This is a genomic window from Plantactinospora sp. CNZ320, from assembly GCF_002846275.1.
The window spans coordinates 2,983,568-3,097,512 of sequence record NZ_PJMP01000001.1 but is presented as its reverse complement, the minus strand read 5'-3'; the positions used below and the strand labels follow the sequence as shown (position 1 = coordinate 3,097,512).

99 protein-coding genes, 1 tRNA gene, 1 other RNA gene, 3 pseudogenes and 1 riboswitch (2 of these 105 running past the window's edge) are annotated in these 113,945 nt (G+C 71.3%); of the genes and pseudogenes, 51 read left to right on the top strand and 53 right to left on the bottom strand.

The genetic code is table 11. The annotated features are described in order from the left end of the window. A protein-coding gene (locus CLT71_RS13560) for a copper resistance protein CopC/CopD (protein WP_158242228.1) crosses the window boundary here: on the bottom strand, positions 1-1,192 show its 5' portion. The gene continues 596 nt to the left of window position 1, outside the view; the window shows 1,192 of its 1,788 coding nt (coding positions 1-1,192); its start codon is at positions 1,190-1,192; its stop codon lies beyond the left edge, outside the window. Positions 1,193-1,390: 198 nt separating this feature from the next. Here CLT71_RS13560 and CLT71_RS13555 point away from each other — a divergent pair, with 198 nt between their 5' ends. Then, positions 1,391-3,430, top strand: coding sequence for a prolyl oligopeptidase family serine peptidase (locus CLT71_RS13555; protein ID WP_101367417.1), 2,040 nt, complete (start codon positions 1,391-1,393; stop codon positions 3,428-3,430). A 283-nt stretch (positions 3,431-3,713) separates the two neighbouring features. Here CLT71_RS13555 and CLT71_RS13550 read toward each other — a convergent pair whose 3' ends face one another. After that, positions 3,714-4,184 (bottom strand): MarR family winged helix-turn-helix transcriptional regulator, encoded by a 471-nt coding sequence (locus CLT71_RS13550; protein ID WP_101371425.1) that lies wholly within the window; start codon positions 4,182-4,184, stop codon positions 3,714-3,716. Positions 4,185-4,335: 151 nt separating this feature from the next. Between CLT71_RS13550 and CLT71_RS13545 the strand changes: the two genes are divergently transcribed. Continuing rightward, positions 4,336-5,421 (top strand): epoxide hydrolase family protein, encoded by a 1,086-nt coding sequence (locus CLT71_RS13545; protein WP_101367416.1) that lies wholly within the window; start codon positions 4,336-4,338, stop codon positions 5,419-5,421. A 94-nt stretch (positions 5,422-5,515) separates the two neighbouring features. Here the strand turns inward: CLT71_RS13545 and CLT71_RS13540 are convergent, their stop codons facing one another. The 4 genes from CLT71_RS13540 to CLT71_RS13525 form a co-directional block, all read right to left on the bottom strand. After that, the gene (locus CLT71_RS13540) at positions 5,516-6,472 is read right to left on the bottom strand and encodes a TIGR04222 domain-containing membrane protein (protein ID WP_101371424.1); all 957 of its coding nucleotides are present in this window, start codon (positions 6,470-6,472) and stop codon (positions 5,516-5,518) included. Positions 6,473-6,650: 178 nt separating this feature from the next. Then, on the bottom strand, positions 6,651-7,268 hold the full coding sequence (locus CLT71_RS13535) for a hypothetical protein (protein WP_486483250.1): 618 nt from the start codon (positions 7,266-7,268) through the stop codon (positions 6,651-6,653). A gap of 110 nt (positions 7,269-7,378) precedes the next feature. Continuing rightward, complete coding sequence (locus tag CLT71_RS13530; RefSeq protein WP_101367415.1) at positions 7,379-8,020, bottom strand: LysE family translocator; 642 nt, start codon at positions 8,018-8,020, stop codon at positions 7,379-7,381. Between the two features lie 2 nt (positions 8,021-8,022). Further along, positions 8,023-8,769, bottom strand: a complete 747-nt coding sequence (locus tag CLT71_RS13525) for a metallophosphoesterase (protein WP_101367414.1) — start codon at positions 8,767-8,769, stop codon at positions 8,023-8,025. A gap of 149 nt (positions 8,770-8,918) precedes the next feature. On the opposite strand from CLT71_RS13525, the gene CLT71_RS13520 reads away from it, so the two are divergent. Beyond that, a complete protein-coding gene (locus tag CLT71_RS13520; protein ID WP_101371423.1) occupies positions 8,919-9,530 on the top strand; it encodes an ABATE domain-containing protein in 612 nt (203 codons plus the stop codon). Positions 9,531-9,739: 209 nt separating this feature from the next. Continuing rightward, positions 9,740-10,087 carry a hypothetical protein gene (locus tag CLT71_RS13515; RefSeq protein ID WP_101367413.1) on the top strand — a complete coding sequence of 116 codons (348 nt, stop codon included), beginning with the start codon at positions 9,740-9,742 and terminating at the stop codon, positions 10,085-10,087. A 3-nt stretch (positions 10,088-10,090) separates the two neighbouring features. Here CLT71_RS13515 and CLT71_RS13510 read toward each other — a convergent pair whose 3' ends face one another. Continuing rightward, entirely contained in the window at positions 10,091-11,188 is a 1,098-nt protein-coding gene (locus tag CLT71_RS13510) for a BTAD domain-containing putative transcriptional regulator (protein ID WP_143743461.1), read from the bottom strand. A gap of 370 nt (positions 11,189-11,558) precedes the next feature. Between CLT71_RS13510 and CLT71_RS13500 the strand changes: the two genes are divergently transcribed. The 3 genes from CLT71_RS13500 (at position 11,559) to CLT71_RS13490 (ending at position 13,854) form a co-directional block, all read left to right on the top strand. Next, positions 11,559-12,275 carry a DUF998 domain-containing protein gene (locus CLT71_RS13500; RefSeq protein WP_101367410.1) on the top strand — a complete coding sequence of 239 codons (717 nt, stop codon included), beginning with the start codon at positions 11,559-11,561 and terminating at the stop codon, positions 12,273-12,275. A 126-nt stretch (positions 12,276-12,401) separates the two neighbouring features. Continuing rightward, positions 12,402-13,205: a G5 domain-containing protein gene (locus CLT71_RS13495; protein ID WP_486483249.1), complete on the top strand. Its 804-nt coding sequence runs from the start codon at positions 12,402-12,404 to the stop codon at positions 13,203-13,205. 142 nt (positions 13,206-13,347) lie between these two features. Further along, positions 13,348-13,854: a GNAT family N-acetyltransferase gene (locus CLT71_RS13490; protein ID WP_101367409.1), complete on the top strand. Its 507-nt coding sequence runs from the start codon at positions 13,348-13,350 to the stop codon at positions 13,852-13,854. Between the two features lie 59 nt (positions 13,855-13,913). Here CLT71_RS13490 and CLT71_RS13485 read toward each other — a convergent pair whose 3' ends face one another. Further along, the gene (locus CLT71_RS13485; RefSeq protein WP_143743460.1) at positions 13,914-14,717 is read right to left on the bottom strand and encodes a hypothetical protein; all 804 of its coding nucleotides are present in this window, start codon (positions 14,715-14,717) and stop codon (positions 13,914-13,916) included. A 117-nt stretch (positions 14,718-14,834) separates the two neighbouring features. Further along, a complete protein-coding gene (locus CLT71_RS13480; protein WP_101367407.1) occupies positions 14,835-15,821 on the bottom strand; it encodes a L,D-transpeptidase in 987 nt (328 codons plus the stop codon). A 113-nt stretch (positions 15,822-15,934) separates the two neighbouring features. Here CLT71_RS13480 and CLT71_RS13475 point away from each other — a divergent pair, with 113 nt between their 5' ends. Continuing rightward, positions 15,935-16,363, top strand: coding sequence for a VOC family protein (locus tag CLT71_RS13475; protein WP_101367406.1), 429 nt, complete (start codon positions 15,935-15,937; stop codon positions 16,361-16,363). A 12-nt stretch (positions 16,364-16,375) separates the two neighbouring features. Here CLT71_RS13475 and CLT71_RS13470 read toward each other — a convergent pair whose 3' ends face one another. Beyond that, positions 16,376-17,494 (bottom strand): DNA polymerase III subunit beta family protein, encoded by a 1,119-nt coding sequence (locus tag CLT71_RS13470; protein WP_101367405.1) that lies wholly within the window; start codon positions 17,492-17,494, stop codon positions 16,376-16,378. Positions 17,495-17,656: 162 nt separating this feature from the next. On the opposite strand from CLT71_RS13470, the gene CLT71_RS13465 reads away from it, so the two are divergent. Both CLT71_RS13465 and CLT71_RS13460 read left to right on the top strand, forming a co-directional pair. Next, entirely contained in the window at positions 17,657-18,475 is an 819-nt protein-coding gene (locus tag CLT71_RS13465; protein ID WP_101367404.1) for a trypsin-like serine protease, read from the top strand. Positions 18,476-19,133: 658 nt separating this feature from the next. Continuing rightward, the gene (locus tag CLT71_RS13460; RefSeq protein WP_101367403.1) at positions 19,134-19,547 is read left to right on the top strand and encodes a peptidase inhibitor family I36 protein; all 414 of its coding nucleotides are present in this window, start codon (positions 19,134-19,136) and stop codon (positions 19,545-19,547) included. A gap of 140 nt (positions 19,548-19,687) precedes the next feature. Here the strand turns inward: CLT71_RS13460 and CLT71_RS13455 are convergent, their stop codons facing one another. Next, entirely contained in the window at positions 19,688-20,005 is a 318-nt protein-coding gene (locus CLT71_RS13455; RefSeq protein WP_101367402.1) for a hypothetical protein, read from the bottom strand. Between the two features lie 285 nt (positions 20,006-20,290). Between CLT71_RS13455 and CLT71_RS13450 the strand changes: the two genes are divergently transcribed. Next, positions 20,291-23,455: a winged helix-turn-helix domain-containing protein gene (locus CLT71_RS13450; RefSeq protein WP_101367401.1), complete on the top strand. Its 3,165-nt coding sequence runs from the start codon at positions 20,291-20,293 to the stop codon at positions 23,453-23,455. Between the two features lie 13 nt (positions 23,456-23,468). On the opposite strand, the gene CLT71_RS13445 is transcribed toward CLT71_RS13450, so the two are convergent. Further along, positions 23,469-24,146 carry a BON domain-containing protein gene (locus CLT71_RS13445; protein ID WP_101367400.1) on the bottom strand — a complete coding sequence of 226 codons (678 nt, stop codon included), beginning with the start codon at positions 24,144-24,146 and terminating at the stop codon, positions 23,469-23,471. Between the two features lie 259 nt (positions 24,147-24,405). Between CLT71_RS13445 and CLT71_RS37450 the strand changes: the two genes are divergently transcribed. Further along, on the top strand, positions 24,406-26,568 hold the full coding sequence (locus CLT71_RS37450; protein WP_199187591.1) for a hypothetical protein: 2,163 nt from the start codon (positions 24,406-24,408) through the stop codon (positions 26,566-26,568). A 292-nt stretch (positions 26,569-26,860) separates the two neighbouring features. After that, complete coding sequence (locus CLT71_RS13435) at positions 26,861-29,596, top strand: cellulose binding domain-containing protein (protein ID WP_101367399.1); 2,736 nt, start codon at positions 26,861-26,863, stop codon at positions 29,594-29,596. 128 nt (positions 29,597-29,724) lie between these two features. Here CLT71_RS13435 and CLT71_RS13430 read toward each other — a convergent pair whose 3' ends face one another. Next, a complete protein-coding gene (locus tag CLT71_RS13430; protein WP_101367398.1) occupies positions 29,725-30,162 on the bottom strand; it encodes a hypothetical protein in 438 nt (145 codons plus the stop codon). Positions 30,163-30,312: 150 nt separating this feature from the next. Continuing rightward, entirely contained in the window at positions 30,313-30,453 is a 141-nt protein-coding gene (locus CLT71_RS36975) for a hypothetical protein (protein ID WP_158242227.1), read from the bottom strand. A gap of 437 nt (positions 30,454-30,890) precedes the next feature. Here CLT71_RS36975 and CLT71_RS13425 point away from each other — a divergent pair, with 437 nt between their 5' ends. Next, positions 30,891-31,262: an STAS domain-containing protein gene (locus tag CLT71_RS13425; RefSeq protein ID WP_101367397.1), complete on the top strand. Its 372-nt coding sequence runs from the start codon at positions 30,891-30,893 to the stop codon at positions 31,260-31,262. 48 nt (positions 31,263-31,310) lie between these two features. Here CLT71_RS13425 and surE read toward each other — a convergent pair whose 3' ends face one another. From surE to CLT71_RS13400, 5 genes are all read right to left on the bottom strand, one after another. Continuing rightward, on the bottom strand, positions 31,311-32,138 hold the full coding sequence (gene surE / locus CLT71_RS13420; protein ID WP_101367396.1) for a 5'/3'-nucleotidase SurE: 828 nt from the start codon (positions 32,136-32,138) through the stop codon (positions 31,311-31,313). A 22-nt stretch (positions 32,139-32,160) separates the two neighbouring features. Continuing rightward, a complete protein-coding gene (locus CLT71_RS13415) occupies positions 32,161-33,138 on the bottom strand; it encodes a 1-phosphofructokinase family hexose kinase (RefSeq protein ID WP_486483248.1) in 978 nt (325 codons plus the stop codon). A gap of 38 nt (positions 33,139-33,176) precedes the next feature. Next, complete coding sequence (locus CLT71_RS13410) at positions 33,177-33,665, bottom strand: DUF2269 domain-containing protein (RefSeq protein WP_101367394.1); 489 nt, start codon at positions 33,663-33,665, stop codon at positions 33,177-33,179. Positions 33,666-33,852: 187 nt separating this feature from the next. Next, positions 33,853-34,482, bottom strand: coding sequence for a carbohydrate-binding module family 20 domain-containing protein (locus CLT71_RS13405; RefSeq protein WP_101367393.1), 630 nt, complete (start codon positions 34,480-34,482; stop codon positions 33,853-33,855). Positions 34,483-34,485: 3 nt separating this feature from the next. After that, entirely contained in the window at positions 34,486-34,818 is a 333-nt protein-coding gene (locus CLT71_RS13400) for a YnfA family protein (RefSeq protein WP_101367392.1), read from the bottom strand. A 208-nt stretch (positions 34,819-35,026) separates the two neighbouring features. Here CLT71_RS13400 and CLT71_RS13395 point away from each other — a divergent pair, with 208 nt between their 5' ends. Then, the gene (locus CLT71_RS13395; RefSeq protein ID WP_101367391.1) at positions 35,027-36,268 is read left to right on the top strand and encodes a cellulose-binding domain-containing protein; all 1,242 of its coding nucleotides are present in this window, start codon (positions 35,027-35,029) and stop codon (positions 36,266-36,268) included. Between the two features lie 72 nt (positions 36,269-36,340). Here the strand turns inward: CLT71_RS13395 and CLT71_RS13390 are convergent, their stop codons facing one another. The 4 genes from CLT71_RS13390 to CLT71_RS13375 form a co-directional block, all read right to left on the bottom strand. Continuing rightward, positions 36,341-37,444: a coiled-coil domain-containing protein gene (locus CLT71_RS13390; RefSeq protein WP_486483247.1), complete on the bottom strand. Its 1,104-nt coding sequence runs from the start codon at positions 37,442-37,444 to the stop codon at positions 36,341-36,343. A 6-nt stretch (positions 37,445-37,450) separates the two neighbouring features. Continuing rightward, a riboswitch (cyclic di-AMP (ydaO/yuaA leader) is annotated at positions 37,451-37,578 on the bottom strand. Positions 37,579-37,826: 248 nt separating this feature from the next. Beyond that, a complete protein-coding gene (locus CLT71_RS13385) occupies positions 37,827-38,741 on the bottom strand; it encodes a cation diffusion facilitator family transporter (protein WP_101367390.1) in 915 nt (304 codons plus the stop codon). Between the two features lie 83 nt (positions 38,742-38,824). Next, positions 38,825-41,365, bottom strand: coding sequence for an ABC transporter permease (locus CLT71_RS13380; protein ID WP_101367389.1), 2,541 nt, complete (start codon positions 41,363-41,365; stop codon positions 38,825-38,827). Between the two features lie 214 nt (positions 41,366-41,579). Then, on the bottom strand, positions 41,580-43,034 hold the full coding sequence (locus CLT71_RS13375; RefSeq protein ID WP_158242226.1) for a NucA/NucB deoxyribonuclease domain-containing protein: 1,455 nt from the start codon (positions 43,032-43,034) through the stop codon (positions 41,580-41,582). On the opposite strand from CLT71_RS13375, the gene CLT71_RS13370 reads away from it, so the two are divergent. Continuing rightward, a complete protein-coding gene (locus CLT71_RS13370) occupies positions 42,999-45,251 on the top strand; it encodes a tetratricopeptide repeat protein (protein WP_158242225.1) in 2,253 nt (750 codons plus the stop codon). The genes CLT71_RS13375 and CLT71_RS13370 overlap by 36 nt on opposite strands. A gap of 92 nt (positions 45,252-45,343) precedes the next feature. Here the strand turns inward: CLT71_RS13370 and CLT71_RS13365 are convergent, their stop codons facing one another. Further along, positions 45,344-47,746, bottom strand: a complete 2,403-nt coding sequence (locus tag CLT71_RS13365) for a tetratricopeptide repeat protein (protein ID WP_101367386.1) — start codon at positions 47,744-47,746, stop codon at positions 45,344-45,346. A gap of 252 nt (positions 47,747-47,998) precedes the next feature. Here CLT71_RS13365 and CLT71_RS13360 point away from each other — a divergent pair, with 252 nt between their 5' ends. Together CLT71_RS13360 and CLT71_RS13355 are read left to right on the top strand one after the other, a co-directional pair. Continuing rightward, positions 47,999-48,319 (top strand): hypothetical protein, encoded by a 321-nt coding sequence (locus CLT71_RS13360; RefSeq protein WP_101367385.1) that lies wholly within the window; start codon positions 47,999-48,001, stop codon positions 48,317-48,319. Between the two features lie 136 nt (positions 48,320-48,455). Continuing rightward, positions 48,456-49,844 carry a lysyl oxidase family protein gene (locus tag CLT71_RS13355; protein ID WP_486483246.1) on the top strand — a complete coding sequence of 463 codons (1,389 nt, stop codon included), beginning with the start codon at positions 48,456-48,458 and terminating at the stop codon, positions 49,842-49,844. A 121-nt stretch (positions 49,845-49,965) separates the two neighbouring features. On the opposite strand, the gene CLT71_RS13350 is transcribed toward CLT71_RS13355, so the two are convergent. Together CLT71_RS13350 and CLT71_RS13345 are read right to left on the bottom strand one after the other, a co-directional pair. Further along, complete coding sequence (locus CLT71_RS13350) at positions 49,966-50,256, bottom strand: hypothetical protein (RefSeq protein ID WP_101367384.1); 291 nt, start codon at positions 50,254-50,256, stop codon at positions 49,966-49,968. 3 nt (positions 50,257-50,259) lie between these two features. Further along, positions 50,260-50,532 carry a hypothetical protein gene (locus CLT71_RS13345; RefSeq protein ID WP_143743458.1) on the bottom strand — a complete coding sequence of 91 codons (273 nt, stop codon included), beginning with the start codon at positions 50,530-50,532 and terminating at the stop codon, positions 50,260-50,262. Between the two features lie 378 nt (positions 50,533-50,910). On the opposite strand from CLT71_RS13345, the pseudogene CLT71_RS37975 reads away from it, so the two are divergent. The 3 genes and pseudogenes from CLT71_RS37975 to CLT71_RS13330 form a co-directional block, all read left to right on the top strand. After that, a pseudogene (locus tag CLT71_RS37975) lies at positions 50,911-51,069 on the top strand (helix-turn-helix domain-containing protein); the annotation flags it as partial. 11 nt (positions 51,070-51,080) lie between these two features. Continuing rightward, a complete protein-coding gene (locus CLT71_RS37445; RefSeq protein ID WP_486483245.1) occupies positions 51,081-51,689 on the top strand; it encodes a DUF5753 domain-containing protein in 609 nt (202 codons plus the stop codon). After that, on the top strand, positions 51,670-51,852 hold the full coding sequence (locus CLT71_RS13330; protein WP_101367380.1) for a DUF397 domain-containing protein: 183 nt from the start codon (positions 51,670-51,672) through the stop codon (positions 51,850-51,852). Before CLT71_RS37445 ends, CLT71_RS13330 begins: the two co-directional genes overlap by 20 nt. A 147-nt stretch (positions 51,853-51,999) precedes the next feature. On the opposite strand, the gene CLT71_RS13325 is transcribed toward CLT71_RS13330, so the two are convergent. The 3 genes from CLT71_RS13325 to CLT71_RS13315 form a co-directional block, all read right to left on the bottom strand. Beyond that, positions 52,000-54,120: an AAA family ATPase gene (locus tag CLT71_RS13325; RefSeq protein WP_101367379.1), complete on the bottom strand. Its 2,121-nt coding sequence runs from the start codon at positions 54,118-54,120 to the stop codon at positions 52,000-52,002. A 151-nt stretch (positions 54,121-54,271) separates the two neighbouring features. Further along, positions 54,272-55,330 (bottom strand): alpha/beta fold hydrolase, encoded by a 1,059-nt coding sequence (locus tag CLT71_RS13320; protein ID WP_101371419.1) that lies wholly within the window; start codon positions 55,328-55,330, stop codon positions 54,272-54,274. Between the two features lie 299 nt (positions 55,331-55,629). Continuing rightward, complete coding sequence (locus CLT71_RS13315; protein WP_101367378.1) at positions 55,630-55,959, bottom strand: hypothetical protein; 330 nt, start codon at positions 55,957-55,959, stop codon at positions 55,630-55,632. Between the two features lie 292 nt (positions 55,960-56,251). On the opposite strand from CLT71_RS13315, the gene CLT71_RS13310 reads away from it, so the two are divergent. The 4 genes from CLT71_RS13310 to CLT71_RS13295 all read left to right on the top strand — a co-directional run bounded on the left by CLT71_RS13310 (position 56,252) and on the right by CLT71_RS13295 (position 62,352). Further along, positions 56,252-56,743 (top strand): DUF3145 domain-containing protein, encoded by a 492-nt coding sequence (locus tag CLT71_RS13310; protein ID WP_101367377.1) that lies wholly within the window; start codon positions 56,252-56,254, stop codon positions 56,741-56,743. 280 nt (positions 56,744-57,023) lie between these two features. After that, a complete protein-coding gene (locus CLT71_RS13305) occupies positions 57,024-58,745 on the top strand; it encodes a glycoside hydrolase family 3 protein (RefSeq protein ID WP_101367376.1) in 1,722 nt (573 codons plus the stop codon). Positions 58,746-58,888: 143 nt separating this feature from the next. Beyond that, positions 58,889-60,076 (top strand): glycosyltransferase family 2 protein, encoded by a 1,188-nt coding sequence (locus CLT71_RS13300; protein ID WP_486483244.1) that lies wholly within the window; start codon positions 58,889-58,891, stop codon positions 60,074-60,076. Continuing rightward, positions 60,073-62,352, top strand: a complete 2,280-nt coding sequence (locus CLT71_RS13295) for a hypothetical protein (protein ID WP_101367375.1) — start codon at positions 60,073-60,075, stop codon at positions 62,350-62,352. The genes CLT71_RS13300 and CLT71_RS13295 overlap by 4 nt, the downstream gene beginning before the upstream one ends. 59 nt (positions 62,353-62,411) lie before the next feature. Here the strand turns inward: CLT71_RS13295 and CLT71_RS13290 are convergent, their stop codons facing one another. From CLT71_RS13290 to CLT71_RS13260, 7 genes are all read right to left on the bottom strand, one after another. Then, positions 62,412-63,677: a D-arabinono-1,4-lactone oxidase gene (locus CLT71_RS13290; RefSeq protein WP_101367374.1), complete on the bottom strand. Its 1,266-nt coding sequence runs from the start codon at positions 63,675-63,677 to the stop codon at positions 62,412-62,414. Positions 63,678-63,687: 10 nt separating this feature from the next. Then, positions 63,688-64,320: a class I SAM-dependent methyltransferase gene (locus CLT71_RS13285; protein WP_101367373.1), complete on the bottom strand. Its 633-nt coding sequence runs from the start codon at positions 64,318-64,320 to the stop codon at positions 63,688-63,690. 121 nt (positions 64,321-64,441) lie between these two features. Then, a complete protein-coding gene (fabF, locus tag CLT71_RS13280; protein WP_101367372.1) occupies positions 64,442-65,668 on the bottom strand; it encodes a beta-ketoacyl-ACP synthase II in 1,227 nt (408 codons plus the stop codon). A gap of 2 nt (positions 65,669-65,670) precedes the next feature. Continuing rightward, entirely contained in the window at positions 65,671-65,910 is a 240-nt protein-coding gene (locus CLT71_RS13275) for an acyl carrier protein (RefSeq protein ID WP_101367371.1), read from the bottom strand. 132 nt (positions 65,911-66,042) lie between these two features. Next, on the bottom strand, positions 66,043-66,972 hold the full coding sequence (locus CLT71_RS13270) for a beta-ketoacyl-ACP synthase III (RefSeq protein WP_101367370.1): 930 nt from the start codon (positions 66,970-66,972) through the stop codon (positions 66,043-66,045). Positions 66,973-67,024: 52 nt separating this feature from the next. Continuing rightward, entirely contained in the window at positions 67,025-68,203 is a 1,179-nt protein-coding gene (locus CLT71_RS13265) for an acyltransferase domain-containing protein (protein ID WP_101367369.1), read from the bottom strand. A 133-nt stretch (positions 68,204-68,336) separates the two neighbouring features. Next, on the bottom strand, positions 68,337-69,557 hold the full coding sequence (locus tag CLT71_RS13260; protein ID WP_101367368.1) for a helix-turn-helix domain-containing protein: 1,221 nt from the start codon (positions 69,555-69,557) through the stop codon (positions 68,337-68,339). 59 nt (positions 69,558-69,616) lie between these two features. Here CLT71_RS13260 and CLT71_RS13255 point away from each other — a divergent pair, with 59 nt between their 5' ends. Then, complete coding sequence (locus CLT71_RS13255; protein ID WP_101367367.1) at positions 69,617-70,279, top strand: phosphatase PAP2 family protein; 663 nt, start codon at positions 69,617-69,619, stop codon at positions 70,277-70,279. A 68-nt stretch (positions 70,280-70,347) separates the two neighbouring features. Here the strand turns inward: CLT71_RS13255 and CLT71_RS13250 are convergent, their stop codons facing one another. Beyond that, positions 70,348-70,998 carry a response regulator transcription factor gene (locus tag CLT71_RS13250; RefSeq protein WP_101371417.1) on the bottom strand — a complete coding sequence of 217 codons (651 nt, stop codon included), beginning with the start codon at positions 70,996-70,998 and terminating at the stop codon, positions 70,348-70,350. A gap of 101 nt (positions 70,999-71,099) precedes the next feature. Continuing rightward, positions 71,100-72,716, bottom strand: coding sequence for a histidine kinase (locus CLT71_RS13245; RefSeq protein WP_101367366.1), 1,617 nt, complete (start codon positions 72,714-72,716; stop codon positions 71,100-71,102). Positions 72,717-72,961: 245 nt separating this feature from the next. Between CLT71_RS13245 and CLT71_RS13240 the strand changes: the two genes are divergently transcribed. Next, positions 72,962-73,519: a hypothetical protein gene (locus CLT71_RS13240; RefSeq protein ID WP_101367365.1), complete on the top strand. Its 558-nt coding sequence runs from the start codon at positions 72,962-72,964 to the stop codon at positions 73,517-73,519. Between the two features lie 198 nt (positions 73,520-73,717). Then, positions 73,718-74,413, top strand: coding sequence for a hypothetical protein (locus tag CLT71_RS37970; RefSeq protein ID WP_486483243.1), 696 nt, complete (start codon positions 73,718-73,720; stop codon positions 74,411-74,413). 47 nt (positions 74,414-74,460) lie between these two features. Here the strand turns inward: CLT71_RS37970 and CLT71_RS13230 are convergent, their stop codons facing one another. Next, positions 74,461-75,117: a hypothetical protein gene (locus CLT71_RS13230; protein ID WP_486483242.1), complete on the bottom strand. Its 657-nt coding sequence runs from the start codon at positions 75,115-75,117 to the stop codon at positions 74,461-74,463. A 206-nt stretch (positions 75,118-75,323) separates the two neighbouring features. On the opposite strand from CLT71_RS13230, the gene CLT71_RS13225 reads away from it, so the two are divergent. After that, on the top strand, positions 75,324-75,953 hold the full coding sequence (locus CLT71_RS13225) for a copper resistance CopC family protein (protein ID WP_486483241.1): 630 nt from the start codon (positions 75,324-75,326) through the stop codon (positions 75,951-75,953). A gap of 18 nt (positions 75,954-75,971) precedes the next feature. On the opposite strand, the gene gltX is transcribed toward CLT71_RS13225, so the two are convergent. Next, positions 75,972-77,381, bottom strand: coding sequence for a glutamate--tRNA ligase (gltX, locus tag CLT71_RS13220; RefSeq protein ID WP_101367364.1), 1,410 nt, complete (start codon positions 77,379-77,381; stop codon positions 75,972-75,974). A 196-nt stretch (positions 77,382-77,577) separates the two neighbouring features. Here gltX and CLT71_RS13215 point away from each other — a divergent pair, with 196 nt between their 5' ends. Beyond that, positions 77,578-78,015 (top strand): SRPBCC family protein, encoded by a 438-nt coding sequence (locus CLT71_RS13215; RefSeq protein WP_101367363.1) that lies wholly within the window; start codon positions 77,578-77,580, stop codon positions 78,013-78,015. 59 nt (positions 78,016-78,074) lie between these two features. Here the strand turns inward: CLT71_RS13215 and aceE are convergent, their stop codons facing one another. Next, positions 78,075-80,831, bottom strand: coding sequence for a pyruvate dehydrogenase (acetyl-transferring), homodimeric type (gene aceE / locus CLT71_RS13210; RefSeq protein ID WP_101367362.1), 2,757 nt, complete (start codon positions 80,829-80,831; stop codon positions 78,075-78,077). A 224-nt stretch (positions 80,832-81,055) separates the two neighbouring features. Between aceE and CLT71_RS13205 the strand changes: the two genes are divergently transcribed. The 7 genes and pseudogenes from CLT71_RS13205 to CLT71_RS13180 all read left to right on the top strand — a co-directional run bounded on the left by CLT71_RS13205 (position 81,056) and on the right by CLT71_RS13180 (position 87,165). After that, a complete protein-coding gene (locus CLT71_RS13205) occupies positions 81,056-81,460 on the top strand; it encodes a YjbQ family protein (RefSeq protein ID WP_101367361.1) in 405 nt (134 codons plus the stop codon). 69 nt (positions 81,461-81,529) lie between these two features. Continuing rightward, positions 81,530-83,149 carry a DUF4139 domain-containing protein gene (locus CLT71_RS13200; protein WP_101367360.1) on the top strand — a complete coding sequence of 540 codons (1,620 nt, stop codon included), beginning with the start codon at positions 81,530-81,532 and terminating at the stop codon, positions 83,147-83,149. Positions 83,150-83,325: 176 nt separating this feature from the next. Continuing rightward, positions 83,326-83,686, top strand: a pseudogene (locus CLT71_RS37965) (hypothetical protein); the annotation flags it as partial. A 143-nt stretch (positions 83,687-83,829) separates the two neighbouring features. Further along, positions 83,830-85,803: pseudogene (locus CLT71_RS13195) on the top strand (transketolase C-terminal domain-containing protein); the annotation flags it as partial. Positions 85,804-85,914: 111 nt separating this feature from the next. Next, positions 85,915-86,352, top strand: coding sequence for a DUF3052 domain-containing protein (locus CLT71_RS13190; protein ID WP_101367358.1), 438 nt, complete (start codon positions 85,915-85,917; stop codon positions 86,350-86,352). A 150-nt stretch (positions 86,353-86,502) separates the two neighbouring features. Continuing rightward, positions 86,503-86,967, top strand: a complete 465-nt coding sequence (locus CLT71_RS13185) for a peroxiredoxin (protein ID WP_101371413.1) — start codon at positions 86,503-86,505, stop codon at positions 86,965-86,967. A 123-nt stretch (positions 86,968-87,090) separates the two neighbouring features. Continuing rightward, positions 87,091-87,165 (top strand) — tRNA-Val (locus tag CLT71_RS13180). 68 nt (positions 87,166-87,233) lie between these two features. On the opposite strand, the gene CLT71_RS13175 is transcribed toward CLT71_RS13180, so the two are convergent. Further along, the gene (locus tag CLT71_RS13175) at positions 87,234-87,536 is read right to left on the bottom strand and encodes a hypothetical protein (RefSeq protein ID WP_101367357.1); all 303 of its coding nucleotides are present in this window, start codon (positions 87,534-87,536) and stop codon (positions 87,234-87,236) included. 220 nt (positions 87,537-87,756) lie between these two features. Between CLT71_RS13175 and CLT71_RS13170 the strand changes: the two genes are divergently transcribed. Next, the gene (locus tag CLT71_RS13170) at positions 87,757-88,455 is read left to right on the top strand and encodes a DUF4142 domain-containing protein (RefSeq protein WP_101367356.1); all 699 of its coding nucleotides are present in this window, start codon (positions 87,757-87,759) and stop codon (positions 88,453-88,455) included. Between the two features lie 16 nt (positions 88,456-88,471). On the opposite strand, the gene CLT71_RS13165 is transcribed toward CLT71_RS13170, so the two are convergent. Beyond that, positions 88,472-88,684, bottom strand: a complete 213-nt coding sequence (locus tag CLT71_RS13165) for a hypothetical protein (RefSeq protein ID WP_101367355.1) — start codon at positions 88,682-88,684, stop codon at positions 88,472-88,474. A gap of 51 nt (positions 88,685-88,735) precedes the next feature. After that, a complete protein-coding gene (locus CLT71_RS13160; RefSeq protein WP_101367354.1) occupies positions 88,736-89,107 on the bottom strand; it encodes a recombinase zinc ribbon domain-containing protein in 372 nt (123 codons plus the stop codon). A 193-nt stretch (positions 89,108-89,300) separates the two neighbouring features. On the opposite strand from CLT71_RS13160, the gene CLT71_RS13155 reads away from it, so the two are divergent. Both CLT71_RS13155 and CLT71_RS13150 read left to right on the top strand, forming a co-directional pair. Beyond that, entirely contained in the window at positions 89,301-92,504 is a 3,204-nt protein-coding gene (locus CLT71_RS13155) for a DEAD/DEAH box helicase (protein WP_101367353.1), read from the top strand. Then, the gene (locus tag CLT71_RS13150; RefSeq protein ID WP_486483240.1) at positions 92,501-93,385 is read left to right on the top strand and encodes an SWIM zinc finger family protein; all 885 of its coding nucleotides are present in this window, start codon (positions 92,501-92,503) and stop codon (positions 93,383-93,385) included. Before CLT71_RS13155 ends, CLT71_RS13150 begins: the two co-directional genes overlap by 4 nt. 16 nt (positions 93,386-93,401) lie before the next feature. On the opposite strand, the gene CLT71_RS13145 is transcribed toward CLT71_RS13150, so the two are convergent. Together CLT71_RS13145 and CLT71_RS13140 are read right to left on the bottom strand one after the other, a co-directional pair. Continuing rightward, complete coding sequence (locus tag CLT71_RS13145) at positions 93,402-93,656, bottom strand: DUF3040 domain-containing protein (protein ID WP_101367351.1); 255 nt, start codon at positions 93,654-93,656, stop codon at positions 93,402-93,404. 239 nt (positions 93,657-93,895) lie between these two features. Further along, on the bottom strand, positions 93,896-94,576 hold the full coding sequence (locus tag CLT71_RS13140) for a bifunctional DNA primase/polymerase (RefSeq protein WP_101367350.1): 681 nt from the start codon (positions 94,574-94,576) through the stop codon (positions 93,896-93,898). Between the two features lie 241 nt (positions 94,577-94,817). Here CLT71_RS13140 and CLT71_RS13135 point away from each other — a divergent pair, with 241 nt between their 5' ends. From CLT71_RS13135 to CLT71_RS13115, 5 genes are read left to right on the top strand one after another with little or no spacing between them, the layout of a single operon-like run. Further along, entirely contained in the window at positions 94,818-96,050 is a 1,233-nt protein-coding gene (locus CLT71_RS13135; protein WP_101367349.1) for a helix-turn-helix domain-containing protein, read from the top strand. 22 nt (positions 96,051-96,072) lie between these two features. Then, complete coding sequence (locus tag CLT71_RS13130; RefSeq protein ID WP_486483239.1) at positions 96,073-96,645, top strand: CoaC/EpiD family decarboxylase; 573 nt, start codon at positions 96,073-96,075, stop codon at positions 96,643-96,645. 52 nt (positions 96,646-96,697) lie between these two features. After that, complete coding sequence (locus tag CLT71_RS13125; RefSeq protein WP_101367348.1) at positions 96,698-97,591, top strand: Nif3-like dinuclear metal center hexameric protein; 894 nt, start codon at positions 96,698-96,700, stop codon at positions 97,589-97,591. Then, the gene (locus CLT71_RS13120) at positions 97,588-98,328 is read left to right on the top strand and encodes a CT398-like coiled coil hairpin domain-containing protein (RefSeq protein WP_101367347.1); all 741 of its coding nucleotides are present in this window, start codon (positions 97,588-97,590) and stop codon (positions 98,326-98,328) included. Before CLT71_RS13125 ends, CLT71_RS13120 begins: the two co-directional genes overlap by 4 nt. Positions 98,329-98,361: 33 nt before the next feature. Further along, complete coding sequence (locus tag CLT71_RS13115; protein WP_101367346.1) at positions 98,362-99,531, top strand: bifunctional RNase H/acid phosphatase; 1,170 nt, start codon at positions 98,362-98,364, stop codon at positions 99,529-99,531. Positions 99,532-99,576: 45 nt separating this feature from the next. On the opposite strand, the gene CLT71_RS13110 is transcribed toward CLT71_RS13115, so the two are convergent. After that, entirely contained in the window at positions 99,577-100,455 is an 879-nt protein-coding gene (locus CLT71_RS13110) for an alpha/beta fold hydrolase (RefSeq protein ID WP_101367345.1), read from the bottom strand. Positions 100,456-100,847: 392 nt separating this feature from the next. On the opposite strand from CLT71_RS13110, the gene CLT71_RS13105 reads away from it, so the two are divergent. Together CLT71_RS13105 and mctP are read left to right on the top strand one after the other, a co-directional pair. Beyond that, positions 100,848-101,123 (top strand): DUF3311 domain-containing protein, encoded by a 276-nt coding sequence (locus tag CLT71_RS13105; protein WP_101367344.1) that lies wholly within the window; start codon positions 100,848-100,850, stop codon positions 101,121-101,123. Positions 101,124-101,129: 6 nt separating this feature from the next. Then, positions 101,130-102,806, top strand: coding sequence for a monocarboxylate uptake permease MctP (gene mctP, locus CLT71_RS13100; protein ID WP_101367343.1), 1,677 nt, complete (start codon positions 101,130-101,132; stop codon positions 102,804-102,806). A 126-nt stretch (positions 102,807-102,932) separates the two neighbouring features. On the opposite strand, the gene CLT71_RS13095 is transcribed toward mctP, so the two are convergent. Then, positions 102,933-103,805 (bottom strand): sulfite exporter TauE/SafE family protein, encoded by an 873-nt coding sequence (locus CLT71_RS13095; protein WP_101367342.1) that lies wholly within the window; start codon positions 103,803-103,805, stop codon positions 102,933-102,935. A 134-nt stretch (positions 103,806-103,939) separates the two neighbouring features. On the opposite strand from CLT71_RS13095, the gene rnpB reads away from it, so the two are divergent. Next, an RNA gene (rnpB, locus tag CLT71_RS13090) (RNase P RNA component class A) lies at positions 103,940-104,382 on the top strand. A 680-nt stretch (positions 104,383-105,062) separates the two neighbouring features. Here the strand turns inward: rnpB and CLT71_RS13085 are convergent. From CLT71_RS13085 to CLT71_RS13075, 3 genes are all read right to left on the bottom strand, one after another. Beyond that, the gene (locus CLT71_RS13085) at positions 105,063-107,591 is read right to left on the bottom strand and encodes a BsuBI/PstI family type II restriction endonuclease (RefSeq protein ID WP_486483238.1); all 2,529 of its coding nucleotides are present in this window, start codon (positions 107,589-107,591) and stop codon (positions 105,063-105,065) included. 181 nt (positions 107,592-107,772) lie between these two features. Further along, the gene (locus CLT71_RS13080) at positions 107,773-108,804 is read right to left on the bottom strand and encodes a nucleotidyltransferase family protein (protein WP_101367341.1); all 1,032 of its coding nucleotides are present in this window, start codon (positions 108,802-108,804) and stop codon (positions 107,773-107,775) included. A 3-nt stretch (positions 108,805-108,807) separates the two neighbouring features. Next, on the bottom strand, positions 108,808-109,899 hold the full coding sequence (locus tag CLT71_RS13075) for a DUF262 domain-containing protein (protein ID WP_101367340.1): 1,092 nt from the start codon (positions 109,897-109,899) through the stop codon (positions 108,808-108,810). An 814-nt stretch (positions 109,900-110,713) separates the two neighbouring features. On the opposite strand from CLT71_RS13075, the gene CLT71_RS13070 reads away from it, so the two are divergent. Together CLT71_RS13070 and CLT71_RS13065 are read left to right on the top strand one after the other, a co-directional pair. Then, positions 110,714-111,514, top strand: a complete 801-nt coding sequence (locus CLT71_RS13070; protein WP_486483237.1) for an XRE family transcriptional regulator — start codon at positions 110,714-110,716, stop codon at positions 111,512-111,514. A gap of 2 nt (positions 111,515-111,516) precedes the next feature. After that, positions 111,517-111,984 (top strand): NUDIX hydrolase, encoded by a 468-nt coding sequence (locus CLT71_RS13065; protein WP_101367338.1) that lies wholly within the window; start codon positions 111,517-111,519, stop codon positions 111,982-111,984. Positions 111,985-112,043: 59 nt separating this feature from the next. Here CLT71_RS13065 and CLT71_RS13060 read toward each other — a convergent pair whose 3' ends face one another. Next, entirely contained in the window at positions 112,044-112,733 is a 690-nt protein-coding gene (locus CLT71_RS13060; protein ID WP_101367337.1) for an HAD-IA family hydrolase, read from the bottom strand. Further along, entirely contained in the window at positions 112,730-113,572 is an 843-nt protein-coding gene (locus CLT71_RS13055) for a GntR family transcriptional regulator (protein ID WP_101367336.1), read from the bottom strand. The genes CLT71_RS13060 and CLT71_RS13055 overlap by 4 nt, the downstream gene beginning before the upstream one ends. Before the next feature lie 139 nt (positions 113,573-113,711). Here CLT71_RS13055 and CLT71_RS13050 point away from each other — a divergent pair, with 139 nt between their 5' ends. Beyond that, a protein-coding gene (locus tag CLT71_RS13050) for a transcriptional regulator (protein WP_101367335.1) crosses the window boundary here: on the top strand, positions 113,712-113,945 show its 5' portion. 168 nt of this gene lie beyond the right edge of the window; 234 of the gene's 402 nt are visible here — the first part of the coding sequence; the start codon lies at positions 113,712-113,714; its stop codon lies beyond the right edge, outside the window.

Genomic DNA, 113,945 nt, shown 5'->3' with positions numbered 1-113,945 from the left:
CGGCGGTCAGGCGACCGTGGACCACGCGACGGTGGACCAGGCGGCGGTGGACCAGGCGGCGGGCGTACCAGGCGACGCCGAGCAGCAGCGCCAGCAGCGCCACCTTGGCCAGTACCAGCCGTCCGTAGCCGGTGCCGAGAAGGGCTCCCGGTGCGCCGACCTCGATCACCGCCTGCACCACCCCACCGGCGACCAGCCAGAGCACCGCGATGCCGGCCCAGCGCGACCAGACCGGCGTGACGACCGCCAGCACCCGGGGATGGGCGGTGCGCAGCGGGAAGCAGGCCAGCGTCACCAGCCCGCCGAGCCATACCGACATCGCGGCCAGGTGTACGACGGCGGCGATGCCGCTGGCCAGCGGGGTCGGCGAGGCGGCGGCATGCCCGGCCAGCGGCCAGGTCGCCAGCCCGGCCAACCCGAGTGCGATCAGCAGCCCGACCCGGATCCGACCGGCCCGACCGGCCAGCACCGGCGGCAGCAGGGCGGCGACCAACGCCAGGATGCCCAGCCTGGCGGCGAGCGCCAGCCCGAAGTCCGAGCCGAGCAGCTGCCACAGTTCGGTGCCGGAGACGTCGAACAGCCCGGCCCCGCTGGCGTAGGGAGCCTGCGCCCAGAACCCGGTCAGGGTGCCGGCCGCGACCAGCGCCACACCGGCCCGGACCAGCCGTACGGCGCCACGGCGGGGCAACCGGCGCGGCCAGAGCAGCCCGAGCAGCAGCGCCGGGCCGACCAGCAGGACCAGGCCGGCGTACCCGAGGTATCTGGTCACCGGCATCGCGATCCGGACGTCGGGGCGTACCGTCTCGGTGGTCGGCTCCGGCGGGGTGGCCGAGGCGGCACCGACCGCGAAGGTGTAGCTCCCGGCGACCGGATGGCTGTCGGCGGAGATCACCCGGTAGCTGACCAGGTAGCTGCCGAGCGGCCGGTCGGCGACCCGGATCGGGATCCGCAACGTGGCGTCCCGGACGCTTGCCTCCCCGTCGTTGATCCGCTTGCCGTCCGGTGCCAGCACCTGGGCCCGGCCCGGGACCAGAGCCACCGGTTCGCTGAAGGTGATCGTGACCTCGGTGGGGGAGAAGCCGAGCACGGACTGCTGCTGCGGCACCGTGCCGACCACCGCGGCGTGCGCCGCCGCCGGCCCTGCCGGGCCGAACAGCACCGTCACCGCACCGAGCAGCAGCACCGCCAGCACGGCGCTGAGGTGTAAGGAAGGGCCCCTTCTTATCGTTTTCTGTTGTAGCGGGGGCCCTTCCTTACACCTCAGCGGCGGCGGTGCGGGTTGCAGTCGAGAACGTCCCACCTCAGTTAGATCGTTTTTCGGCGCCGGGAAGTTCAATCCGCCATCTGACTGAGTGGAAACTTCGTTCATCTCCTGTGGTAGGAACCCTGCGTGTCCCCGGATCTCGACGACGAATTCCGCTGGCTGGAGGCGCTCTCCGGCCCCGAGGTGACCGACTGGCTCCGCGCCCGCAACGCGGAGACCCGTGACGCGCTGGCCGACGACCCCGGATTCGCCGCTCTGGAGGCCGAACTGCGGCAGGTGCTGGACGCCGCCGACCGGGTGCCGTTCGTGCATTGGGACGGAACCTACCTCTACAACCTGTGGAAGGACGAGACCCATCCCCGGGGGTTGTGGCGGCGTACCACCCTGGAGGAGTACCGCCGGGCGGAGCCGGGCTGGGATGTGCTGCTCGACATCGACGCGCTGGCCGCGGCCGAGGGCGAGCCGTGGACCTGGCAGGGCGCGATCGTGGCGCGGCCCGGGTACCAGCGCTGCCTGGTCCGGCTGGCCCGGGGCGGCTCGGACGCCAGCGTGGTCCGCGAGTTCGACCTGACGACCCGGGCGTTCGTACCCGACGGCTTCCGCCTGCCCGAGGCGAAGACCGACGTCGGCTGGATCGACGCCGACCACATCTACGTCGGCACCGACTTCGGTCCCGGGTCGCTGACCGCCTCCGGCTATCCCCGGATCGTCAAGCGCTGGCGCCGGGGTACGCCACTGGCCGAGGCCACCGTCGTGCACCAGGGCCGGGACGAGGACGTCTCGGTGTACGCGGTGCACGATCCCACCCCCGGCTTCGTACGCGACTTCCTCGGCCGCCGGCTGGACTTCTTCCGTCGGGAGGAGTTCCTGCGTACCGCCGACGGCGAACTGGTCCGGATCGACGTGCCGGAGGACGCCGGAACCGACGTACACCGGGAGTGGCTGCTGATCACGCTCCGCTCGGGCTGGACGGTGGCCGACCGGACGTACGCCGCCGGAACGATTCTGGTCACCCGGCTGGACCGGTTCCTCGCCGGTGAGCGCGACCTGACCGTCGTCTTCGCGCCCGGCCCGCGCAGCGCACCCGGCCGGCACGCCTGGACCCGGGGACACCTGATCCTGAACACCCTGGTCGACGTGCGGAGCCGGACCGAGATCCTCACCCCGGGCGAGGACGGCTGGCGGCGGCGCCCCCTGCTGGACAGCGCCGGTGCCGCCGACGAGCGGCACGTCGTGATAGTCGACACCAACCCGGAGCAGAGCGACGAATACCTGCTGGCCAGCACCGGTTTCCTGGCACCGACCGCGCTGCACTACGGCACTGTCGACGGGTCGGTCGAGACGCTGAAGCGGGACCCGGCCTTCTTCGACCCGGCCGGGATGACTGTCCGGCAGTTGCACGCCCGATCCGCCGACGGGACCCGGGTGCCGTACTTCCTGGTCGAGCCGGCCGGGGAGCCGAGCGGGCCGACCCTGCTGACCGGGTACGGCGGCTTCGAGTTGGCCTGGACGCCCAGTTACAGCGGGATCATCGGCCGGGGCTGGCTGGCCAGGGGTGGCAGGTACGTGGTCGCCAACATCCGGGGCGGTGGCGAGTACGGCCCGCGCTGGCACCGGGCGGCGCTTCGGGAGAACCGGCTGCGGGCGTACGAGGACTTCGCCGCCGTGGCGACCGATCTGGTCGACCGGGGCATCACCGTGCCGACCCGGCTCGGCATCGAGGGCGGCAGCAACGGCGGGCTGCTGATGGGCGTGATGCTGACCCGGTACCCGGAGCTGTTCGGCGCGGTGGCGGCCCGGGTGCCGTTGCTCGACATGCGTCGCTACCACCTGCTGCTGGCCGGCGCCTCCTGGATGGCCGAGTACGGCGACCCGGACGACGAGGCGGACTGGGCGTTCCTGCGCGAGTACTCGCCCTACCAGAACGTCCGGCCGGGGCGGCGGTATCCGCCGGTCCTCTTCGTCACGTCGTCCCGGGACGACCGGGTGCATCCGGGGCACGCCCGCAAGATGGCGGCCCGGATGCGCAGCTACGGCTACGACGTCTCCTACTACGAGAACGTCGAGGGCGGGCACGGCGCCGCCGCCGACAACGCGCAACTGGCGTTCAAGTGGGCACTGATGCTGCGCTTCCTCTGGCGCAGGCTGACCGACGCGCCACGCTGACCCCGCCTCCCGGCCCGCCGTGCTGACCCGCCGCCCCGCCGCGCCGCCCCGCCCCGCCCCGCCGCCCCGCCGCGCCGCGCCGCGCCGCCCCGCCCCGCCCCGCCGCCCCGCCGCGCTGAACCGCATCCCGGCCGGGCGCGCTGAACCGCCTTCCGGCCCGCCCGACTCACTCGGCCGCTGGCGACCGCGTCGGCCGGTGTGCTCTCTGCCGCCCGTGCTGTCCCCGGCCACCGCGTCCGGCCGCTGGCGACCGGGTCGGCCGGTGGCGAGAGGCGTGTTCGGTTCAGTCGCCGGTGGCCGGGGTGCCGCCGTGGTGTTCGACCAGCCGGGCCAGCAGGCGGGTCAACCGGTCGCGCTCGTCCGGGCTGAGCGGGGCGAGCAGCTCGTCCTGGATCCGGGTCAGCCGCTGGTCGAGCCGGCGGAGCTGGCGCCGGCCGGCCGGGGTGAGGGTGATGACGTTGCGCCGCCGGTCGGTCGGGTCGGGGGAGCGTTCGACCAGTTGCCGGTCGGCGAGGTCGTTCACCGCCGCCACCACGTCGCTGAGGTGGATGCCGCTGCGCCGGCCCAGGTCGGCCTGGCTGGTCGGGCCGACCTCGTCCAGGGTGAGCAGCAGCCGGTAGTGGTAGCCCCGGGAGCCGGTCTCCGCGAAGCCTTCGGTGACCAGCCGGTGCGCGTGCCGGGCGCTCTGGGCCAGCAGCCAGCTCGGCAGGCTGGCCAGCCGGGCGGGCGGACTGTCTCCGGTTGGGCTCTCCACGGTGAGCACCCTAACAAAAGTCGTTTGGTGGACTAACGGTTCGGGTCGATTGGGCGTACGATCGTTAGTGCTCCAAACGTTAGTCGCACTAATGATATCCCGGAGTGTCCGGCCGAGGTCGGGACGCCCGGGCGTCGGGGGAGGACGACACATGATCAAGCCATTCCGGATCGAGATCCCGGAGGCCGACCTGACCGACCTGGCCGAGCGGCTGCGCCGGACCAGATGGCCGGACCAGTTGCCCGGCGCCGGCTGGGACTACGGCATCCCGGTCGAACGGGTACGCGAACTCGCCGACCACTGGCGTACCGGTTACGACTGGCGGCGGGAGGAGGCCGCACTCAACGAGCTGCCGCAGTACACCACCGAGATCGACGGGCAGAACGTGCACTTCCTGCACCTGCGCGCCGCTGACCCGGACGCGCTGCCGCTGCTGCTCACGCACGGCTGGCCGGGATCGGTGGTCGAGTTCCTCGACGTGCTCGGGCCACTCGCCGAGGACTTCCACCTCGTCGTACCCGCCATCCCCGGCTACGGCTTCTCCGGCCCGACCCGGGAGCGCGGCTGGGACGTGCACCGGGTCGCCCGTGCCTGGGCCGAGCTGATGCGCCGGCTCGGCTACCGGCGGTACGGCGCACATGGCGGCGACTGGGGGTCGAGCATCTCCCGCGCCCTCGGCGAGTACGCCCCGGAGAACGTCGTCGGGGTGCACCTCACGTACCTGCCCACGCCACCGCCGCCCGGCTGGACCGGTGAGGCCGAACTGTCCGAGTCGGACCGGGAGCGGCTGGCCCGGATCCGGCAGTACGTGGCCCAACGCCCCGGTTACATGGTGTTGCAGAGCACCCGCCCCCAGACTCCGGCGTACGCGTTGATCGACTCTCCGGTCGGGCAGCTCGCCTGGATCGCCGAGAAGTTCACCGAGTGGACCGATCCCGCCTCGACGATCCCGGTGGACCGGCTGCTCACCAACGTGATGTTCTACTGGCTCACCGGCACCGCCGGCTCGTCGGCCCGGCTGCACCGGGAGAGTCGGATCGGGCCGCAGCGCTGCCCGGTGCCGGTCGGGGTGGCGGTCTTCGCGCACGACATCACCCGGTCGATCCGCAGCCTCGCGGAGCGGGCCTACCCCGTCGTCCGGTGGTCCGAGTACGACCGGGGTGGCCACTTCGCCGCCCTGGAGGTGCCGGAACTCCTGGTCGACGACATCCGGGCGTTCTTCTGGGGCCTGCGCTGAGACGTCGGCGGGCGGCCCACTGCGGTGCAACAACGCCGACCGGTGGCCGGGCCCCCACGCCCGGCCACCGGCCGGCCCGGCCGGCGGCGTGCGCTCAGCTGCCGCCGCCGCCCCCGCAGCCGCCCCCGCCCCCACCGCAACTACTTCCGCCCCCGCCACTGCTGTCCGAGCCGTACCCGCCGACGCTGCAGGCGAAGTCGCCGCTGCTGCTCCCCGAGTCGCCGCCCGATCCCGTGCTGGAGACGGCATTCAGTCGCTGCTGGATCCCGGCCTCGGCGGCGAACTCGGGATCCGCCGCCCAGAACGCCGCCGGGCCGAAGAGCGCGACCGACATCGCCGCGCCGGTCGGACCGTAGGTGTTCCAGGCCGGCTGCTGGCCCGGTGCCAGGTGCGCGTTTCCGGTGCGCAGGCTGTGCAGCGCCCAGTTGCCGGCCCGGGTCCGCGTCGGCGGCCGGCGCCCGAGCAGCATGGTGGTGACGCCCAGCCCGCCCAGGGCGAGTATCAGCGGCAGCCGGGGCTCGCCGGTCGAGGGCACGGCGAGCAACCGGAGTACGCCGAGCAGCAGCACCCCGGCGAGGAGGAAGATCGGAGTGCGAAGCGCACGCCGAACCTCGTCGCCCGGAATCAGTCCGGCCCTCTCCAGCCCGGTACGCAGTCGGGACAGCTCCATCGACACACCGGAGTCCCAGATCAGCTCCTGTGGGCGGCGGCGCTGCCCCGCGAAGCGGTGGACCGCAGCCTCCAGACCGCTCGCCCCGACCGGCCGGTCTCCGGCGAGTTCCAGGTACCGGTCCGGAGCGGGACCGATCGCGATCGCACCGGCGTGGCGCAACCCGGCCAGGGCCGTGTAGATGGCCAGCCGCTCGCCGCCGTTGAGGTAACCGACCTGGTCGGCGCTGAGCGTCGAGGTGCGTACGCTCTCCGGCCCGGCGAGGATCTGCCGGCGCCGTACGGCGGCGTAACCGACGACCACCACCGCCAGGAGCAGATAGCCCGCGAGGAAGCCCGACGCGCTGATTCCCCAGGTCACGTTGCTCGGATCAAGAGTCATGGCCCAGTCCCCGTCCACTTGGGTCGAACGTCCCTAGATTGTGCGGCCCGGGGTGTCGGGAAGTACCCTTGATCACTGTTTCTTGACCGAAGCTTGCGGCTGTTTCTCGACCGAAGTTGCGACTGGCGGTGGTCCCGCCGCGCCCACTGGCTGGGCGGCGCTGCGAGCCTTTCCGCTGCTACCGGCTGGAGTCGGCTCCGGACGCCAGCCGGGGCCGGGCCTGGCGCCCTACCATCTCGGCGTTGGCGTTGGCGTTGGCGTTGGCGTTGGCGTTGGCGTTGGCGTTGGCGTTGGCGCTGCCGGTGCTGCTGCCGGTGGCGGTGCTGCTGGCGCTGCCGGCGCGGATGCGTCGGGCCAGCCAGGTGGTGACCCGGTGGGTGCCGTGCACCATGCCGACGTAGGCGGTCACCGGGAACACCACCGCGAGCAGGCCGAGCGGCCAGCCCAGCATCGCGTTGCGGAAGGAGAGGTCGGTGACCGGTCCGGCGACGGCCAGACAGACCCCGACCAGTGCTGCCGCGGTGCCGAGAGCGATCAGCAGCTTTCTCGGCAGTCGCCCACCGGGGGCGGCGAGTTCGCCGACCACGACGGAGGGCAGGAAGAGCAGCGGCAGCAGTGCCACACCGGCCACGGCGGCGAGCAGCACCATGAACGGCCCGGCCAGCGGCCCGCCGATGTCGGCACCAGTGGCAACCGCATAGCCGAGCAGGCCGACGTAGACGACGATTCCCTCGGCGGTGAAGACCAGCCAGGCGGTCACGCCGCCCACGAGGTGTCGAGCGAACAGTCCGAGCATGACGCGTCCCCCCCGCCGGGCGTTGCTGTTCCAGCAGTCGGCCGGAAGCTGTCCACCCTGGAACGAGTTTAGATCGCCACCGGTTGACGGCAGCACGGATATCCCCGGTCTCAGGTTGCCGCCGTACGGATGCCGAGCCCGACCAGGATCGTGCCGGTCGCTCGGTCGAGCAACCGGCGGGCCCGTACGGTGCGCAGCAGTCGGGCGGCGGCTCCGGAGACGGCGGTCCAGCCGGCGAGCCAGCAGCCGACCAGGAGCGCGTGTGCCGTGCCGAGCAGCAGCATCGGGGCCAGCACCGGACCGTCCACGTCGAGGAACTGCGGGGCCAGGGTCAGGTAGACGGCCGCCGCCTTCGGGTTGAGCACGTTGCCGAGAAATCCCTGGAGGTACGGGTGGTGGCCGCGCCACGGCAGCCGCCGGGCCCGGGGCGGGACCGATCCGTCCACTGTGCTCGGTCGACGGCGGGTCGTCGTCGACCAGAGCAGCCAGAGTCCGAGGCCGACGAGATAACCGGCACCGAGCAGCTTGACCAGCAGGAATGCCTGCGAGGAGCGGAGTACCAGCGCGGCCAGCCCGACAGCGGCGAGCAGGGCGTGCAGGTAGAGGCCGGTGAGGGTACCCAGGATCACCCACCAGCCCTGCCGGCGCCCGCCGGCGGCGACCCGCGAGACGACCAGGGCCAGGCTGGTGCCCGGGGTGGCGGTGATCGGTGCGACGGCCACCAGGAAGCCGAGTACGGCGACGCCCCGCATCCTCAGGTGACTACCCGGTAGTGCGTGGTGAGCAACCCCGCGTCGTCGTAGACGTGGAACGCCACCCCGGGCGGCTGGGTCGGGTCGAGCAGCGTCCCGTCACCCTCCCAGGGCAGCCGGAGCGTGGAGGCGACGCCGGGGGCGATCCGCAGCGGCCGGCCGGCGAAGGTGCTGGCGGCGGAGGTGTGGAAGTGCCCGGTCAGCACCGCGACGACCTGCGGGTGGGCGGCGAGGAGTTCGGCGAGCGGCTCGGCCGGAAGCAGCCGGATCGTGTCGGCGACCGGATGGTGCAGGGCGATCGGCGGGTGGTGGAAGGCGACGAAGACCGGCGTCCCGGCCGGCGTCGAGCCGAGTTCGTCGGCGAGCCAGCCCATCGTCTCGGCGTCGAGGTGCCCGTCGTGCCGGCCGGGCACCGACGAGTCGGCGAGCAGGAAGACCGCGCCGGCCACGTCGTGCCGGCTGTTGATCGGGCCGGTTCCGCCGTGCGGGTCGCCGAGCAGACCCTTCCGGTACGCGTCCCGCACGTCGTGGTTGCCGGGGCAGACGAGTACCGGCAGCGGCGAGGCGAGGAGCTTCGCCGCCAGCTCGTACTCGGCCACCTCACCGCTGTCGGCGATGTCCCCGGTGACCAGGATCGCGTCGACCGGTCGCGGCAGGGCGTGCAGGTAGTCCATCACCCGGGCGGTCCGTTCCGCCGACCGGGGATGGCTGTCCAGGTGCGTGTCGCTGAGGTGGGCGATGACGAGCACTCGATTTCCCCCTAATGGTTGCTCGTTGCTAAGCCATTAGGGACGCTACCCTGGACCCGGCCGCCCGGACAAGCCGTCGGCAGTGGGCCAGCACTGGACCGGCAGTAAACCAGCAACGGAGCGACGACGGATCAGCAGAGGAGATGCCGATGTCGCAGCAACTCGCGCTAGCTCTCGCCGGCACGATCCGGCACGACGGCAACGGCGGGGTGGCGGACGACCTCGCCGACGTCGCCGGGCTGGCCGAGTGGCTCCGCGAGCAGGCCGAGCCGCTGCGCGAGTACGCCGGCAGTCTCGACCCGAGCGGGGAACTCGCCGACGAACGGCTCCGGCTCGACGTGGTCGGGCTGCGCCGCGTCACGCGTACCCTCTTCGCCCGGGCTGTCCACCCCGGACCGCCGAGCCGGGCCGACTCCGCCGCGCTGCTCCCGGTGCCGGAGGCCGTCGACCAGCTCAACCGGGCCGCCGGGCGATGGCCGCTCCGCCCGGTACTGAGCTGGCCGGACCGGGCGGACCCGACCCTCGACTGGTCCGGTGCAGCGGCCGATGCCCGGACACGCCTGCTCGCCGGGCTGGCCCGGGCCGCGATCGAGTTCCTGGCCAGCCCGGCGCGGGAGCGGCTGGCCGCCTGCCCGGCGCCCCGCTGCGTGCGCTACTTCGTCCGGGGACACCCGCGTCAGGAGTGGTGCAAGGCGTCCTGTGGCAACCGCGCCCGCGTCTCCCGGCACTACCGCCGCCGCGCCGCGGACCGGACGGACTGACCACCGCTCCCGCCGTCCGGCGGCACTTCCGCCCGCCGTGCCGAGTTCTGCCGGTTCTGCCGGTCCGTCCCTGGATACGACCCGGGTCCGCCCAGCTCAGCCGGGCCGGCCGGGAGCCGGTGCCCCGCACGTCCCGCTACCCCGGGTACGCCCCGCGCCGGCCCATAGCGTTTCGGGGGTACCGACCCTCGGGCGATGGGAGCAGGAAGATGCGTCGGATCCTCGCCGTGCTCACCGCGGCAGTACTCGGAGTCGCACTTGTCGCGCCACCGGCGCCGGCCCTGGCGGCTCCCGGTGACCAGACCTGGTCCTGCGGCAGCGTGCCGGCCGGCTGGGTCGTGCTGGCGTACGGCGGGATCTGCAACCCGAACACCCGGGCCAGCTACCTCTTCGTGCAGCAGGCCGACGGGATGCCCGCCGGCTCGTCCCTGACGGTGTGTCGGTCCTCGCCCATCCCTGCCGGCTGGCGGATCGTCTACGGCCCCGTCTACTCGGGCAGTTGTGTCGTCAACTGGGGCAGTTCCTCGCCCAACGCCTACGTGATCTCCAACTCCTGACCGTCACGCCGGGCGGCCGTCGGCGCCGGGTACCTGCTGGCGCAACACCCGCAGGTGCGCGGCCCGCAGTTCCGCGCCGGGCATAACCCCGAGTTCGTCGGCGAGGCGTGCCCGCAACCGGCCGAAGAGTCGCAGCGCGCTGGCCTGCTCCCCGGTGCTGGCCAGCGCGAGCATCAGCCGGGCGTGCAGCCCTTCGTGCCACTGCTCCACCTCGGCGACCTGGGCCAGCGGCGCGGTCACCCGATCGGCGACGCCGGTGGCGAAGGCGAGGTCGGCCAGGGTCAGCACGCAGTCCAACCGGTGCCGGGACAGGGCAGCCGCGGCGGGATGCCGGAGCAGCCTGGATCCGGTACCGGCCAGCAGCGGCCCGCGCCAGCAGGCCAGCCCGGCGCAGAACAGCTCGACCGCCCGATCCAGTTGCCCCCGGCGGTGCGCCCGGGCGGCCCGCTCGGCAAGGGTCCGGAAGCGTCCCGCGTCGACCCGGTCGGCCGGCAACGCGAGTCGGTACCCGTGCCGGTCGCGGACGATGACCGGTCCGGTGGCCGGTCCGGCGCGCCCGGCACCGGGGTGCGCGGCGCCGACGAGCCGACGCACCCTGGTCAGGTACGTCTGGACCAGGGCGCGACAGCTGCGCGGCGGCCGGTCCCACAGCACGTCGACGATGTCGCAGACCGGCACCGGCTGGTCCGGTTGCACGGCGAGCAGCCCGAGCAGGAGCTGGTGCTTCGGCGGCCCCACGTCGACCGGCCGGCCCCCGTGCCGGATCCGCAGCGGTCCCAGTACGTCGATCCGGAGCGACCCGTCCGACCGGCCCGACCCGTCCGGCCCGTCGGGTCGACCGGGAACCGTGGAGCCGAGCCGGGCCTGTTCGGCGGCGGAGAGGTCGAGGGCGGCGGCGAGCCGGGCCAGTACCCGGCGCTGCGGTTGCCGTACCCGGTCGTGCTCCAGATCGCGTACGGTCCGTACGCCCAGCCCGGCGTGGGACGCCAGGGCGACCTGGGTCAGCCCGGCCCGCGCCCGGTACCCGCGAAGCAACGCGCCGAACGTGCCCGGCTCTTCGTGCAGCCGGCAGGCAGCGGCAGAGGTGGACGACCCATCCATCGACACTGCCGAGACTCCCAGCCGGAACTGGACGCCGACTGAACCGCCGCTGGACCGGCTGAATCACCGCTGGACCGGTTGGGCCCCGCAGGCGTGCTCCGGGTGCCCGGCGGCGCCCCGGTCGCCGGTGCCGCCCGAGCACGACCTGGTCGCCGGTGCCGCCCGAGCACGACCTGGTCGCCGGTGCCGCACGAACTCGCCCGGCAGCCGGTGCCGCCGGAGCAGCACCCGGTCGCCAGGGTGGTGCTGACCTACTCCGATCGGTGTAGCCGGTAGTCCCGCAGCGTCGGCGCGGAGCCCTGCCGCAGCACGACGCGCCGGGCGGTGCTCCGCGCATAGCGTCCGGGCGAGTCCACCGAGGAGGTTCCCGATGTCCCGCACCGCATCCCCGACCCGACCGCCCCGATCCGTCGGCGTACCGCGTCCACGGCGCCACGCCGCTGCCGATGCCGTACTGGCCGGCGTGGCGCTGCCGTTCGTCGGCTTTGTCGTGGCCGACCTCGGCACCCCGGAGTGGAGCCCGGTGGAGCGGATGATCAGCCACTACGTGCACGCCCCGGGGGTGGGACCGCTGATCCCGGCCGGGCTGCTGGTGCTCGCCGTCGCGTCGGCCGGACTGCTCCGGCTGGCCGCCGCCCGGACCCGGGGAGGCAGGGTCGGGTTGTGGCTGCTCGGGATCTGGAGCGTCGCCGTACTGGTGGGCGGGATCTTTCCGACCGACCCGTACGGCCAGTGGGACCGGCCGCCCTCGCCCGTCGGCATGCTGCACGGGGTTGCCGGGCTGACCGCCTTCGTCGTGCTGCCGGTCGCGGCTGTCCTGCTCATCCGGTCGTGGCGGCGGGATCCCCGGTGGCGACCGGTGCACCGGGCACTGGCCGTCACGACGGTGCTGTGTGTGGTGGCGTTCCTGGGCTTCGCGGTGGCCGGAGGCGACGTGATGACCGACGGCGCGTCGTTGACCGTCGGCGGGTACGAGAACGTCGCCGGACTCGCCGAACGGCTGATGCTGTGGTCGTACGCCCTCTGGCTCGGCACGGTGGCGGTCGGCCTGCGCCGGATCGTCCGGCAGGAGCGGGCGGCCGGATAGGCGGGATTCTCCGCCACCCCGGCCATCCGGCAGATCCATCGGTGTCCGCACCGAGGCCCGTCGGCGTCACGAAGTGTCGCCGGACGACCACTATGGATGATCTAGCTCTGCGCCAAGACTGCTCCGGTGACCTATCAACCACATGAGCCCGGCGCGTATCCGCACACCGGGCAGCAGCCGGGCTACCAGCCGTCCGCAGGCCCGGCGTACCCGGGGGTGGCCCGTTCCCGACCCGGTCCGCTCGGCCGGCTCGGTCCGGGGCAGAAGGCGGCGCTCTTCGTCGGTGGTCCGGTGCTCTCGCTGCTGCTCTGCTGCGGCGGCCTCGCGGCGATCGGGAACAGCGCCGATCCCGAGGCCGGTTCGGCGAACACTTCCTCGGCGGCGGATGCCTCCGTCGCCGCCACGCCGTCGGTGTCGCCGAGTTCCCCGGCGACCACGCCGTCGGTGTCGCCGAGTTCCCCGGCGACCGCGCCGTCGGAGGCGGCGAGTCCGGCGCCGACCTCGGCGGCTCCGACGACCCCGACGACCGACCGGCGGCGGATCACCGAGACCCGCAGCATCCCGTTCGGTCAGCGGACCGTGCAGGACTCCTCGCTGGCCAAGGGCAAGCGCAAGGTGCGGACCGCCGGGGTGAAGGGCAGCAAGACCCTCACCTACGAGGTCACCTACGTCGACGGCGTGCAGACGGCCAAGAAACTCGTCTCGGAGGTGGTGACCAGGAAGCCGGTGACCCAGGTTGTCGCGGTCGGCACCAAGGAGACCAGCAGGTGTGATCCGAACTACAGCGGTTGCGTCCCGATCGCCAGCGACGTGGACTGCGCGGGTGGCGGCGGCAACGGACCGAAGTACGTCAGCGGACCGGTACGGGTGATCGGCAACGACATCTACGACCTGGATCGGGACGGCGACGGCTACGGCTGCGACGACTGAGCGGTCGGCGACGTGTCCCGTCGGGCGGTCGACGCGGGGTGCTGGGCGGTTTCGGGGCCGGGGGACGGGCTGGGACGGGTCAGGGTCGTCGGGGGGCGGAATATCGCTGGCTGTCCGGCGGCCGGGCCGGGAGGATGATCCAATGCGGATTCGACCGGCCCGGCAGCAGGACCTGCCGGTACTGCGGGACATCGAGCGAGCCGCCGGGCGGTCCTTCCGGGACGTCGGGATGCCCGAGATCGCCGACGACGAACCACCCTCGGTCGAGGAACTGGCCCGGTACCAGCGCGCCGGCCTGGCCTGGGTCGCCGTCGACACCGACGACGTACCGGCCGGCTATCTGCTCGCCGAGCCGGTGGACGGCAACCTGCACGTCGAGCAGGTGTCGGTGCATCCCCGGGCCGCCCGCCGGGGCGTGGGTCGGCAACTGATCGAGCACCTGGCGGCGCATGCCCGGACGGTCGGGGTGCAGGCGCTGACCCTGACCACCTTCACCGAGGTGCCGTGGAACGCGCCGTACTACGCGCGGTGTGGCTTCGTCGCCCTCGACGAGCCGGAGTTGACGCCGGGGCTGGTCGCGATCCGGGCCAGCGAGGCGGCACACGGCCTGGACCGGTGGCCCCGGACCTGCATGCGCCGCGACCTGTAGCCCCGGGCCGGGGAGTCAGACCTTCTACCCGGGCGCCAGACCTTGTCTACCTGCGCACGTCAGACCTTTTCCACCTGCGCCGGAGCGGGCGGGGCGACCTTGGCCGGGGTGCCGTAGCTCTCGAAGGTGACCTCGGTGTCGAAGAGCATGTGCTGGGCCGAGGAGTCGGCCTTCAGCCGTACCGGCCGGCCGCTTCCGTCCAGATAGAGCGAGACCTTCAGGACAGCCGCGCCCACCTGCTGCGTCCAGGTCGTCATCTCCGGCCCGGCGGTGTTCGTCGAAAAGGACCAGTCGACCGTGTAGCCGGTGGTGCCCTCGGGCTCGCCCGGTGCCGGTGTGGTGGCCACCCCGTCCGCCTCGGGCAGGCCCTGGTCGAGCAGGAACAGCGGGTCGAGCAGCCGGGTCATCACCAGTGCGAACCACTCGGGTGCGATCGGCTCGTCCGGGGTGGCCTGCCAACCAGGGTTGATCGAGAAAAATTTCTTGCCCGCCGGCAGCTTCCACCGCGACGAGTTCAGGTACACGGCGTTGTCGGCCCTGATCAGCCGGCCGTCGATCGTCGTCGGGTCGCCCGAGCCGGTCTCCGTACGGTAGCTCCAGGTCACCGCCATCGCGGTCCCGGCGACCACCTCGGCCTGCCCGGTCATGGTGCCGCCGGACAACGTTCCGCCGGACTGTCTGGTCTTGAAGGTGGCCCGCAGTGTCTGGGCTTCCTTGACCGCCTGGGCCGCACCCCGCAACGCCGCGGATTCGGCAGGCGTCGCCTCGGGATCGCCGCTTCCGGTGAGCCTTTGGCAGCCGGTCAGCACGACCAGGGCGACGACGGCAGCCAGTACGGCACCGCCACGGTGCATCCGAGTCATCCCGCTCCCCGTTCCGGTGTCTCGGTAGATCATCTTCGGAACGGCGGAGCGTAACACGACAGCCCGGATGACCAGCGGGTCGGTCGGAGGGGTCCCGCACGGGCCCGTCCGGAGCTGTCAGCGGGCCACCGCGATCGTCAGCCTGGCCGCACTGTCGCCTGTGGACGCCCGGGGGACCGGACCGGTTCCGGAGAGCCTCGCGGGTGCGGAGAACCGGTCCAGCACCAGCAGTTCAGTGCCGGGCGCCAGCTCGGCGAGCAGCACCTCCTGGGCCTGCCGAGCTATCCGGATGCAGCCGTTGCTGTTGTCCCGGCCGAGTTGGCGGGGCTCGTACCAGGCGTGCAGGCCGATGTGCGCACCGCGCAGCCCGGACGGGACCGAGTTCGGTTCGTCGGGTACGGCGCCGAGCGCGAAGACCGGGGTGTCCGCGTAGACCCGGCCGGGCAGGGTCGACCGGCCGAGGATGAACGTCCGGCCCAGCGGGGTGGGCGTGGCCGGGGTGCCGACGCTGACCTGCCAGGAGCGGACCAGCCGGTCGTCCCGGTACCAGTGCAGCCGGTGGCTCCGCCGGGCCACCACGACCAGGTCGCGCAGTTCCACAGTGCTCCACGGCCCGGGCGGTACCCAGGCGATGGTCCGGTTCGCCGACGGAAGCAGTAGGGCGGTCCAGCCCACCCGGCGCGCCACGATCGGCATCGTCACCGGAACTCCGCTGATGGTGGGGGCGAGGAAGGCCCGGGGTCGGCCGCCCGGCGCGTCGTAGGCGGCGACCCGGCGGATCGGTCGGAGGCCCTCGCCGAGTCGTACCGTCGACATCGGCGCCGGGTCGCGGGGAAAGCCGCGCGGTGCGGGTCCGTAGTCGACCGTCGGGAGGTCCGCCGGAGGTGGCGCGGCGGGCAGTGTCGGCTCGGTGGTGGGCGGGGCGGCCGGAGTGGGCCGGAGCAGTTCGGCCGGCGGTGGCCGGTCGGCGGCCCGTCGTGGCCCGGGTGCCTCGTTGACCACCGCCACCGCCAGCACGAGCACCCCGGCGAGTACGGCCAGAGCGGCGCCGGTCCGGCCGCGTGCCCGCCCCGAGGCTGTCGGGTTGAAGCGGACAAAAGGCATCTAGCTACTTTATGTGATCGACCTGTCCGGGTCGGTCATTCCCGATCCGTGTGTCCCCGGCCGGTGCCGGGGAGCGGCACGTCGCCGATCGGGGGCGTGCCAGACTGGGCGCCATGACTGAGCCGTCTCCTGTCCGGCAACTCCGGCTGGTGGTCACCGCCGACGACTACGACGAGGCGCTCCGGTTCTACCGCGACGTGCTGGGCATGCCGGAGCGGGCGGCCTTCTCCTCACCGGACGGTCGGGTCACGATCCTGGAGGCCGGCCAGGCCACCCTGGAGATCACCGACCCGGGGCACGCCGAGTTCATCGACGAGGTCGAGGTGGGCCGACGGGTCGCCGGGCACATCCGGGTCGCCCTGGAGGTCGACGACAGCCCGGCGGTCACCGCGACCCTGGCCGACGCGGGTGCGACGGTGCTCGCCGAGCCGACCCGTACGCCGTGGAACTCGCTCAACTCGCGGTTGGCCGCACCCGGGCACCTGCAACTGACCCTCTTCACCGAACTGGGTACGGAACACCCTGCCCCGCAGGAGGAGTGAGGCGCCGGGCGGTCAGAGCCGTACCGGCATCAGGATGGAGAAGGCGCGGTCGTCGTCGGCACGGCGTACGGCCAGCGGGCGGATCGGCCCGTCGAGTTCGAGGACCAGTTGGCCCGGCCCGACCGCGTCCAGGGCGTCGAGCAGGAACTCCCGGTCGACTCCGACCCGCACCACCGGATCGGCCGGCGGGGTCGGTGCGTCGGCGGGGGCGACGGTGAGCCGGTTCGTGGCGTCGACCGCCAGTACGCTGACCGCGCAGCGGGCGCCGTCGTCCGGCCGTACCACGGTCCGGGTCTCGCCGGAGGTCAGCCGCTCGCGCAGCCCGGCGACGTCGACAGTCACCCGGCGGCGTTGCGGCCCGCCGGTCGCGGCCCGCAGGAACCGGCGGTAGTCCGGAAAGTCGTGCTCCATCGGGGTACCGGCGACCCGGCGGTCCCGCACCCGCAGGCTGACCGTGGCGGGGCCGAGGGTGAGGGTCGCCGGCCAGCCACCGGTCAGCAGCGCCCGGGCCGCGTCGACGAACGCCACCGGCGCGGTCAACCGGGAGACCTCACCGTGCGCCCCGGCCCTGGCGGGGTCGTCCGGGCCGGGTTCGGCGGGGACCTCGGCGACCGCCATCCGGTACCGGTCGGTGGCGACCAGCCGGAGCACGTCCCGGTCGATCTCGAAGTGCACGCCGCCGAGCATCGGCAGCCCGGGGTCGGCCCCGACCGCGAACCGGACCGCGTCGACCGCCGCCGCGAGCTTCCCACCGGATACGGTCAGCCGGACCTCCGGCTCGGCGGCGGTGCAGAGTACCCGGAGCCGGGCCGCCTCCCGGCGGGCGTCGGCGAGCCCCTCCTCCAGTCGGTGCAGGTGTGCGTCCAGCAGCCGGGACACCGCGGCCGGGTCCGAGCCGCGCAACTCGAGTACCCGGGTGATCTCGGCCAGCGGCATCCCGATCCGGCGCAGGCCGGCCAGCAGGCGGGCGGCGGGCAACTGCCGTTCGGCGTACCTGCGGTAACCGGTGCCCGGGTCCACCGAGGCGGGCGGCAGTACACCGGCGCCGTCGTAGAAGCGCAGCGCGCTGATGCTCAGGCCACTGGCCCGGGCCATCTCGCCGATGCCGAGAAGTCGGCCACTCCCGTTCATGAGCAGGCATTCTGCCGCCTCGACCAGGTCGAGAGTCAACCCGCTGCGCCGATCGGCCCGGCGCATCGAGCCGTGGTAGGGGAGAAGGGATATGTATCTACAGCTATCTATAGAGCGCTAGTGTGCTGCCTGACCCGACTCCGACACCCCAGGAGGTCAGCCATGTCCCGACCACACCCGGCGCGCGTGCTCATCCGCCGCACGTGCCTGGTGGCCGCGCTCGTCGCCGCCGGCCTGTCCCTGCCGGCCATCGCCTCGGCGGCACCGTCCACGGCGTACGCGAAGCTGCCGGCGGCGGCGGACGCGCCCGGACCTGAGGCCACCGACGGCGACGGCGGCATCGGCACGCTTGTGGTGAACGGCCGGCCGGCCTCGGAGAACTACTCGTTCCTGGTCTACACCTCGGGTTGCTCGGCCTCGCTGATCAAGGCCAACTGGGTGGTCACCGCCAAGCACTGCCCGACGCCGAGTTCGGTGCGGGTGGGCAGCATCAACCGCACCAGCGGCGGCACGGTGGTCAGCGTGGTACGCGCGGTGAACCACCCCTCCATCGACGTGAAGCTCTTCCAGCTCGGCAGTTCGGTGAGTTACGCCCCGGCCGTCATCCCGAGCACCTCCGGCGCGGTCGGTACGGCGACCCGGATCATCGGCTGGGGGCAGACCTGCCCGACCCGGGGCTGCGGCTCGGCGCCGACGGTCGCCCACGAACTGGACACCTCGATCGTGGCCGACAGCCGGTGCTCCGGCATCAACGGGCCGTACGAGATCTGCACCAACAACACCAACGGCAACGCCGGGGCCTGCTACGGCGACTCCGGTGGCCCGCAGGTGCGCAGCGTCAACGGCCGGTGGAACCTGATCGGCGCGACCAGCCGGGCGGGCAACAACAACTCGACCTGCGCGACCGGGCCGTCCATCTACGGCGACCTCCCCTCCATCCGGACCTGGATCAACACCCAGGTCGGCGGACTGCCCTCCTGACCGACCGACCCCGCATCCGTTGACCGGCGAGCGCGGGCCCGGCGACCAGCTCGCCGGGCCCGCGTCGTGTCGCCCGGTGCCGGCTGCGCTTCGGCGGCCGCCGGACGGCGGCTGAGCCTGGAGTACGGGAGGCGTAACGGGGTGGAAACTGTAAAGCCATTTGTGAGTGCCATGGCAGCGTGTTATGGTATCGACGTTCTCTGATGGCTTGGCCAGGGTGATTTCCGTTTTCTCCACCGAGGACCGCGTGCGGGGGCGTCGCGTGAGTGGAAGAATTCCGTTGCTCGATTCCGCACAATGGCGTGCCGGGCAAGAACCCGATCGATGACTCGCTGACACCACGTGGGCCACGGCCACCGCCGCTACGCCCGCGCCGCCTGCCGGTCACGTACCGGCTTCGGGCGATCCTGTGACCGCTGGCCTGCCCGAGCGCCACCAGCGTCAGGCAAGCTGTCGTCACCTGCGGATACGTCAGCGGTGGGCCACGGGCGCACGACCGTTGCGGGTGTTGCGGCGTCACACCCGGCCATCGTGCCACCGGCCTGCCGTCGACGTCGGCCGTGCCCCGACGCACCGCACCCGCCCCGGTTTCCGGACGGGATTCCTCCCTGTCGTTCGCCATCGTCTCTGGAATCGGTCAGAAAAAGGGGGAAACATCATGCGAAAACTGCGTGCCAATAGGCGAAACAGCTTCCGACTGCTGGTGTCGCTGCTTACCGCCACCATTGTCGGTGGTGCGTACGCCGGACCGGCGGCCGCCGCCGGCGTCTCGGCCGAGGCCGGCTCGTCGACGACGAGTAGCGGGACCTGTGAGTTTTTCAGCGCGCTGTGCCTGTTCGAGGGGACCTCGTACACCGGAGCCCGGTTCACCGCTTCCGCGCTGGACCCGGCGGTCGGGGCCTGTGTCGACCTGGTCGCGCACGGCTGGGCCGAGCGTGCCCACTCGTGGATCAACACGAACAACCGGGCTGCCCTGCTCTACGTCAACGACGACTGCACCGGCCGGCCGATGCTGCTCACCGGCAGCAACCCGTCCTTCACCTTCCCGGCGCAGAGCGTCTTCGTCTACTGAACCTGCCCCGAGCCGGTAACGAGGGCCCCGCGACCACCGGATGCGCTGAGCGGGGCGACTTCCTCACACCGACCGCGGCCGGGCCGGCGAGGCGGCGCCGACCGGGCCAGGGCCGGGCGGCGAGGTGCTGCGACGCTGTTTCACCGCAGCACCTCGCCGGTCTCGGCCAACTGCTTCGCCTGGCGCAACGCGGCGCGTACCGCCTCCCGGCGGTTCTCGCCGAGCAGCCAGGTCGACAGTCTGGCCAGCGCCGGCGGTTCGTCCTCGCAGAGCACGGCGACGAGTTCGCTGCCGCGCCCGCCGGGCGCCGGGCGTACCGTCACCGTCACGCCGGGGCCGAGGCCGGCCACCGGCTCGGGAAGCCGCCCATCCGGCGCCAGCTCGGCGGGTGGGCGGTCGATGGTCACCGCGTACGACCGCGAGCCGGTGCACTCGGCCTGACGGTCGGGTACCCCCATCGCAATCCTCCGCCGCGCTCATGCCTCGGGCCGCCCGACCCGCTGCACCTGTCCCTGTCCCTCTCCCTGTCCCTGTCACCTGTTGCCTGTCGTCCCGGCGCTCCACCTGTCCCGGCTGTCCGGTGCCGTCCGGTCTGGTGTTTTCCGGGTCCGCGCCGGGTCCGCGCCCGGGGCGTCATCGTCCGGCGGTACCGGGTGAACCGGACTCGTCCGCAAGGGGTGAAGCGCCACGGGCGGGGTATCCGCCTCGGACCGTCGCACCGGCGGGTCGGAAGAGGTGGGGCATTGTCGGAGCGGATCGAGGACCGGATCGGAAACCGGATCGGGGAGCGGATCGAGGACCGGGTCGGAAACCGGATCGAGGATCAGGTCGAGGAACTGCTCGGAACGGGCGGGCCGGGCACCGCAGCGGCATCCGCCGGCCAGCCGGGCGGGGCCGAGCGTCCGGTACCGCCGTTGCTCACCGCCAAACTGGCCGCCGCGCCCCGCTCCGGGGCGGTACTGCTGCCCCGGCCCCGGCTCTTCGAACTGCTCGACCTCGGCACCGCCGGGCCGTTGACAGTGGTCTCGGCCTCGGCCGGCTGGGGCAAGACGGTGTTGCTGAGTTCCTGGTGCCGGGCGCGCAACGCGATGGACGGTCGGGCCGGAAAGAGCCCGGACCGTGGCCCGGTGGGCTGGCTCTCGCTGGAGCCGGGTGACGGCGGAGCACGACTCTGGTCATATCTGTACGCCGCGCTGCGCCCCGCCGTCGACGGGCCGGAACCGGATGCCGGGGCGGAGCCGGACCCGGCGTACGGGTTGGAATCCCTCGCCGACCAGTTGGCCCGGCGTACCGGCCCGGCGACCCTGATCCTGGACGATCTGCACCAGGTGGACGACCCCGAGGTCTCCAGCGGGCTGGAGTTCCTGCTCCGGCACACGGCGGGACGACTGAGGCTGGTGATCGGCTGCCGTACCGACCCCGGGCTCGCCCTGCACCGCTGGCGGCTCAGCGGGGAGCTGACCGAGATCCGCGCCGCCGACCTGGCGTTCCGGGCGAGCGAGGTCGCCGACCTCTTCTCCGCGTACGGGGAGCCGTTGCCGCCCGAGCAGACCCGCAGGCTGGTGAGCCGTACCGAGGGCTGGCCCGCCGGCCTGCGGTTCGCCGCGCTCGCCCTGCCAGGCCACCCCGACCCGGCCCGGTTCGTCGACGAGTTCACCGGGGAACATCCGGACGTCGCCGCCTATCTGACCGAGGAGCTGATCGTCGGGCTCTCCGGTGACGCCAGGGAGGCGCTCTGCCGGGCGTCACTTGTCGCGGGCTTCTCCGCCGAGCTGCTGGACACGTTGACCGGACGCACCGACGCCTCCCGGGTACTGTCCGAACTGGACCGTCTCGGCGGGTTCGTGATCCCACTCGGCGGTCGACCGGCGGGGTACCGGTGCCATCCGATGCTCGGCGAACTGCTCCGCTCCGAACTGGCTCGCCGCCCCGCCGAGCAGGTGGCCGAGTTGCACCGTCGGGCCGCCACCTGGTTCACCGCGAACGGCCTACCGGCCGAGGGGCTCCGGCACGCGCTGGCCGCGCACGACTGGCCGTACGCGATCGACGTGCTGCTGCGGCACTGGCCGGACCTGGTCCCCTACGGCCAGTACGCGCCGACCCGGCCGGCGCCGCCAGCACCGTCCCCCGAGGCGGTCCGCTCCGATCCCGAACTCGGCCTCGCCTGTGCCGCCGACCGGCTGGACGGGGGCGAGCCGGCGGCCGCCTCGGACTACCTCGGGGTGGCGGCCGAGCACACCGATCTGCTCGACAGCGCCCGCCGGCACCGGTTCCGGCGAATCGCGGCGGCGCTGCGGCTCGCCGCCGCCCAGCCGCACGGGGACGGACCGGCGGTACGCGCGGGTGTCGCCGACCTTCTCCGCCCGGATCCGCCCGCGTCCGACACCGCCCCCGGAGTCGACGTCGAGCCCCACGCCGACGTCGAGCCCCACGCCGACGTCGAGGCTCGCAGGGACGCCCAGCCTCGCGCCGACGCCGAGCCACATGCCGACGCCAAGCCCCACGCACACGTCGAGCCTCCGGCGGACGCCGAGGCTCGCGCGGACGTCCCGGCTCACACCGACGCCAAGGTCGATCGGGTCGACCGCGCCCAGCACACCCTGATCGACCTCGACTTCGACCTCGACCTCGACATCAACCTGAATCTCGACCTGGACCAAGACCTTGGGATCGAGATCGATCTTGATCGGATCGGTTCCGGGGACTCCGGTCAGGACGATCTCGAACTGCGGGCCAGGGCGGTGGCCAGGATGGTGCCGGGAATGATCAGGTTCGGGACGGGGGAGTTGAGCGTCGCCGAGCCGGAGATCGTCGGCGGGCTGGTCGAGGCGACCCGGGCGGGACTACCCCGGGCGCGTCGGCTCTGCCTGGGCCGGTTGGCGCTGGCCCGGGCTGTCCGGGGCGAGCTGACCAGCGCCGACGAGGCCGCTCGGGAGGCACTCGGCGCGGCACCCCTCGACGGGCTGGTCCGGCCGGCTGACGGCGTACACGCCCATCTCGCGCAGGCGCTCGTCGCGCTGTACCGGGACCGGCCGGACGACGCGGACGCGAACCTGGGGCTCGGCCTGCGGGCCGCCGAGCACGTCGACGAAGCGTTGGTACACGGACTGGTCGGCATCATCCAGGCGCGACTGCTGCGCGACCGGGGTGACCTGACCGGTGCGCACCAGGCGTTGGCGGGAAGCCGTCGCCGACTCGGTGACCGGGCGGAGGCACAGCCACTGGCACACTGGCTGCTCGCCGCCGAGGCGGAACTCTGGATCGACCACGGCGACGTCGAGCTGGCCCGGGAGATGCTGACCCCGGTGCTGGAGTGCGCGGTGGCGCCGATCGAGCCGGTGGCGGTGGCGCTGTCCCGGGCCCATCTGCGGGGGCGGGATCCGCAGGCCGCCCTGCGTACGTTGCCGGACTGGGAGGCGCCGGCCGAGGCTGGCGGGCCGCTCCCGCTGCGGCTGGCGGCCGGACTCCTCGACGCTAGTGCGGCCCGGCTGACCGGTGACCACCGTCGCGCCACCCGGGCACTCGAACAGGTGCTCCGGCTGGCCGAACTGGAGGGCTTCCGGCAGGTCTTCACCCGGGCAGATCCACCGGTACGGGAACTGCTCGCCGCCCACCTCGACTCCGGTACGGCGTACTGGTCGATGGTGCGGGAACTGCTCGACGCCACCGACGGTACGGCCGGCGCGGGGGGGACGTCGACCCCGCCGCCACTCGGTGAGCCGCTGACCGAGCGGGAGTTGACAGTGCTCCGCTACCTACAGAGCGTCCTGTCCAATGTGGAAATCGCAGCGGAGCTGTCGCTCTCGGTCAACACCGTCAAGACACACGTCCGGAACATCTACCGCAAACTCGACGCCACCCGGCGGCGTGACGCCGTACGGCGGGCCCGCGAACTCAACCTGATCTGAGGGCCGCAACCCCTCACAGCCGTACGGTGAGGTGGTTGTCGACCCGGGTCACACCCGGCGCCGACCAGGCGACCCGTTCGGCCTCCTCGCGTTCGAGCCAGGACCTGACGGTGCCGGTCAGCACCACCGAGTCGCCCTCGATCCGGATCTCGATCCCCGCCGCGTCGGTCTCCACACTGCGTACCAGTGCGCTCTGGATCCGCCCGAAGATCTCGTCCGGTTCGGGTCGTTCCTGCGGTCGCACCGAGATCCCGTTGGTCAGACCGCGTACTCCGGTGAGCCGGCGTACCGCCTGTTCGGCGGCGCGGCGCTGGTATTCCCACTCGACTTCGCCGCGCAGCACGACCCAGCCGTTGGAGACGGTCACGTCGATCTCCGGGCCCGGGACGAAGGCGTCCCAGTCCAGGGCCCGGGTGACCGCCGCAGCGATCTCGGGGTCGTCGCGCTCCGCTGAGGAGGGCAGGCGTACCTGGATGTCGTTGGCGACCGCCCGGACCCGGTGTACGCGCTGCGCAGCCCGTTCCGCCGCCCACTTCTTGGCGTAGTTGTCGACCCAGCCGCGCAGCGTCACCACGCCCTCCTGCACCGCCACGCCGATCTCGTTCGGCTGCACCCGTGGCTCCCAGTCCAACTCCGCCAGGATGTCGCGCTGGATCTCCTCGTCGCTGCGGCTCGTCACGCGGCTGGCCATTCTCTTCCTCCGGCGGTCGAGTGCGGCGGTCGGGCCGACCGGTAGGCTGCGCCTTCCCGGTCACCAGGCTGCGCCTTCCGGTCACGTCCGCGATCGACTCTGGCCCGCCGTCGGGTGAGTGCTCCTCACCCGGCGGGGGTGAGCCGGAGCGGGGACGTGACAGGCCCGGCCGGCATCATGGATCATCAATGCCGGTGTGCTCCGGGGAAGTGCCGGTGTGGTGCGGGGGACAGGGCCCGGGCCGGAAGGAATGGGCAGGATGACGATCGAGCGGCAGACGGCGCCGGCCGGACCCGACGACCGGACGGGATCACCAGGGACGGGCACCGCGCCCGCCGGCCCGGATCGGGTACCCCGGGCTCCCTTCCTGGTACGGCTGGTCAGCCACGAGTGGACACTTGCCGTACTCGGCGGGCTGCTGCTGGCCGTGGTGCTCACCTGGCCGACCCTGCGCGACATCACCAGCACGCTCCCGCAGGACATCGGCGATCCCACGCTCCAGGCATGGCAGATCGCCTGGGGCGGGCACGTGCTGCTGCACGATCCCACCCAGTTGTGGCACTCCAACACCTTCTATCCGGAGCCCTACACCTACGCCTACTCGGACACCCTGCTCGGCTACGCCCCGGCCGGCATGATCGGCGAGGGTCCGGTAGCCGGCGTGGTGCGATACAACATCCTCTACGTACTCGTGCACGCGCTCGCCTTCGTCGGGGCGTACGCGCTGGTCCGGCAGCTCGGTGCGGGCCGGATCGGCGCGGCGGCGGCCGGGGTCGCCTTCGGGTACGCCCCCTGGAAGCTGGCCCAGGCCGGGCACCTGCACGTGCTCTCCATCGGCGGCATCGCGCTGGCCCTTGCCATGCTGGCGCGCGGACACGGCTGGTCGCTGCGGCACGGTTACCGACCGGAGCGCAGCCGTCCCGGCTGGGCCTTCGCCGGCTGGCTGGTGGCCGCCTGGCAGATGACCCTGGGCTTCGGCATCGGGCTGCCGTTCGGTTACGTGCTGGCGCTGGTCTGCCTGGCGGCCGGCGCCGGTTTCGGCTGGTCGTGGTGGCGGCGCCGGTCGCGTCCACCGTTCGGCCGGCGGCTGCTCCTGGCCGACCTGGCCGGCGGGGCGGTCTTCAGCGGGGTCAGCATCTTCATGGCGCTGCCCTACCTGGAGGTGGTGGCCCGGCATCCGGCCGGCCGGCGGACCCTGGCGCACGTGGAGATGTTCTCGCCGCCGTGGCGGGGCTTCCTGACCGCACCGCCGGAGAACTGGCTCTGGGGCGAGCGGCACGCCCTCGCCCGGGAGAGCCTCAGTTTTGCCGGGGAGATGACCCTGCTCCCCGGGGTCGTACTGATCGGGCTCGCCTTCGCCGGGCTCTTCTTCTCGGTCTGGCGGACTCGGCACCGGATCATGCTGGCGGTCGGCGTGCTAATCAGTGTCGGGCTGGCCAGCGGCACCACCCTCGGCGGGGACGGCAATCCCGGGTACGCGACCCTGGTGCTGCACGCGCCCGGCTTCGACGCGATCCGTACCTCCGGCCGGCTGGTGCTCTGGACGACCCTGCTGCTCGGCATCCTGGCCGCTGGTGCGCTGACCGCGCTGACCCAGCTCGGCGGGGAGCCGTCCGCCGACCGCTCGCCCGAGCACGATCCCGCCGACCCCACCCGGCCCACCGACCCCACCCGGCCCACCGACTCCAGCCAGCCCGCCGACGCCACCGAACCTGTCGACGCTACCGACCCGGCCGATGCCAGCGAGCCCGCCGATGCTGCCCGGCCGGCCGATGCCGTCGAGCCCGGGCAGGCTGGTCTGGATCGGGACGCGGACCGGGGTGTGCCGGAGCCGGGGGAGCGGTCCGGCACAGGGGTGCCAGCGCTCGCTGGGCTGCCCGTGCTGCGCAGTGCCGCCTACCAGCCGCCACCGGGCACCGAGGAGCCGGAGCGGGCGGTACCCGGCCAGCGCGCCGCCGAGTTCGGCGAGGTGGCCGCCCGGTTCCGCAGGGTGCTGGTCGGGCTGGTCGCGCTGGTCCCGCTCGCGCTGATGGTCCTGGAGGGGGTGAACACCACCCCGCACGCACCGGTGATCCCGCAGCCGGCGGCGTTGCGCGGGGTCGAGGGTCCGCTGCTGGTACTGCCGAGCAGCGGCACCCTGGAGTTCAGCGTGATGCTCTGGTCCACCGACGGCTTCCCGAAGATCGTGAACGGGCTCGCCGCCTTCACCCCGGAGTCGCAGGCGCAGACCCTCGGCATCACGGCGGGCTTCCCCGACCGGTTCAGCGTCGACCACCTGCGGCAGATCGGGGTCCGTACCGTCGTCGTGCTGCCCGAGTATCTGGCCGGTACGCCGTGGCAGGAGGTGCTGAACCGGCCGGTCGACGGCCTGGGCGTGACCCGTGAGGAGGTCGCCGGCTCGGTGGTGTTCCGGCTCAACTGAACCGGACCCGTCACCGGCGTTAGTTTAGGACTCCAACTATTGACAGCGTGTACAGCCGTGTGTGAACGTCTGCACGACGCCGTTCCGGGAGCCAGGACGACGCCACGGGAGCAGGGCAAGCTCCCGGTTGGAGCCTTCCGTCCGTGCGCGCGATCGGCGCGACCGCACCGGTGGCGCGGCGTTGCCGGCAAACACCCGGACAGTGCCGCCGCGCCGACGCTTCGTCAGTCCTCGTCGGACCACAGTCGCGTACGCCGAAGCAGCGCAAGCTCTGTGACACAGGGAGCCGTACATGCGTAGAAGTCTTGCCAGCGCGCTCGCGGCCGTACTGGCCGCCGGCGCCGTGGCAGTGGTGGCCCAGGTCGCCGTCAGCCCCTCCGCCGCACCGGCCTCGGCCGCGGCAGCGGAACCGTACTCGTGGAGGAACGTCCGGATCGACGGTGGTGGCTTCGTCCCCGGCATCGTCTTCAACCCCACCGAGCGAAACCTGATCTATGCCCGCACCGACATCGGCGGCGCCTACCGCTGGGAGCAGTCCAGCCAGAGCTGGACCCCGCTGCTGGACTGGGTCGGCTGGGACCGGTGGGGCTGGAACGGCGTGCTCAGCATCGCCACCGACCCGGTGCAGACCAACCGGGTCTACGCGGCGGTCGGGATGTACACGAACGACTGGGACCCGAACAACGGCGCGATCCTGCGCTCCACCGACAAGGGCAACACCTGGCAGGCGTACCAGTTGCCGTTCAAGGTCGGCGGCAACATGCCGGGCCGGGGCCAGGGCGAGCGGCTCGCCGTCGACCCGAACCGGAACAGCATCGTCTACTACGGCGCCGAGGGCGGCAACGGGCTCTGGCGCAGCACCGACCACGGCGCCACCTGGGCGAAGGTCGGCAACTTCCCGAACGCCGGCAACTATGCGCAGGACCCGAACGACCCGAACAACTATCTCAACGGCAACCAGGGGGTCACCTGGGTCAGCTTCGACAAGTCGACGGGCACGACCGGGAACACCACCCAGACCATCTACGTAGGGGTCGCGGACAAGGCCAACCCGGTCTACCGGAGCACCAACGGCGGTACGAGCTGGGAGCGGATCGCCGGGCAGCCCACCGGCTACCTGGCGCACAAGGGCGTCGTCGACCCGGTCGGCGGCTACCTCTACATCGCGACCAGCGACGCCGGCGGCCCGTACGACGGGGGCAAGGGCGACGTCTGGAAGTTCAACCGGGCCACCGGGGCGTGGACGCAGATCAGCCCGGTACCGTCGAGCAGCGCGGACGCGTACTACGGCTACAGCGGGTTGACGATCGACCGGCAGAACCCGAACACCATCATGGTGGCGACGCAGATCTCCTGGTGGCCGGACGCGATCTTCTTCCGGAGTACCGACGGCGGCGCGACCTGGAGCCGGATCTGGGACTTCAGCTCGTACCCGAACCGGACCAAGCGCTACACCATGGACATCAGCTCGGTACCGTGGCTGACCTTCGGCGCCAACCCGGCCCCGCCGGAGGAGACTCCGAAGCTCGGCTGGATGAACGAGTCCGTGGAGATCGACCCGTTCGACGGCAACCGGCTGATGTACGGCACCGGCGCGACGATCTACGGCACCACCAACCTGCGCAACTGGGACAGCGGCGGCACGGTCACCATCCGGCCGATGGTCCGGGGCCTGGAGGAGACCGCCGTGCTCGACCTGGTCAGCCCGCCGACGGGCGCCCCGCTGGTCAGCGCGCTCGGCGACATCGGCGGCTTCCGGCACACCAACCTGGACGCGGTACCGGCGATGATGTTCACCCAACCGGTCTTCACCAGCACCACCAGCCTGGACTTCGCCGAGCTGAACCCGAGCGTGATGGTCCGGGCCGGCAACTTCACCGACGCCGACCGGCCGAACGACAGCCACGTCGCCTTCTCCACCGACGGCGGGGCGAACTGGTTCCAGGGCCAGGAGCCGGGCGGGATCAACAGCGGTGGCACGGTCGCGGCCGCCGCCGACGGCAGCCGGTTCGTCTGGGCGCCCGGCGACGCCGGGCAACAGGTGGTCTACTCCGTCGGGTACGGCAACTCGTGGAGCCAGTCCAGCGGCATCCCGGCGAACGCCACCGTCGAGGCCGACCGGGTGAACCCGAACAGGTTCTACGGCTACTCGGCCGGCCGGTTCTATCTCAGCACCAACGGCGGGCAGAGCTTCACCGCCACCGCCGCCACGGGCCTGCCGAGCACCGGGGCGAAGTTCAAGGCGGTGGCCGGGGCCGAGGGGCACGTCTGGCTGGCCGGCGAGACCGGGATCTTCCGGTCCACCGACTCCGGGGCGAGCTTCACGAAGCTGTCGAACGTGAGCAGCGCGGTGAACGTCGGCTTCGGCCGGGCGGCGCCCGGACAGACGTACCCGGCCGTCTTCGCGGTCGCCACCGTCGACGGCGTGCGCGGGGTGTACCGGTCGGACGACGCCGGAGGCAGCTGGGTGCGGATCAACGACGACAAGCACCAGTACGGCAACATGGGCGAGGCGCTGACCGGCGACCCGAGGGTGTACGGCCGGGTCTACCTCGGTACCAACGGTCGCGGAATCCTGGTCGCGGACCGGCTCGGCGGCCCCACCAACCCGCCGACGGCCACCCCGACCACCCGCCCGCCGACGGCCACTCCGACACCGACGGCCACCCCGACGCCCACCCGGACACCGACGGCGACTCCGACCGGTACGGCGCCGCCGAGCGGGGCGTGTACCGCCGCCTACCGGGTGACCGGCTCGTGGCAGGGCGGCTTCCAGGCCGAGGTGACAGTGCAGAACACCGGCACGTCGGCGATGACCGGCTGGACGGTGGGCTGGACCTTCACCAACGGGCAGACGATCAACCAGATCTGGGGCGGTACGCACACCCAGAGCGGTTCGTCCGTTTCGGTGCGGAACGTCGCGTACAACGGCAACCTGGCACCGAACGCCAGCACGACGTTCGGCTTCCTCGGCAGCTGGACCGGTGCGAACGCCGTACCGGCTCCGCTCACCTGTGCGCGGAGCTGACCAGGATCGCGAGCTGACCAGGATCGCGGGCTGATCAGGGCCGCGAACGCCCGACGGGCCCGGTGCGTCACCGCACCGGGCCCGTGGTTCCGGAGCCCCGCCCGACCGGCCGGGCGGGGCTCCGGGGATCAGGCGGTGTCGACCCGGACCGACGAGTTGGCCCGGTCGACCGGGTTGGCCCGGTCGACGTCGACGAACTCGATGCCGTCGTGGGCGGGCAGCTCCCGCTCGGCACGGGCCAGCGCGGCCCGGGAGGCGGTGGCGGCGGCCCAGGCCACGGCGGCACCGACCAGGCCCGCCCCGATCAGCCAGCCCCAGGGCAGGCCCGGACGGCGGCCGGCGAGGGCGTCGTACGCCCGGCCGGCCCGCACCCGGGCCTCGTCGGTCACGGCGCCGACCCGGTCGCCGGCGTTGCTGGTGAGGTGGGCGCCGGTCCGCCGCGCCGAGCGGGCGGTGTACTTCACCGAGTCGCCGGCAGAGTTGACGGCGCCGGTCAGGTATTCCCACGCCTGGTCGGCGATCCGCTCGGGCTTGCTCTGATGTTTCAGCAGGTTCGTTCCGAGCATCGTGCTACCTCCTCGGTTGCCGAACGCAGCGGCCACTTCGGACAGAGGCGTCTGTTCGGCGCGGTTGCGGGTTGCTACTCGGGAGGTGCCCAGGTGTCTTTCCTGGCAAACCCGCGATCACCAGGTTCCCGGCGCAGCAGGCCGGTGTGCTCAGTGCAGCAGGACGATCGGCGCACGCTGGGCGAAATCGTCGTCATCGTCGTCGTCATCGCCTCCGCCGCCGAATCCGCAGGCGAGTACCAGAGCCAGCAGTGCACCGACCCCAGCGAGTCCGATCAGCTTCCTCAGCATCAGGTGTCCCTTCCCGAGCCCGGATCGCCCGTCCGACGACGGCCGATGCGCTCATGCTAGGTGCTGGTTGGTACCGCCCGCCCCGCTCGACGGCACCTGTCGCAGCGGTTCCGTCGGCCCCGCCGGTAGCCGGCTGTCGCATAGGCGACAGGGATTCGGGTACCGGGTACGGAAAGGCCGGGCGAGGTACGACACAGGGCACCGGTGGCCCGGTCCGACCTGCGGGGCGGCTACGCTGAGGACGTGACGGTGGAGGTGCGTAAGCGGACGGTGCAGGAAAATTTGGCGTAGTTTGCCCCGTTACCAGCGTAGTTTGTCGGCTCGTTGAATAGATTGCCCGTCCGGAAGGGTGGCGATCGGGGCCGTGAGAGGAATACTCTCGGTCGCGGCCCGCGTACTGATTAGGCGCCCGGACATGGGCGAGTGGAGGTGCTCGCGTGAGCCTGTCGATCGTCAAGTCGGTCCTGCCTGGTGGAGTTGTGGAGATCGCCCCTCGGGGAGAAATCGACGTCGATACGGCGTACGAGGTTCGTGAGGCGATCGCCGGGGTTCTGACCAAGGGGCGACCGTCCAGGATCGAGCTCAACATGCGACTGGTCAGTTTCATCGACTCCGTCGGCATCAGCGCCATGGTCGCCGGCTTCCAGACTGCGGAGGTCAGCGGCGTCAAGCTCGTGGTCACCGAACCGAGCCGGTTCGTCCACCGGCAGCTCTGGGTCACCGGGCTCCTCGGCCTGTTCGGCGCGCCGGAGCCCTACTTCGCGGGCGCCGGAGCCGTCGCCGAGGAGGCGAAGGTCCCCGGCGTCTGATCGCCCCGACCCGCGGCCCGATCGTCGCGGCTCGGATTCCATCCACCCCTACCGTGGATCATCCAGTCCTGACAGGTCCACGTCGGACGCCTCGGTGATTGCCCGGATCGCCGTCACCGAGGCGTAACCCTCCGCCAACCAGGCCACGTCCGTACCGGGTTCGACCCGCTGGCCGGACTCCTCCAGGGCGGTACGCACGAAACCTCTGCCGGCTTCGGCCACCGTCATCTGTACCTGCCCGAATCCCGCCAGGGTGCCCCGCCGGATTCCGCGCAGCCGCTCGTACGGCACGTCCGGGGAGTTCACGTTGAGCACGCTCTGCACGGGTCCGGCGGTCAACCGGGGCAGCAGATCCAGCGCCACCCGGGCCGCGGTCGCCCAGTGCCGCCGCTCGTCCCGCTCCGGTCGGTGTACGGCCACCGCCGCGCCGCCACTGCCGGTGCTCGCCTCGTGCACGGAGAGTACGTCGAGCGAGACCGCCATCCCGTGACAGTTGTTCGCGGCGGCGGTGAACGCCGCTCCGACCGTGCCGGAGTGCAACACCGCCCGACCGGCGTTGGCGCCCCGGTTGATCCCGGAGAGCACCACCGTGGGCGGCGGCCCGAACGCCTCGTGCAGGGCGATCAGCGTGATCAGTGCCGGTGAGCCGGCCACCCCGTACGCCGGCACGCCAGGTAGTTCCTCGATCGGATGCTCCTCGACGACGACCCGGCCGTCCCGCTCCACCGCACTCATCGCGGCACTCGCGCCACTGGCCTCCTCGCTCGGGGCGGCCACCACCACGTCCAGTCCCCGTTCCACAGCCGTACGCGCCAGCCAGCGCAGCCCGGGAGCACCGATGCCGTCGTCGTTGGTGACAAGTACCCGAATCGTCATGCCGTGACCAGTACCCGGATCGTCACGACTTCGTCGTCCGGTGCGCCAACTCGTCAGGGGTCAACCGATCCTGCCGGTCCACCTGCATCGGCGCCAGGGTCACCCGGTCGACCAGGCCGGCGATCGCGTCCGGCCGGCCGGTGCCGAGCCCGTGCCGGGTGACGTTGAGCGCGCCCGCCGCCGCCCCGGTCCGGATCGCCAGCCGGAGGTCGCCGCCCTGCGCCAGTATCGCCGCCACCCCGGCGGTCATCGAGTCACCGGCGCCGCGCGGGTCCGCCACCTCCAGCCGGGGCATGTCGAGCTGGGCCACCTCGCCGTCGATCAGCACCAGGGCCGGTTCCTCGGCCCGGCTGACCACCACCGACTCGGCTCCCCGCGCGTGCAGGGCCTGGATCACCCGGAGCAGTTCCGCCTCGCTGTCGTCGCTGGCCAGGCCGTCCCGGAGCAGTTCCTCGTGGCTGACCTTGAGCACCGACACACCGCTGTCGAGCACGGCCGCCAGGTGCTGGCCGGAGAGGTCGGCGACCACCCGACTGCCGTTGTGCCCGAGGTCGGCGGCGAGCCTGCGGTAGATGTCCGGCGCGATCAGCGAGGGGTGGCCGGGACCGCTGAGGATGCTCACCTCGGCGCCGAGTCCCTCGCTGAGCGCGAGGTTGTAGAGCTCGTCGAGTTCGTGCCGGGCGAGCGGGTGGCCCGGCACCGAGGCGATCTCGTGGCGCTTGCCGTCCCGCCGGTCGTGCACGTAGCCGCCGCTGCTGGACTCCCGGTGGATCACCCGGAGGTCGACTCCCTCGCCGGCGAGCAGCGGTTCGAGGACCTGTCCGATCTCGCCGCCGAGCCCGGCGCAGAGCACCACGGGCACGCCCAGACACTTGATCATCCGAGCCTGCCACACCCCCTGGCCGCCCGGATGCAGGTGGATCTCGGTCTCGTCGGCGGGCTGGTCTATCGTGACCGTCAACTGGGGGTCCGGGGCAAAAACCATGACATGTCCGCTCATGCCCGTTAGGTTCCCTGGTAGCCCGCTGTTTATGCAGCTCACCGGCGTGTCGACACGATCCCCACCCTGGAGCGGACCCGGCGTCCCCACGGTTTGTAGGTGGAGAGCAGGGTGGCGACCACCAGCAGAGAGCTGGAGACGATCGGCGCCGCCAGCAGTCCCTGCCGGGCGTCCGGCGGGGTCGCCGCGCCGAGTTCGGCCGCCTGGAGGCTCGGCCGCAGCGCGAAGAGCACCGCACCGACCATCACGGTGGTGATCACCAACTTGACCAGTACCCACCGGTGCCTGACCAGGCCCCAGGGGGTGAGCAGCGCGCTGGCGACGCCGACCAGCCAGGCCAGCACGCTCAGCGGTACGAAGACGGTCTGCCCGACCAGGGCCATCGCCGGATAGACCACCTCGGGGTCGGCACCACCCGCCCCGGCCACGCCGAGGGTCAGCAGCACCAGGTCGACCCCCAACCAGCCAACAGCAGTGACCACGTGCAGGGTGAGCAGGGCTTTTCGCCAGGGCGGGGAGAGCGTCATGGCAGTGATGCTGCCGTCGGGACGCCGCCCGGACGTCGTGCCGGTGTCGACCGCCCGGATACGCGCCTCGACGTACAGCCGGCGCCCCGGGCCGGCGCCAGGTAGTCCCTCGCGCGAGGTGCCAGGGTGTCACCACGGTGACACCCTGGCACCATCACGAACCGACACCTCACTCCGGCCGAGGGGCTCAGCGCCAGGTGTCGGTCCAGCTCGCGGTGCAGGGGGTGCTGGACGGCGTGCTCCGGGTCCGGTTCGGGTCGCTCTCCCAGACCACCTGGCCGCCGTTGCGCTTGACGTACTTGTACTGCACCGCCGTGCCGGCCGGCAGGTCGACAGTCGCGCGCCAGACCGGATAGCCGGCCGAGGAGAGCGGCACGCCGTTCGCCGGGTTCCAGTTGCCGAGCGCCGGAACGTTGCCGGTGACGTAGACGTTCTCGCCCCAGACCGTCGTCGCGGTCACCGCGAAACTGGTGGCGACGCTCGGGCAGGAGCCGCCCGTCGGGGTCGGGCCCGGGCCGCCACCCGAGGTCCGCGCGTTCACGTGCAGCGCCAGGGCACCGTTCGCGGGTACTGTCGCGGTGACCCGGCCGGCGGTGTCGACCTGGTACGTCGTACCCGTGCAGGAGCCGCCGCTGAAGTCGCCGGCCAGCACGTCGCAGTAGGTGCCGGCCGGCAGGCTGGTCTGGAACGTGGATATCTGTGATGGTTCGGTTGGTTTCGAGCGGGTTCGGTTTGCAGAGATCGCTGCCCCGGATCGAGGGTCAGGGCCGTTGTCGCAGCTCCGGTGCCGGTGACTCGTCGTCCGGTCCTTGCACAACTTTCATCCGCGTGGGGCGTACATGATGACGGCTACCCCGACCAGGCAGATGGCGGCGCCGGTCAGGTCGTAGCGGTCCGGGCGGAACCCGTCGACGAGTACCGCCCAGCCGAGCGAGCCGGCCACGAAGATCCCGCCGTACGCGGCGAGCACCCGGCCGAAGTGCGGGTCGGGCTGGAACGCCGCGACGAAGCCGTACCCGGCCAGCGCCAGCATGCCGGCGGCGATGAAGAGCAGGCCGCGGTTCTCGCGTACGCCCTGCCAGACCAGCCAGGCACCGCCGATCTCGGCAACGGCGGCGAGCAGGAACAGCAGCAGCGAGCGGGTGATCGTCACCTCGCCATTGTTGCTGGTCGGCGACTGCGCCGGTTGCTTGCATCGATGGCTGTCTCTAAGCTTGGTCGGCGCCGTCACACCACCGGTACGGGCTGGCCGGTCCGGTGACGGCTCGGTGATCCCGGGAGTCGGTCACTCGTTGTCGTAACAGCACCGCCGGCACGCGCCAGGGCGGCGACGGGCCGGCAGTCGTCCGAGAGGAACTCCCATGCGGATCTCCGCACCGTACCGTCGCGTCTCCCTGGCCCTGGCCACGGTGACCGCGATCGCCGCGAGCAGCGCTGCCGTGCTCGGCACCGGGCCGACGTCGACCGCACAGGCCGCCGCCGGCTGCCTGGTCAACTACACGGCCAACCAGTGGACCGGAGGCTTCACCGCCGCCGTCCGGGTCACCGCCGGAGACACCCCGGTCAACGGCTGGACCGTGACCTGGACCTACGGTGGCGACCAGCGCATCACCAACAGTTGGAACGCCCAGGTCACCCAGTCCGGCGCGACGGTCACCGCCCGGAACGTGGCCTGGAACGGTTCGCTGCCGGCCGGCGGCTCCACCGAGTTCGGCGTCCAGGGCAGCTATGCCGCCAGTTCGGCGGCACCGAGCGGGTTCACCCTGAACGGTGAACCGTGCAACGGTGCCGAACCGACCACCCCGCCGAGCACGGCGCCGCCGACCACCAGGCCGCCGACTACTCCGCCGACCAGCGTGCCGCCGACGCTGACACCACCACCGACCGTACCGCCGACCACTCCGCCGCCGAGCGGCTGCGGCGGCGCGGTGCTCTGCGACGGCTTCGAGAACCAGACCGGTACGGCGCCGTCGGGCGACTGGACCGTCAGCTACCCGGACTGCTCGGGCAGCGGCACCGCCAGCATCGACACCTCGGTCGCGCACCAGGGCACCCGCTCGGTACGCATCAACGGTGCCGTCGGCTACTGCAACCACGTCTTCGTCGGCTCGACCCGCGATCTGGGCAGCGTCGGGGCGGTGCGGTACGCCAGGCTCTGGGTCCGGCACACCACGGCACTGCCGACCTCGCACGTGACCTTCCTGGCCATGCGGGACGCGGCCGACGGCAACCGTGACCTGCGGATGGGCGGGCAGAACCGCGCCCTGCAATGGAACCGCGCGTCCGACGACGCCACCCTGCCGGAGCAGAGCCCGAACGGTGTCGCACTCAGCGCGCCGCTGCCGGTCAACGAGTGGACCTGCCTGGAGTTCATGGTGGACGGCGCGCAGGGCCGGCTCTCCACCTGGGTCAACGGGACCGCGGTGACCGGGCTGACCGCCGACGGTACGCCGACGCACGATGTCGATGGGCAGTGGTACAACCGGGCCAACTGGCGGCCCAACCTGACCGACCTGCGGCTGGGCTGGGAGAGCTACGGCGAGGGCGCGAACACGCTCTGGTTCGACGACGTGGCGCTCGGCTCGACCCGGATCGGCTGCTGATAGCGGGAACCGCCGGCACTGCCCAGGGGTGGCGGGCGGTGCCGGCGGTTCGCGATGGTGCGGTGCGGTCGATCAGTGCATCGACAGGTGTACGTGGTTGGTGTGATCGCTGGACGGGTCACCGTTGCCCCCGTTGTACGTCTTCCAACCACTGCTCGGCAGCCAGATCTGCTTGAACCAGATCACGTACAGCACACCCAGTCGATCGGCGTTGCGCACGTAGTACGCCGCCAGGTTGTTGCCGTACGTCCGGTCGCCGCCGGTCGCCACTCCGCCGAACCCGTTCTTCTGGGCGGCGAAGTCACACGCCTGACCCTTCGGGTGCTCGCCGCTGCCTCCGCTGCGGAAGCAGGAGACGAACCGGGTGAAGCCGGCCGCCTGGGCCTGCTTCAACGCGTGCAGGGTGCGCGCGGTGATGCAGCCACTTGTGGTCGGGTCGTTGAGACTGCACGACTCGTCCGGCCAGGAGCCGTCGGCGTTACGGGGTGCCGGTCGCGCCGACCCGCCCCCGCTGCCGCTGATCCCGGCGGCGGCGCCGCCGCTGTTGTTCGCCGCCGCAAGCGCCCGTTCGGCCTGCTTCTTGCGGGTCTCCATCACCTCGACCTGCTTGCGCTGCTCGCCGATTTCCTTGTCGAGCGCGGCCTTGGCCTGGGTCTCCTTGTCCAGGCTCTCCCGCAGCCCGCGCAGTTCCCGGCTCTCGTTCGCCGAGATCGTGTCGAGTGCGGCGGCCCGGTCCACCAGGCTGGTCGGAGATCCACTGTTCAGCAGTGCGGAGACCTGGCCGAGCCGACCGGTCCGGTACGCCATGTTGCCCATCTCGGCGACCCGTTCGCTCCGGGTCGCCACCTCGGTACGCAGCTCGGCGAGCTGCTGGTTCAGTTCCTTCTGCCGCTTGACGGAGTTGTCCAACTTGTTCTTGGCGGTCAGATAGCCCTTGCTGGCGGTCTGGAGTTGCTCGCGCAGGCTGTCCGTGCCTCCGTCGATGTCGTCGCCGCCGGGTGCCGCGGCCAGCGCCCCGGGGGTCGCGTACTCCGGTGCCGCCTGCGCGGGTGCGCCGCCGAGCGCCGCGAGGACCATGCCGAGGGCGACGACCGCTGTGGTCGCGACCTTCCGGTGCGGTCTCGTGGCGCTCCGCGCGGACGCCGGAGCCTGTCGGGTGGGTGCCAGGAACGGCATATGACAATGTCCTTCCGTCAGCCGCCGACCGGGTTAGCTGACGGGTTCGGGACGGAAGATCCCTACCGCTGGCGCGGATACACCCCTGGTACGTGGTTCCCCGGCTCGCGCGTGCGATTAGGCGACGGTCCCCGCAGGCGCCGGAGGGCGCCGCCCGGCGGAGACCGGAGCCGAGCTTACCGGCAGTCGTTCGCCGGGGACACGTGGCGTTGTCGGAGCCGGATTCGCGATTTTCCGAGTTGGGCGGATGTATCCGGACAAAGCTGGCCGACGCAGCCTCAAAACTTAAGATGCCGCTAACTATCGGTGAGTCTCGACGGCTGGCGGGGCAGGTGTGCGAGGGTCGCCGGCCGACCGCGATGTCACGCGGCGTGCTCGGTGGTCACCAGTCGGTGGGGCCGCAGCCCCCGGGCGCGGTGTTCGGCTCGACCTGGAGCGTGGCGTGCGAGATGTGGAAGTCCTCGCGCAGCGCCGACCGGGCCGCGGCGAGTACGGTACCCACCTCCGCGTCGCGGTCCAGCCTCAGGTGCGCCGAGGCCACCTCCATCCCGGAGGTGAGGGTCCAGACGTGCAGGTCGTGTACGTCGCAGACGCCGGGTACCCCGGCCAGCCGGGTGCGTACGGCGGCCACGTCGAGGTGCTCGGGCGCGGCCTGCACCAGGATCCGTACGGCGCTGCGGCCGAGTCGCCAGGTGCGGGGCAGGATGAACAGCCCGACCGCCAGGGCCACGATCGGATCCGCCCAGCGCCAGCCGGTCAGGATGATCACCACGGCGGCGACGATCACTCCCACCGAGTTGAGCAGGTCCCCGAGTACCTCCAGATATGCGCCGCGCAGGTTGATGCTCTCCCGCGCACCGGCCCGGAGCAGGCCGAAGGCGGCGGCGTTGGCCAGCAGGCCGAGCGTGGCGACCACGAGCATCGGACCGGCCGCGACCCGGGGCGGGTCGTCGAACCGGCGTACCGCCTCGACCAGCACGTAGAGCGCCACCCCGAACAGCAGTACCGCGTTGGCCAGCGCCGCCAGCACCTCCAGGCGGTAGAGGCCGAAGGTCCGCTGCGGGTCGCCGACCGCCCGCCGGGCCGCCGTGATCGCGGCCAGTGCCATCCCGATCCCGAGCACGTCGGTGAACATGTGCCCGGCGTCGGAGAGCAGCGCCAGCGAGCCGGTGGCCAGCGCGGCGACCGTCTCGACCACCATCAGGACGGCGAGCAGCCCGAAGGCCGCCCAGAGCCGCCCCCGGTGCTGCTCTGCCGCCCAGGTCAACCGCCCCCCGTGGTCGTGCCCGGCCCCCAACGCCGCTCCCTCCGTCCCGGTCACCCCCGCTGTCGATACTGCCGGGCCGTGGGGTCGTCCCAGCCGGAAAACGGCGGGACCGGCTATCCCTCGTCGGCCAGGGTGGCCGCGATCGGCGCCCGGGCGGCCCGCCGGGCCGGCGGCAGGCTGGCCAGCACCCCCGCCGAGGCGGCCAGCGCGGCGCAGAGGGCGAGCTGACCGACGGGTACGGCCGGCAATCCGTGCCCGTACCCGCGGATCAGCCCCAGTGCCGCCGTCCAGCCGAGGCCGACGCCGAGGGCGATCCCGGCCAGTGCACCTACCGCGCCGGCCAGCGCCGCCTCGGTCAGCAGCATGGCGGCCAGCTGCCGGCGGGACAGGCCCAGCGCCCGGACCGTCGCCGACTCGCGGCGGCGTTCGACCACCGAGAGCGCGAGCGTGTTGCCGATGCCCAGCACGGCGATCAGCACCGACATGCCGAGCAGGGCGGCGAAGATCCCCAACAGCTCGTCGAGGGTACGGGCGAGCGCGTCGGCCTGGTCGGCGAGGCCGCGTACCCGGACCGCCGGCTGGTCGGCCAGGGCCGCGTCCAGCGCCTGCCGGCCCGCCGCCGTCGACACCCCCGGGGCGAGGTCGACCAGCAGCCGGTCCGGCTCCCCGGGGCCGTACGCGGCGGTGAACGACGTCCAGGAGACCAGGGCGGCACCGTCGACCGGGGAGTCGTCGTAGACCGCCACCACTGTCAACGGGGCCGGTGGGCCGAGCCCGAGGGCGATCCGGTCACCGACCCCGACGCCCCGGTCGGCGGCGAACTGCCGGCTCACCGCCACCGTCCCCGGCACCAGCCCGGCCAGGCTGCCGGCGGTCACCTCGGGACGTACCGGCCCGTGCAGCCGCTCCGGCGGCACCGCCCAGATCCGGATCCGTGCGTTCAGCGGCGAGTTGGCCAGGCGTACCTCGGCGACGGTGCCGAACGCCGGATCGGGGCGCAGCCGCTGGGCCAGCCCGGGTGGCAGCGGGCCGCGTACCGCCGTCGGCGAGCCGTCGGTGCGGACCCGGTCCAGCACGAAGTCGACCGGGAAGTTCTCGGACAGCTCCCGTCCGGCCTGCTCCCGGGCGGTCGCCAGCAGCACGCTGAACATCGCCATCAGGGCCACCCCGATGGTCAGGGCGGTGCTGGTCGCCGCCGCCCGCCGGGGATCGCGTCGGGCGTTGACCACGGCCAGCCGTACCACCGGACCGAAGAGCCGGGCCGGCAGCCAGCCGACCAGCCGGACCGCCCGGGGGACCAGCAGCGGGGCCGCGACCACCGCGCCGAGGAAGGCGACCATGCCGCCGCCGAGCACCAGCGGCAACCCGGGAAAGGCCAACGGCAACCCGACGAGTACGGCCAGCCCGCCGACCCCGGCCAGGCCGAGCGCGACAGCGATCCGGGTACGGCCGCGCCGGCCCCCGCCCACCGCCACGGCGCTGCGGGAGTGCAGTGCGGCCAGCGGCGGTACCCGACTCGCCTGCACCGCCGGCACCAGCGCGGCCAGCACTGTCACCAGGGTGCCGAAGCCGAGCGCCACCAGCACGGTCGGCCAGCGCACCACCGGGGCGTGCAGTGGGATGTCCGAGGCGACCAGTTCCCGTCCCCGGATCAGCCCGTAGCCGACGAGCAGGCTGGCCAGCAGCCCGCCGACCGAGGCGAGCAGGCCGAGGACGCCCGCCTCCAGGAGTACGACGCCGCGCACCTGCGCCCGGGACGCGCCGGCACAGCGGAGCAGGCTCACCTCCCGGACCCGCTGCGTGCCGAGCATCGCGAAGGTGTTGTAGATGACGAACGCCGAGACGGTCAGCGAGACCAGCCCGAAGCCGAGCAGTACGGCGAGGAAGCCGTCGACGTACTTCGCCGCCTGCCGGGCGAGCCGGTCCCGCAGTTCGGCCCCGGTCAGCGGCTGCGCGCCGGGGCCGACCGCCTCGGCGATCCGGTCCCGCAGCCGGGCCGGGTCGGTGCCCTCGGTGGCCCGGACCACCACCTGGGCGTAGTCGACGGTACCGGTGAGCGTGCCGAGGTCGGCCGAGGTCAGCGCGGCGACGGCCGAGCCGCCGTAGAGCCGGTTCACCCCGAGGTCGAGCGTGCCGACCAGGCGCAGTTGGTGTGCCGTGCCGGCCCGGTCCAGCACCGTCACCGGCCCGCCGAGGGTGAAGCCGGAGCCGGCCACGGTCGCCCGGTCCAGGGCGATCTCCCCGGCAACGGTGGGCAGCCGGCCGGCGGCCACGTCGTACGGGGCCAGTGCGGCGTCACCCGGCACCGAGAGGGCGTACCCGATGTGGTCCTGGCTGGTGATCAGTTTCCCGTTCCGGTCGAGTACGCCCAGCCAGGCCACCACCCGCCCGTCCGCCGCCGCCACCCCGTCGACGGCCCGGATCCGCCGCACCGTCGCCGGGGTGAGCAGCCCGTGCTCCGGCTCGACCACCACGTCCACGTTCCGGGCCGAGCGGGCCAGGTCGGTGTAGAAGGCGGCTCGGGCGGTGTCCCCGTAGACCAGGGTGCCGGCGAGGAAGCCGACCGCCACCACCACGGCGAACCCGGTCAGCACCACCCGTACGGCGTGCGCGCGCAGCCCGGCCAGGGCGAGCCGGAGCAGCGGGCGGCTCATCCGCCGGGGCGGGTGCCGGGGTGCACCGGCTCGACGGGGCGCATCCGGCCAGTGTCGCCGGAGGCGGGGCGCGGCGGCGCCGGGCTGTCGAGATACGGACAGGCCGGTGTCGGCTCCTTGCGGGGCACACCGTCTCCGACAGCGTGATGTCGGATCAACAGAGTCATGGCGGTTGATGTCCGCCTGGACACCAACCGCCATGACGATCGGCCGACTAGGCGCGCACGTTGAAGTTGTCCCGGTCGATGACCCGGTTGTCGAGGAAGAACGCCTGTAGGTCAGAGCCGCCAAGGCTGTTCTGTGCCGTGGGGATCATGCACACGCTGTAGCCACGGTTGGTGGTGCTGCGGTGTTCGGTCAGCCAGGGCACCTGGCAGACGAGCCTTCCCAACCGTTTGGTGTCGAAGTTGAAGGTGAACCCGGCGGGATTGGATGCGGCGCCCTGGAGGGTGGAGGCGAAGGGGTACTCGTCGCAGGTGTGGGTGCCGCCGGGCGGACGCGGGTAGTTCGCACCTGTCGGGCAGGAGATGTTCCGGTTGGCGGTGATCTCGGTTTCTCTGGTCGTCCGGGTCAGCCGCGACGGCAGGTTGGTGGTGTTGATGGCATTCCTGATGTGGAAGGCGTACATCGGATAGCGGCTTTCGGGGACCTCGAGGGTCGGGACGAAGTCCTGATTGACGCAGCCCGCGGTGCCACCCGGAAGCACGTCGTCACAGCGGTGACCCGGGTAGTTGGTCCACAACGTGAGGGTCACCCCGTTGACGGCCGCCGGGTTGACGAACCAGAATCCCCAGTCCGACCTCGAACCCCAGTACTGGCCGGGTAAGCGCGGCGAGGTGAAGGTCACCGAACCGGAAAGGTCGCTGAGCGCGCCGCCGACCGGCGGGTTGCCACCCACGATGTTGCAGTAGAAGAAGCAATCGGGTGCCGACCAGAGCGTCGGGGTGCCGAGCGTACCCCAGGCGCGGACCGGGTTGTATTCGAAGGAGTGCGTCCACCGCAGGTCTCTGGCCTGCAGCGTTACTATGCTGGCGTAGTTGAAGTAGATCTCGCCCACGACGCTGCCGCTCTGCGCCACCATCACCTGGTATATGCCACCGGCCGACTTGCACATCACGAAGCGCGACATGTTGACCCAATTGCCATTGCCGCATCCCGCCGGAATCGCCGCGGCCGCGGCGGTCTTACGGGCGGAGGCATGCGTGCTCACCCCGAGCCGGACGCAGCCCACCAACCCGTCCGGCACGCCCGACGTGGTGCAACCAGACGCCGGCGCCACGTCTGCGGGCGCCACGTCCACGGGCGCCGCCGCCGCGGTCATCGGGCCCAGCGCGAAGACCGTGCCCGCAACCACCAACAGCCCGACGGCCGCACGCGCGAGCGACTTCACCGGCAAGAGAGCCATAGATACCTCCAACTGAGTCGATCCCCTGCGGGCATGGTGGCCGGATGACCATCCGAACGTGCGGTATTCCGCCGATCGGCGAACATCGGCGAACACTGGCGAACGGCTTCCGCCGCCGGCCGTCCGGGTACGCTGCCGGCACCGGCGTGCGTGGCGAGAGCGGTGATGGCACAGGGCCTCGGTGAGCAGCTTCTGGACGGGGCGGCGGTCGCCGTCACGACCAGCCAGATGGCAGCGCTTCTGCGCGCTCTGCGCCGCCGGCACGCCCGGCACCTCCGGGATCGCGAGCTGACCTACCGGGAGATCGCCTCACGTACCGGCTGGTCCACCACCGCCGTCGCCGAATACTTCACCGGGCACACACTCGCCCCCACCGACCGCCTCGACGCGCTGGTACGCCTGCTCGGCGCGAGCTCGGCGGAGCAGGGCGCGTTGGCCACCGCCCGGGATCGGATCGACGAGCACCGGCGCAGCGGCAACCCGGCAGCTCCCGTTGCCGCCCGGCTGGTGCTTCGCCAACTCCCGCCCCCGCCCCGGCACTTCAGCGGCCGTGACGAGGAACTGGCCCGCCTTGACGGGCTGGTCGACGGCACCAGGGCGGCGGGCGTCGTGGCCATCGCCACGATCGACGGTGCCGCAGGCGTCGGCAAGACCACCCTGGCGGCGCACTGGGCGCACCGGACCGCTGACCTGTACCCGGACGGGCAGCTCTATGTGGACCTTCGGGGATTCGACCCGAGCGGCCGTACCGTGACGGCCGCGCATGCCCTGCGGTCGTTCCTTTCCGCGCTCGGTGTGCCGGACTCGCAGGTGCCCGCGGGTGAGGACTCCGCCGCGGCGCTCTATCGCAGCGTGCTGACCGGGCGACGGGTGTCGATCCTGCTCGACAACGCCTACGACAGTGCCCACGTGCGTCCGCTGCTTCCCGCGACGGCCACCTGCACGGCGGTGGTCACCAGCCGCAACCGGCTCACCGGCCTGGTGGCCCTGGACGGGGCACACCCGATCACGCTCGGCCCGCTCCCGCACGCAGCCGCCCACATCGTGTTCGCCGCCCGGGTCGGCGACGGCCGCGCCGAAGCCGAGCCCGCCGCGACCGCCACGATCGTCGGCCTCTGCGCCGGCCTGCCACTGGCGCTCGGCGTGGCTGCGGCGCGGGCCGCCACCAACCCGCACACCCCGCTGCAGGCCCTCGCCGAGGAACTCAGCGCGGCCCGTCTCGACGCGCTGGCCGGCGACGACCCGCGAAGCGACACCCGGGCCGTGTTCTCCTGGTCCTATCACGCCCTCACGGCGGCGGCGGCGCGCCTGTTCCGGCTGCTCGGCCTGCATCCCGGAACGCCGATCTCGGTCGCGGCCGCCGCGAGCCTCGCCGCGGTGAGCGTCACCGAAGCCGGTGCGGCGCTCGCCGAACTGGTGCGAGGCAACCTGCTCAGCCGTCGCGGCGCCGACCGCTACGTCATGCACGACCTTTTCCACTGGTACGCCGCCGAACTGGTCCGCGACGCCGAACCGGACGGCGCGCGGGAGGCGGCAGCCCATCGCCTGCTCCACCACTACCTGCACACCGCCCACGCCGCAGCATGCCGGGCCGAGCCTCCGCTCCAGGCACCGCCGCCTGCCGTCGTGGTCGGGGACCCCGGTGCCGACGCCTCAGCCTGGTTCGCCGCCGAACACACGGCCCTGCTGCGCGCCGTCGACATCGCCGTCCTGCACGGCCAGGACGCGATCACCTGGCAGCTCGCCGAGAAGCTCGGCGACTACCTCGACCGCAGTGGCCACTGGAAGGACCTGGCCTCCATCCAGGAGGCGGCACTCACCGCCGCCCGGCGGCTGGGCGAACCACTCAGAGAGGCCGGAGCACACCGGCATCTCGCCCGCGCGCACCTCAGACTCGGAGGCTACGACCAGGCACGCACACATCTGAGTGCGGCACTCGAACTTGCGCAGCGGCATGGCGACCGGCACGCGGAGGGACGTACCTGGCTGAGTCTGGCCCTGCTCAGCGAGCGGGAAGGCCGGCTGGATGTGGCGCGCGACCAGGCACGACACGCGCTCGGCATCTGCGTCGAGATGGAAGACCGGCCGGGACAGGCCCGCGCGCTCAACGCCGTCGGCTGGTATCAGGCGCTGCTCGGCGAGTACGCCGACGCGCTCGCACACTGCGAGCGCTCGGTGACCCTCGCCGCCGAGGTCGACGACCCGATCTGTCAGGCCAACGCCTGGCACAGCCTCGGCTACTCGCATCACCGGCTCGGCGACCACCAACAGGCGCTAACCTGCTATCACCAGGCCCTGGGCCGCTTCCGCCAGGCAGGTGACGACCATCTCGCCGGGCTCATCCTCGCCGACATCGGCGACGCCCACTCCTGCACGGGCGAAACCGTCGCCGCGAAGGAGGCCTGGCGCGAGGCGCTCGCACTGCTCGACAACGTGCGCCATCAAGACGCCGAAAAGGTACGGGCACGGCTGGCGCACTGACGGTTTCGTGCTGCCAGGCATGGTGCAGAGCACCAACCACTACTGAATGTCGAAAGCTCCCGGTCCGGGGAGCACCGGCGACCGCGAATCCGCTAGCTGGGTCCCGTTTTGGTCATGCGGTCGATCCGGTCCCGGACCGCAGTCGTGTCCTGGCCGAGGCCGTCGAGGATGTCGAGCGCCTGTCGCCATGCGGCACGGGCCCGGTCAGGGTCGCCGGTGGCGGTACAGGTGTCTCCGAAGTGGATGAGAATCTCCGCCTCGTTGCTGCGGTCGCCGTGCTCCCTGATCAGTTCCAGGGCCTGCCGATAGCAGGTGATGGCCTGGTCGTAGCGGCCGAGGTGGTGGTTTGCGAAGCCCATGCTGTCCCAGGTCTGGGCCTGACCGACGACGTCCCCGCCTTCCATCAGGGCAAGCGCGCGCTGACAGGAGGCGATCGCCTTCTCGTACTCGCCGAGCAGGGCATGCTGCCAGCCCAGACCGCCCAGCGCGCGGGCCTGCCCGAGCCGGTGCCCGGCCTGGCGAAACAGGTCGAGGGCCTGTCTGGTGTACTCCAACGCCTCCCGCCCAAGTCCCTGCCGCTCGCAGACGAGGCTGAGGTTCAGGTATGTGTGCGCCTGGTCGACAGGCTTGCCTGCCGCCGCGAAGAGTCTCAGGGCGCTGTCGTAGTGCTGGTGTGCCCGGGCGTGTCGATCCATGGCGGTGTAGGCCCGGGCGAGCCCGCGATGGGCGTACGCCTGGGCGAGTGGGTCGTCCAGCCGTTGCGCGGCGGCCAGCGCCACCTCCTGCACCGCGGCCCATTCGTGCCGGCGGACCTGCCGGTGGAGCATCGGCTCGCATGCCCAGGTCAACTGCCAGGCGTGCTCGTCGAAACCGGTCTCGGCGGCCAGCCGGATCGCGGCGAGCAGGGCCGGCTGCTCGCTGGCGCTCCAGTCGATCGCTGCCTTGCTGTCGGCGAACGCCGTACTGACCACACCTGCCCGCGCCGGTGCGCAGGTGATCGGCTGGCGGTTCGGGTCGAGCAACAGGACGGTCGCCCGGGCGGTGTGCAGCAGATGATCGAGAAGCCGGCCTGTCGCGGCCCGCCGCCCGTTCGGCGGTTCGTGGGCGTGGGCGAGTTCGATCGCGTACGCCCGTAGCAGGTCGTGCAGGGTGTAGCGACCGTACCTGTGCTCGGCGAGCAGGTGGGCGCGGACGAGTTCGGCAAGCACCGGGCGGACCTTCTCCACCGAAAGGCCGGCGAGGCTGGCGGCAGCGGGGATTGCGATGTCCGGACCCGGGTTCAGGCCCAGCAGCCGGAACAGTCGGGCGGCCGGCCGGCTCAGCGCCCGGTACGACCAGGAGAAGGTCGTGCGTAGGTCGGCGTCGGTGTCCGCCACAGCCAACCCGTCGAGGCTTCGGGACGGTTCACGCAGTTGCGCGGCGAAGCTGGTCAGCGGCAGCACCGGTTGGCTGGCCGCCCGGGCGGCCACGATGGCGAGTGCGAGGGGTAGCCGCGCGCAGCGGGCGATGATCTCCTTGACCGCCTCGGGCTCAGCCGCGACGCGCTCCGTGCCGAGCCGCAACATGAGCAGTTCCACCGCTTCACGCGCATCCAGCAGATCCAGGCTGTGCGGATGCGCTCCCTCGGTGACCAGTCCGGTCAACCGGCTGCGGCTGGTCACCAAGGCTATGCAGCCGGCGCTGCCAGGCAGCAACGGGCGGACCTGACCGGCGTCGCGGGCGTTGTCCAGCAGCACCAGGAAGCGCCGGCCGGCGAGCAGGCTGCGGTAGAGCGCGACCTGGGCCGGCAGGGTGTCCGGGATCCGCTTCGGCTGCACACCGAGCGCGGCCAGGAATCCCCGGGTCGCCTCCTCGGGTGAGACCACCATTCCGCCGGGGTCGAATCCGCCGAGATTCACGTAGAGCTGCCCGTCAGGGAATCGGTCGGCTGCCCAGTGCGCCCAGCAGACCGCGAGGGCGGTCTTGCCGATCCCGGCGGTACCGTCGATCGTAACGACTGTGGCGGAGCCGCCGAAACTCGCTTCGGCGAGTCGGTCGAGCGAAGCCAGCTCGGCCGTTCGGCCGGCAAGCCGTTGCACTCCCGGCGGTAGTTGCCGGGGGACCGGGCCCGCGCCGGACAGCACCCGGCCCCGCCCGGGGACGGGCGTGGCCGACGGGGCCACACCCGGCGGCGTCTGTCTCCTTGTCCGCTGGCAGGCGTACTCCAGTAGGGCGTGCCGGGGCCGCCAGAACTCCTCGACACCGGTGCGCAGGGAGACCTGCGCCATCCGATCGTTGGCCTGCGCGTACGCGTGGAAGCTCTCGACCAGGCGCCGCACCACGTCCCAGTCCGGCGGTCGGCGGATCGTGCCGGTAAGGATCGCGCCGAGCTGGCTCTTACCGAGGCCGACCTGAGCGCTGAGCACCCGTAGGCTCGGCCCGCCCGCCTGTGTCCACAACAGACGGAGATCGTCGCAGAGGTGCCGGAGAAGCTCGTCCGGCCCGTCGGTCGGCACCGCCCATCCCCCTCCCAGCCGGCCCGCGTGGGCTGTCCGGCGTTGTCCGGAGCGTTGGAAACGGCCGGACGTGAGACCAGCGGCGAAACGCTATCGCAAAGCGACTGTCCGCAGTAGGCAGTGCCCACTGGATGGAGCCACGACCGTAGTGGCTTCCAGTCGAGAGGAGAGTGGGATGCGGTCAAGATTCCTGCGTCGCAGGTCGGGGAGGAACCGTTGAACAGATCGCTACGTCGGGTCGCCACGAGCGTCGTGGCGGTCGGCATGGTCATGGCCGGCACGTTGGTGAGCACCGCTGGTGCGGCCCAAGCCAGTGGATGCCACAAACCGATTCCGTACCTGACCTTCCACAACGGAGTTCTCGGCGGTCACAACTGGCAGTTCTGTTACGACCCCGACAGCGAGATTCCCTGGCCGGTCAAGATCGAAAGATACGACGACCACGTCTCTCCCGCACAGTGGGTCATCGTCGCGCAGGGCGATGGCGACGCCAGCTACACCTGCGTGGGTGCCACCCCACATGTCTTCCGGCTGAACGGCGGCCGCGTCAGCGGCACCTACGCCTGTCAGTGAGTCTCAGCGGCACGGTGGTCGGGTCCGGGGCGATCACGACCACCGTGCCAGGCGCCCAGGTCGGCTTCCTGCTCGTCTCATGCTCGGGAGTGTGATGACCAGAAACACTCGTAGTCGGATTGCGTGGCTCACGACCGTGGCGGCGATCGTGGCGTTCGTCCCCGGCTCGGCATCCGTCGCGGCGTCGTCGGAACCGTCGTTGCGGTTGGTCGCCGCCGGTGCGGTGACCGTCGAACGGCAGCCGGGCAGCCAGTGGGTAAGGCTGGATCCGGGAACGCATGTGGTGGCGGGACGGACGCCGTTCGAGGTGCGTGCGACGCGGACGTCGTACGCCGACCGGATCGTCGGCACGCAGATCGTCGGCAAACGGAGGGTTTCGCTTCCGCCGGGCCTGCTGGCCGACTTCGGCGGTTTTCCGGCGTTCACCCACCTGACCCTGACGGACGCGGCAGGAAGGACCGTGGTCGATCGTGACGAGACGTTCTGCCCCAACGGCGTTGCGGTGCGGGTCCGACCCGACGCGCCGGCCACCTCGCCCTACCCCAACCGCTGTTCGACGTTCGCGCCGTTCGCGTTGGGTGCGGTGTGGGGGATCCAGGCCGGCTGGGGCGTGCCGACAGCGACCCGGTGGGATACTCCGGTGCGCATCGCCGACGGCAGCTACACGGCGGTGGTGTCGATCAATCAGCCCTACCGTGATCTGTTCGGAGTCGCGCCGGATCAGTGGTCGGCAACGGTCCAGGTGACAGTGCGAACGGTAGGCGCCTCCGGTACGTCCACAGCAGCGACGACCACCGCGTTGCAGCCGCCAGCGCTGCGGCCGGCCACCACGCACGTTCCCGCCGGACCGCGACCGGACCTGCGGTCGCTACCCGCCTTCTCCATCTACCTGGGCTACGACCAGCCCGAGCGTGACCTCCTGAACTTCGCGGCGACCGTCTGGGTCGCCGGCACCTCACCGCTGATGGTCGACGGCTTCCGCCGGCCCGGCGAAGCCGTGATGGACGCCTACCAGTACTTCTTCGACACCCGAGGCAGACAGATCGGGTACGCGCAGGTCGGCACCATGGAGTGGGACCCCCGGGAGGGCCACCACCACTGGCACTTCACCGATTTCGCGCGATATCGGCTGCTCAACGCCGACCGGACCGTTGCGTTGCGCAGCGGCAAGGAAGCCTTCTGCCTGGCGAACACCGACCCGATCGACTACACGCTGCCGCACGCCAACTGGCACCCGGAGAACATCAGCCTGCACGCCTCGTGCGGCGACGCGTCCGCGGTCGCGGTCCGGCAGGCGCTCGACGTCGGCAACGGCGACACCTACCACCAGGACCTGCCCGGCCAGAGCTTCGACGTCACCGACCTGCCCAACGGCGTCTACTACATCGAGATCACCGCGAACCCCGAACACGCACTCCACGAACAGGACACCACCAACAACACGTCGTATCGCAAGATCATCATTGACGGTACGCCGGGGAACCGGACGGTAGAGGTGCCGCCGCACGGACTGGTCGATGCCTGAACCAGACTTGCCGTTCCTCCGTCCCCTGCCAGCAGAACGATCCGGATCGCACCCCGAGGCCGTTCCCAGAGGGGGATGATGGCGGTCTCGGGGGCGAACCGGTCGCGGGTCCCGAACGGCGCTAACGGCGGCGGGGCACCCAGTAGATGATCTGCCCGACGATCAGCGCGGGATGCCGATCGGGTAGTGCCTCCAGAGCCCGGGCGAGGTGCGCGGCGAGGTACATCATCAGCCCCACCCGATCACCGTCGAACCCGATCAGCAGGGACAGGCGGGCCGGTGCGCAGGGCCAGTCGTGTTCGCATTCCCGGCAGGTGTAGGTGTCCGTAGGAACGTGCTGCCCGGCCGCCTGGCGCTCACGTACCCGCCGTCGTGCGATGTGCCGTTCCCATCGCGCCCACGGGCCGATCACGGTCTACACCCGCTCGGCGGGCCGGGCTCGGTGCTGCTGCGCCGGAGTCAGGCTGCCGGCCCGACCGTTGGCCAGGTGTGCCCGGGTCGGCCCGTTCCACCCGTCGTACCGGGCCGCGTTGCGGGAGTCGGGGACGTCGATCCACGGGCGCTGCGGCTCCCTCGGCGGAATTGGCGGCGCCTCCTCGTGCCCGATCCGAGCTTTCCGCGCGATCCTGGCGTCAGTCGTGGCGACCCCGACCGCCCGGCGGAACTCGGCGCCGGTCAGGGGGCGCACCCTCAGCGGTGTCGGCACCCGCCGGGCCGAGTCGGGGCAGGTCCATCGGTGTCCACACCAGCAGTACCGCCACAGGCGCCACCAGACCCGACGATGACGAAGTCTGCTCCCTCGTACCTGTCCCATTCTTTTGCCCTCCCGTTCCGGCGCACGACAAAGAAGGGGCGGTCGAATTCCGTACGGGCAACCGCTCCTGTTGACGGAAAGACGACCCACAATTGAGGCGGATCTTGTTGGCCACGCCCCCGGCCTGTAGAAGTGGGCCGGTGTAATGGCTTTTCCGTCTGCCTCCACCCTGGACCGCGACGTTGCGATATTGGAAGATGTGCCAAGCGGATTCGTGGCCTACATCTGGACGGAGGGACGCAGTTGGCCGACATGAATGAGTTTCGTCATCTGTTGCGCAAGCTTCGGACAGAGCAAGGGCTGTCCCAAGACGCTGTGGGCGCTGCGGTGCACGTCAGTGGATCTCAGGTTGGCCACTACGAGTCGGGTCGGAGCATTCCGCCCGACGACATGGCCGATCGGCTAGACGTGGTGCTTCAGGCGTGCTTCGGGCCAGTGTCAACCGATCTCGGGGTGAGGCTGTCGCACCGTGGCTGCGCCCGTGGGCGGACAGCGAAGGTCGCGCGATCGCCGTACGAACCTTCGAGCATTCCATCATTCCCGGATTGCTTCAGACCGAGGCGTACGCGCGGGCGATCATTGAGATCGGCGGACACACTCCGGAGCAGGTCGAGGAGGCCGTGAGGATCCGACTTGCGCGACAAGCCAGGGTCCTCGACCGATCCGATCCGGCCATTTTGACGGCGATCATCGGGGAAGGCGTCCTTCGCCCCCGTGATGCGGTCATGAAGGCGCAGCTTGAGCACCTCGTAGACGTCGGGTGCCGTCCGAACGTCCACGTCCGAGTGGTGCCATTCTCCGCCGGGCTTCATGTGGGGATGACAGGTGCATTTGCCCTCGCCACCCTGCCGGACGGGGCGACTGTGGTCTACATGGACGCGCTTCGAGCGGGTACCGTCGGATCACAGGTGGGCGATGTCCGGCACGCGGTTGTCGCGTGGGAGGCGGTCAGCGCGCGCGCACTACCATGTGAGATGTCCCGTGACCTCATTCTGAAGGCGATTGATGATCATGACCCCGAAGTGGCGTAAGTCGTCCCGCTCTGGGAGTAACGCCGGCAACTGCGTCGAGGTGGCCGACAATCTTCCCGGCCGGGTGCTGGTCAGGGACACAAAGGACCGGGACGGCGGAACCCTCACCTTCGGTCCGACCGCCTGGCGGGCGTTCGTCGGCCTGGCGAAGACGCACGCCTGATACCGAGTACCGACACGAGCAAAGCCCCTCGGCCTGGATAGAACCCGGGTCCGGGGGCTTCGTCATCTCAGAGACCGCCGTCAGGGGGCCGCCGGGCCACCCGGCACACTCCCGCGCCCGACCTGCACCGATCCACCCGGCAAGCCGTCAAGCGGCCTCTACGGTGGTGAGTCGTTGGGTGGCCCGGGAGAGCGCGACATAGAGGGTGCGTACCCCGGCGGCCGAGTCCGCCCGAATCTCCGTCGGGCCGACCAGCACCACGCCGTCGTACTCCAGGCCCTTCGCCTGCATGGTGTCGACCACCTGAAGGCGCGGGTCGGCGATCTGCTCCAACCAGCCGGCGACCTCGGCTCGGCGGGTGACCGCACTGATCACCCCGACCGTCCCCTCTACCTCGGCCAGCAGCTTCGCCGCCGCCTCCCGGACCGCGTCCGGCAGCTCGGCCGCCGGCACCACCAGCTCGACCGGGGGTACCCCGGTGGCCCGCACCGCGACCGGCAGCGGCAGGTCGGGGGAGATCTCGCGGATCACCCGGGCTGCCGCCGCGAAGATCTCCGCCGAGTTGCGGTAGTTGGTGGTGAGGGTGAACTCGTGCCGGGGGCGCCGGCCCAGCGCCTTGTCCCGGGCTCGGGTCAGCTCGGCCGGGTCACCGGTCCAGGCGGTCTGGGCCGGGTCGCCGACCACGGTCCAGGAGGCGAGGCGGCCGCGCCGCCCCAGCATCCGCCACTGCATCGGGGAGACGTCCTGGGACTCGTCGACCACGACGTGGGCGTACTCGCGGTAGTCCGCCGGCCGTTCGATGTCCCGACCGGCTGCCCGGCTGGCCCGCTGCCGGTCCGCGTAGGTGGTCACCTCGCGGACCCCGCCGGCCAACTGGAACGGGTCGCGCTTGCGCCGGGCCGGCCGTACCGGTCGGCCGAGCAGGTTGTCGAGTTCGTCGAGCAGGGCCACGTCGCTGACGCTGGGACCGTCGCTGGACAGGCTCAGGTACGCCTCGCCGAGCAGCCGGATCTCGGCCCTCGACAGGATCCCGTCGGCGTACCGGCGCAGTCGCTCCGGCTCGGCCAGCCAGCGCAGTACGTGCCGGGGGTGCAGCCGGGGCCACCAGGCGCGCAGGAAGTCCCGGAACTCGGGGCGCTCGGCGATCTCGTCCTCGAAGCTTCGCTGATCGGGCAGCCGGCCGACCCGCAGCTCCTGTGCCTGTGCCCAGAGCGCGGCGAAGATCCCGTCGAAGCCGGCCCGGCGTACCTCGTTGCGGCGGGCGCCCGGCGGCAGTGCCCGGGTCCGGATCCGTTCCAGTTCGGCGCCGCCCAGCCGGAGCAGTTCGCCCCGATAGAGCAGCCGTAGTTCGCCGGGGGCGTCCGGCACCTGGTCCCGGACGGCCCGCTCCAGCACCCGGCGCATCCGCAGCGAGCCCTTGATGGCAGCGACCGCCGCCGGCTCGGTGCGGGTCGCCTCGACGCCCTCGAAGAGCGAGCCGAGCGAGTGCAGGGTGGCGGCGTTCTCGCCGAGCGAGGGGAGCACCGAGCCGATGTAGTCGACGAAGACGGCGGACGGGCCGACCACCAGCACTCCGCCGCCGGCGAACCGGCTGCGGTCGGAGTAGAGCAGGTAGGCGGCCCGGTGCAGGGCAACAGCCGTCTTGCCGGTCCCCGGACCACCGGAGACCATGGTCACCCCGGCGGCGGGGGAGCGGATCGCCTCGTCCTGTTCCCGCTGGATGGTGGCGACGATGTCCCGCATCTCCCGACCGGTGGTCCGGGACAGGTCGGCGAGCATGGCGCCGTCGCCGACCACCCGCATCCCGTCCGGCGCCGCCGCCGGGTCGAGCAGGTCGTCGGAGATCCGGGTCACCCGCTCGCCGCTGGAGGTGATCACCCGACGGCGTACGACTCCGCGCGGGTCGGCGGCGGTGGCCTGGTAGAACGCGGCGGCGGCCGGTGCCCGCCAGTCGATCACCAGCGGCTCGGCGTGCTCGCCGCGTACGCCGAGCCGGCCGACGTGCAGCACCTGCCCGGTACGCAGGTCCAGCCGGCCGAAGACCAGCCCTTCGTGTTCGGCGTCCAGGGTGTGCCGGCGCCGGGCGGCGTGGAAGACCATCGCGTCCCGTTCCACGAGCGCGCCGAAGTTGCCGACCTGGGCCAGTTGGTAGCCCTCCCGTTCGGCCAGCACGGCGGACTGCCGCAGCTGCGCCAGCCGGGCGTAGACCCGGTCCAGGTGGCGCTGTTCGGCTTCGATCTCCTGCCGCAGCGTGGTGTTGTCGGTCAACGCGTCTGCTCCCGGAGATCGATCTGCGGTGGCACCGCCGTCCAGCACCCGAGGCCGGACGCCCGCGCGCCGAATTGCCAGGAAGCGAGGGTACGCCGTGCCGGCTCGGTCAGGCTCGGCCACGCCAGTCGGCCGGCGGTGCGGATTCGGCTCAGGGGCAGGGTACGCCGCTGCGGGCCCGGGCCCGTCTGGGCTGTTCGAGGATGGTCACGGTCCGCCTCGCCCGAGTGCTGGCCTTCGCCTTCCGGGTGATCTTCGTCGCTGGCCGGACCTGGTCCACGACCGAGCGCAGCGCGGCGGTGACCTTCTCGGGGCGTTCCAGCATCAGCATGTGGCCGGCACCGGGGCAGATGGTCAGCTCGGCCGAGGTGAGCGCCTGGCAGATCGACTCCGTGCAGGGTGGCGGGGTGAGCCGGTCACGGTCGCCGACCACGGCAGCCGCCGGCAGGGCGCCGAGGGAGGCGAGCGTCTCCAGCCGCCGCTGTGCCCCGATCGACGACCGGAGCCCGCCGACCGAGACGAGCGAGGCCCGGGCCACCGCCGAGATGGTGAGCCGGATGTCGGCCTCGTCGCAGGCGTCGCCGAAGAGCAGCCAGCGCAGTGTCGGGCGGAGCGCGTACAACAGGGGTGGCGGGGTGTGCCAGCCGCCGCACCGGGCCAGCACCCCGGCACAGGTGGTCTCGGCGAGCCGGATCAGCCGGGCCAGCGGAACCGGTACGCCGTACCCGGTGTGCGTGTGCCCCTCGGCGGTGGTGGCGACGAATACGACTCCGGCGACCCGGCGGGCGAAGTCGGCGGGGTGCCGGTGGGCGTACTCCATCACCGTCATGCCGCCCATCGAGTGCCCGGCCAACACCACCGGCCCGGTCGGCGCCACCTGGGCGAGTACCTCGGCAAGGTCGTCACCGAGCTGGCCGAGGGTGGCCGAGGGGAGCGTGCTCGGCCCGGACCGGCCGTGCCCGCGCGCGTCGTAGCAGACCACCCGCAGGGCGTCGCCGTACGCCTCGCGCAGCGCGGCCACCTGCCGGTGCCAGGTACGCCCGTCCAGGGTCCAGCCGTGCAGCAGCACCACGGTCAGCGGGGCGGTGTCCGGGCCCGAGACGTCGACGTGCAGGCGTACGCCGTCGCTGAGCTGTACGCCGTCGCTGACTCGTACGCCCTCGTCGGGTCGTACGCCGTCGGTGAGCCGTACCGAGGCCGGGTTGGGCATGGTCACCTCCGCGTCGGGCCGGGTGGCCGTACCGGTCGGTAACAATCATGCCCGGTGCGGCGCTCCGGCTGTGGGTGCCGCCGGCGGGTCGGGCCGGCGTGGCGCCGACGTCCGCGCACTGCCGGAACGCGTCGCTGCGGCACTGGATACCCGCGTGCCGTCCCGGTGAATCATCCGCACCGGGGACGCGAGTCGTAGTCAGGGCAGAACCGTCGTCAGAGCAGACGTGAACGCCCCGACGCGGAATGATCCGGGTCGGGGCGTTACGGGGTCGTGCGGCGCGAACGTGCCGGTGGCGCTCAGGCCTCGAAGACGCCCGCCTCGACCAGCCGCTTCTCGGTGGTGTCCCAGCCGTCGGCCGGGTAGGTCGCGGCGAGGTTGTTCAGCTCGGCCCGGATCTTGACGGCGTGGCCGGCACCGGCCAGCGTCCGGATCTCCTCGACGAAGGCCTCGGAGTCGGTGCGCAGGTGCGAGGTCTTGCCGTTGGTCAGGTTCCGCACGTAGGCGTGCTTGCCGCCGTTCAGCGGGATGAGGTACTTGAACTCGCCGAGCACGCTCAGGGCGCCACCCTGGCCTGCCTGCCCGGCACGGACGGATGCGCGCGCGGTCTTGGAGGTGTTGCTCGCCACGGGGGTACTCCTTGAAGACGTACGGGAGGACTGGAAGTCCGAGGGGACAGCCTGGGCAGCAGACGCCGCCGGGCAAATTTTACACGACATCGGTGATGGCCGGACGGCTACCGCCGCTGACGTGGGGTCCAACTACCGTCACCGGTACGGCTATTCCCCCCGGGCAGTTTCGTGAATCCCTGGCGTACCATCCGTCACAAGCGTCATCATGTGTTCCAGCAATCGCACGGGAGATCAGCCGCCGAGGCCGAGGTCGTAGGGGAAGACGCACCTCGCTCTCCGGGAGGTCACCGTGCCAACGCGTGGCGTCGTATACGTCCACTCGACCCCACTCGCCGTGTGCCAGCACGTCGAGTGGGCGATCGCGCGCGTCCTTACCGCGCCGGTCAACCTGCACTGGACGGCCCAGCCGGTCGATCCGGGCGCCCGTCGGGCGGAGTGCGGGTGGTCCGGCCGGCCAGGGACCGGCGCGGAACTGGCGGCTGCCCTGAGACAGTGGCCCATGATCCGCTTCGAGGTCACCGAGGAGCCGAGTCCCGGCGTCGACGGTGAGCGGTTCATGTACGTGCCCGGCCGGGGGCTCTTCCGGGCCACCGCCGGAGCGGCCGGCGACATCCAGCTCGGCGAGGACCGGCTGCGGTCGATCATGGAGTCGGCCCGGGCGCCGGAGGCGCTCGCGCACGCGCTCGACAAGGCGATGGGCACCGCCTGGGACGCCGAACTCGAGCCCTACCGGTATGCCGGGGACGGCGCCCCGGTCACCCTGCTCACCCGGGTCGGCTGAGCGGTCGGCTGAGCGGCACACCGGGGATCGGTTGAGCGCGGCTCGCCCAGGGTCGGCGAGGGGGCGTTGCCCCGCCGGCCCGGGTCGGCGAAGCGGCGTTGCCCTGCCGGTCCGGGTCGGCGAAGCGGCGCCGGTCGGTCCGCCCGGGTGGCGGTGTGCTGGGTCACGTCGTCGCGGTGCCGTCGGCCGCTCGACAACGCTGGTCAGCGGCGGGCCGAACCCCCTGTTCCGGGCCTTGGTCAAGTTGCCCGGCCGGGAACGGGCTGGTGGGATAGCGGGCGTGTCGTCTCCCCTCCGGCGCGCTCTGGTCGTGCTGCCCCTCGTCACCACCCTGGTCGTCACCGGCTGCGCCGGCTCGCGGCAGCCGGAGGCGGCCCCCGCCCCCGCCTCGCCGTCGGCGGCACCGGGCAGCGCCACCCCGACGGCCGCGCCCGACCCGGCGGCCCGGGCGGCCCAGCTCGTCGGCACCCTCGCCGACGAGGACCTGGTCGGCCAGGTGCTGATGCCGTACGCCTACGGCAACTCGGCGACCAAGGTGTCCGGCGGCTCGGCGGCCGGCAACCGGAAGCTGGCCGGCGTCGAGACCCCGGCCGAGATGATCGCCAAGTACCGGCTGGGCGGGCTGATCCTGGTCGGCTTCTCCGCCGACGACCCGACCAGCGACACCCAGCCGACCACAAACGTCGACAACCCGGCCCAGGTACGCGAGCTGACCGCCGGGCTACAGGCCGCGGCCGGAAAACTGCCGGCCGGGGCCGCCGGTGCGCTGATCGGCATCGACCAGGAGTTCGGTGTGGTCACCCGGATCTCCGAGGGAGTGACGAACCTGCCCAGCCCGATGGCGTTCGGCGCGGCCGGCGACCCGGCGCTCACCGAGTCGGCCTGGCGGGCCGCCGGCACCGAACTCGCCGCGCTCGGGGTCAACGTCGACTTCGCGCCCAGCGCCGACGTACTCGAGGCGAACAGCAAGGTGATCGGCTCCCGCTCGTACGGCTCGGATCCCAAGGCGGCCGCCGCACAGGTCGGCGGCGCCGTGCGGGGATTGCAGGGCGCGGGCGTCGCGGCCACCCTGAAGCACTTCCCGGGGCACGGCCAGACGGCCGCCGACTCGCACAAGGGCCTGCCGGTGATCACCGCCGACCGGAAGAAGCTGGAGTCGACCGCCCTGCCGCCGTTCTCGGCCGGGATCGACGCCGGGGCCTGGCTGGTGATGGCCGGGCACCTCGACGTGCGGGCGATCGACCCGGAGGTGCCGGCCACCTTCTCCCGCAAGCTGCTCACCGACGTGCTGCGTGGCCAGCTCGGCTTCACCGGCGTGCTGGTGACCGACGCGATGGACATGGCGGCGGTGGCGAAGCAGCCGCCCGGGACGACAGCGGTCCGGGCGCTCAACGCCGGCAACGATCTGGTGCTGATGCCACCGAACGTGACCGAGGCGTACAACGGGGTGCTGGCGGCGCTGCGGGACGGTTCGCTGCCCCGGGCCCGGCTGGTCGAGGCGGTGACCCGGGTGCTGACGCTGAAGTTCCGGCTGGCCGGGCAGCCCCAACCGGAGATGGACACGCTGAACAGCGCCGGTCACCAGGAGGCGGCCCGCCGGGCGGCGGCGTCGGCGATCACCATGCTGCGCGGAAGCTGCGGCAAGCCGCCGGTGACCGGCCCGGTCACGGTGACCGCGGCGGGCGGCCGGGAGGGGAGCCGGGACCGGCTCAGCAAGGCGCTGGCCGCCGCCGGGGTCAGGGTGACACCCTCCGGTGGGGCCGTGGTGCACCTCGTCGGGTACGGCGACACCACCGCCGACCTGCGCGCCGACGCGGCCGTGACGGTGGCGATGGACACCCCGTACCTGCTCGGCAAGGCCCGCTCCAAGGTGCTGCTGGCGACGTACTCGTCGAGTTCGGCCTCGCTCACCGCGCTCGCCGAGGTGCTCGCCGGCCGGGCCCGACCGACCGGGCGCTCCCCGGTGCCGGTCGGCGGCCTCCCCAGAACAAGCTGCCCCTGAGGTAAGGAAGGGCCCCCGCTTATCGCTTTTTGTAGAAGCGGGGGCCCTTCCTTACAGGTGCCGGAGCCGCTGGTGAGATCGGTCACTGCACCGGCTGGTAGCGTTCGGCTGTCCGGTGATCTGAAGACGGGGGTGTACGGACGGTGACGAGCCGGGAGCCGACCCTCTCCGTGGTCGTGCCGATCTACAACGAGGAGAGCGTCCTGGCCCTGCTGGTCGAGCGGCTCCGACCGGTGCTCGACGGGCTCGACGAGCCTTACGAGGTGGTCGCCGTCGACGACGGTAGCAGCGACGCCACCCCGGTGATCCTGGCCGGGACCCGGCGCAACTGGCCGCAACTGCGGGTCATCCGGCTGCGCCGCAACAGCGGCCACCAGGCGGCGCTGACCGCCGGCCTGTTCCGGGCCCGGGGGCGTTACGTCGCCAGCATCGACGCCGACCTCCAGGACCCGCCGGAGGTACTCGTCGAGATGCTCCGGCTGGCCCGTGCCGAGGGCCTGGACATCGTCTACGGGGTACGCGGGGACCGCTCCACCGACACCAGGTTCAAGCGGCACACCGCAGGCGTCTACTACCGGCTGGTGCGCCGGCTGGTCGGCAATACCGTACCCGCCCAGGCAGGTGACTTCCGGCTGCTCAGCCGGGCCACCGTCGAGGCCCTGCGCGAGCTGCCCGAACGCCGTCCGGTACTCCGGCTAGTGGTGCCCTGGCTCGGCTTTCCCAGCGGCGAGGTGAGCTACATCCGCGAGGCGCGGGCTGCCGGCCGTACCAAATACTCGCTGTCGCGGATGGTCCGGCTCGCCACCGACAGCATCATCAGCTTCTCCGAGGCGCCGCTGCGGGTCGCGACCTGGCTCGGTGCCGGCGGCATGCTGCTCTGCCTGGCCATGGTGGTCTTCGCGGTCGTCATGTACTTCCGCGACTCGACCGTCACCGGCTGGGCCTCGCTCTACGTCGCGGTGCTCTTCCTCGGCGCCGTCCAACTGCTCTGCCTCGGGCTGCTCGGCGAGTACATCGCCCGGATCTACGCGGCGGTGCAGGGCCGGCCGGCCTACTTCGTCGGCTCCGACACCGCCGACGCGGCCGAGGAACCGGACCTGGCAACCGCGACGGCGAATCTCGCGACCGAGGAGCCGAGCCTGGCGACCGAGACACCGGGCCTGGCGACCGAGGAGCCGGGCCTGGCGACCGCGACGCCCGGTCTGGCGACCGAGACGCCGGCAGCCGGCCCGGCCGCGCCGGCTGCCCGGGAGGCCGCCGAACGGTCTGCGGCGGCGCGGGACGCCGACAGCCCGGCCAGCCGCAACGGTGACGTGCGGGTGGTCCGGTGACCGCTACCGAAGCGGCGGTGGCGGCTCCCTCCGCCCCGGCCACACCGCCGCGCCGTCCCGCACTGCCGCGCTGGGCACCGCTGCTGGCCGGCACCGCCCACTTCGCCGTGCTGCTGCTGGCCGCCGACACCGACCCGGCCGACATCGTCCGGTACGCCGGCTACCTGCTGCTGGCCCTGATCCTCCCCGGCACCCTGGTCTACCGGGCGCTGCGCCGCCGGCCGCACACCCTGGTCGAGGACGTGGCGATGGGCGCCGCCGTCGGGCTGGTGCTGGAGTTGCCCGCCTGGGCGCTGTACGCCTGGCTCGGCCTCGCCGGCTGGCTCTGGACCTGGCCGGCGGCGATCGTCGCGCTCTTCCTGGCGGTGCCGAGGTTGCGCCGGCACTGGTTGGTCCGGGACTACCGGCCCGCCCCGATCGGCTGGTCGTGGACGGTCGCCGGAGCGGTCGCCTTCTTCACCACCTACCTCTCCAGCACCTTCCTGGAGCGCAACCCGATCCTGCCCACCTCCGAGCAGACGCACCAGTACCTCGACCTCGCCTACCAGCTCTCGCTGGCCGGCGAGGCGAAGCACCAGTTCCCGATCCACCTGCCCCAGGTCGCCGCCGAACGCCTCGACTACCACTGGTTCGGCTACGTGCACATGGCCGCGACCAGCCTGATCGGCGGGATCGACCTGCCGGTGGTGGCGCTGCGGCTGACCATCCCGGCGCTCTGCGCGGCGGCGATCGTGCTCACCGCCGTACTCGGCTGGCGGGTCAGCGGCCGGCCGGCGGTAGGTGCGATCGCGGCGGTGCTCTTCTTCGTGATCGGCGAGACGAACTTCACCGACCCGGTGACGATGCCGTTCGGCACCCAGGCGTCGTTCGTGATCTGGCACGGCATGTCGATGATCTACAGCTGGGTGCTGCTGATCGCGCTGATCGCCGTACTCGCCGACGTGGTGGACCGGCGCCCGGACCGGCCGGTGGCGGCGATCGGCCGGGGTGCGTTCGTACTCGCCCCGCTGCTGATGCTCGCCTCCAGCGGGGCGAAGGCCAGCTCCCTGCCGGTGGTCGGGCTGGCGCTGGCGTTCACCGCCGTCGCCCTGCTGGTCGCCACCAGACGGATCCCGTGGGCGGTGGTCGGGGCGGGACTGGCCACCGCCGCCGCGCAGCTCTTCGCCACCGCGGTGCTCTACCGGTTCAAGGCGTACGGCATCGAGGTCGATCCGCTGGCCAGCAGCCTGGAGCCGTACTGGACGCCGCCGCCAGGCGGTTGGCCCCTGCCGCTGGTGTACCTCGCGGTGGTCGTTGCCTACCTGGTGAACATGCAGCTCCGGGTGGTGGGCATCGGGCCGCTGCTCTGGCTGCGCCGGGGCCGGCTCGAACCCGTGCAGTGGTTCCTGCTCGGTGGCGCGTTGGCCGGCCCGCTGCTCTTCCTGCTGCTGCGCCAGCCCGGCGGGGCGAACCAGTACTTCACCCGGGCTGGCTTCACCTTCGGGGTGGTCCTGTCGGCCTGGGGGTACCTGATGGTCGCCGACCGGGCCCGGTTGACCCGGCGCTCCGGCACCGTACTCGGGCTCTGCGCGTTCGCCCTGGCCACCGCGCTGGTCGCGGTCCAGTTCCGGTACGCCGCGCCGGCCACCGGGGAGACGATGTTCGACTGGCTGCGACCGCTGCTCTGGTGGTCGGCCGGTCTCGCCGTGCTGGCGGCGGTTGCCGCCGGGATCTGGCTGCCGGCCAGCTTCGGCATCGCCGCGCTGCACCGGCGGGGCGCGATCGCGCTGCTCACCGCCGTGCTGGTGGTCGGGGCACCCGGTCTGCTGATGGACATGCGCAAGTCGGAACGCTCCCCGAACGGCGGCGCCTACGCCAACATCGCGCTGCCGAAGAGCCGGGTCGACGCCGCCCGCTGGGCCCGGGACCACAGCGAACCCGGCGACGTGCTGGCGACGAACGTGCACTGTCTGGCCGTGGTGAACGGCTGGTGCGACGCCCGCTCCTTCTGGCTCAGCGCGTACGCCGAGCGCCGGGTGCTCATCGAGGGCTGGGGCTTCGCGCCCCGGGTCGCGTCGTCGGGGGCGTACACCCCGTTCTGGGATCAGGAGCTGCTGCGGCGCAACGACGATGCGTTCACCGCGCCGACCGAGGCCGGGTTGCGGGAGTTGCGGGACCGGCACTCGGTGCGGTGGCTGGTGGTGGACCGGTCGGTCGGGGTGGAGTCGCCGGAGCTGGGCCGGCTGGCGAAGCTGCGCTACGAGAACGGCCGGATGGCCGTCTACCAGCTCGGCTGAGCCGCCCAAGCGGCAGGCGGAGTCGCCGCGCTGCCGCTGCGTCCCCGGCGCGCCGGGGTTCAGCCGGCGGTGGGGAAGTAGCGGTCCAGCATCTCGTTGCGGAACTTGCCGGCCGGGTCGTACCGGCGGAGCAGCTTGGCGAAGTCGGCGTACCGCTCGTACCGGTCCCGGAGCTGCTCCGGCGGGGTGACGAATAGCTTGCCCCAGTGCGGCCGGGGCGCGTACGGCGCCAGCCGCTCCTCGATCGCCGCCAGCACCGGCAGTACCGCCTCGGTCTCCTTGACCCAGGTGAAGTGCAGTGCCGCGCTGTCCCGCCGGTGGCTCGGGCTCAGCCACAGCTCGTCGGCGGCGACGGTGCGGATCTCGGAGATCTGCAGCACGGCGGAGATCCGGTCGGCGATGCCGTCCAGCGCGGCCATCGCCGCACCGAGCTGCTGGCGCGGCACGAAGTATTCCGACTGGAGTTCCTCGCCGCTGCTCGGGGTGAACTCGAGCCGGAAGTGCGGCAGCCGGGCGTGCCAGGGCCCCGGCACGCCGAGCTGCTCGGTGCAGTGCACCGCCGACATTCCGGGTACCGGGTGCCGGGGCTCGGTCGCCAGGCGGGCGCCGTACCAGTCCGGCTCGGCGGCACCACCGTCGGCGCCGTCCACCCGGCGCTTGCGCCACACCTGGTTGATCCGGGGGCCGGTCCAGTCGGTGAAGAGGCTGACGCTGTAACCGGCACCGAGGATCTCGTCGGCGTACGCGTCGAACTCGGCCCGGGGCAGGTCGTCGTAGACGTACTGGGCGATCTCGAAGGCCGGGACGAGATCGAGGGTGAGCCGGGTGACCACGCCGAGCGCGCCGAGCCCGACCACGGCGCCGGCGAAGTCGGCGTCGCCCCGACGCAGCGTCAGCAGGTCACCGTCGGCGGTGACCAGTTCCAGCGCGGCCACGGCGGTGGCCAGGTTGCCGTTGGACAACCCGGAGCCGTGGGTGCCGGTGGCGCAGGCGCCGGCCACCGAGATGTGTGGCAGCGAGCCGAGGTTGTGCAGTGCGAAACCGGCCCGGTCCAGCTCGCCGACGAGGTCGCCGTAGCGCAGCGCCGCCGAGACGGTGACGGTGCCGGCCGCCCGGTCGACCTCCAGCACCGGCGGCAGGCCGGCGAGCGAGACGAGGTCACCAGTGGTGTCGGCGATCCGGTTGAAGGAGTGCCCGGTGCCGAGGGCGCGGATCCGGTCGCTGCCGGCGACCAGCGACCGCAGCTCGTCCAGCGAACTCGGTCGGTGCAGCCGGCGGGCCCGGAAGTCGACGTTGCCGGCCCAGTTGCGCAGCGGGGTGGTCATCGCGGGCGGGTCAGTTGGCGTCGGGAACGAGCGCCGGGGTGCGCATCCGCATCATCCAGTGGCTGGTCGGTATCCGGGTCGCGTCGTCCACCACCTCGCCGTCGACGTCCGCGAAGGTCTCCCGGCCGAGCGCCACGAACGCCTCCGGGGTACGGACGTACTCGCCACGGTCGTTCTTGGACATCCAGCGCGAGATCGGGTGCTGCCCCGGCACCAGGGTGGGGTCGACGGCGATCACCCGGCCACCCGGGGCGAGCGCCTTCGCCGAAACGGTCAGCACGTGCCGGCACTCGTCGTCGGAGAGGTGGTGCAGCAGCCCGAGCAGCAGGATCGCGTCGGCCGGCGGGATCTCACCGAGGTGCTGCTCGCCGAAGACCTCGCAGCGGAACTCGACCTGGTCGCCGCCCCAGCGCTTGCGGGCGTGCGCGATGTACTTCTCGCTGGTGTCGAAGCCGTAGTAGCGGACCTTCGGCAGCCGGCCGAAGTAGTAGGCGGGGCCGCAGCCGACGTCGATGATGGTGTCGCCGTCGGTAAGCGCGAGTTCGTCGAGACAGCGGTAGCGGAGCCGGTCCGCGCCCAGGCCCTTCTGTAGGGCCACGTAGAGCGCCTCGTGCCCGAGCAACCCCTTCAACGCCGCCAGCATCCGCGCCTCTCCTCAGCTCGCCGTCCTGCGAGAACGGCGCCCGCCGCACCTGGTGGCGCGGCGGGCGCCGGAACGAGGCGAAATCTACCACCGCCGTTCGTCGGCGGTGTCGGGCAGGCGGTCAGGCCCGGGCGAAGACGAGGACCGCGTTGTGCCCGCCGAATCCGAACCCGTTGTTCAGGGCGGCGGGTATCTCCATCTGCCGGGCCTTGTGCGCGGCGACGTCCAGGTCGAGGGCGTCGTCGGGGTCGTCGAGGTTGATCGTGGGTGGGACCACCCCGTCCCGGATGGACAGGATGGTGGCGATCGACTCCAGCGCACCGGCAGCGCCCAGCAGGTGCCCGGTCATCGACTTGGTGGCGGTCAGCACCGGATGCGTGCCGAGCGCGGCGCGCAGCGCGACGATCTCGGCGATGTCACCGGCCGGGGTGGAGGTGGCGTGCGCGTTGACGTGCACGATGTCCGAGCGGTCGATGCCGGCGTCGGCGATCGCCATGTTGATCGCCCGGATCACCCCGCGTCCCTCGGGGTGCGGCTGCACCATGTCGTACCCGTCGGAGGTGAGCGCGGCACCGGCCAGCCGGGCGTAGACCCTGGCCCCGCGCGCGGCGGCGTGGTCGGCCCGCTCCAGCACCACCGTGCCGGCCCCCTCGCCGAGTACGAAGCCGTCCCGCGCCTTGTCCCAGGGGCGGGAGGCGCGTTGCGGGTCCTCGTTGCGGGTCGACATCGCCCGCATCGAGGCGAACCCGGCGATCGGCAGCGGGTGCACCACCGCCTCGGTACCGCCGGCCACCACCACGTCGGCGCGACCGGAGCGGATCAGGTCGAGTCCGTGCGCGATCGCCTCGGCCCCGGTGGCGCAGGCGCTGGCCACCGAGTGGACCCCGGCCTGCGCACCCAGTTCCAGCCCGACCCAGGCGGCCGGACCGTTCGGCATCAGCATCGGCACCGTGTGCGGGGAGACCCGCCGTGGCCCGGACGCCTCCAGGATGTCGTCCTGGGCGAGCAGGGTCTGTGCGCCGCCGATGCCGGAGCCGACGCTCACCGCCAGCCGTTCCGGCTCCGGTGGGGAGTCGGCGAGGCCGGCATCCGCCCACGCCTCGTACGCGGCGATCAGCGCGATCGCCTCCGACCGGTCGAGCCGGCGCAGTTTGACCCGGTCAAGTTTCTCGGTCGGTTCGACGGCGAGTTGGGCGGCGATGCGTACCGGAAGCTGCCCGGCCCACTCCTGGGTGAGCGGACCCACCCCGGAGCGGCCTGCCAGCATGGCCTCCCAGGTCGACGCGACGTCCCCGCCGAGCGGGGTCGTCGCGCCGAGCCCGGTTACGACGACGTCGGGGCGACTCATGATCAGGACTGCGCCTCGATGTAGGCGACGGCGTCGCCGACGGTCTTGAGGCTCTGCACGTCGTTGTCCGGGATCTTGACGCCGAACTTCTCCTCGGCGGCCACCACGACCTCGACCATGGAGAGCGAGTCGACGTCGAGGTCGTCGGTGAACGACTTCTCCTCGGCGACGTCGTCCGGGCTCACGCCGGCGACCTCTTCGAGGATCTCGGCGAGGCCGGCGGTGATCTCGTCACGGGTCATTGTGGTTCTTTCCTCTCCATGGATGGATATCTGCGGTGGCGGATCCGTCCGCCCCCGCTGGTCAGCGTTCGACCGGTGGACGTTTGTGGGTCGGGGCCGGCGGGTGTGCCGCCCCGGGCCCGGAGTACCCGGTCAGGGGCACCTGACGACCTGCCCGGCATAGGTGAGGCCGCCGCCGAAGCCGAACAGCAGTACGGGGGCGCCGGAGGGCACCTCCCGGCGTTCGACCAGCTTGGAGAGAGCCAGCGGCACGCTCGCCGCCGAGGTGTTGCCGGACTCGACGATGTCCCTGGCGATGACCGCCTGTGGCATGTCGAGCCGCTTCGCGATGCCCTCGATGATCCGCAGGTTGGCCTGGTGCGGCACGAACGCGGCGATCTCCGACGGGGCGACACCGGCCCGTTCACAGGCCTTCAGGGCGAGCGGTGCCAGTGCGGTGGTGGCCCAGCGGAAGACCGACTGCCCCTCCTGCTGGATGTACGGGCGCCAGCCCTCGATCCGGACCGCCTCGCTGCGCTCCGGGACCGAACCCCAGACCACCGGCCCGATGCCGTCCGGCTCGCCCTCGCCGGTGGCGGTGAGTACCGCGGCACCGGCGGCGTCGCCGAAGAGGATGCAGGTCGACCGGTCAGTCCAGTCCGTGAAGTCGGAGAGCTTCTCCGCGCCGATCACGATGGCGTTGCGGGAAGCGCCGGCCCGCAGCGCGTGGTCGACGATGCCGAGTGCGTAGGAGAAGCCGGAGCAGGCGGTGTTGATGTCGAACGCCCCCGGGGCGTCGATGCCGAGCTTGGCGGCGACCCGACAGGCGGTGTTCGGGCTGCGGTCCACGGCCGAGCAGGTGGCCACCACGACGAGGTCGATGTCGGAGGCGGCCAGTCCCGAGTTGGCCAGTGCCTTGTCGGCCGCGGCGGCGGCCATGTCGGCGACCGTCTCGGTGTCGGCGATCCGCCGGGTGGCGATGCCGACCCGATCGCGGATCCAGGTGTCGTTGGTGTCGACGATCTGGGCCAGGTCGTCGTTGGTGAGTACCCGCGACGGCTGGTAGTGGCCGAGCGCGATCATCCTGCTCACCGGGCCACCGCCAGGCGGTGGTCCGGAGTATCCCGGTGGCCGGTCATGAAAGCTGTCCTCCGATGCGGGCGAGGGGCTGGCCCGGGGCGACCGGGTCGTCGTGGTGGGCGAGCCATTCGGTGAGCACGCCGGAGCCGTGCGCGGTGACCTCGACCGCGCCCTGCCGGGTGGTGACGTGGCCGACGACCTGCCCGGACTCGATGGCAGCGCCCTCGGCGAGGTCCTCGACCGGAGAGAAGGTGCCGGCGGCGCCGGCCACCACGACCCGGAACCGCGGCGGAGCCGGCGCGGGCCGGGACGGTGTGCCGTGCCGGGCGATCAGGTCACGGGCCGCGGCCAGGTCGCCCGGGGTGTTCAGGGTGACGATCTCGGGGACCTGCCCGGTGCCCTTGAGTTCCCGCTTGATCAGCCCGGCCAGGGTGCCGGCCGGGGGCAGCTCGATCACGGCGGTGACGCCGAGCGCGGCGAGGCGACGGACGCAGAGGTCCCAGCGGACCGGGGCGGTCACCTGGCGTACCAGGCGCTGCCGCAGCTCCCGGCCGTGCCCGACGGCGGCACCGTCGGCGTTGGAGAGCAGGATCCGGGTCGGGTCGGCCGGGACGATCCCGGCGGCGACGGCGGCGAGGGCCCGCTCGGCGGGTGCCATGTACGGGGTGTGGAAGGCTCCGGCGACCTTGAGGGCGATCACCTTGGTGCCGGCGGGCGGGTTGGCTGCGAACTTTGCCAGCCGGTCGAGAGCGCCGGCCACCACGAGCTGGCCGGCACCGTTGAAGTTGGCCGGGTGCAGTTCGTGTGCCGCCAGTGCCGCCAGCACCTCGTCCGGGTCGCCGCCCATCACCGCCGACATGCCTGTCGGTTCGAGCGCGCAGGCGGCGGCCATCTCCCGGCCGCGTATCCCGGCAAGTGTCACCGCCGCCTCCGGGCTCAGTACCCCGGCCAGGGCCGCTGCGGCCAGTTCACCGACGCTGTGCCCGGCGGTGACCGCCACGTCGTGCATCGGAAGTTGCTCGGCGGCGAGTAGTGCGGCGCCGACAAGCAGTGGCTGGGTACGCGCGGTGTCCCGGATCTCCTCGGCGTCCCCCTCGGTGCCGAGCCGGACGAGGTCGACGCCGGCCAGGGCGGACCACCAGCGCAGCCGTGCCTCGGTGCCGGGCAGGTCGAGCCACGGAGTCAGGAAGCCGGGCTTCTGCGAACCCTGGCCGGGTGAGAGTACGGCGAGCACGCCTACGACTCTCCTGGATCAAGTGCCCCGGCGTGGTTGCCGTGATGTACCAATCCACACTACGACCTTTGTGGGGACCCTACAAAGATCTATGGCGATCACGGACTTCTCGTTCCCTCTGTCCCAAACGGGGTTAGTGTCCCGCCCCAGGTCCGACCGGGGCGGCCGGGTCCAGTCGCCCGATCGTCAGTGCCATCCGCAGCGCGAAGGCGTCCCGGGCGGTCAGCGGGGAGAATCCCGTCACATCCGCGACCCGGCGCAGCCGGTACCGGACGGTGTTCGGGTGCACGAAGAGGGTCCGGGCGGCACTCTCCAGCACCCCGCCGGCGGCGAAGAACGCGTCCAGGGTCTCCAACAGCTCGCCGCCGGCCCGGACCAGCGCCGCGTAGACGTCCTGTCGCAGCGCCCGCCGGGCCTCCGGGTCGCCGGCCAGGGCCCGCTCGGGAAGCAGGTCGGCGGCGGCCACCGGGCGGGGCGCGGCCGGCCAGGCCGGTGCGGCCCGGAAGCCGGCCAGCGCCGCCCGGGCCGAGTCGGTCGCCGCGTCCAGGCTCGGTACCGCCGGACCGACCACGACCGGGCCGGGGCCGAAGCCGGCGAGCATCTTGGCGGTGGCGGCCAGCGGGTCGGTCGCGCCGCCGAGCACCACGACGAGGCGGTCGCCGTGCACCCCGCCGATCATCTCCAGGCCGAGTCGCCGGGTGACCCGGTAGATGGTGTGCAGCACGGCGGCGACCTCGCCACCGGGGGAGCGGCCCACCGCCACCGCCACCGGTGGGGCGTCGGTCCAGCCCAGCGCCGCCGCCCGGCTGGCCAGCACGTCTGGCGAGTCGCCCCGCAGCAGCGCGTCCACCAGCAGCGCCTGGAGCCGGGCGTCCCAGGAGCCGCGCGACTCGGCGGCCCGGGCGTAGACCCGGGCGGCGGCGAAGGCGATCTCCCGGGAGAATTTGAGTACCGCCTCGTGCAGCAGCCGCTCCTCGCCCGGCGCCGCCAGGTGCGGCACCTGCTCCTCCACCACGTCGATGGTCACCTTGATCAGGGCCACCGTCTGCTGGAGGCTGATCGACCGGGCCAGCGCCCGGGGCGCGGCGGCGAAGACCTCGTCCGGGCTGTCGGTGAGGGCGTCGGCGCCACCCCGGTCGTCGGCGGCCGGCTGCGACCGCAGCCACTCGACCAGGGACCGGACGCCGGCCTGGGCGACAAGCATCACCCAGGACCGCTGCTCGGCCGGCAAACCGCGGAACCAGGGCAGTGTCTCGTCCATCCGGGAGACACTCGCGCTCGCCAGCGTGCCCGCCGCCCGCTCGATCCGGCGCAGCGTGGCCGCCAGTCCGCCGTCACCCGCCTCGCTCGCCATCGGCCCAGCGTGCCACGCGGAACTCCGGACGCCGCCACCGGCCGTGGCATCATGTCCCGATGGTCGCCCGCCCGCCGCTGGTCGTCCCGTTGCTCGCGCTTGCCGGTTTCCTGGCGCTGCTCGCCCTGACCGTGGCCGACTGGGCGCCGCTGGACAGCTTCGACACCGCCGTCAGCGACGCCTTCCGGGGGTACGGCGACGCCAGCCCCGGCACCGTCGACATGTTGCGGGTCGCCACCGACGTCGCCGCCACGGTGCCGTTCCTGGTCGCCGGGCTGGCCGTCACGGTGGGACTGGCCGCCCGGGGCGGGCGTCGACCGGCGGCGTTCTGTGTGGTGGTGACGGTGCTGATCCCGGTGCTCTGGGGACTGATGCACTGGCTGGTGCACCACCCCCGGCCGGAGGACGGTTTCGTCGTGATCACCAGCAACGGCTTTCCGAGCGGGCACACCAGCAACGCGGCGGCGGCGGCGCTGGTGGCCGTACTCCTGCTCTGGCCCCGGCTCGGCGGACCGGGCCGGGCGGTCACCGTCGGGCTGGCAGTGGCCTTCGCCGCCTTCGTCGGGCTGACCCGGGTCGCCCTGCTGGCGCACTGGCCGACCGATGTGCTCGGCGGCTGGCTGCTCGCGCTCGCCGTCGTCCCGCTGGCCGCGTGGGCGCTGCCGCGCCCGGCCGGCACCGGCCCGGTCTCCGCCGCCCGCCCGGACCGCGTCGCCCGGTAGCCGCGCCGGCCGCTCGCCCGGACCGCGTCGCTCCGGTAGCCGCGCCCGCCGCCTGCCGGCGGGGTCGGTCACGGCGGTGGCGGCAGCGCCAGTTCCTGGGCGAGGATCGCCGCCTGCACCCGGCTGCGCAGGCCGAGTTTGCCGAGGATCCGGCTCACGTGCGTCTTGGTGGTGCTCTCCGCCATCGTCAGCCGCTCGGCGATCTGCTGGTTGGACAGGCCCAGGCCGAGACAGGCCAGCACGTCGCGTTCCCGTGGCGTCAACTCGGCCAACGCCGTCCGGGCGCTCGCCGGGGTGGCCGGCACGGCGGCGGCGAAGGCGGTGATCAACCGACGGGTCACCGCCGGGGCGATGATCCCCTCGCCCCGGGCGACGGTACGCACCGCCTCGATCAGCCCGCTCGCGTCGGTGTCCTTGAGCAGGAACCCGGAGGCGCCGGCCCGGAGCGCACCGAAGACGTACTCGTCGAGGTCGAACGTGGTCAGCACGAGGACGTCGGCGAGCTGCTCGGCCACGATCTCCGCCGTCGCCGAGACGCCGTCGAGCCGGGGCATCCGGACGTCGATCACCGCCACGTCCGGCCGGAGCCGCCGGCACAGCGTCACCGCCTCCTCGCCGTCGGCCGCCTCGCCGACCACCTCCAGTCCGGGCGTACCGGTGAGGATCAGCACCAGACCGGCCCGTACCGCGTCCTGGTCGTCCGCGACCACCACCCGGATCGTCCGCCCCGCGCCGGACGGGGCAGCGGGCCGCTCGTCGCCGGCCCGGTCCACGGTGGACCCGTTGCCGCCGCTGCCGGCCGGGGCGACGTTCGGCCCGCTCACGGCCGGACCGGCGGTGCCGCCGCCGGACGGCCGGTCTTCCGGTCGGCGGCCTCCGGCCCGGCGATCCCGGTCGACAGGTCGGGCAGATCGGCGTTCGGCAGTTCCGCGTGCACCCGCCAGGTCGTTCCGCGCGGGCCGGCCTCGAACCGGCCGCCGAGCAGGGCGGCCCGCTCCCGCATCCCGATCAGGCCGGCACCCGCCCCGGGCAGGCCCGCCCCGGCCGCGACCCCGGCACCGGCACCCAGGGACTCGCCGGCGCGGGCGAGCGGGTTCACGATGGTGAGGTTGACCGAGCGGCGCTCGTGGCAGATGGTCAGGGTGGTCTGGCCGGCGCCGTGTTTGAGCGCGTTGGTGAGCGCCTCCTGGACGATCCGGTACGCGGCCAGGTCCACGCCGACCGGCAGCGGGCGTACCTCGCCGGTCGTCTCGAACCGTACCGGCAGGCCGGCGTCCCGGGCCTGCCCGACCAGCCGGTCCACCTCGGCGAGCCGGGCCCGGACGGGACCATCGACAGTTCCCAGCCAGCCCGGTTCGGTGCCCTGGCGGCCGCCCCGGGCCGCTACCCCGGCCGGCCCCGTGCCGTGGCCGCCCCGGGCCGCTACCCCGGCCGGCCCCGTGCCGTGGCCGCCCCGGGTGGCTACCCCGGTCGGCTCCGCGTCGACGCCGCCCCGGGCGGCCGAGGACGAACTGCCGCCCCCGCCCGGGGAGCCCGCCGGCTGCTCCGAGGTGCCCGGCAGCGGCTGTTCCGAGGTGGCCTGCGGCTGCGCAGAGGTCGCTTGCCGGTTCGGGTCGGGCCCGCCGGGGGCGGCCTCGGCCGGGAACGGGACCGATCCGGGGTCGGCCGGTTCCCGGAGCAGGCCGATCATCTGCCGCATCTCGGCGAGCCCCTGCACGCTGTTCTCCCGGATCACCCGCAGCGCCTGGTCGAGCTGCGCCCGGTCCAGCCCGGGGACCGAGAGCGCCGCGGTGGCGTGGATGGCGACCGCGCTCAGGTGGTTGGCGATCACGTCGTGCAGTTCCCGGGCCATCCGGCTCCGTTCCGCCGCCACCGCCTGGCGCCTGTCGAGTTCGGCCAGCCGGGCGGTCTGCTCGGCCCGGGCCCGCTCGGCGGCGGCCTGGTCACGGTACTGCCGGACGCCGATGCCGCTGACCACCGGCAGTACGCCGATCAGCACCACCGGAATCGCCAGCCCGATGCCCTGCCAGGCGGGGGTGGCCAGGAAGACCCCGATCAGCGCGGCGGCGACGGTCAGCGCCAGGTTGACCTGGAGCAGCCGGCGCCAGAGCCGTGCCGATCCGTAGACGCAGGAGTCGAAGAGCACCTGGGTGTAGACCAGCGTGGTGGCCAGCGACGATCCGTACAGGAGGTCCACGACGATGGCCGCGGTGCCCAGCGCCAGGCCGAGCCGGGTCGCCACCCGGCGCAGCGCCACGGCGAGGCAGGTCACGGCGAGGGTGCCGACGGGAAGACCCGGCGGGGCGTCCAGCGGGCTCGGACTGAGCGGGTGGTAGACCCCGAGCGCCATCATCAGCAGCCCGCCGGCCAGGGACGCGGACGCCAGCGCGATGTCCCGGGACAGGGACCCGCGTTCCAGGCGGAGCCGTGCGGTCATTCCCCGATCCCATCACACCGGCGGGCCGTTCCCGTCAGCCCGGACGACGAGGCGGGCCGGCCCGGGGTCCGTCGAACGGTGTACGCGTACCTCTTTCGGCGGACCCGGATCTCGGCATCGGTACCGAGGTCGGAGCCGGTCGCGTTGTCGAGACTGGTGAGGGTGGGCCGGCACAGTTGCGGCCGGGAGCACCGCCGCGCCGGACCGGACCGGGCTGCGGCCGGTGAGGATCAAGGGGGTACGGCATGCTGGCGGTGATCGCCGCGGGCGAGATCGGGTTCTGGGTGCTGCTCGGCGCCGGCCTGATCGCCCGCTATCCGCTCCGGATGCCCCGGCTCGGCGCGTTGCTGCTGCTCGGAACGCCGTTGATCGATCTTGTGATCCTGGTCGCCACCGTACTCGACCTGCGCGCCGGTGCCACCGCGAGCTTCACGCACGGGCTGGCGGCGGCGTACCTCGGCTTCTCGGTCGCCTTCGGGCACAGCATGATCCGCTGGGCCGACCAACGGTTCGCGCACCGGTTCGCGGGCGGGCCGCCACCGTGGAAGCCGCCCAGCGGCGGCTGGGCCCGGGCGCGGTACGAGTGGTGGGAGTGGGCCAAGGGGCTGCTCGGCTGGGCCATCGCCTGTGGCCTGCTCGGCCTCGGCATCCTGATGGTCGGCGACCCGGACCGTACCGCCGAGCTGACGGCCTGGATCGGGCGGCTGAGCGCGGCGATGGCGATCTGGCTCGTCGCCTTCCCGGTCTGGGCGACGGTCTTTCCCAAGCCCGCCGAGCCGGAGTCCCCGCCGGTCAGAGGTTGACCGGTTCGTGACCTGAAGCTTCCACACCGGCGCGACGCAGCGGTTTCTCGCCACGGCGACGTCGAACTCGTCATCCGGGACCAGTACGGTGACAAGGTCCCGGTGATGCGCTTTCCCGCACTGACTCACCGTCAACCGCGTGGGCGTCGCGCGCCGGGGCGACCGCCCACCCGGCGGCGAGCGTGTGAGGAGGCATGGATGGCGCATGACGCCGAGCGTGGCTGTTCGGAGGACGAGCAGGACTCGCTGCTTGGCGATCGTGGGCCGCTGCCCCCGCCCGGCCCGGTCGGGAGGTTCCGCTGGGTCTGTGGTGCCAGCGCGGGGCTGCCGGCGGGTCCGCTCGACGCGACGCCCACCCGACCCGGTGCCGAGCCGGTGGATCGGTTGCCGCCCACCGAGCCGGTCGACGCCGCTGTGCAGCTGACCGATGGCGAGCACCGCGCTGAGTCGTCCGTGACGCGCCCGGCGGCGTGGACCGGTGCGCGTCCGGCCGGACCGTCGACAACCGACGAGCAGGCCGGCGCGGCGCTGCCCGGCCAGCCGGGGGAGGGCGCCGTCCTGGCTTCCGAGGCGGGCGGCTCGGAGCACGCGTCGACAGATCCGGGGCGGCTGGGCGACTCGACCGATCCCGGGCGGCTCGGCGACCGGTCGAGGCTGGTTCCCCGGCCCCGAGCGGGCGAGCCGGACGGCGACGACCGGGGCCGGTCGACGGGTGCCGCCAGCCGACCGGGCGAGCCGGACGAGGTGCCGGGGGCGCCGCCCGAGCCGGCGAGCCGGCGTACGCCGGGCTGTCAGACCGACCTGCCGGGCTGGGCCGGGGCGCACCGGCACGGGGCCGTACGCCCGTCGCGGCGCTCGGTCCGGCGGGACCGCCCACCGCGTCGCTGGTGCTGAGTCCCGCCTCCTGCCGCGACTGCCCCCGACCCCGGTACGGACCCCGGTCAGCGGGTACGGCGTCGGACCAGCAGCGCGATGCCGGCGAGCCCCAGCGTGATGGAGAGCAGCACGGCGCCGTTGAGCAGCATCAGTTGCCGCAGCTCACCGAAGAGCCGGTCGACGTCCTTGCTGGTGCCGATCGCCTCGTCGGGGATCACCCGCTCGCCGCCGCCGATCCCGCCGCCGTGCAGGCTTGTGACGGTCTGTTCGGGCAGTGGCGCACCGGCCGCCAGCAGGGTCTCCGCCATGGTCAGCCGGCCGAAGAACCAGGCCGCGCCGGGCTGGCTCTTGTCCGGCTGCCGGGCCGGTCGATACACCCGTGGGCCGCCCTTGGCCAGCGGGTAGAGGTCGTACGACTGCTGTGCGGCGTCGCCGACGTGCACCACCATGGTGTATTTGGGACCCAGGTCGGCGGCCTTCAGCCCACCGGTGTTGCCGGCGCCCGTCTTCAGGAAGCCCACCTGGTCGAGGAGCGCGGCGAAGAGGTCGGGTTTGCCCTGGGCCCGGATGGTCACCGGGGTCGGCAGGTCCTTGCCGGTGATCACCACCGACGTCGGTCTGGCCGGCTTCGCATGGGCTGCGCCCGCGATTCCGAGCCAACTGGCCGCCGCGATCAACAACGTGGTCACGCCGACAAGCCGACGACTCACCTCTCCGGCCATCGCCGACCTCCTCGCCCCGTCTCGATGGTGGCCATGATGCAGGTCACGCGCTGGTTGGTCGGTGGCGTGCACGACACTGTCCGGGATGGAGCTGTCGTACTCACTACAAAGACTCCGCAGAACGCCGCTCGGTTGCACCTGGACGAGCGGTTATTTGGAACTATCTGCGATCTAGGGTCGACTAAGTGACGAACCAATGATCAGTTGTGCGAAATCGTAGCGGGATGGAGGCGATCATGGGGCCCCGGGTCACCCGTGTCGGGACACTGGTGCTGAGCGTCGTCGTGTTGGCGCTCAGCGTGCTGCTGCCGGCCACTCCCGCCGCCGCGCATAACTCGCTCACCGGAAGCGACCCCCGCAACGGCGCCCGGCTCGACAAGGCGCCGGCCAGCGTGCGGCTGAACTTTCTGAACAAACTCGACCCCAGCACCACGAAGGTCACGGTAACCGGCCCGGACAACGTCGACGCGGCGGCGGGGGAGCCGGTCTTCGCCGGCGCCCGGGTGACCGTGCCGGTCCGGCCGGGGGCCGCCGGGCTCTACATCGTCGGTTACCAGGTCGCCTCCAGCGACGGGCACCCGGTCAAGGGGGAGGTCCGGTTCACCCTCACCGTGGGCGCCACCCCGACGGCCGCCCCGTCTTCGGCGGCCGGGCCGACCCCGGCCGGTACCGGGTCGGCCGCTGCGCCGTCGCCGGCCGAGGCCGGGCCGCTGAGCCCGGCGGCCGACTCGTCAGGTCCGGGGTGGTGGTGGATCGCCGCTGTCGTGCTGGCGCTCGCCGCGCTGGCCGGCGGGGTGCTGCTCCGCCGCCGGGCCTCGGGGTCGAAGGGTCGGTGAGCCGAGGGGTTCCGCCGGTCAGACCAGTCGGAGCCGGGCAGCGCGGAGCCGGGTCAGGCTACGCTCCCGACCGAGTACGGCAAGCGACTCGAAGAGCGGCAGCCCGACGCTGCGCCCCGTCACGGCCACCCGGACCGGCGCCTGCGCCTTGCCGAGCTTGAGCCCACGGCGGGCGCCGACCTCCTCCAGGGTCGCCTTCAGTGACTCGGCCGCCCACTCCGGCAGCGCCTCGAAGGCGGCGATCGTCTCGTCGAGCAGGTCGGCGGAACCCTCCTTCATGGCCTTGGCCCAGGCCGCCTCGTCGATCAGCGGCGAGTCCAGGAAGAGGAAGTCGACGTTCGGCACGATCTCGCTGAGTACGGCGATCCGGGTCTGTGCCAGCGGTGCCACCGCGGCGAACGCGGCCGGGTCGAACTCGGCGGGCTGCCAGGGCGGCGGGGCGATGGTGCCGGTACCGGTCAGCCACGGCTGGCAGGCCGCGACGAACTCGTCGACCGGCAGCGCCCGGATGTATTCACCGTTGAACGCCCGCAGTTTCTTCTCGTCGAAGAACGCGGGTGACGGGTTCACCTCGGCGAGCCGAAACTCGGACTCGATCACCGACCACGGCACGATCTCCCGGTCGCCGGAGGGCGCCCAGCCGAGCAGCATCAGGTAGTTGCGCATCGCGTCGGCGAGGTAACCCTCGTCCCGGTACGCCTCCAGGGCCACCTTGTCGCGCCGCTTGGAGAGCTTCTGCCGCTTCTCGTTGACCACCACCGGCACGTGTGCCCAGACCGGCGGCTTGACCCCGAGCGCGTCCCAGAGGAGCTGCTGCTTGGGGGTGTTCGGCAGGTGCTCCTCGGCTCGGATCACGTGCGTGATGCCCATGGTGAGGTCGTCCACGACGTTGGCCAGCAGGAAGACCGGCGAGCCGTCGCCCCGGGCGATCACGAAGTCCTCGATGAGCTTGTTCTCGAAGGTCGGCTCGCCCCGGATCAGGTCGACGACCACCGTCTCGCCCTCGTCGGGGGTGCGGAACCGCAGGGCCCGGCCCGGTGCCGCTTCGAGGCCACGGTCGCGGCAGAAGCCGTCGTAGCCCTGGTACTGCGACCCGGTGCGGGCCTGGATCGCCTCCCGGGTGCAGTCGCAGTAGTACGCCCGGCCGTCGCGGTGCAGCCGGGTCGCGGCGTCGCGGTGCTCGCCCGCGTTGGCCGACTGGAAGTACGGTCCCTCGTAGCTGCCCCGGGCGATCCCGATCCAGTCCAGTGCGGAGAGGATCCCCTCGATCCATTCCGGCCGGTTGCGGGCCGCGTCGGTGTCCTCGATCCGCAGCACGAAGACGCCGCCCTGCTGCTTGGCGAAGATCCAGTTCTGCAGGGCCGAGCGGGCGCCGCCGACGTGGAACATTCCGGTCGGGGAGGGGGCAAAGCGTACGCGTACCGTCACGGCCCCAGCCTACGCACGGCCCCAGGGCGGCCCGCCACCAGGTTTCCCCGTTAGAGGGCGCCGGAGGGTCGGTGGGACGGCGAATTCCACCACGGTAGTTTCCCCCGGCGTGTCGGTGGCTAATCGTCCGTTTTCGTCCGTAATCGTGAATAAGCTGCCAATGGTCACGGGTTGTCCGCAATGGAGGCGACTGAGGATGATGCTCATCGAACGCAGCACGCGGGTGTCCGCACCGATCGAGGCGGTGTGGGACCTCGTTCAGCGGGCCGAACACCTGCCTGGCTGGCTGGCCGGGGTACGACAGGCGGAGGTGCTCTCCGGGGAGGGCATCGGCCGCCGCCAGCGGGTGCACGCGGCCGGGCGGGCGCTGGACGCCGAGGTGATCGCGTACCAGGAGCCGACCCTGATCGCGTGGCGGGAACGGGCCGAGGGCTCCGGTGCCCGGGCCGAGGCCCGTACCGAGGTCTACGTCGAACTCGCACCGGAGGAGGACGGCACCTCGGTACGCCTGATCATGGTCCGTTGGCCCGCCGGCCCGGTCAGCGGGGCGCTGCTGCGCTGGGGGATGCGTCGGGTGGGTGCCGACCTGGAGGGCTCGCTCGCCCGGCTCACCGGGCTGGCCACGGTCGGCTGAGGGGCGGGCCGTCGCCGTCGCGACGTCCCGCCCCTCGTGGCCGGATCAGTGCGGAACCGTCAGGAGTCCCCGCCGGTCTCGCCCACCGGAGCCGCCGCGATGTCGTCGATCGCGTACTTCTTCGCGGCCTCGGCCGGCACCGACGGCGGCACCACGCCACGCCGCGCCAACTGGCGCAGCGTCGCCACGGTCACCGACTCGGCGTCCACATGGAAGTGCCGGCGCAGCGCGTGCCGGGTGTCCGAGAGCCCGAAACCGTCGGTACCGAGCGAGGTGTAGTCGCCGGGGATCCACCGCGAGATCAGGTCCGGCACCGCCCGCATCCAGTCGCTGACCGCCACCACCGGTCCGTCGGCGTCGGCCAGCTTGCGCTGGATGTACGGCAGCCGCGGCTCGTCGCCCGGGTGCAGGAGGTTGTACTCCTCGCACTCCACCGCGTCCCGGCGAAGCTCGGTCCAGGAGGTCACCGACCAGACGTCGGCCGCCACCCCCCAGTCCTGGGCCAGCAGGTTCTGCGCCTTGAGCGCCCACTGCATGCCGGTGCCGGAGGCGAGGATGTTGGCCCGGGGCGCCTCGGCACCGTCCGGCCCGTCGACCGATCCGGCCGGCGAGTACCGGTAGATCCCCTTGAGCAGCCCCTCCACGTCCACGTTCTCCGGCTCCACCGGCTGGAGGATCGGCTCGTTGTAGACGGTCAGGTAGTAGAAGATGTTCTCCGGCTTGTCGCCGTACATCCGGTGCAGGCCGTTCTCGAAGATGTGCGCGATCTCGAACGCGAACGCCGGGTCGTACGCCACCACGGCCGGGTTGGTCGCCGCGAGCAGGTGCGAGTGGCCGTCCTCGTGTTGCAGGCCCTCACCGTTGAGGGTGGTCCGGCCGGCGGTGGCGCCGAGCACGAAGCCCCGGGCCATCTGGTCGGCCGCCGCCCAGAACGCGTCGCCGGTGCGCTGGAAGCCGAACATCGAGTAGAAGATGTACAGCGGGATCATCGGCTCGCCGTGCGTGGCGTACGACGTACCGGCGGCGGTGAACGAGGCCACCGAACCCGCCTCGTTGATCCCCTCGTGCAGGATCTGCCCGCTCGTCGACTCCTTGTACGACAGGAACAGCTCCCGGTCGACCGAGGTGTACTTCTGGCCGTGCGGCGAGTAGATCTTCTGGGTCGGGAAGAGCGAGTCCATCCCGAAGGTGCGCGCCTCGTCCGGGATGATCGGCACGAACCGCTTGCCGAACTCCCGGTCCTTCATCACGTCCTTGAGCAGCCGGACGAAGGCCATGGTGGTGGCGATCTTCTGCTTGCCGGAGCCCTTCTTGACGTCGCCGAAGCGCTCGCTGCCCGGCACCGGGAGCGGCGTCGGGTCGGTACGCCGGCTCGGCAGGTAGCCGCCGAGCTGCTGGCGCCGCTCGCGCAGGTATTCCATCTCCTCGGACTTCTCGCCCGGGTGGTAGTACGGCGGCAGGTAGGGGTTGGTCTCCAGCGCCGAGTCGGGGATGTCCAGGTAGAGGCGGTCGCGGAAGCTCTTCAGGTCGTCCAGGGTGAGCTTCTTCATCTGGTGCGTGGCGTTGCGGCCCTCGAAGCTCGACCCGAGGGTCCAGCCCTTGATCGTCTTCGCCAGGATCACCGTCGGCTGGCCGGTGTGCTCGACCGCCGCCTTGTACGCCGCGTAGAGCTTGCGGTAGTCGTGCCCGCCTCGCTTGAGGTTCCAGATCTCGTCGTCGGAGAGCCCCTCGACCATCTTGCGGGTGCGCGCGTCGCGGCCGAAGAAGTGCTCCCGGACGTACGCCCCGGACTCCGCCTTGTAGGTCTGGTAGTCGCCGTCCGGCGTGGTGTTCATCAGGTTGACGAGCGCGCCGTCGGTGTCCGCGGCGAGCAGCGGGTCCCACTCCCGGCCCCAGACCACCTTGATCACGTTCCAGCCGGCGCCCCGGAAGAACGACTCCAGCTCCTGGATCACCTTGCCGTTGCCCCGCACCGGCCCGTCCAGCCGCTGCAGGTTGCAGTTGATCACGAAGGTGAGGTTGTCCAGCTCCTCGCGGGCGGCCGCGCCGATCGCGCCGAGCGACTCCACCTCGTCCATCTCACCGTCGCCGAGGAACGCCCAGACGTGCTGCTGGGAGGTGTCCTTGATGCCCCGGTGCTGGAGGTAGCGGTTGAACCGGGCCTGGTAGATCGCGTTGATCCCGCCGAGCCCCATCGAGACGGTGGGGAACTCCCAGAAGTCCGGCATCAGCCGAGGGTGCGGGTACGACGGCAGGCCGCCGCCCGGATGCGACAGCTCCTGGCGGAAGCCGTCGAGCTGGTCCTCGGTCAGCCGCCCCTCCAGGAACGCCCGGGCGTACATGCCGGGGGAGCCGTGGCCCTGGTAGAAGATCTGGTCGCCGCCGCCCGGGTGGTTCTTGCCCCGGAAGAAGTGGTTGAACCCGACCTCGTAGAGCGACGCCGAGCTGGCGTAGGTGGAGATGTGCCCACCGACGCCGATCTCCGGCCGCTGCGCCCGGTGCACAAGCATGGCGGCGTTCCACCGGATGTACGCCCGGATCCGCCGCTCGATGTGCTCGTCCCCCGGGAACCAGGGTTCCTGCTCCGGCGGGATGGTGTTGATGTAGTCGGTGGTGGTCAGGGGCGGCACCCCCACCTGGCGCTCCCTGGCCCGCTCCAGCAGGCGCAGCATGACGTAGCGGGCGCGTTTGGCACCGCGCTCGTCAATGACACCGTCGAGTGACTCGACCCACTCGCTGGTTTCTTCGGGGTCGATGTCCGGAAGCTGGCTCGGTAGGCCGTCGCTGATCACCGGGCGCTTGCGTTCCGTGGCCACAGGCGTTCCCTAGGTTGTGTGTGGGATAGGTCTCTAGCGCCATCCTGCCCCCTCATGCCTGGCTCCGTCACCTCTAGGCCGGGCAGAGGCGACGCGCGACACAGGTACCAGGCGGTAACTTCCCGGCAACGCGTCGTTCTCGCCCCGGGCATTCCGGAACCGCGCGGCGGGGCGGAAAGCGGTCCGGCCGGACCTGGCGCCGACCGGTCGGGGAGACTGGGTGGATGCAGAGTGAGGTGATCACCGTTCGGACCGGTTCCCGGCCCGTCGTCCAGGACATCACCCGGGAGGCCGAACGGTTCCTCGCCGGTCGGGGCGACGGGCTGTTGCACGTCTTCGTGCCGCACGCCACCGCCGGCCTGGCGATCATCGAGACCGGGGCGGGTTCCGACGACGACCTGCTGACCGCGCTTGACGACCTGCTCCCCACCGACGACCGTTGGCGGCACCGGCACGGCTCACCGGGGCACGGCCGGGACCACGTCATGCCCGCCTTCCTGCCGCCGTACGCGACCCTGCCGGTGTTGGACGGCCGGCTCGCGCTCGGCACCTGGCAGTCGATCTGCCTCGTCGACCCGAACGGCGACAACACCACCCGGCAGGTCCGGTTCTCCTTCCTGCCCGGCTGACCGTTCCGCTGCCGGCCCGGCCGGGACTCGGGACGGTCCGGTGTGGCGGTGGATCGGTAGCCTCGCGCGATGACCCCATCCCCAATCGACGCGCCGATCGTCGCCGTGACGGTCTATCCAGACCGGGCCCGGGTGACCCGCCGGACCGACCTCCAACTCCCGACCGGGGAACACCGGGTCCGGATCGGACCACTGCCGCTCGGGCTGCTCCGCGACTCGCTGCGGGTCGGCGGACGCGGCCCGGCGACCGTACTCGGGGTGGACGTGTCGACCGAGGTGCTGCCCCGGGCCACCGAGGGGACCGCCGCCGAACTCGCGCAGCGGCGTCGTGACATCACTGCCGAACTGGCCGGGCTGGCCGACGCCGAAGCCGTCGAGCAGCAGCGCGCCGACTTCCTGACCCTGCTCACCCAGCGGGCCGGTGCCAGCTACGCCCGCGCGCTGGCGGCCGGGGACGCCACCCCGGGCGACGTCGCCGGTTTCACCGACTCGGTGGCCGAGCAGACCGCCGCGAGCCAGGCCCGGCGGCGGGAACTGGCCCGTCAGCAGGAGGAGGCCCGGGAACGGCTGGCCGCCGTCGAGCGGGAGATCGCCGCGCTCTCCGGCCGGCGGTCACCGGACCGGCTGGCCGCCGAGGTGACCCTGCGGGTCGAGCCGGACGGTGACGACGAGCCGACCGCACTGCAGCGGTCCGCCGAGATCCAGCTCGAGCTGTCGTACGTGGTGGAGGGCGCCGGCTGGACCTCCTCGTACGACCTGCGACTGGTCGACGAGACGCTGACGGTCACCTGGTTCGGGCTGGTCAGCCAGCGCACCGGGGAGGACTGGCCGGAGTGTGAACTGCTGCTCTCCACCGCCCGTCCGGCGACCGGCACCGAGTTGCCGGAGCTGGATCCGTGGTATCTCCGCCAGGCGGAACCGGTCCGGATGCAGCAGGAGAGGGCTGGGCGGCCGGCCGGCGGACCGATGCCCCCGATGCCGGTACCGGGTGCCGCCGGCAAGGCCCAGGCGCTCGGTGCCGCGCCCCGCCCCGCGCGGATGGCACAGTCCGGGGCCACCCTCACCCAGGGCGTACTGGCCGCCACCTACCGACCGGCCCGCCCGGTGGCGGTACCGGCGGACGGGGGCGCGCACCGGGCCGTCGTCGCCGTACTGGAGCTGGCGGCCCGGCTCGACCACGTGACCGCGCCGGTGCGTACCCCCGGGGTGCACCTGCGGGCCACCGCCGTCAACGGTTCCGAACACACCCTGCTGCCCGGACCCGCCTCGGTGTTCCACGGTGGCGACTTCGTCGGCGGCACCTCGCTGCCGACCTGGGCGCCGGGGGAGGAGGTCGAGGTGGCGCTCGGGCTCGACGACCGGATCCGGGTGAAGCGGGAGCTGGTGCGGCGCAGCGACACCAAGGCCACCCTGGGCTCGACCCGGCGGCGCGAGGTCGAGTACCGGATCACAGTGGCCAACCACACTCCCCGGCCGGCCCGGTTGACGGTGCGCGACCAGCTTCCGGTGTCGCAGAGCGACGGGATCACGGTCCGGGAGCTGCGGCTCGATCCGGCGCCGGACGAGCGGGCCGCGCTCGGCGAGCTGATCTGGCGGGTGGAGCTGCCGCCCGGCGGGTCCCGGGAGATCGTCACCGGGGTGCGGGTGGAGCTGGCCAAGGGGGTCGAACTGCTCGGCTGGCGCGAGTAGCCGGCGGCCGGGCGGCGGCGGTCGCGGCGGGGCAGGCCGGTCATCGTGCCGGCGGCCCCGACCGCGGCGCCGGTGAGCGGGAGAGTACGGCGCGCCGGACGGTCCCGTACGGAGAGTCGCCGACGCCACGGGCGGTTGTGACGTGTCTGAGTGGTCACGGGTGGCCGACGTCGGTAATGCTGTCGGACGTGACCACCCCCCAAGATCTCGACGAACGGTTCCGGGAGGCGGTCGGCGCCATCGAGGTGTCGGCGACCGGGCGTACGGCGCAGGAGCCGGTCCGGGACGGCGGCACGCTCGACGGCCGGACGGCCCTGGAACTGTTCGACGCCCAGCTGGTCAGCCGGCACCTTGATCTCGCGGCGCGCTGGCTGCGCAGCTTCGGCGAGGGGTTCTACACGATCGGTTCCTCCGGCCACGAGGGCAACGCCGCGGTGGCGCTCGCGGTCCGGTCCACCGATCCGGCCCTGCTGCACTACCGGTCCGGCGCCTTCTACTGCGCCCGGGTCGCCCAGGCCGAGGCCGAGGGTTCCGCCGCCCCGGCCGGGCAGGCCGACGGTCTGGCGCACCGGGTCGGGGTCGCCGAACGGGTGGCCGAGGCGATGCGCGGCCAGGACGGCAACGGGAACTCCGCCGACGGTGACGCCGACGACGGGGCAGGCGCGCCGGAGGCGGTCCTCGACGCCGCCCGGGACGTGCTGCGCGGGGTGGTGGCCTCCGCCGACGAGCCGATCGCCGGCGGCCGGCACAAGGTCTTCGGCAACGCCTCGGTCGCCGTCGTGCCGACCACCTCCACCATCGCCTCGCACCTGCCCCGGGCGGTCGGGATCGGCTTCGCCATCGAACGGCTGCGCCGGCTCGGTGACGCTCGGGGCCGGCCGAGCGGTCGGCGGGCGGCCGGCGCCCCGGCACGGCCGCGCGGCGAGACCGATCCGGCCTGGCCGGCCGACGCCATAGTGGTCTGCTCGTTCGGCGACGCGTCGGTGAACCACGCCACCGCCGTCGCCGCGTTCAACACCGCCGGCTGGTGCGACCACACCGGGCTGCGCATCCCGGTGCTCTTCGTCTGCGAGGACAACGGGCTCGGGATCAGCGTCAGGTCACCCGACGGCTGGGTGGCGCAGACGCTGCGGGCCAAGCCCGGGATCCGGTACTTCTCCGCTGACGGCTGCGACCTGGTCGAGACGTACGACGTGGCGGTCGAGGCGGCGGCCTGGGTGCGCCGGCACCGCCGGCCGGCCGTACTGCACCTGTCCACGGTGCGGTTGATGGGGCACGCCGGCGCGGACGCCGAGATCGCGTACCGGAGTGCCGCCGAGATCGACCGGGACGTGCAGCGGGATCCGCTGGTGGCCACCGCCCGGGTGCTCGCCGAGGCCGGCCTGGCCACCCCGGAGGAGTTGATCGCCCGCTACGACGAGGTCGGCTGGCAGGTCCGCAAGGTCGCCGAGGAGGTGCTCGGCGAGCGCAAGTTGGAGAGCGCGGCGGACATCGTGGCGCCGCTGGCACCCCGGCGGCCGGTCCGGGTCGCCCGGGCGGTCACCGACGCCGCCGGCCGGGCCGCCGGGCCGGGCGCGGCGCTGCGCAGTGCCGCCTTCGACGGCAAGTTGCCGGAGCAGGCCGGCCCGCTCACCCTGGCCCAGACCATCAACGCCGCGCTCGCCGACGGGCTGCTCGACTATCCGGGCATGACCGTCTTCGGCGAGGACGTGGCGGCCAAGGGCGGGGTGTACGGGGTGACGAAGGGCCTGCGGGAGCGGTTCGGCGCGCCACGGGTCTTCGACACGCTGCTGGACGAGACCTCGATCCTCGGGCTCGGGCTCGGTGCCGGGCTGAGCGGGATGCTGCCGGTGCCCGAGATCCAGTACCTGGCGTACCTGCACAACGCCGAGGACCAGTTGCGGGGCGAGGCGGCGACGATGCAGTACTTCTCCCGGGGCGCCTACCGCAACCCGATGGTGGTGCGGATCGCCGGGTTGGCGTACCAGGACGGGTTCGGCGGGCACTTCCACAACGACAACTCGCTCGCCGTACTCCGGGACGTTCCGGGGCTGGTGCTCGCGGTGCCGGCCCGGGCCGACGACGCCGCCCCGATGCTGCGCTCCTGCCTGGCCAGCGCGGCGGTCGACGGCAGCGTCTGCGTCTTCCTGGAGCCGATCGCGCTCTACCACACCCGCGACCTGCACGCCGACGGCGACGGGGAGTGGCTCGCCCCCTACCTCGGGCCGGGCGGCTGGACGGCCAGCCACGTGCCGATCGGCCGGGGCCGGGTGTACGGCGTCGGCTCGGCCGAGGACGTCACGATCATCACGTTCGGTAATGGCGTTCGCATGTCGCTGCGGGCCGCTGCGAAGCTGGCCGAGGAGGATGTCGGCGTCCGGGTGCTCGACCTGCGCTGGCTGGCTCCGCTGCCGGTGGCGGACATCATCCGGGAGGCCCAGGCCACCGGCCGGGTGCTGGTCGTGGACGAGACGCGCCGGTCCGGCGGGGTCGGTGAGGGGGTGGTGGCGGCGCTGGTTGATGCCGGTTTTGTCGGTTCCGCCCGTAGGGTAGCTTCTATCGATACTTTTGTCCCGTTAGGTCCGGCTGCCCGTCACGTACTGGTCTCCGAAGAGGCCATTACCCAGGGTGCCCGAACGCTGCTGGCACGGTAAATTCCCTTCGACTCGGTGCGCCACTTGCGCGCGACCGGACAACTGTGTGGACTTTGCGTCATCGGTGTCGCACGGATGCCGTTGGCAGTGGAGATGAGGAGGCACGTGACAGTGAGCGCGACCGCTGGTCAGGCCGCCGACGGCGTACGGAGTCTGGCGGACCGGTTCGGCATCGAGCCGGGGATGGTCGTCATGGAGATGGGGTACGACGACGACGTCGACCAGGATCTCCGGGACGCCCTGACCGATCGCTGCGGAGAGCTGGTAGACGAGGACACCGACGAGGTGGTGGACTCGGTGCTGCTCTGGTACCGGGACGGCGACGGTGACCTGTTCGAGATGCTCGTCGACGCCCTCGGCCCGCTGGCTGACAACGGTGTGGTGTGGCTGCTGACGCCGAAGGCGGGGCGGGACGGCCACGTCGAGCCGAGCGAGATCAGCGAGACGGCGGTCACCGCCGGCCTCCAGCAGACGTCGACGGTGAACGCGGGCAAGGACTGGAGCGGAGCGCGCCTGGTCCTGCGCCGTGGCGCCAAGGCGAAGAAGTAGCCCGGAGGAGTGGCACGGGCGCCGTCTGACCCGCGGACGGTGCTCGTGGCGAGAATCGCCCCGGACGGTGCTTCCGGGGGCACCGTACCGGACGTACCGGCCGACCCCGAGGGGTCAGCCGGCCGGTGCGCCATGACCAGGGAGGACCGCATGCCGATCGACGTAGGCGCCCAGGCGCCGGACTTCGTGCTGAAGGACCAGAACAACCAGCAGGTGAGCCTGGCCGAGCTGCGGGGCCGACGGGTGGTGCTGCTCGTCTTCTATCCGCTGGCCTTCACCGGCACCTGTCAGGGTGAGCTGGCCGAACTGCGGGACAACCTCCACGAATACCAGAACGACGACGTGCAGGTGCTCACGGTGAGCGTCGACTCGGTGTACGCGCACAAGGTCTGGGCCGAGCGGGAGGGCTACGAGTTCCCGATGCTCGCCGACTTCTGGCCGCACGGCGCGGTTGCCCGGGCGTACGGCGTCTTCAACGACGCCGCCGGCTTCGCCGACCGTGGCACCTTCGTGATCGACAAGGCCGGTACGGTGCGCTTCGCCGAGCGCAACGGCCCCGGCGAGGCGCGCGACCAGGCCGGCTGGCGCAAGGCCCTGGCCGCGGCACTGACCTGAGCCCGGCACCACCGTTCGACCGGGTCGCCGCCGCCCGCACGGCGGCTGACCGGCGAACTGGGTGGAGCGGGTACCGGGGCGGCAGGTAAGCTTGCCGCCGCCGGTAGGCCGCAGAGGCACTCCGGGCGCGTAGCTCAGTGGGAGAGCACTCGCCTTACAAGCGAGGGGTCGCAGGTTCGAAACCTGCCGCGCCCACCACCGTCACCAGCGGGCTGGAATCGCGTCACCAGCTTTGCTGGAATCGTTTCACCCGCAGGCTGGAATCGTCAGTCCGGGGCAGACCCGTCGTCGACCTCCGGCGGTCGGCCGTCCAGGAACCGCCTGGCCCTGGCGATCGCCTCCTGCTGGGTCGAGCCGAGAAACCACGGATCGTCGGCCACGTCAGGCCACCATCTGCCGGTGTCGCTGTCCTCGTAGCAGACCACCGGCACGATCTGCCAGGCGCCTTCGGTGTCCTTTGCCAGGTCGACCGGGAGATGCCACCCGATGACCCGCCCGCTGACGACCGGGGCGGGATCTCCGTCGTTCACGACCTCGGCCAGCCACAGCTCATAGCCCTGCGGGATCATGACGTCTCCTGAGTGGGGTCCTGGCCCATGCGCGGGTGCCGCTGACTGCCCAGCATAGGTTTCCTTTAAATGTGGCCTAAGCTTCGCTCTGCTCGGGCATCCGAGATTGACTCGTGAGCGCGCGCCGCAATACGGTCCTGGCCGACGACTCCAATGCCACTCTGGCGCCGCTTTCTGGGAGGTTGAGTACGTGGCCACGGCCCGATCTGCGGTAAAGGCAATGCGCCCGACGGCTGCTCTTCTGGCTGGCCTGGTGGTCGGGCTGCTCGTGCTGCCGGGGGTGGCGACCGCCGCGCCGGCCGGGCCGACCCAGCTCGGTGCCGCCGACATGGCACTGCTCAGCGGGGTGCGGCTGGCAGGGCTCTGGGAGATGCCGGCCGGGCAGATGGCGGCCGAGAAGGGTGACAGCGCCCGGGTCCGGGAGATCGGCGCCGAGATCGCCAAGCAGCATGTCGAACTGGACCAGCTCACCGTCGAGGCGGCGAACAAGCTCGGCGTCCAGTTGCCAAGCGAGCCGACGGCCCAGCAGAAGGGCTGGATCACCGAGATGACGAACGCCTCCGGGGCGCGGTTCGACCGGATCTTCGTGGACCGGCTGCGGGCGGCGCACGGCGCGATCTTCCCGGTGATCGGTGCGGTCCGGGCCGGTACCCGCAACGAGACCGTACGCACCCTCGCCGAGCAGGCCAACGGCTTCGTGCAGACCCACATGACCCTGCTGGAGAGCACCGGCCTGGTCCGCTACGCCGAACTTCCCCCGGTGGTGGTGCCCGCGCCGCAGGACCAGTCGCTGGCCGCCAACGCCAAGGCGAACGCGGAGTTCGGCACCGGCCTGAACACCACTGTCATCTGGGCGGTACTCCTCGGCGCGCTGGCGCTCGGCGGCATCGCCACGGTCCGGGTCTTCCGGGGCAAGTGACCGCCGCGGGACCGGCTCACCCTCCGGTGGGGGCCGGTCCGCGCCACCGGTACAGCCAGGGTGGCCCCGCCCCGTCCACCGCCTCCAGTTCGTAGATCTCGGCCTGGGCGAGCCCGTCGGTCACGTGGTGATGGGTGAGCGGTGGACGGCCGTGCACGTCGAGTTCGACGGCCACGGTGCCGCCGTCACCCGCGCCACCGACCAGCGAGATCTCGGTACTGCCCTCCATGTGGCCATCCTGCCGCCAGGGCGGTACCCGGCGCAGCGGATCGCCGTTGGCTCACCGCCACTGGTAGTGCAGGTCGACGACGCGTACCCCGATGCTGACCCGGGCCAGTACGGCGGCCAGCAGCGCCTGCCGCTGCTCCTGCGGCACGTCCCGGACCGCCTCTCCGTACGTCGCCGTGACGTGTGCCCAGACGGCCTGCTCGGTCTGCTCCGCCGGTATCCAGGGGCGGGGGCACTGCCGTCGGGGACACCCGTAGTAGCGGCGCCCGCTCGACGAGAAGGACGGGATCACCAGTTCGCCACAGGGGCCGCAGCAGAGCAGTCCGCGGAGCAGGTAGCGCCCTGGCGTGGCGCGCTTCACGATCGGGAAGTCCATGGTCACCGCCTCGCCTCGTGATGTCGACGCATCCATGCCTGTCGTCATCTTCTCCGTTGGTACGGCTGCCGGGGCGGAACTGTTCGATTCGTGACTGGGGTAGGGCCGAAAATCGCCAACAATCACCGTTCCGGTCGGGCCCGGATATTCGCCGGACCCGGCGCGCGCCCGGCGACCGGGCCGGGCGGGGTGCTACAAAGGGATCCGCCCGCTGACCCGATGGCCGAGAAGGGACCTGTGCGTGCTGGTCGTCCACGCCGTGTGGTTGGCCGGTGGTCGGCTCGCGGTGTGGGGGGAGGACTCCACGCTGCCCGCCCGACCACCGCGCCGTCCCGGCCGCCCACCCCGGCACCGGCCGCACCCGTTCGCGGCCGGACATTCCGGGCTCGCCGGCGCGCTCGGCGAACTCGCCGCGAAGGCGACCACCGGTGCCGCCCTGCTCGCCCTGCCCACCCGGGCCGGTGCGCCGGTCGACTCGGCGGAACTGGTCCGGACCGAGCCGGTCGAGCCGGGCCGTGGGCGGGTCGGCCTCGCGTCGTGGCGGGTGCCGGTCCTGGAGTACGACGCCGACCACGCCCTGCCGGTGCTGCTCGCCCTCGCCGACGGCCCGGGTCCGCCGGTCCGGGGCGCGTCGCTGCGCCACCTCGCCCTGCTGGCCGAGTTCGCGGTGGAACTGGTCCGGCGCGGTCGGACCCTGCCCGGCCTCGACACGCCGCCCACCGTCGCCGGCCCGGCCCGGGCCGTGTGGCGCCCGCTGCTCACCGGGGCGGACGCCGGCTGGGCCCGGGCGCTGACCATGGCGCTGCCGCCGGCGGCCCGCGCCGCGCTCGACCCGCCCGCGCCCGGGACCGTCCCGGACGGCGGTGACGGGTCGGCGGGCACCCGACCGGACGACGGCGCCGGGCCGGAGGCAGCCGCCCCGGGCGACGCCGCTGCGGCGAGCGGCTCGGCGGCGGCCACCGTCGTGGACGCCCTGGACGCGCTCACCGACGCCGCCGCCCGAACGGCCCTGGAGGGGGTACGCCTGATCGGGGCCGGTCGGGCCGGTGCCGCCGATGCCGCCGTACGGGACTGGCTGCGGGCGCTGACCGGGCGGCAGCGGGACTTCGGGGCGGCACCGGAGGCGATTGCCGTACTCGACCGTGAACTGCGTACCTGGCAGCGGGATGCCGCCGGCAGCCCGGTACGGGCCTGCTTCCGGCTCGTCGAACCACCCGTACCTGTCGAGATCGACGTGCCGCCGGACGGGCCGGACGAGCTGATCGGGGCGGGCGAGGGCGAACAGCGCTGGCGGGTGGAGTTCGCGCTCCAGGCCGCCGACGAGCCGAGCCTGGTGGTCGGGGCGGACCGGATCTGGACGAGCCGGGGCGACCTGCGGGCGCTGGCCCGGCACCTGGCCGACCCGCAGGAGACCCTGCTGACCGAGCTGGGCCGGGCGAGCCGGCTCTGGCCGGAGTTGAACGACGCGCTGCGTACGGCCGCGCCGGAGGGTTTGGAACTGGACACCGAGGGAGCGCACCGGTTCCTCCGGGACGGTGCCCCGGTGCTGCACGCCGCCGGGTTCGGGGTGCTGCTCCCGTCCTGGTGGCAGCGCCCGGGTGCCCGGCTCGGCGCCCGGTTGCAGGCGAAGACGCGTACCGCGCCGGGGACCGTCGCCTCGCGCAGCGCGCTCGGCATGGAGGCGCTGGTCGACTACCGGTGGGAACTGGCCCTCGGCGACCAGCCGCTGCACGCCGCCGAGCTGCGGGCGCTGGCCAAACTGAAGACGCCGCTGGTCCGGCTGCGCGGCCAGTGGGTCGAGCTGGACCCGAAGCGGCTCGCCGCCGGGCTGAAACTGCTCCGCTCCGGTGGCGAGCTGACCGTAGGCGACCTGCTCCGGCTGGGGCTGGCCGCCCAGGACGACCCGAAGGCGCTGCCGGTGCTGGAGGTCAACGCCGACGGCCCGCTCGGTGACCTGCTCGCCGGGCAGGTCGAGCGGCACCTGGCGCCCCGGGACGCGCCGGAGTCGTTCCGGGGCACGCTGCGGCCGTACCAGCAGCGTGGGTTGGCCTGGCTGGCGTTCCTCCAGTCGCTCGGTCTCGGCGGCATCCTCGCCGACGACATGGGGCTGGGCAAGACGATCATGATGCTCGCACTGCTCGCCGGTGACCCGCCGGAGGCCGGCCCGACCCTGCTGGTGTGCCCGATGTCGCTGGTCGGCAACTGGCAGCGCGAGGCGGCCCGGTTCGCCCCGGAGCTGCGGGTGCACGTACACCATGGCGCGGAACGGCCGCGCGGGGCGGCGTTCGGCGCGGCGGTGCGGGACGCGGACCTGGTGCTCACCACCTACTCGCTGGCGGCCCGGGACGCCGCCGCGCTCGCCGAGGTCGACTGGCACCGGATCGTGGTGGACGAGGCACAGTCGATCAAGAACGCCGCGACCCGGCAGGCCGCCGCCGTCCGGTCGCTGCCCGCCCGGCACCGGGTGGCGGTCACCGGTACCCCGGTGGAGAACCGCCTCGCCGACCTCTGGTCGATCATGGAGTTCGCCAATCCCGGCCTGCTCGGCACGGCCCCGGCCTTCAAGAAGCGGTACGCCGAACCGATCGAGCGGCACGGCGACGACGAGGCGGCGGCCCGGTTGCGCCGGATCACCGGCCCGTTCGTGCTGCGTCGGGTGAAGACGGACCGGTCGATCATCACCGACCTGCCGGAGAAACTGGAGATGGAGGTGCTCTGCAACCTGACCCGGGAGCAGGCGTCCCTCTACCAGGCGGTGGTCGACGACATGATGGCCAGGATCGAGTCGAGCGACGGCATCGAGCGGCGCGGCCTGGTGCTGGCCACCATGACCCGGCTCAAGCAGGTCTGCAACCACCCGGCCCAGGTGCTCCGGGACGGCTCGGCGCTGCCCGGCCGCTCCGGCAAGCTGGCCCGGCTGGAGGAGATCCTCGACGAGGTACTGGCGGCCGGCGAGAAGGCACTGATCTTCAGTCAGTACGCCGAGTTCGGCGGGATGCTCCGGGCCCACCTCGCCGCCCGGTTCGGCCGCGAGGTGCTCTATCTGCACGGCGGGGTCGGCAAGGCGGACCGGGACGCGATGGTGGCCCGGTTCCAGGATCCCGGCACTGTCGGTCCCGCCCTCTTCGTCCTCTCCATCAAGGCCGGTGGCACCGGACTGACCCTGACCGCCGCCAACCACGTCATCCACGTCGACAGGTGGTGGAACCCGGCGGTCGAGGACCAGGCCACCGACCGGGCGTTCCGGATCGGCCAACGCCGCGCGGTGCAGGTACGCAAGTTCGTCTGCGCCGGCACCGTGGAGGAGAAGGTGGCGGCGATGATCAACGAGAAGCGGGGACTGGCCGCCCGGATCGTCGGCACCGGTGAGCAGTGGCTCACCGAGCTGTCCACCTCGGAACTGCGCCAGCTCTTCGCCCTGGAGAACGGGGCGGTGGTGGAGTGACCGACTTCCGCGAGTACGGCCGGCCGCGAAAGGTCGACGGTGGACTGCGGGCGCGTACCGCCCGGGGGGCGATCGGGCAGTCCTGGTGGTCGCGCCGCTTCCTCGACGTACTGGAGTCCTTCGCGCTGGGTACCCGGCTCACCCGGGGCCGCTCGTACGCCCGCGCCGGGCAGGTGGTCTCGCTCGACGTGGCACCGGGCAGGGTGACGGCGGTCGTCCAGGGCTCCCGGCCGACGCCGTACCAGGTGTCGATCCGGTTCCGGCCGTTGCCCGAGCGGGTCTGGACCCGGTTGGAGACGCTGCTCGCGGCGCAGGCGCTGTTCAGTGCCCGGCTGCTGGCCGGCGACGTACCACCCGAGTTGGAGACGGTCTTCGCCGAGGCGGGCGCCCCGCTCTTCCCGGCCGGCGTCGACGAGCTGACCCAGCGCTGTGACTGCCCCGACTTCGCGGTGCCGTGCAAGCACCTGGCCGCCACCTTCTATCTGCTGGCCGAGGCCTTCGACGCGGATCCGTTCCAGCTGCTGCACTGGCGTGGGCGGGACCGGGCCCGACTGCTGGCCCGGCTGCGCGAACTGCGCGGCTCCGACTCCGGCACCGACTCCTCAGGTGGCGGGGTCGAGCGGCCGAGCGACCCGGTCGAGGCGCCACCGGCCGGCACCGGGCTGGCCCTCGCCGACCTGCCCGCCGAGCCGCTGGCGGGGATGCTGGACAGGTTCTGGGTCGCCCCGGTGCCGCTGCCGGCCCGCGCGCCCACCCTGGCGACCGAACCCGAGCTGGTGCTGCGCCAGCTCGGACCGCCGGGGGCGGCGATCGGCGGGCCGGGCCTGGTGCAACGGTTCCGCCGCGCCTACACCCGGTTCGGCGACAACGCCCCGGACTGACCGGTCCGCCGCCGGGTCACCGGTTCCGCCGCGCCTGCCACATCAACAGGGTGGCCGCCACCAGCACCGCCGGGGCGATCGCGACGGCCAGCCAGCCGCCGAGGACGACCAGGGCCGGCACGGTGGCCCAGAGTACGAAGGTCAACACGAGTATCAGCCGAGCGCGGCGCAGTTTGCTCCGGTCGCCGAGCCGGGCGACGAACTCGGGATCGGTTATCCGTAGGTGGTGCGTGATCTCGTCAAACCGGCGCTGATCCTCTTTGCTGAGCATGGCGTGGGCCCTTTCCTCAGGCGTCAACCAGTCCGGCGCCGGATTACCCGGTCCGGGGCGGCTCTCACGCTGTTCCCACCCCTGCTGCCGGCCGCGCGTGGCCTGCGGCGTACCGGCCGGTCGAAGGGGCTCGGCCGGGCCGGAACCGCCCAGTCCGGCCGCGACCGACCCGCAGGCCCGAGGCGGCACACCGCACCCGCAACGGCGGAACCCGGCCGGGCCGGCACTCCGACGGCGACTCAGTAACCCCGGCGCGGGGCGGGCAGGTGTGCCGGGAAGAGCGGCTCCGGCAGGGCCGGGGCGACCGCCTCCAGCGCCTCGACGAGCAGCTCCTGGACGGCGTACGGGTCGGCGAGGCGCCAGCGGGCCTCCTCCGGTGACACCAGCCAGCGCACCGTACCCTCGGGCAGCCGGGTGGGCGGGGCCGGAATCCACGAGCCGGAGCCGTGCCGTACCACGTAGAGGCTCTGATCCAGCTCTGGCCGCAGCGGCTCGCCGGGGCGTACCAGGAACATCCACCGGCCGTCCGGGGTGACCGCGACCGGCCCGCGGACCTGGCCGGAGACGGCGCCGAAGAGCCGGGGCCGGGCCTGCTCCAGCGCGAACCGCCCCAGATAGGCGGGAACCTCCAGAACGTCGAAGGCCCCGCCAGTGGCGAGCAGGATCGAGTGCGGGCGGAGCCGCCACCAGGTGGCGACCCGGGCCGGGTCGGCGGTGGCGTTCTGCTCCCACTGCTCCAGCGCCGGATGGCAGCCGGTGGTCGGGCAGCCGGCCCGGCCGCAGACGAACCGGTGCCGGGCCAGGCAGGCGCCGGGGGTGACCCGCCAACCGTGCGCGGCGTACCGGACGGCGATGCGACGCAGCCGAACCCGATCGAGCTGGGCGAAACGGACCGAACGGGGACGGACTTTCTCCCACATTTTACGTGAACCCCCTACGTTTATCGATCTCGGCCAGTAATGCAGGTCGAAGCCCGTCACTGGCGTCTGACGCGGTCGTTTGTCCGGGCAGACAGCCGCAAGTTGCATCGAAAGCTACGAGCGGCCGTTCCCGGAGTGACGTACATGCTGTGCGACCAGCGCAGACGCGAGTCACATCCCGTTTTTTCGCACCGGCGCGGGCCCCCTGACCGGACCGCCGACGCAGAAAGGAGGGCCGGACGTGGACGAGCTGCCGATCGGGCGTCGCGTCGCATACTGGCGCGGCCGCCGAAAGATGTCGCAACAGGTCTTCGCCGACCGGCTCGGCAAGTCGAAGAGCTGGGTGGACAAGGTCGAGCGGGGCGTACGCCGCCTGGACAAGTTCTCGGTGCTGTACGAGATCGCCGACGTACTCCAGCTCGACGCCCAACTTCTGCTCGGCAAGGCACCGGAACGCCGGGCCGACGGGCTCACCTGCATCGACGAGGTGGAGGTCGAGGAGATCCGCTCCGCCCTGGAGCGGTACGACTCGATGAGAACGTTCTTCAGCAACGCACCGCAGCCACCCTCGCTGGCCGAGATGACCAAGTCGGTCAGCCACGCCTGGCTGACCTACCAGTACGCCCGGTACGGCGTGCTGACCCGGGCGCTGCCGAAGCTGCTCCGCGACGCCCAGGCGCTGGACAGCGTGGCCGACGGCGACGACGCCGGGAGGGCGGCACACCTGCTCGGGCAGGTCTACCAGATCGCCTCGTCGGCGCTGCGCAAACTCGGCGAGCACGAGCTGGCCTGGCTCGCCGCCGACCGGTCGATGGCGGTCTCCCAGCGGGCCGACGACCCGCTGCTGGCCGGGGTGGCCACCTACCGGGTCGGCAACGCCCTGCTGGCGCTGGGCCGGGCCCGGCCGGCGCTGGAGGTGAACGTGAGCGTCGCCAACAGCCTCGCGCCGGGCGGCGGCAACGACGCCGGGCCGGACCGGCTCTCCGTCTACGGGATGCTGCTGTTGCAGGGGGCGATGGCGGCGGCCCGGATGGGCGACAACAACACGGTCAAGAACCTGGTCACCGAGGCGGAGAAGGCGGCCAAGCGGCTGGGTGGCGACCAGAACCGCTACTGGACCAGCTTCGGCCCGACCAACCTGGAACTGCACCGCGCGGCGGCATTGGTGGAGCTGGGCGAGGGCGGGAACGCGGTGCAGACGCACGAGCGGAACATCCTGGGGCGGGAGGGGTTCAACGGGCTGCTCCCGGAGCGGCGCGCACACCACATGCTCGACCTGGCCCGCGGGTTCGCCCAGATCGGCGACCTGGACCGGGCGGGCGAGGCGCTCGTCGACGGCGACCGGCTGGCGCCGTCCGAGATCCGGTGCCGGCCGATCGCGCACGAGGTGATGTCAAACGTGTTACGTCGCACAAGGGGTGCGCCGCCCGCGCCGATTGCGGAGTTGGCTGAGCAGATGGGAGTAGCGATATGACCGCGGTACGGGGGATCGTCCGGTGACGACGGAGACGACCGGGTCGCGGGTGCTCTACGTACTCGCCTGCGGTTCGCCGCTGACCCGGCACGTCGGTCGACTGGTGACCTCCGCACGGCGGGACGGCTGGGACGTCTGCGTGGTGTTGACGCCGGACGGGACGAAGTTCGCCGACGTACCGGCGCTGCGCCGGCAGACCGGGCATCCGGTGCGGTCGACGTACAAGAACCCCGGCGATCCGGACGTGCTGCCCGACGCGGACGCGATGATCGTCGCCCCGGCGACGGTGAACACGATCAACAAATGGGCGGCCGGGATAGCCGACACGCTCGCCCTCGGCCTGCTGGTCGAGGGACTCGGCAAGAAGCTGCCGATCGTGGCGATGCCGTTCACGAACGCCGCGATGGCGGCCCACCCGGCCTTCCTGACCAGCCTCGCCCGGCTGCGGGACTGGGACGTCACGGTGCTCTTCGGCGACCACGTCATGCCACTGCATCCGCCGGGCACCGGGGAGCGCTATCTGGATCGGTTTCCCTGGGAGATGGCGGTCACCGCGCTGCGGGCCAGGTTCTCGGTCAGCGGTCAGCTCGGCTGAACCGGGGCGGACGGCGTAGCGGGTCGGCCCGGCGCCGGTAAGCTGGGCCGCCGTGGGTGCATCCGGAGCTCGGACGACAAGCGTGGCCGACGTCGTGGCAGCGCTGGACCAGCGGTATCCGCCGGCCTGGGCCGAGGGATGGGACCGGGTGGGACTGGTGGTCGGCGAACCGTCCGCACCGGTACGCCGGGTCTGCTGCGTCGTGGACGTGGTCCCCGAGACCGTCGCCGAGGCGCTCGGGTACGGCGCCGACCTGATCGTCGCGCACCATCCGTTGCTGCTGCGCGGTGTCTCGTCGGTGGCCGCGACGACGTACAAGGGCCGGATCGTGCACCAGTTGATCAAAAACGACGTGGCCCTGTACGTGGCGCACACCAACGCCGACGTCGCCGCCCCCGGGGTCTCCGACGCGCTCGCCGCCCGGCTGGGCCTGACCGAGCTGCGCCCGTTGCGCCTCGCCGACCCGGCCGGTCCGGCAGCCGGAGCGGGGCGGGGCTTCGGGCGGATCGGCCGGCTGCCGGAGCCGACGACGCTTGCCGAGTTCACCGGGTACGCGGCCCGGGCGCTTCCGCCGACCGCCTGGGGCGTACGCGCCGCAGGCGACCCCGGGCGGACGATCTCGACCGTCGCGGTGAGCGGCGGGGCCGGGGACTCCTTCCTCGGTGACGCCCTCCGGGCCGGTGTCGACGCCTTCCTCACCGCCGACCTGCGGCACCACCCGGTCAGCGAATATCTGGCCGAGCAGGGGCCGGCACTGCTCGACGCCGCACACTGGGCGACCGAACGCCCCTGGCTCGACGACCTCGCCGCGCACCTGCGCGAGCGGCTGGGCGTGCAGACCCTGGTGTCCGACCTGGACACCGATCCGTGGACGGTGCAGGCGGCGTCTCCGGTACCACCCGTGCTAACCCCCGCACCCTCCATGGACAAGGAGTCCTCCCGATGAAGGCCGACCCGAAAGACCAGCGTCGCCTGCTCGACCTGCAGGCGATCGACACCGGGCTCGCCCAGCTCGCGCACCGGCGTCGCACGCTGCCGGAGCACGCCGAGCTGGAGGCACTGGCCCGGGAACTCTCCGCGCTGGAGGACGAGCGGGTCCGGGCGCAGGTGGCCGTGGACGATCTCGACCGGGACATCGCCCGGCTGGAGCGCGACGTCGAGCAGGTGCGGATCCGCAAGGACCGGGACCAGGCCCGGCTGACCGTCGGCTCGGGGCCGGCCCGCGAACTGGAGGCGTTGCAGCACGAGATGGTCTCGCTCAACCGGCGGCAGACCGAGCTGGAGGACGCCGAGCTGGAGCTGATGGAGCAGCGGGAGACCGCGCAGGGCGTACTCGACGGGATCGAAGGGCGGTTGTCGGCGGCCCGGCAGCGGCGTGCGGAGACCGAGCAGCGGCGGGACCAGACCCTTGCCGAGATCGGCAAGGAGGAGGAGTTCAAGTCCGGTTCGCGGCAGCCGCTCGCGGCGGACCTCCCGGCCGACCTGCTGGCGCTCTACGACAAGATCCGCGAGTCGTCCGGCGGGCTCGGCGCGGCACTGGTCGCCGGTGGGCGCTGCGGCGGCTGCCGGCTGGAGCTGTACGGCGCGGACCGGGCCCGGATCAAGGCCGCGGCCCCGGACGAGGTGGTGCGCTGCGAGGAGTGCCGCCGCATCATGGTGCGTACCGCCGAGTCCGGGCTGTGACCGGCGTCGGTGGCAGGATCGGAGGGCGGGCGCGTGCCGGGTCGTAAGGTCGTGGTGGAGGCGGACGGCGGCGCCCGGGGCAACCCCGGCCCGGCCGGCTACGGGGCGGTGGTCCGGGACGCCGGCAGCGGCGAGGTGCTTGCCGAGCGTTCCGAGTCGATCGGGGTCGCCACCAACAACGTCGCGGAATACCGTGGCCTGATCGCCGGGCTGGAGGCGGCCCGCGAGGTGGGCGCCGCCGGGGTCGAGGTGCGGATGGACTCCAAGCTGGTGGTCGAGCAGATGGCGGGGCGCTGGCAGATCAAGCACCCTGGGCTGCGTCCGCTCGCCGCACAGGCGGCCGGACTGGTCCGGAAGTTCGACTCGGTGACGTACACCTGGATTCCCCGGGAGCGCAACCGGCACGCCGACGCGCTGGCCAACGCGGCGATGGACCTGGCCGCCGGCAGGGTGCCGGAGGCGGCCCGGGACAGCGCGGCCGAGCCGGAGGCTGCGGCGCCGGCCGGCGCGACCGGGCGGGCCGAGGCGCACGAGGTCGCCGCGCAGGGGTCGACCGCGAAGAGTTCCTGGGAGCCGCGTCCGGCGGAGACCGCGACCCGGCTGCTGCTGATCCGGCACGGCGAGACGGAGTACACCGCGAAGGGCCGCTACTCCGGCCGGGGCGACGTGTCGCTCTCCGACCGGGGCCTGGCCCAGGCCGGTGCGACGGCCCGGCGGGTGGCCGGGCTGGTCGACCAGGTCGCGGCCGTGGTCAGCTCACCCCTGTCCCGGTGTACGACGATGGCCCGCATCATCGCCGGTGGGCTCGGCGGCGTGCCGGTGGTGGTCGAGCCGGATCTGATCGAGTGCGACTTCGGCGAGTGGGAGGGGCGGACCTTCGCCGAGGTACGCGAGCGCTGGCCGGTCGAGATGGACGCCTGGCTGGCCTCGCCGTCGGTGGCCCCGCCCGGCGGGGAGTCCTTCGTCGACGTCGGCGTCAGGGTCAGCCGGGCGATGGCAAAGCTGCTGGCCGACTATCCGGGGGAGACCGTGGTGGTGGTCTCGCACGTCTCGCCGGTGAAGATCGCGCTCCGCGACGCGCTGGCCGCGACCGATGCCTTCCTGCACCGGCTCTATCTCGACCCGGCCGGCATCTCCCTGCTGGACATCTGGCCGGACGGCGGCATGGCGGTACGCACGGTCAACGACACCGCCCACCTGTAAGGAAGGGCCCCCTCTTATCGTTTTCTGCATATGCGGGGGCCCTTCCTAACGCTTCTGCGGCGAGGGCTCCTCGGTGAGGAAGGTGAGCACGGTCTTGACGAACCGGGGCGGGTCGTCGAGCCAGGGAAAGTGGCTGGCGCCGCCCTGGACCACCGTCTCGGCGTTCGGGAAGAGCGCGGCGAGCGCCCGGGCCGCCTCCGGGGTGGGCGCCGGGTCCAGTTCGCCGGCGACGATCAGCACCGGGGCGTCGAGGCCGGCCAGTGCGGCGCGTACCCCGGCGGTGTCCGGGGCGAAGCCGTCGTAGAAGCCGGCGGAGGGCGCGTCGGGTCGCTCCTCCTGTTCGGCCTCGGCGTGTGCCCGGGCCCGCTCGTCCCACCGCCCGTACGCGAACGGCGCGGCGGCACTGCGAACCGGGTTCACCTCCTCCGGGCCGGCGCCCCGGCCGGCCGCCTCCTGCCAGGCGTCCAGCGCCGCCTTCGCCTCCGGGTACCACCACTCGGTGGAGCGGGCGGCGACAGCTTCGGCGAACCCGATCGTCTCCACCCCGACCGAGCGCAGGCCCGGGGTGACCAGCACCAGCCGGGAGATCCGGTGCGGGTGCCGGGCCGCGTAGAGCGCGGCGAGGTTGCCGGCGGCGGAGTGGGCCAGCAGGTCCATCCGATCCAGTCCGAGGTGGACCCGGAACGCCTCGACGTCGTCGACCAGCCGTTCGCAGCGGTAACTCGTCGGGTCCTCGGGGACCGCCGACTCGCCGCTGCCCCGCAGGTCGAGCCGGAGCAGGGTGCGTTCCCGGCCCAGGCCACCGAGGTCGCCGAGATAGCTCGACGCCCGGGCCGGCCCGCCCGGCAGGCAGACGATCGGCGGCCCGGACCCAAGCACGTGGTACGCGAGTGCGATGCTGTCGTACGAGGAGAATCGCGGCACCCGGCCAGCATGGCAACGGAGCGATCCTCGATCAAGGGCAATCGCCATACTTCGATGTACCTTTTGCCCTGATACCTGCGTTTGGTACGGCATCATTTCGGCCGTTGATCACCATTCGGCGCACCGTGGTCGCCGTTGGGCGCACCGGTCCGGTTTCGTCGGGGTGACCGCCGTCACTCTGTCCTAGCCTCCGGCGTCACACATAGGTCAACGACGAACTGTCACCGGAGTCCGACGACGGCGGACCGACCGGGGCAGGTCACCGGGCGAGTGCAGCGAGGGGACGGCATGGGTGAGCATGACGAGCGAATCCTTGAGCTCAGTGCCGACGATTCTCACGGTCGTACGGAGCGAAGCTCTCACGGCGGTACCGAGCGAAGCGGGGTACCGGCATGAGCGACTCTGAGAAGCCGACGGCGCCGGCGCCACCGGCCGGCGAGGTGGCGTCGGCCGGTCGGGTGGTGTCGAGAGCGCGGGCGAAGGACCACAGTCCCTGGAACTGGCTGCTCTTCCTGCCGATCGTCGTGCCGTTGATCACTCCACTGTTCAACGCCGACTCACCCCGGCTGCTCGGGTTCCCGGTCTTCTACTGGCTCCAGTTGGCCTTCATCCTGCTCGGGGTCGGCACCACGACCGTGGTCTACCAGATGACGAAGAAGCGGGGGTGACCAACGGTGTGGCAGGACCATCTCACTGAGATCATCATCTTCACGCTGCTGTTCCTGCTGGTCAGCGCGATGGGCTTCGTCGCTGCCCGGTGGCGGGCGCCGAACGACATGGCGCACCTCGACGAGTGGGGCCTCGGCGGTCGCAGTTTCGGCGGCTGGATCACCTGGTTCCTGGTCGGCGGCGACCTCTACACGGCGTACACCTTCGTGGCCGTACCGGCGCTGCTCTTCGGAGCCGGCGCGGCCGGGTTTTTCGCGGTGCCGTACACGATCATCATCTATCCGTTGGTCTTCCTGGTCCTGGTCCGGCTCTGGTCGGTGTCGCACCGGCACGGCTTCGTCACCCCGGCCGACTTCGTCCGGAAGCGGTTCGACTCGCCGACCCTGGCGCTGATCATCGCGATCACCGGCATCGTCGCGACGATGCCCTACATCGCGCTCCAGTTGGTCGGCATCGAGGCGGTACTCAAGACGATGGGGGTGACCGGGGAGAGCACCATCGCCCGGCACCTGCCGATCATCATCGCCTTCGCCATCCTGGCCGCCTACACCTACCAGTCCGGGCTGCGGGCACCGGCGCTGATCGCCTTCGTGAAGGACACGCTGATCTACATCGTGATCCTGGTGGCGATCATCTACCTGCCCTACAAGCTGGGCGGCTGGGGGAGCATCTTCGACGCGGCGGACGCGAAGTTCGACGCCAGTCCGAACCCGAACGACGGCATCACGCTCAACGCCAACAACCAGTTGCAGTACATCACCCTGGCCCTCGGCTCGGCGTTGGCGCTCTTCCTCTATCCGCACAGCCTCACCGGCGTACTGGCCAGCCGGAGCCGGGACGTGATCAAGCGGAACATGTCGGCGCTGCCGGCGTACAGCCTGCTGCTCGGCCTGATCGCCCTGCTCGGGTACGCCGCCATCGCCGCCGAGGTGACCCCGCTGCCGGGTGCGACCGAGGGCACCGTGGACAACAACACGGTGGTGCCGCTGCTCTTCGAGCAGCAGTTCCCGAGCTGGTTCGCCGGGGTCGCGTTCGCCGCCATCGGGATCGGTGCGCTGGTGCCGGCCGCCATCATGTCGATCGCGGCGGCCAACCTCTTCACCCGGAACATCTACAAGGAGTACCTGCGCAAGGACGCCACCGCCGCCCAGGAGGCGAACGTCTCCAAGATCACGTCACTGGTGGTGAAGATCGGTGCGGTCGCCTGCATCGTCTTCCTCGACCCGCAGTTCTCGATCGACCTCCAGCTCATCGGCGGGGTCATCATCCTGCAGACGCTGCCGGCGGTCGCCCTCGGCCTCTACACCAGGTGGTTCCACCGGGGCGCCCTGGTCGCCGGCTGGGTTGCCGGCATGGGCCTCGGGATGTGGATGCTCTACCAGATCCCCAACCCGGCGACCAAGCGGGCGCACTTCGGCGGCTCCGCGTTCCCGCTGGAGAAGCTCGGCTTCGACGGCTCGACCAAGACCATCTACGTCGGTCTGGTCGCGGTCGCGGTCAACCTGCTGGTCGCGGTCATCGTCACGCTCATCCTGCGCGCCGCCAAGGTCGCCGACGGGGTCGACGGGACCGAGCAGGACGACTACTTCGCCGACGAGGGCGACCCGCGACTCGTACCCAGCCCGAGGGAGTCGACCGACGAGGTGACCGACGAGTCCGTCGAACCCGCCCCGAAGGTCTGACCGGGCCGGCACAACCAGCCCCGCACGGGGAGATCCCCGTGACCAGCGCCGGCAACCCATCGGGTACGCCGACCTGGTCACGGGGACCTCCCGTCCGTGAATCCGGTGAGCTCGGGCGGGGCCTGATCAGGTCAGCGAGCGGTAGAGCAGCAGCAGGCCGATCGCCGTACCGAATAGCACGATCACGGTCTTGAGCAGTTCCGGCGGCATCCGGCGGACGAGCCGCGCCCCCGCGTACCCTCCGATAATGGTTGCCGGGGCGACCACCGCGACGGCGGCCCAGTTCACCGGGCCGAACGCGGCGAAGGCGACGATCGTGGTCAGCCCGACCACGGCGGAGAGCAGGTTCTTGATCGCGCTGATCCGGGTCAGCGTGTCGTCCAGCACCAGCGCGAGCCCGGCCACCAGCATGACCCCGAGCGCGGCGCCGAAATATCCACCGTAGACCGCGCCGATCACGACCATGGCGTGCAGCGCGAGGGTCTGCCTGCTCCGTACCGTCGTCCCGCCGGAGGCGGCTGGGCGCCCGCCGCCCTGCTGGCTGCTCTCGCGGCTGCTCGCCGGGATGCTCTCGTGCCTGCTCGTCTGGATGCTCTCGTGCCCGCCCGCGTGGCTGCTCTTCTGGCCCACGAGGCGGCGAAGCTGGTCCTGGAACGCCAACACGGCGGTCGCACCCAGCACCAGGAACGGTACGGCCAGCTCGAACGCCCGCGCCGGAGTGGAGAGCAGCAGCGCGCACCCGGCGGCGGTGCCCAGCACCGTTCCGGGGACCAGCCGGAGCAGCCATTGCCGGTCCGGCAGGTCCATGCGGCTGCCCCAGACGCTTGCCAGATAGCCGGGGCAGACCGACATCGAGTTGCTCACGTTCGCCGGAATCGGTGGCAGCCCGACCGCGATCATGGCGGGAAAGGTGATCAGCGAACCGCCGCCGGCCACCGCGTTGACCATGCCCGCGGCGAGCCCGGCAGCGAGCAGCAGCAGCGCCTCGGGAAAATCCATAACCCGTCGAGGCTAATCGCGCGCCGTACCCGACCTCTCGGTGGCCCGCCCGGCTTCCCAAGGGGTACCCGGGGAGCGCCCCGGCCGGGTGGATCGCTCTTCGGGATCATCGCTACCATTGGGTACGCGACGGACGAGTCGACCGGGCGGTCGCGTCGGCGGGTCGAGTGCCCGCCGCCGAGGAACGTCCGGACTCCACAGGGCAGGGTGGTTGCTAACGGCAACCCGGGGTGACCCGCGGGAAAGTGCCACAGAAAACAAACCGCCGAGCGGGGTGGTTTACGCGAAAACGCGTGGATCGACCGGTTCGGTAAGGGTGAAACGGTGGGGTAAGAGCCCACCAGCATCTCGGGTGACCGGGATGGCTCGGTAAACCCCACCCGGAGCAAGGCCAAGAAAGGGCCCGTCGCCGAGAGGCAACGGCCCGCGCAGACGTTCGAGGGCGGCCCGCCCGATGTCTGCGGGTAGGCCGCTGGAGCCTGCCGGCAACGGTAGGCCGAGATGGATGACCGCCGCCGGCACCACCGGCAACGGTGCGTACCGGGCACAAAATCCGGCGTACAGGTCGACTCGTCCGTCGTACCTCAGGTCGCGGTCCAGATTACGGCCGTGACCTGCTTCTTTGTCTGGTGTCGTTGGTTGACCTTGGTCAGCGTTGGGCGGCATCTGACGGCCCGGTGACGGCCCAGACGGCCCAGGGACGGCCCAGGATTGATCTTTGAGGGGCTCGTTCCAGACCTATCGTGGGCGCGACCCGTGGCGGCCCGTTCGGCAGGCGGAGGGCGACACGCGGGCGGGGGGTCGGGCACGTCTTGGCGGCGGAGCTGGTGGCCGGTCCGGTGACTCGGTGGCAAGCCAGTCCGGGGTTTGGACTGGCGCGGCAGCCGGAAGCCAAGCGCTCGACGGCGACCAGCCCCGCCGGCTTCCGTCACGGCCTCGCTGGTACGGGCTCCTTTGGCCGTTAGGGCGGCGTCCCGGCGGCTGTCGGTGGCTTCCCGCCCCGGCGCCGAAGGCAGCCGGGGCGGCGTGCCGCCGGCCGGGCTTGCCGCCCCGCACCGCGCGGAGCGCGGTGCCTTGATCTAGAACAGAGCAAATCGGCAGTACTGCCTTCTTGCTGGATGTCCTCCTGCTGGAAACCTGCAATCTTCAGCGAAGACTGTTTCGTGCGGCGCGTGAGAGCAGGCCCGAGAAAATTGGACTCGGCTGCACCGCATGGCCTATCCAAGCGAGAGTGCATTTCCGCGTCTTGAGAAAGCCTCAGTCGGACGCGAGGTATGGGCCGAGAAACCGCTCGCCGTTAAAGTGAATCATGTGCGTTGGATTATCCGCACACCATACTTCGGTCTCCCATGAAATCTCGGACAGATACTTCCGCATTTCCTTGCGGCTCGGAAAGCAGGAGACAAAGACTAACCCGGCTGCGGAGCCCGCAAAGAGAGTTTGCAGCTCTGCGTGACGCTTGGCGTCGACAGGCCCGTGGCTGGGTGCCGCCTCCAGGAGGACGAGCCAGTTCTTGTCCTCCATATGTACGACGAGATCCGGCATCTTGCCGTGCTTGTCAACCGTGACGCCGAGCTTTGCGAGCGCAGGGACGTCAGAAAAAGCCCACTTTTCATCGGCGTCGCCGATGTAAAGAACTACCCCACCTGGTGTGAAGTAGCTACAGAAGTCGTTAATTATGACCCGCAAGAGCTCGTTTTGGCCGCCAGGGCTGAGTGAAACCTCCTGTCCTCCTGGGAGGGTCACAGGGATGCGCCGCATGGTCCTCTCTGCTGCGTAGGCTTCCAGTTGCCCCGGAAGGTCCGCCAGATATACGCGAAGCCCATTATCGAACCCGGGCGTGCCAGCGATCTGGATAAGAGCGAGGGCACGATCGGTGATCTGATAGCACCAATGAGGCGAGTTGACAGGCCGGTCGGGCCGGTCGGGGTTCTGAGCTATAAGGCCGGCGGCGGCGAACTGATGCAAGGTTTGCCGGCGGATCGTCTCCCGCGTGTTGGGCTTGTAGTCTCGACGGTAGTGCTGTCGTAGGAAGTCCATAATTTCGACAGTCCGCAGCATGGGATTTTGGGCGGCTTGCCAGGGCTGATCGGGCAGCAGGTTGAGTAGGGCACGTAGTACCAAGGCCGATCGCTCGTTGCTTCGCTCTGCGTCGAAGTTGAGTAATTCGAGCAACTGACGGCTCTCCTTCACTGACTCCGTTACATGGTCCTCCGACACCGTGCCTCCCTGTTCGGTCGCGTCGGCTGCGCCAAGTACGTGCCGCAGTACGAGGGCGTCGATCTCGTCTTGGCTCGGCCACTCGTCCGGTAGAACATCTTCGCTCAAGCGGCGCAGCTGGTTGGCATCAGGGTAGCGAAGGTTCCTCAGATCTGTTGCATTGACCTGTGTATGGCCGCTGAACTGGCGAAAGTGGGTATCCAGCAGGTTCGAGTTGAGCCAGATAGCCAAACCGACCGCTAGCGGCTCGTCCAAGCCTTTGCTGCCGCAATGAAAAACATTAAGGTGGTTCTCGAATCCGACTTGCGAGGCAGGAACTTCGGCAGGCCGGTATACCGACGCCACCACCCGCCTAGTCTCCTCCTTTGAAGAGAACCGCTTCACCAACACGTAGAAGTCAGCAGGGAGCAAGAGGCTAGCGGTCGAGGTCGTAGCAAGGATGGCATTTGGCTTGCGGTACCCAGGCAACGGCCAAGTAACTCGACCGTGCTGTAGATGCCCGGGGTAGATTAACGGAGCAGTGTCGGTGCTGGGCATGCTGCGCAGCGATTCCTTCGCTCGAAAATCGACGACCCGTCCGGTCGATACTTTGACGCCGAGATCGGACAGGGTGGCAGGTAGTTTGCCGACTATACTCGCTGCCCGGTCGTCATCGACGTCTGTAGGGATATGGAGGAATGATTCGGGATCATCTGGTTTGATAATGTCCTCGTAGGCGACAAGTCGTTCATGGGCAGGATCGGCGAAGCCTCGCGAAGTGACTACCGCAACCTTCTCGGGTCGGCGATCCCTCGTGCCGGTGAGAATGATGTTCTCTTGCAGGACCGAGAGGTCTGCAAATAGTGCACCTCGTTCCTGAAAGACGTTAAGCCGATCGATGCCTAGCATCGAAAAGAACTGCTTGCGGAATGGTCGGAAGTAGGTTCCGTTTGCAAAACTGCGGGGCGTGATGGCCACAAGTTGACCACCCTCAACTAGAAGGCGAGCGCCGAGGCCGAGAAATGCAGCGTATAAATTTGGAACTTCCAAGCCGACAGATCCAAGGTGGCGGCGCGCTGGTGAATTTCGATCTATCTTCCGGTATGGGGGATTCTGGATCACGAGGTCGAACCGCGGCTCGCCGACTAGGTCGAGCATGGCGGATACTCGGTCGGTGGCCCAAGGGATGAAGTCATCCCCGACGATCTTGTACTCCAGCCGGCTGCCAAGCGCCTGAGCGGTCTCCTGACAGTCATTCAAGGTCTGGCGCAGCGTGTCATGCAGCACTGATGCCAGTTCGATTGCAGTGACCTCCACCGTCAGGCTGGGCCGCTCTCGCAGTACTCGGGCAACTAGTGCAGCCGTCAACGAACCGGACCCGGCCCCCGGGTCTAGCAGCCTGAGTACGCCCTCCTTTGGCAGGGTCGGCTCGGTGGCAATGCGGTCAGCCACTATGCGAGGCGTAAAGAACTGGCCCAAGCTTCGCTGGTCGGATGGGTCGAGCAGCGTCAGAGCTGCACTGCGTCGTTCGTCCGTTCGTGTCAAGAGACTGTCGAGCAAGAGATCAGGTTCCGGGTTCGCTGCCACACCGCGAGGGTACCGGTCAGCCTGCACAACTCCGAGTCGACGAGGCCTCCTACCCGAGCCCTTTGTGCATGCGAAGCTCGTCCAGCCGTGCGCCTTCGACCCAGAAACACCCTAAGCCCGCCCCACTCCGCAGGCTTGGAGTCAACGAGATGGTGCCGGCTCCCTGCGGGGATGGCTCTAGCTAGCTGGTCTCAACACCTATCAGCTGCGCATCGACGGCTGACGTCGGAGTGGTCTGTGCGGGAAGCATGACTGCCCGTGGTGCTCTCTCAAGGGGCAGCTGCAATTCAGCGAGCACATGCGGATACAAGAATACTGTATCTCTGCCCCTTCTCGAGATGTACTTCTTGAATTCTGTCCGGTGCTGCTCGGCTAGGTACTGCACGATCGCTCTGTAGGGTGACCAGTCAAGATTATGTTCGCCGCCGTACTTCTCCTTTCCGGTCTCAAGCAGTAGCCGGAATGACTCCTCGTTTCCAATGGAAAGCCGCGTGAGCAGCTCAAAGATTCCTGTTGCCAAGCGGCGGACGTCGACAGGGAGCTGATCTTCGGCCCAGTGGCTCTTCAGTAGGGAGATGAGGGCGTTGATGGTCTGGAAGCGTTGATGGTCTTTAGGTAGCGCCGGGCTGCTCTCGAGGTACGCCATACTTGCAATGGTCACCTCTGCCTGCTCTAAGGCGGCCTTTGCCTGATGAGCAACCCGCTCGCGACGCCAATTCACGTTATCGGACTTGTAGATCAGGTCGTGGGTGGCAATGATCCAAGCATGTTGTAAAAACGTCCGTACCTGAACCTCGAACAGTGTGCCCTCCAGTCCAGAGGGTGGACCATAGCCCTGATCGCGATATCGCAGATAGAGCCTTAGGTCGTCGAATCTAAAGTCGAAAGGCTCCTTTTTAGTTACCTCACGAGAAGGCGGTCTGCTGTAAATTGGATCGCCATATAGATCAACTATCGCTGACTCCGCATCGCTAATCGCGAGATAGTTTGGGACTACTAGTGCGCATCCGAAGAAATCCTCGACGGCGTTCGGGTCGCCGGGGCGCCCGCATTCGATCTTGAGTGCAAAGCTCTGCTCCGACTTAACGCGGCTTTCGTAATGCCAGGCCGACCGTTTTCGATTCATAATATCCCGATCGACCTCTAATTTTAGCTTCTCTGCAACTTTGCGCTGACGCTGATACGCCGAACGAATATGCTGCTCGATCTTCATGCGTTAGTCTCGGTTTCGTCCGAACAAGGCAGACTCAAGGGCCTTGAGTCGATCTCTTCGCTTTGGCTCTTCGGTCATCGCCCCTACGGAAGCTGCCTTATACAGTGCCACATCACTGTCAAGTGCTGCGGAAGCGACGATGCCGGTCTCGTCCACTTCGTAATTCTTTACCGCGCCCATGAAATCCTGGTAGCGCCGGCAGAAGTCGCTAATATCCTTGGGACTCACAGGGTTTCGATGGAGCGCGCTCCAGAGGGTGTATAGGTTGTAGAACGGTTGGGCCGTCTTGGAGATGATTCCCGAGTCCGATTCGAGGGATTCGAGCGTCTCGCGTACCCGCATGAAGCCCGCCTTGAAGGCTTCCGTGTCGAACTCACTTTCTTCGCTCTCTGGCGAATCATACTTAGCGTACAGCTGGTCGAGATCGTCTTGGCTGAACCCACTGATGTCGCCGTGCAAGATTACGCTCGCGAGTTCAGATATGTTCTGAACGTCTGCCATCCGTCTTTCCTTCGCGCGGGTGCGAACCTTAGCGACGGTCCAGATGGGAGCAGCAACTTCATCTTCAAGAAAGCTGATGAGCCAGCCGTCATAACGAGCATGGCGAAGTTCTTGCGCAGTTAACTTGCTGGCGTTCTTGTTGAGGCGGGAGAAAACGTCATTGATATCTAGCACGCTGGCGTCATCGAGTTCTTCGATGGTAATTCTATAGTTCCACAATAGACGTCGAATTGAAGGGTCCTTAAGGTCGCCCCATCGCTTGCCATTGAACCTGATATCGCCGAAATCCTCAGAGAGCGCGTATGCATTCTTTACGAACATGAGAATTGTCGAGATGCGTTGCTTGCCATCGACGACGTGGTAGGTGGTGCGCCCAGTTTCGTCGTCAATCGTCTTGTGAAGGAAGATCGCTGGCGACGGATAGTTTCGGAATACTGTATCCATGAAAAAGCGACGGTCTTTGAGGGTCCATACGCTCTTTCGCTGGTAGGATGGGTCGAGATCAAGCTGCTCGTTCTTCTCAAGGTCGAGCAACCAAGTTACGTCATAGGTTGTGACTACACGTTCTACGCGCCGCAACGGCTCATTAGCCATAATGAACGTCCTGCTTCCAGAATGCTTTTCATTAAGATCGGGTATGGTAACCCAGGCGCCGTCTTGATGCTGCTGTGTGTCGCCCTAACACGCGGTTGTCAGAAAACTGACTGAATGGCCGCTGGTGCAAACTTCCGCCGAATTTGTCTCAAGACGATCGCTATGCGCTAATTACGGATAAATCGGAACCGTTATCGTAAGTGGTCGTCTCAACGGCCGGCCGAGGACTTGCGCCCCCCCGCCACTCTCCCTCTAGAGGGGCCGACATTCGCCCGGATGGCAGCGATGGAGGGGGCAGCGGGTTCCGTCGGGCAGCGGCCGGTCGCAGATGACACGATAGTGATTGACCTGGTCGCCTTCGTAGGTGACGGTGCTTTCGCCCCGGTCGAAGTCGGGAAGGAATAGGAAGATGTCGGCGACCAATCCCGCTCTTTCGAATGCTGCGCCTACGTCTGCTGCCCGGAAGGGTATGTGTAAGACGAAATATTCTTCCGGCTCGGCGGGTTCTGTCACCCATGCTGGGTGTTGACTTGCCCGTGGGGTGATCGAGTTTCGGGGTGGCCACTCTCTGGGGCGTCGGCGTCCGGACACGTCCCGTTCTCCTGTCGGTCCCGGAGTCGGGGCGCGGGCTAGAGGGTGATGACCCGCACCCCGACCGTAGGTGTCGTACTCACCTGCCCTCGCGGCCATGGCGGCGAGCACGGGAACAGGGACAATTCCGTACGACGGTGTGTAGTCAACGGCTGGTGGCGGGTACGGCGCATCCGCCCTGGTGGACTGCTGGTCGACGTCTGAGGGCGTTGAGAAACGTCCTGTGACGGGCTTGAAACGTCCGGTGCAGGAAACGTCCAATAGAGAGATGAATGAACGTCTGCGGACGGTGATGGTTCGTCGTGGCGTACGGGTTGAGGATCTGGCCGATGAATGCGGCGTTGACCCGAAGACGGTAGAGCGGTGGATCAGCCTGGGCCGGGTTCCGCATCGGCGGCATCGGTGGGCGACGGCCCGGCGGTTGGGTGCGGAAGAGGCGTACCTGTGGCCGGCGGTGCTCGCGTCGGTCGCCGGTAAGCGGGACGAGGCCAGTCGTGCGGAGTTGATCGAGGTATTCCCGGATCGGGCGTCGGTGCCGCGTGAGACGTGGCTGCGGCTGCTGACGGAGGCCCAGGAGCGCATCGACGTGTTGGTGTTCTCCGGGACCTTCTTCGCGCAGACACAGCCTCGGGTGGCGCGCATGCTCGCTGACCGCCTCTCGGCCGGGGTGCAGGTCCGGTTGTGCTTCGGCGACCCGGCAAGCGAGGCGGTAGCGGTCCGGGGCCGGGAGGAAGGGCTTGGCGGCACGCTTGCGGCGAAGATCCGGGCGTCGTTGACGTACTACCGGGAGCTGGCCGGCGTGGACGGGTGTGAGGTTCGGCTTCATCCGACGACGCTGTACGCGAGCCTGTTCCGGTACGACGACGAGATCCTGATGAACCCGCATGCGTACGGTGAGCCGGCGTCGGCCAATCCGACGTTCCATCTCCGTAAGGTCGACGGTGGCGGGCTGTTCGAGCACTACGCGGCCAGCTTCGACCGGGTGTGGGCTACGGCGGTGCCGTGGCTGGGGACGGAGGTCTGAGGATGGGTCGCGTCGAGCACTGGAACGATCCGGACGCGCCGAAGGCGAACACGCTCGTTCCTGCCTGCGGGGTGCTGGCGGTCGACGACCAGGGCGCAATCCTGCTGCAACGGCGACGCGACACCGACCAGTGGGCGTTGCCGATGGGCAAGATGGAAATCGGTGAGACTCCCTCAGGGTGCGCCGTCCGGGAGACCCTGGAAGAGACCGGGGTCGAGGTCGAGGTGACCGGCATCGTCGGCGTCTACTCCGACCCGGGGCACATCGTGGCGTACTCCGATGGTGAGGTTCGTCAGGAGTATGAGGTCACGTTGCTGGCCCGGCCGGTTGGTGGTGCTCCGGCGGCCAATGACGAGGCGAGTGACGTTGCCTGGTTCCTGCCGGACGAGCTGGCGGGTCTGGACATCCATCCGACGATGCGGCGCCAGATTGCGGACTACCTCGCGGGGCGGGTGCCGCACGTCGACTGAGGGCACGAGAAACGCCCCGGGAATGATCACCGGGGCGCTCGTGTGCGGGGTGGGTGCTGCTACAGCTCGTCGACGGCGAAGGCGGCTACCAGTTCGGCCATGCTGTCGATGACCGCGTCCGCTGCGGCAAGCCGTTCGCGTTTGCCGGGCTTGTTGGCGTACCCAATGGCGGCGACTCCGGCGGCGTGGGCGGCTTCGATGTCGCTGACCGAATCACCGACCAGGACGCAATGCGCAGGATCGGCGTGCAACTCGCGGACGGCGTCCAGGACCGGGGCGGGATTCGGCTTCATCCGGTTCGGGTTGGCGTGGGCGCGGCCGATGACTGGGTGTACGTAGCTGGTGAGCCGGCGACCGGTCAGGTAGGCGTGGACGGCGTCGGCGGAGTTGTTCGAGACCACGGCGACCCGGCGGCCGGTCTGGTGTGCGGCGACGATGACCTCACGGCCGTACGGGGTCGGTTCGGCGGTACGGGCCGCGGTGACCTCTTCGCGGGTCAGTGCCTCGTCGACCTGGCGGACGACGGCGGGGCGGCCCAATGTGGCGGTGAATCGTAGGACGGCCAGCGGGTCGGGTTCGTGCAGGATGTCGGCGGGGAGGGTCACGCCCTGGTCGACGAGCAGGCGGCGCAGTTCGTGGGCGACGGTCGAGGCGGGGCGTTGGGCGAAGATGCTGCATATCGGTCCGTCGAAGTCGAGCAGGATGACGCGGGCGCGGTCGACGACGGCGGTGAGGTCGGCGGGGCTCACGAGGCGTACTCGCGGGCGATGGTGGTCCACATGCTGTCGAACCAGGCGCGGGCCTGTTCGACGTAGAGGGCGTCATTGGAGGAGTCTTCGTCGCTGGGCGTGAACGGGAACAGGATCGCGTCCTTGCCCATGGCGTCGTAGATCGCCATCGGCTTGCCGTCGACCATCACGGTGTGCTCGACCACGGGGTAGAAGCCGAAGAACGCTTCCTGTTCGTTGATGATGAACAGCTTGAACAGCGGGGCTGCCTTGTGTGCCCGTACCTCTGCGGTGGCGGTCTTGACCAGGCCCAGGTCTGCGAGTTCCTGTACGGCGTCGGTCACGGCGTGGATCGACCGATCGGTGATGCGGCGGGCGCGCTCGCGGATGGCGGGGTCGTCGGCCTGGTCCTCGGCGCGGCAGGGGATCGCCATCGGGGCGGTCATGTCGGAGATCAGTACCCGTAGCCGGATCGACTCCGGGGTGAGTCGGCCGATGCGTACCTTGTCCAGGGTTTCTTGGATGGCGTTGTACAGCGTCTCGCCGGAGAAGCCGGCGAAGTCGATCGTGACGTTCGTGGTCTCGAAGGCGCGTTCAACGTGCGGACGAAGTCCTACCGGGCGTTCGGTGTTGGCGCGGACGAAGGTGCCGCTGCCCTGGCGGGTGACGATCAGCCGTTCCTCTTGCAGCTTGCGTAGCGCTGCCTTGATCGTCTCGCGGGCGACGCTGAACCGCTCGACGAGATCGTGTTGTGACGGCAGTTTTTCGCCCGGGGCGAACCTGCCGGTTTTGATCTCGGCGCGGAGTACGGCAGCGATCTGCTGCGACGGGGTGCGCGGGTCATCAGGGTCAAGACTCATGGCCGGACACTACCTCTGACTAGCCAAGCTAGGAAAGTTCCCCAACTGTCATTGACATGACTAGCCAAGCCGACCTACCTTTGATCCACACCACCTGGCTAGTCAAGCCAGCCAGGGAGACAAGTGGAGGTATTGAGCGATGGCTCTGCGTGGCGGTACGAGGTTCGCCGTGCGTTGTGAAGACGTGTTCCCGGCGGGGTGCGCGTTGGTGCCCGAGTCGCTGGGTGAGGTGGAGGACTACGACGAGAAGACGGGGCGGCGGTCTCCGGCGAAGGACAAGGTCACGGGTCAGCGGGTGTGGCAGGTCCGCGTGATGGACCTCGACCCCGAGTTGGGCAAGCGGTCGCGGGAGACGACGGTCAAGATCTCGGCC

What these genes read in the sequence shown, in the direction of transcription:
- CLT71_RS13145 (WP_101367351.1), bottom strand. Translation starts at nt 93,656, where the DNA reads ATGCTCAGCAAAGAGGATCAGCGCCGGTTTGACGAGATCACGCACCAC.
- CLT71_RS13455 (WP_101367402.1), bottom strand. Translation starts at nt 20,005, where the DNA reads ATGGGGGTACCCGACCGTCAGGCCGAGTGCACCGGCTCGCGGTCGTAC.
- CLT71_RS13165 (WP_101367355.1), bottom strand. Translation starts at nt 88,684, where the DNA reads ATGGAGGGCAGTACCGAGATCTCGCTGGTCGGTGGCGCGGGTGACGGC.
- CLT71_RS13260 (WP_101367368.1), bottom strand. Translation starts at nt 69,557, where the DNA reads ATGGCGAGCGAGGCGGGTGACGGCGGACTGGCGGCCACGCTGCGCCGG.
- CLT71_RS37970 (WP_486483243.1), top strand. Translation starts at nt 73,718, where the DNA reads ATGGCGCATGACGCCGAGCGTGGCTGTTCGGAGGACGAGCAGGACTCG.
- CLT71_RS13080 (WP_101367341.1), bottom strand. Translation starts at nt 108,804, where the DNA reads ATGAAGATCGAGCAGCATATTCGTTCGGCGTATCAGCGTCAGCGCAAA.
- CLT71_RS13445 (WP_101367400.1), bottom strand. Translation starts at nt 24,146, where the DNA reads ATGGCCAGCCGCGTGACGAGCCGCAGCGACGAGGAGATCCAGCGCGAC.
- CLT71_RS13465 (WP_101367404.1), top strand. Translation starts at nt 17,657, where the DNA reads ATGTCCCGACCACACCCGGCGCGCGTGCTCATCCGCCGCACGTGCCTG.
- CLT71_RS13520 (WP_101371423.1), top strand. Translation starts at nt 8,919, where the DNA reads ATGTCGCAGCAACTCGCGCTAGCTCTCGCCGGCACGATCCGGCACGAC.
- CLT71_RS13500 (WP_101367410.1), top strand. Translation starts at nt 11,559, where the DNA reads ATGTCCCGCACCGCATCCCCGACCCGACCGCCCCGATCCGTCGGCGTA.
- CLT71_RS13160 (WP_101367354.1), bottom strand. Translation starts at nt 89,107, where the DNA reads ATGACGACAGGCATGGATGCGTCGACATCACGAGGCGAGGCGGTGACC.
- CLT71_RS13320 (WP_101371419.1), bottom strand. Translation starts at nt 55,330, where the DNA reads ATGCCCAACCCGGCCTCGGTACGGCTCACCGACGGCGTACGACCCGAC.
- CLT71_RS13435 (WP_101367399.1), top strand. Translation starts at nt 26,861, where the DNA reads ATGCGTAGAAGTCTTGCCAGCGCGCTCGCGGCCGTACTGGCCGCCGGC.
- CLT71_RS13490 (WP_101367409.1), top strand. Translation starts at nt 13,348, where the DNA reads ATGCGGATTCGACCGGCCCGGCAGCAGGACCTGCCGGTACTGCGGGAC.
- CLT71_RS13230 (WP_486483242.1), bottom strand. Translation starts at nt 75,117, where the DNA reads ATGGCCGGAGAGGTGAGTCGTCGGCTTGTCGGCGTGACCACGTTGTTG.
- CLT71_RS13330 (WP_101367380.1), top strand. Translation starts at nt 51,670, where the DNA reads ATGACCCCGAAGTGGCGTAAGTCGTCCCGCTCTGGGAGTAACGCCGGC.
- CLT71_RS13120 (WP_101367347.1), top strand. Translation starts at nt 97,588, where the DNA reads ATGAAGGCCGACCCGAAAGACCAGCGTCGCCTGCTCGACCTGCAGGCG.
- CLT71_RS13430 (WP_101367398.1), bottom strand. Translation starts at nt 30,162, where the DNA reads ATGCTCGGAACGAACCTGCTGAAACATCAGAGCAAGCCCGAGCGGATC.
- CLT71_RS13290 (WP_101367374.1), bottom strand. Translation starts at nt 63,677, where the DNA reads ATGACCACCCCGCTGCGCAACTGGGCCGGCAACGTCGACTTCCGGGCC.
- CLT71_RS13535 (WP_486483250.1), bottom strand. Translation starts at nt 7,268, where the DNA reads ATGCTCGGACTGTTCGCTCGACACCTCGTGGGCGGCGTGACCGCCTGG.
- CLT71_RS13545 (WP_101367416.1), top strand. Translation starts at nt 4,336, where the DNA reads ATGATCAAGCCATTCCGGATCGAGATCCCGGAGGCCGACCTGACCGAC.
- CLT71_RS13240 (WP_101367365.1), top strand. Translation starts at nt 72,962, where the DNA reads ATGCTGGCGGTGATCGCCGCGGGCGAGATCGGGTTCTGGGTGCTGCTC.
- CLT71_RS13075 (WP_101367340.1), bottom strand. Translation starts at nt 109,899, where the DNA reads ATGGCTAATGAGCCGTTGCGGCGCGTAGAACGTGTAGTCACAACCTAT.
- CLT71_RS13510 (WP_143743461.1), bottom strand. Translation starts at nt 11,188, where the DNA reads ATGGATGGGTCGTCCACCTCTGCCGCTGCCTGCCGGCTGCACGAAGAG.
- CLT71_RS13540 (WP_101371424.1), bottom strand. Translation starts at nt 6,472, where the DNA reads ATGACTCTTGATCCGAGCAACGTGACCTGGGGAATCAGCGCGTCGGGC.
- CLT71_RS13245 (WP_101367366.1), bottom strand. Translation starts at nt 72,716, where the DNA reads ATGACCGCACGGCTCCGCCTGGAACGCGGGTCCCTGTCCCGGGACATC.
- CLT71_RS13170 (WP_101367356.1), top strand. Translation starts at nt 87,757, where the DNA reads ATGCGCCCGACGGCTGCTCTTCTGGCTGGCCTGGTGGTCGGGCTGCTC.
- CLT71_RS13285 (WP_101367373.1), bottom strand. Translation starts at nt 64,320, where the DNA reads ATGCTGGCGGCGTTGAAGGGGTTGCTCGGGCACGAGGCGCTCTACGTG.
- CLT71_RS13140 (WP_101367350.1), bottom strand. Translation starts at nt 94,576, where the DNA reads ATGTGGGAGAAAGTCCGTCCCCGTTCGGTCCGTTTCGCCCAGCTCGAT.
- CLT71_RS13530 (WP_101367415.1), bottom strand. Translation starts at nt 8,020, where the DNA reads ATGCGGGGCGTCGCCGTACTCGGCTTCCTGGTGGCCGTCGCACCGATC.
- CLT71_RS13475 (WP_101367406.1), top strand. Translation starts at nt 15,935, where the DNA reads ATGACTGAGCCGTCTCCTGTCCGGCAACTCCGGCTGGTGGTCACCGCC.
- CLT71_RS13255 (WP_101367367.1), top strand. Translation starts at nt 69,617, where the DNA reads ATGGTCGCCCGCCCGCCGCTGGTCGTCCCGTTGCTCGCGCTTGCCGGT.
- CLT71_RS13390 (WP_486483247.1), bottom strand. Translation starts at nt 37,444, where the DNA reads ATGCCGTTCCTGGCACCCACCCGACAGGCTCCGGCGTCCGCGCGGAGC.
- CLT71_RS13175 (WP_101367357.1), bottom strand. Translation starts at nt 87,536, where the DNA reads ATGATCCCGCAGGGCTATGAGCTGTGGCTGGCCGAGGTCGTGAACGAC.
- CLT71_RS36975 (WP_158242227.1), bottom strand. Translation starts at nt 30,453, where the DNA reads ATGCTGAGGAAGCTGATCGGACTCGCTGGGGTCGGTGCACTGCTGGCT.
- CLT71_RS13095 (WP_101367342.1), bottom strand. Translation starts at nt 103,805, where the DNA reads ATGGATTTTCCCGAGGCGCTGCTGCTGCTCGCTGCCGGGCTCGCCGCG.
- CLT71_RS37450 (WP_199187591.1), top strand. Translation starts at nt 24,406, where the DNA reads ATGACGATCGAGCGGCAGACGGCGCCGGCCGGACCCGACGACCGGACG.
- CLT71_RS13460 (WP_101367403.1), top strand. Translation starts at nt 19,134, where the DNA reads ATGCGAAAACTGCGTGCCAATAGGCGAAACAGCTTCCGACTGCTGGTG.
- CLT71_RS13480 (WP_101367407.1), bottom strand. Translation starts at nt 15,821, where the DNA reads ATGCCTTTTGTCCGCTTCAACCCGACAGCCTCGGGGCGGGCACGCGGC.
- CLT71_RS13270 (WP_101367370.1), bottom strand. Translation starts at nt 66,972, where the DNA reads ATGATCGCGCTCGGCCACTACCAGCCGTCGCGGGTACTCACCAACGAC.
- CLT71_RS13395 (WP_101367391.1), top strand. Translation starts at nt 35,027, where the DNA reads ATGCGGATCTCCGCACCGTACCGTCGCGTCTCCCTGGCCCTGGCCACG.
- CLT71_RS13185 (WP_101371413.1), top strand. Translation starts at nt 86,503, where the DNA reads ATGCCGATCGACGTAGGCGCCCAGGCGCCGGACTTCGTGCTGAAGGAC.
- CLT71_RS13275 (WP_101367371.1), bottom strand. Translation starts at nt 65,910, where the DNA reads ATGACCCGTGACGAGATCACCGCCGGCCTCGCCGAGATCCTCGAAGAG.
- CLT71_RS13105 (WP_101367344.1), top strand. Translation starts at nt 100,848, where the DNA reads ATGAGCGACTCTGAGAAGCCGACGGCGCCGGCGCCACCGGCCGGCGAG.
- CLT71_RS13215 (WP_101367363.1), top strand. Translation starts at nt 77,578, where the DNA reads ATGATGCTCATCGAACGCAGCACGCGGGTGTCCGCACCGATCGAGGCG.
- CLT71_RS13065 (WP_101367338.1), top strand. Translation starts at nt 111,517, where the DNA reads ATGGGTCGCGTCGAGCACTGGAACGATCCGGACGCGCCGAAGGCGAAC.
- CLT71_RS13205 (WP_101367361.1), top strand. Translation starts at nt 81,056, where the DNA reads ATGCAGAGTGAGGTGATCACCGTTCGGACCGGTTCCCGGCCCGTCGTC.
- CLT71_RS13055 (WP_101367336.1), bottom strand. Translation starts at nt 113,572, where the DNA reads ATGAGTCTTGACCCTGATGACCCGCGCACCCCGTCGCAGCAGATCGCT.
- CLT71_RS13370 (WP_158242225.1), top strand. Translation starts at nt 42,999, where the DNA reads ATGGCAGCGCTTCTGCGCGCTCTGCGCCGCCGGCACGCCCGGCACCTC.
- CLT71_RS13410 (WP_101367394.1), bottom strand. Translation starts at nt 33,665, where the DNA reads ATGACGCTCTCCCCGCCCTGGCGAAAAGCCCTGCTCACCCTGCACGTG.
- CLT71_RS13200 (WP_101367360.1), top strand. Translation starts at nt 81,530, where the DNA reads ATGACCCCATCCCCAATCGACGCGCCGATCGTCGCCGTGACGGTCTAT.
- surE (WP_101367396.1), bottom strand. Translation starts at nt 32,138, where the DNA reads ATGACGATTCGGGTACTTGTCACCAACGACGACGGCATCGGTGCTCCC.
- CLT71_RS13470 (WP_101367405.1), bottom strand. Translation starts at nt 17,494, where the DNA reads ATGAACGGGAGTGGCCGACTTCTCGGCATCGGCGAGATGGCCCGGGCC.
- CLT71_RS13380 (WP_101367389.1), bottom strand. Translation starts at nt 41,365, where the DNA reads ATGAGCCGCCCGCTGCTCCGGCTCGCCCTGGCCGGGCTGCGCGCGCAC.
- CLT71_RS13415 (WP_486483248.1), bottom strand. Translation starts at nt 33,138, where the DNA reads ATGAGCGGACATGTCATGGTTTTTGCCCCGGACCCCCAGTTGACGGTC.
- CLT71_RS13485 (WP_143743460.1), bottom strand. Translation starts at nt 14,717, where the DNA reads ATGACTCGGATGCACCGTGGCGGTGCCGTACTGGCTGCCGTCGTCGCC.
- fabF (WP_101367372.1), bottom strand. Translation starts at nt 65,668, where the DNA reads ATGAGTCGCCCCGACGTCGTCGTAACCGGGCTCGGCGCGACGACCCCG.
- CLT71_RS13515 (WP_101367413.1), top strand. Translation starts at nt 9,740, where the DNA reads ATGCGTCGGATCCTCGCCGTGCTCACCGCGGCAGTACTCGGAGTCGCA.